At 67.1% G+C, this 113,525-nt stretch carries 101 protein-coding genes, 1 tRNA gene and 1 pseudogene (1 of these 103 running past the window's edge); 59 read left to right on the forward strand and 44 right to left on the reverse strand.

Annotated features, from left to right (window positions below):
* Positions 1-596, reverse strand: a 596-nt coding sequence (locus tag MMB92_RS12445; protein ID WP_253583051.1) for a LysR family transcriptional regulator, incomplete at its 3' end; no start/stop codon positions are given.
* Positions 597-709: 113 nt separating this feature from the next.
* Here MMB92_RS12445 and MMB92_RS12450 point away from each other — a divergent pair.
* The 3 genes from MMB92_RS12450 (at position 710) to MMB92_RS12460 (ending at position 3,766) form a co-directional block, all read left to right on the forward strand.
* Positions 710-1,093 carry a tautomerase family protein gene (locus MMB92_RS12450; RefSeq protein WP_006486465.1) on the forward strand — a complete coding sequence of 128 codons (384 nt, stop codon included), beginning with the start codon at positions 710-712 and terminating at the stop codon, positions 1,091-1,093.
* Positions 1,094-1,232: 139 nt separating this feature from the next.
* Positions 1,233-2,876 (forward strand): CHAD domain-containing protein, encoded by a 1,644-nt coding sequence (locus MMB92_RS12455; protein WP_277562714.1) that lies wholly within the window; start codon positions 1,233-1,235, stop codon positions 2,874-2,876.
* Between the two features lie 53 nt (positions 2,877-2,929).
* Positions 2,930-3,766: a TOBE domain-containing protein gene (locus tag MMB92_RS12460; RefSeq protein WP_043205172.1), complete on the forward strand. Its 837-nt coding sequence runs from the start codon at positions 2,930-2,932 to the stop codon at positions 3,764-3,766.
* Between the two features lie 174 nt (positions 3,767-3,940).
* On the opposite strand, the gene MMB92_RS12465 is transcribed toward MMB92_RS12460, so the two are convergent.
* From MMB92_RS12465 to MMB92_RS12480, 4 genes are all read right to left on the reverse strand, one after another.
* The gene (locus tag MMB92_RS12465; protein ID WP_069353247.1) at positions 3,941-4,642 is read right to left on the reverse strand and encodes an ATP-binding cassette domain-containing protein; all 702 of its coding nucleotides are present in this window, start codon (positions 4,640-4,642) and stop codon (positions 3,941-3,943) included.
* A 37-nt stretch (positions 4,643-4,679) separates the two neighbouring features.
* A complete protein-coding gene (modB, locus tag MMB92_RS12470) occupies positions 4,680-5,357 on the reverse strand; it encodes a molybdate ABC transporter permease subunit (protein ID WP_006486472.1) in 678 nt (225 codons plus the stop codon).
* Between the two features lie 10 nt (positions 5,358-5,367).
* Positions 5,368-6,162 (reverse strand): molybdate ABC transporter substrate-binding protein, encoded by a 795-nt coding sequence (gene modA, locus MMB92_RS12475; RefSeq protein ID WP_006486460.1) that lies wholly within the window; start codon positions 6,160-6,162, stop codon positions 5,368-5,370.
* A 137-nt stretch (positions 6,163-6,299) separates the two neighbouring features.
* Positions 6,300-6,998: a phosphatase PAP2 family protein gene (locus MMB92_RS12480; RefSeq protein WP_006496013.1), complete on the reverse strand. Its 699-nt coding sequence runs from the start codon at positions 6,996-6,998 to the stop codon at positions 6,300-6,302.
* A gap of 258 nt (positions 6,999-7,256) precedes the next feature.
* Between MMB92_RS12480 and MMB92_RS12485 the strand changes: the two genes are divergently transcribed.
* Both MMB92_RS12485 and MMB92_RS12490 read left to right on the forward strand, forming a co-directional pair.
* Positions 7,257-8,366: a PHB depolymerase family esterase gene (locus MMB92_RS12485; protein ID WP_124632907.1), complete on the forward strand. Its 1,110-nt coding sequence runs from the start codon at positions 7,257-7,259 to the stop codon at positions 8,364-8,366.
* 80 nt (positions 8,367-8,446) lie between these two features.
* The gene (locus MMB92_RS12490; RefSeq protein WP_006486452.1) at positions 8,447-8,623 is read left to right on the forward strand and encodes a DUF3563 family protein; all 177 of its coding nucleotides are present in this window, start codon (positions 8,447-8,449) and stop codon (positions 8,621-8,623) included.
* Positions 8,624-8,732: 109 nt separating this feature from the next.
* Here the strand turns inward: MMB92_RS12490 and MMB92_RS12495 are convergent, their stop codons facing one another.
* The 5 genes from MMB92_RS12495 to MMB92_RS12515 all read right to left on the reverse strand — a co-directional run bounded on the left by MMB92_RS12495 (position 8,733) and on the right by MMB92_RS12515 (position 12,239).
* Positions 8,733-9,152, reverse strand: coding sequence for an organic hydroperoxide resistance protein (locus MMB92_RS12495; RefSeq protein WP_006486430.1), 420 nt, complete (start codon positions 9,150-9,152; stop codon positions 8,733-8,735).
* Positions 9,153-9,306: 154 nt separating this feature from the next.
* Entirely contained in the window at positions 9,307-9,759 is a 453-nt protein-coding gene (locus MMB92_RS12500; protein ID WP_006496011.1) for a MarR family transcriptional regulator, read from the reverse strand.
* Positions 9,760-9,947: 188 nt separating this feature from the next.
* Complete coding sequence (locus tag MMB92_RS12505) at positions 9,948-10,757, reverse strand: BPSS1780 family membrane protein (protein ID WP_006486425.1); 810 nt, start codon at positions 10,755-10,757, stop codon at positions 9,948-9,950.
* Complete coding sequence (locus MMB92_RS12510; protein WP_006486428.1) at positions 10,748-11,746, reverse strand: homoserine kinase; 999 nt, start codon at positions 11,744-11,746, stop codon at positions 10,748-10,750. Before MMB92_RS12510 ends, MMB92_RS12505 begins: the two co-directional genes overlap by 10 nt.
* A gap of 97 nt (positions 11,747-11,843) precedes the next feature.
* Positions 11,844-12,239: a hypothetical protein gene (locus MMB92_RS12515; RefSeq protein WP_006486478.1), complete on the reverse strand. Its 396-nt coding sequence runs from the start codon at positions 12,237-12,239 to the stop codon at positions 11,844-11,846.
* Positions 12,240-12,368: 129 nt separating this feature from the next.
* Here MMB92_RS12515 and MMB92_RS12520 point away from each other — a divergent pair, with 129 nt between their 5' ends.
* On the forward strand, positions 12,369-13,895 hold the full coding sequence (locus tag MMB92_RS12520; RefSeq protein WP_012493190.1) for an AMP nucleosidase: 1,527 nt from the start codon (positions 12,369-12,371) through the stop codon (positions 13,893-13,895).
* Between the two features lie 114 nt (positions 13,896-14,009).
* Here MMB92_RS12520 and MMB92_RS12525 read toward each other — a convergent pair whose 3' ends face one another.
* Positions 14,010-14,300, reverse strand: coding sequence for a hypothetical protein (locus tag MMB92_RS12525; protein ID WP_006486461.1), 291 nt, complete (start codon positions 14,298-14,300; stop codon positions 14,010-14,012).
* 380 nt (positions 14,301-14,680) lie between these two features.
* The gene (locus MMB92_RS12530; RefSeq protein ID WP_006486470.1) at positions 14,681-15,439 is read right to left on the reverse strand and encodes a TIGR00730 family Rossman fold protein; all 759 of its coding nucleotides are present in this window, start codon (positions 15,437-15,439) and stop codon (positions 14,681-14,683) included.
* A gap of 1 nt (position 15,440) precedes the next feature.
* Between MMB92_RS12530 and polA the strand changes: the two genes are divergently transcribed.
* The 3 genes from polA to MMB92_RS12545 all read left to right on the forward strand — a co-directional run bounded on the left by polA (position 15,441) and on the right by MMB92_RS12545 (position 21,043).
* The gene (gene polA, locus MMB92_RS12535) at positions 15,441-18,194 is read left to right on the forward strand and encodes a DNA polymerase I (protein ID WP_058902876.1); all 2,754 of its coding nucleotides are present in this window, start codon (positions 15,441-15,443) and stop codon (positions 18,192-18,194) included.
* 278 nt (positions 18,195-18,472) lie between these two features.
* Entirely contained in the window at positions 18,473-19,807 is a 1,335-nt protein-coding gene (locus MMB92_RS12540; RefSeq protein ID WP_006486476.1) for an NAD(P)/FAD-dependent oxidoreductase, read from the forward strand.
* 360 nt (positions 19,808-20,167) lie between these two features.
* A complete protein-coding gene (locus tag MMB92_RS12545; protein ID WP_060268337.1) occupies positions 20,168-21,043 on the forward strand; it encodes a dienelactone hydrolase family protein in 876 nt (291 codons plus the stop codon).
* Positions 21,044-21,097: 54 nt separating this feature from the next.
* Here the strand turns inward: MMB92_RS12545 and MMB92_RS12550 are convergent, their stop codons facing one another.
* Positions 21,098-21,967 carry a sulfurtransferase gene (locus MMB92_RS12550; RefSeq protein ID WP_006486463.1) on the reverse strand — a complete coding sequence of 290 codons (870 nt, stop codon included), beginning with the start codon at positions 21,965-21,967 and terminating at the stop codon, positions 21,098-21,100.
* Between the two features lie 117 nt (positions 21,968-22,084).
* Positions 22,085-23,191: an aromatic ring-hydroxylating dioxygenase subunit alpha gene (locus MMB92_RS12555; protein WP_006486437.1), complete on the reverse strand. Its 1,107-nt coding sequence runs from the start codon at positions 23,189-23,191 to the stop codon at positions 22,085-22,087.
* A 270-nt stretch (positions 23,192-23,461) separates the two neighbouring features.
* On the opposite strand from MMB92_RS12555, the gene MMB92_RS12560 reads away from it, so the two are divergent.
* The 4 genes from MMB92_RS12560 (at position 23,462) to folE2 (ending at position 27,586) form a co-directional block, all read left to right on the forward strand.
* Entirely contained in the window at positions 23,462-23,755 is a 294-nt protein-coding gene (locus tag MMB92_RS12560) for an exodeoxyribonuclease VII small subunit (protein ID WP_006479428.1), read from the forward strand.
* Positions 23,752-24,636 carry a polyprenyl synthetase family protein gene (locus MMB92_RS12565; RefSeq protein ID WP_006479426.1) on the forward strand — a complete coding sequence of 295 codons (885 nt, stop codon included), beginning with the start codon at positions 23,752-23,754 and terminating at the stop codon, positions 24,634-24,636. The genes MMB92_RS12560 and MMB92_RS12565 overlap by 4 nt, the downstream gene beginning before the upstream one ends.
* A gap of 81 nt (positions 24,637-24,717) precedes the next feature.
* Positions 24,718-26,622, forward strand: coding sequence for a 1-deoxy-D-xylulose-5-phosphate synthase (dxs, locus tag MMB92_RS12570; protein ID WP_006486458.1), 1,905 nt, complete (start codon positions 24,718-24,720; stop codon positions 26,620-26,622).
* 154 nt (positions 26,623-26,776) lie between these two features.
* Complete coding sequence (gene folE2 / locus MMB92_RS12575; protein WP_006486446.1) at positions 26,777-27,586, forward strand: GTP cyclohydrolase FolE2; 810 nt, start codon at positions 26,777-26,779, stop codon at positions 27,584-27,586.
* Positions 27,587-27,674: 88 nt separating this feature from the next.
* Here folE2 and tsaD read toward each other — a convergent pair whose 3' ends face one another.
* Entirely contained in the window at positions 27,675-28,715 is a 1,041-nt protein-coding gene (gene tsaD, locus MMB92_RS12580; RefSeq protein WP_226245466.1) for a tRNA (adenosine(37)-N6)-threonylcarbamoyltransferase complex transferase subunit TsaD, read from the reverse strand.
* A 121-nt stretch (positions 28,716-28,836) separates the two neighbouring features.
* Here tsaD and MMB92_RS12585 point away from each other — a divergent pair, with 121 nt between their 5' ends.
* The 7 genes from MMB92_RS12585 to MMB92_RS12615 all read left to right on the forward strand — a co-directional run bounded on the left by MMB92_RS12585 (position 28,837) and on the right by MMB92_RS12615 (position 37,558).
* Positions 28,837-30,066: an NAD(P)/FAD-dependent oxidoreductase gene (locus tag MMB92_RS12585; protein WP_256604929.1), complete on the forward strand. Its 1,230-nt coding sequence runs from the start codon at positions 28,837-28,839 to the stop codon at positions 30,064-30,066.
* A 105-nt stretch (positions 30,067-30,171) separates the two neighbouring features.
* On the forward strand, positions 30,172-30,384 hold the full coding sequence (gene rpsU / locus MMB92_RS12590; RefSeq protein ID WP_006479415.1) for a 30S ribosomal protein S21: 213 nt from the start codon (positions 30,172-30,174) through the stop codon (positions 30,382-30,384).
* Positions 30,385-30,578: 194 nt separating this feature from the next.
* On the forward strand, positions 30,579-31,025 hold the full coding sequence (locus MMB92_RS12595) for a GatB/YqeY domain-containing protein (RefSeq protein WP_006489061.1): 447 nt from the start codon (positions 30,579-30,581) through the stop codon (positions 31,023-31,025).
* Between the two features lie 70 nt (positions 31,026-31,095).
* Positions 31,096-32,973: a DNA primase gene (dnaG, locus tag MMB92_RS12600; protein ID WP_275525403.1), complete on the forward strand. Its 1,878-nt coding sequence runs from the start codon at positions 31,096-31,098 to the stop codon at positions 32,971-32,973.
* 88 nt (positions 32,974-33,061) lie between these two features.
* A complete protein-coding gene (gene rpoD / locus MMB92_RS12605) occupies positions 33,062-35,479 on the forward strand; it encodes an RNA polymerase sigma factor RpoD (RefSeq protein ID WP_077020949.1) in 2,418 nt (805 codons plus the stop codon).
* 138 nt (positions 35,480-35,617) lie between these two features.
* Positions 35,618-35,696: transfer RNA gene (locus MMB92_RS12610), tRNA-Ile, on the forward strand.
* Positions 35,697-36,010: 314 nt separating this feature from the next.
* Positions 36,011-37,558 (forward strand): phospholipase D family protein, encoded by a 1,548-nt coding sequence (locus MMB92_RS12615; protein WP_277562715.1) that lies wholly within the window; start codon positions 36,011-36,013, stop codon positions 37,556-37,558.
* Between the two features lie 7 nt (positions 37,559-37,565).
* On the opposite strand, the gene MMB92_RS12620 is transcribed toward MMB92_RS12615, so the two are convergent.
* Positions 37,566-39,047 (reverse strand): PLP-dependent aminotransferase family protein, encoded by a 1,482-nt coding sequence (locus MMB92_RS12620; protein ID WP_226245445.1) that lies wholly within the window; start codon positions 39,045-39,047, stop codon positions 37,566-37,568.
* A gap of 233 nt (positions 39,048-39,280) precedes the next feature.
* Between MMB92_RS12620 and MMB92_RS12625 the strand changes: the two genes are divergently transcribed.
* The gene (locus tag MMB92_RS12625; protein ID WP_043205158.1) at positions 39,281-39,931 is read left to right on the forward strand and encodes a pyridoxamine 5'-phosphate oxidase family protein; all 651 of its coding nucleotides are present in this window, start codon (positions 39,281-39,283) and stop codon (positions 39,929-39,931) included.
* 153 nt (positions 39,932-40,084) lie between these two features.
* Here MMB92_RS12625 and MMB92_RS12630 read toward each other — a convergent pair whose 3' ends face one another.
* The 6 genes from MMB92_RS12630 to MMB92_RS12655 form a co-directional block, all read right to left on the reverse strand.
* Positions 40,085-41,917, reverse strand: a complete 1,833-nt coding sequence (locus tag MMB92_RS12630; RefSeq protein WP_058902879.1) for a S53 family peptidase — start codon at positions 41,915-41,917, stop codon at positions 40,085-40,087.
* 628 nt (positions 41,918-42,545) lie between these two features.
* Positions 42,546-43,169 (reverse strand): hypothetical protein, encoded by a 624-nt coding sequence (locus tag MMB92_RS12635; protein ID WP_058902880.1) that lies wholly within the window; start codon positions 43,167-43,169, stop codon positions 42,546-42,548.
* Positions 43,166-43,858, reverse strand: coding sequence for a response regulator (locus tag MMB92_RS12640; RefSeq protein ID WP_006489056.1), 693 nt, complete (start codon positions 43,856-43,858; stop codon positions 43,166-43,168). Before MMB92_RS12640 ends, MMB92_RS12635 begins: the two co-directional genes overlap by 4 nt.
* Positions 43,859-43,959: 101 nt before the next feature.
* A complete protein-coding gene (locus MMB92_RS12645) occupies positions 43,960-45,390 on the reverse strand; it encodes an efflux transporter outer membrane subunit (RefSeq protein ID WP_077021714.1) in 1,431 nt (476 codons plus the stop codon).
* A 4-nt stretch (positions 45,391-45,394) separates the two neighbouring features.
* Positions 45,395-48,538, reverse strand: coding sequence for a multidrug efflux RND transporter permease subunit (locus MMB92_RS12650; RefSeq protein WP_277562716.1), 3,144 nt, complete (start codon positions 48,536-48,538; stop codon positions 45,395-45,397).
* A gap of 20 nt (positions 48,539-48,558) precedes the next feature.
* Positions 48,559-49,719, reverse strand: coding sequence for an efflux RND transporter periplasmic adaptor subunit (locus MMB92_RS12655; protein ID WP_058902884.1), 1,161 nt, complete (start codon positions 49,717-49,719; stop codon positions 48,559-48,561).
* Positions 49,720-49,985: 266 nt separating this feature from the next.
* Here MMB92_RS12655 and MMB92_RS12660 point away from each other — a divergent pair, with 266 nt between their 5' ends.
* On the forward strand, positions 49,986-50,750 hold the full coding sequence (locus MMB92_RS12660) for an APH(3')-II family aminoglycoside O-phosphotransferase (protein WP_277562722.1): 765 nt from the start codon (positions 49,986-49,988) through the stop codon (positions 50,748-50,750).
* 118 nt (positions 50,751-50,868) lie between these two features.
* Here the strand turns inward: MMB92_RS12660 and MMB92_RS12665 are convergent, their stop codons facing one another.
* The 6 genes from MMB92_RS12665 to MMB92_RS12690 form a co-directional block, all read right to left on the reverse strand.
* Positions 50,869-51,339 carry a VirK family protein gene (locus MMB92_RS12665; RefSeq protein ID WP_048985241.1) on the reverse strand — a complete coding sequence of 157 codons (471 nt, stop codon included), beginning with the start codon at positions 51,337-51,339 and terminating at the stop codon, positions 50,869-50,871.
* Between the two features lie 81 nt (positions 51,340-51,420).
* Positions 51,421-52,032: an ankyrin repeat domain-containing protein gene (locus MMB92_RS12670; RefSeq protein WP_006483790.1), complete on the reverse strand. Its 612-nt coding sequence runs from the start codon at positions 52,030-52,032 to the stop codon at positions 51,421-51,423.
* A 78-nt stretch (positions 52,033-52,110) separates the two neighbouring features.
* Positions 52,111-53,646: a catalase gene (locus tag MMB92_RS12675; RefSeq protein WP_080331138.1), complete on the reverse strand. Its 1,536-nt coding sequence runs from the start codon at positions 53,644-53,646 to the stop codon at positions 52,111-52,113.
* A 235-nt stretch (positions 53,647-53,881) separates the two neighbouring features.
* Positions 53,882-55,369 (reverse strand): efflux transporter outer membrane subunit, encoded by a 1,488-nt coding sequence (locus tag MMB92_RS12680; RefSeq protein ID WP_080331139.1) that lies wholly within the window; start codon positions 55,367-55,369, stop codon positions 53,882-53,884.
* 13 nt (positions 55,370-55,382) lie between these two features.
* Complete coding sequence (locus tag MMB92_RS12685) at positions 55,383-56,969, reverse strand: MDR family MFS transporter (protein ID WP_034202623.1); 1,587 nt, start codon at positions 56,967-56,969, stop codon at positions 55,383-55,385.
* A complete protein-coding gene (locus tag MMB92_RS12690; protein WP_034202622.1) occupies positions 56,962-58,086 on the reverse strand; it encodes an HlyD family secretion protein in 1,125 nt (374 codons plus the stop codon). The genes MMB92_RS12685 and MMB92_RS12690 overlap by 8 nt, the downstream gene beginning before the upstream one ends.
* Before the next feature lie 91 nt (positions 58,087-58,177).
* On the opposite strand from MMB92_RS12690, the gene MMB92_RS12695 reads away from it, so the two are divergent.
* Entirely contained in the window at positions 58,178-59,011 is an 834-nt protein-coding gene (locus MMB92_RS12695) for a CerR family C-terminal domain-containing protein (protein WP_006495983.1), read from the forward strand.
* Between the two features lie 33 nt (positions 59,012-59,044).
* Here MMB92_RS12695 and MMB92_RS12700 read toward each other — a convergent pair whose 3' ends face one another.
* From MMB92_RS12700 to MMB92_RS12710, 3 genes are all read right to left on the reverse strand, one after another.
* Positions 59,045-61,504: a mechanosensitive ion channel domain-containing protein gene (locus tag MMB92_RS12700; protein WP_277562717.1), complete on the reverse strand. Its 2,460-nt coding sequence runs from the start codon at positions 61,502-61,504 to the stop codon at positions 59,045-59,047.
* 335 nt (positions 61,505-61,839) lie between these two features.
* Positions 61,840-62,799 carry an LLM class oxidoreductase gene (locus MMB92_RS12705; protein ID WP_048985249.1) on the reverse strand — a complete coding sequence of 320 codons (960 nt, stop codon included), beginning with the start codon at positions 62,797-62,799 and terminating at the stop codon, positions 61,840-61,842.
* A gap of 99 nt (positions 62,800-62,898) precedes the next feature.
* Positions 62,899-63,630, reverse strand: a complete 732-nt coding sequence (locus tag MMB92_RS12710) for a GNAT family N-acetyltransferase (protein WP_112750691.1) — start codon at positions 63,628-63,630, stop codon at positions 62,899-62,901.
* Between the two features lie 991 nt (positions 63,631-64,621).
* On the opposite strand from MMB92_RS12710, the gene MMB92_RS12715 reads away from it, so the two are divergent.
* From MMB92_RS12715 to MMB92_RS12730, 4 genes are all read left to right on the forward strand, one after another.
* Positions 64,622-65,530: an NAD-dependent protein deacetylase gene (locus tag MMB92_RS12715; RefSeq protein WP_080331199.1), complete on the forward strand. Its 909-nt coding sequence runs from the start codon at positions 64,622-64,624 to the stop codon at positions 65,528-65,530.
* On the forward strand, positions 65,527-66,168 hold the full coding sequence (locus MMB92_RS12720; protein ID WP_062885412.1) for a DUF938 domain-containing protein: 642 nt from the start codon (positions 65,527-65,529) through the stop codon (positions 66,166-66,168). The genes MMB92_RS12715 and MMB92_RS12720 overlap by 4 nt, the downstream gene beginning before the upstream one ends.
* Positions 66,169-66,265: 97 nt before the next feature.
* On the forward strand, positions 66,266-67,678 hold the full coding sequence (gndA, locus tag MMB92_RS12725) for an NADP-dependent phosphogluconate dehydrogenase (RefSeq protein ID WP_006479382.1): 1,413 nt from the start codon (positions 66,266-66,268) through the stop codon (positions 67,676-67,678).
* Between the two features lie 200 nt (positions 67,679-67,878).
* Positions 67,879-68,223 (forward strand): DUF4148 domain-containing protein, encoded by a 345-nt coding sequence (locus MMB92_RS12730; RefSeq protein WP_006485136.1) that lies wholly within the window; start codon positions 67,879-67,881, stop codon positions 68,221-68,223.
* A gap of 115 nt (positions 68,224-68,338) precedes the next feature.
* Here MMB92_RS12730 and MMB92_RS12735 read toward each other — a convergent pair whose 3' ends face one another.
* Entirely contained in the window at positions 68,339-68,659 is a 321-nt protein-coding gene (locus MMB92_RS12735; RefSeq protein WP_006485139.1) for a hypothetical protein, read from the reverse strand.
* Between the two features lie 424 nt (positions 68,660-69,083).
* Between MMB92_RS12735 and MMB92_RS12740 the strand changes: the two genes are divergently transcribed.
* Positions 69,084-69,818 carry a peptidoglycan DD-metalloendopeptidase family protein gene (locus MMB92_RS12740; RefSeq protein ID WP_034202615.1) on the forward strand — a complete coding sequence of 245 codons (735 nt, stop codon included), beginning with the start codon at positions 69,084-69,086 and terminating at the stop codon, positions 69,816-69,818.
* Between the two features lie 57 nt (positions 69,819-69,875).
* Here the strand turns inward: MMB92_RS12740 and MMB92_RS12745 are convergent, their stop codons facing one another.
* Complete coding sequence (locus MMB92_RS12745) at positions 69,876-70,514, reverse strand: Pr6Pr family membrane protein (RefSeq protein ID WP_012493201.1); 639 nt, start codon at positions 70,512-70,514, stop codon at positions 69,876-69,878.
* Positions 70,515-70,740: 226 nt separating this feature from the next.
* Between MMB92_RS12745 and MMB92_RS12750 the strand changes: the two genes are divergently transcribed.
* From MMB92_RS12750 to MMB92_RS12770, 5 genes are all read left to right on the forward strand, one after another.
* Entirely contained in the window at positions 70,741-71,277 is a 537-nt protein-coding gene (locus MMB92_RS12750) for a cytochrome b (RefSeq protein ID WP_006483770.1), read from the forward strand.
* A 155-nt stretch (positions 71,278-71,432) separates the two neighbouring features.
* Positions 71,433-71,801, forward strand: coding sequence for a DUF2946 domain-containing protein (locus MMB92_RS12755; RefSeq protein WP_006483774.1), 369 nt, complete (start codon positions 71,433-71,435; stop codon positions 71,799-71,801).
* Positions 71,802-71,884: 83 nt separating this feature from the next.
* Positions 71,885-74,017 carry a TonB-dependent copper receptor gene (locus MMB92_RS12760; RefSeq protein ID WP_060268304.1) on the forward strand — a complete coding sequence of 711 codons (2,133 nt, stop codon included), beginning with the start codon at positions 71,885-71,887 and terminating at the stop codon, positions 74,015-74,017.
* 221 nt (positions 74,018-74,238) lie between these two features.
* Positions 74,239-75,333 (forward strand): triacylglycerol lipase, encoded by a 1,095-nt coding sequence (locus MMB92_RS12765; RefSeq protein WP_277562718.1) that lies wholly within the window; start codon positions 74,239-74,241, stop codon positions 75,331-75,333.
* Between the two features lie 3 nt (positions 75,334-75,336).
* Positions 75,337-76,371 (forward strand): lipase secretion chaperone, encoded by a 1,035-nt coding sequence (locus MMB92_RS12770; protein ID WP_080324262.1) that lies wholly within the window; start codon positions 75,337-75,339, stop codon positions 76,369-76,371.
* A gap of 27 nt (positions 76,372-76,398) precedes the next feature.
* Here MMB92_RS12770 and MMB92_RS12775 read toward each other — a convergent pair whose 3' ends face one another.
* On the reverse strand, positions 76,399-77,922 hold the full coding sequence (locus MMB92_RS12775) for a PLP-dependent aminotransferase family protein (protein WP_034202613.1): 1,524 nt from the start codon (positions 77,920-77,922) through the stop codon (positions 76,399-76,401).
* Positions 77,923-78,029: 107 nt separating this feature from the next.
* Here MMB92_RS12775 and MMB92_RS12780 point away from each other — a divergent pair, with 107 nt between their 5' ends.
* The 5 genes from MMB92_RS12780 (at position 78,030) to MMB92_RS12800 (ending at position 84,173) form a co-directional block, all read left to right on the forward strand.
* Positions 78,030-79,133 carry an ABC transporter ATP-binding protein gene (locus tag MMB92_RS12780; protein WP_012493203.1) on the forward strand — a complete coding sequence of 368 codons (1,104 nt, stop codon included), beginning with the start codon at positions 78,030-78,032 and terminating at the stop codon, positions 79,131-79,133.
* A gap of 76 nt (positions 79,134-79,209) precedes the next feature.
* A complete protein-coding gene (locus tag MMB92_RS12785; protein ID WP_058902895.1) occupies positions 79,210-80,256 on the forward strand; it encodes an ABC transporter substrate-binding protein in 1,047 nt (348 codons plus the stop codon).
* A gap of 111 nt (positions 80,257-80,367) precedes the next feature.
* Complete coding sequence (locus tag MMB92_RS12790; RefSeq protein ID WP_027810457.1) at positions 80,368-81,624, forward strand: ABC transporter permease; 1,257 nt, start codon at positions 80,368-80,370, stop codon at positions 81,622-81,624.
* A gap of 37 nt (positions 81,625-81,661) precedes the next feature.
* A complete protein-coding gene (locus MMB92_RS12795) occupies positions 81,662-82,498 on the forward strand; it encodes an ABC transporter permease (protein WP_012493204.1) in 837 nt (278 codons plus the stop codon).
* A 256-nt stretch (positions 82,499-82,754) separates the two neighbouring features.
* Positions 82,755-84,173, forward strand: a complete 1,419-nt coding sequence (locus MMB92_RS12800) for an MFS transporter (protein WP_006487759.1) — start codon at positions 82,755-82,757, stop codon at positions 84,171-84,173.
* A gap of 63 nt (positions 84,174-84,236) precedes the next feature.
* On the opposite strand, the gene MMB92_RS12805 is transcribed toward MMB92_RS12800, so the two are convergent.
* Positions 84,237-85,976 carry a S53 family peptidase gene (locus tag MMB92_RS12805; protein WP_060268299.1) on the reverse strand — a complete coding sequence of 580 codons (1,740 nt, stop codon included), beginning with the start codon at positions 85,974-85,976 and terminating at the stop codon, positions 84,237-84,239.
* 647 nt (positions 85,977-86,623) lie between these two features.
* Here MMB92_RS12805 and MMB92_RS12810 point away from each other — a divergent pair.
* The 3 genes from MMB92_RS12810 to MMB92_RS12820 are packed head-to-tail and all read left to right on the forward strand — an operon-like array spanning position 86,624 to position 87,821.
* The gene (locus tag MMB92_RS12810) at positions 86,624-86,947 is read left to right on the forward strand and encodes a metalloregulator ArsR/SmtB family transcription factor (protein ID WP_058902898.1); all 324 of its coding nucleotides are present in this window, start codon (positions 86,624-86,626) and stop codon (positions 86,945-86,947) included.
* Complete coding sequence (locus tag MMB92_RS12815) at positions 86,947-87,384, forward strand: SRPBCC domain-containing protein (protein WP_034202609.1); 438 nt, start codon at positions 86,947-86,949, stop codon at positions 87,382-87,384. Before MMB92_RS12810 ends, MMB92_RS12815 begins: the two co-directional genes overlap by 1 nt.
* Entirely contained in the window at positions 87,381-87,821 is a 441-nt protein-coding gene (locus MMB92_RS12820) for a DUF1801 domain-containing protein (protein ID WP_034202608.1), read from the forward strand. The genes MMB92_RS12815 and MMB92_RS12820 overlap by 4 nt, the downstream gene beginning before the upstream one ends.
* Positions 87,822-87,997: 176 nt before the next feature.
* Here the strand turns inward: MMB92_RS12820 and acnA are convergent, their stop codons facing one another.
* The 5 genes from acnA to MMB92_RS12845 all read right to left on the reverse strand — a co-directional run bounded on the left by acnA (position 87,998) and on the right by MMB92_RS12845 (position 95,169).
* Positions 87,998-90,715: an aconitate hydratase AcnA gene (gene acnA / locus MMB92_RS12825; protein WP_006495966.1), complete on the reverse strand. Its 2,718-nt coding sequence runs from the start codon at positions 90,713-90,715 to the stop codon at positions 87,998-88,000.
* Between the two features lie 52 nt (positions 90,716-90,767).
* Positions 90,768-92,219 (reverse strand): bifunctional 2-methylcitrate dehydratase/aconitate hydratase, encoded by a 1,452-nt coding sequence (locus MMB92_RS12830; RefSeq protein ID WP_006487726.1) that lies wholly within the window; start codon positions 92,217-92,219, stop codon positions 90,768-90,770.
* 27 nt (positions 92,220-92,246) lie between these two features.
* A complete protein-coding gene (locus MMB92_RS12835; RefSeq protein WP_006487782.1) occupies positions 92,247-92,759 on the reverse strand; it encodes a hypothetical protein in 513 nt (170 codons plus the stop codon).
* Between the two features lie 230 nt (positions 92,760-92,989).
* Positions 92,990-93,997, reverse strand: coding sequence for an aldolase/citrate lyase family protein (locus MMB92_RS12840; RefSeq protein WP_006495965.1), 1,008 nt, complete (start codon positions 93,995-93,997; stop codon positions 92,990-92,992).
* 185 nt (positions 93,998-94,182) lie between these two features.
* Positions 94,183-95,169, reverse strand: coding sequence for a malate dehydrogenase (locus MMB92_RS12845; protein ID WP_006487742.1), 987 nt, complete (start codon positions 95,167-95,169; stop codon positions 94,183-94,185).
* Positions 95,170-95,457: 288 nt separating this feature from the next.
* Between MMB92_RS12845 and MMB92_RS12850 the strand changes: the two genes are divergently transcribed.
* The 7 genes from MMB92_RS12850 (at position 95,458) to gltA (ending at position 101,388) form a co-directional block, all read left to right on the forward strand.
* Positions 95,458-96,282 carry a GntR family transcriptional regulator gene (locus tag MMB92_RS12850; RefSeq protein ID WP_077020964.1) on the forward strand — a complete coding sequence of 275 codons (825 nt, stop codon included), beginning with the start codon at positions 95,458-95,460 and terminating at the stop codon, positions 96,280-96,282.
* Between the two features lie 169 nt (positions 96,283-96,451).
* On the forward strand, positions 96,452-96,868 hold the full coding sequence (gene sdhC, locus MMB92_RS12855; RefSeq protein ID WP_012493208.1) for a succinate dehydrogenase, cytochrome b556 subunit: 417 nt from the start codon (positions 96,452-96,454) through the stop codon (positions 96,866-96,868).
* A 4-nt stretch (positions 96,869-96,872) separates the two neighbouring features.
* A complete protein-coding gene (gene sdhD, locus MMB92_RS12860; protein WP_006487767.1) occupies positions 96,873-97,241 on the forward strand; it encodes a succinate dehydrogenase, hydrophobic membrane anchor protein in 369 nt (122 codons plus the stop codon).
* 3 nt (positions 97,242-97,244) lie between these two features.
* Positions 97,245-99,020, forward strand: a complete 1,776-nt coding sequence (gene sdhA, locus MMB92_RS12865) for a succinate dehydrogenase flavoprotein subunit (RefSeq protein ID WP_006487772.1) — start codon at positions 97,245-97,247, stop codon at positions 99,018-99,020.
* A gap of 21 nt (positions 99,021-99,041) precedes the next feature.
* On the forward strand, positions 99,042-99,743 hold the full coding sequence (locus MMB92_RS12870; protein ID WP_006479352.1) for a succinate dehydrogenase iron-sulfur subunit: 702 nt from the start codon (positions 99,042-99,044) through the stop codon (positions 99,741-99,743).
* A 7-nt stretch (positions 99,744-99,750) separates the two neighbouring features.
* Complete coding sequence (locus MMB92_RS12875; RefSeq protein WP_006495963.1) at positions 99,751-100,020, forward strand: succinate dehydrogenase assembly factor 2; 270 nt, start codon at positions 99,751-99,753, stop codon at positions 100,018-100,020.
* Positions 100,021-100,086: 66 nt separating this feature from the next.
* Entirely contained in the window at positions 100,087-101,388 is a 1,302-nt protein-coding gene (gene gltA, locus MMB92_RS12880; protein WP_006487713.1) for a citrate synthase, read from the forward strand.
* A 90-nt stretch (positions 101,389-101,478) separates the two neighbouring features.
* On the opposite strand, the gene MMB92_RS12885 is transcribed toward gltA, so the two are convergent.
* A complete protein-coding gene (locus MMB92_RS12885; protein ID WP_080324260.1) occupies positions 101,479-102,456 on the reverse strand; it encodes an AraC family transcriptional regulator in 978 nt (325 codons plus the stop codon).
* A gap of 72 nt (positions 102,457-102,528) precedes the next feature.
* Here MMB92_RS12885 and MMB92_RS12890 point away from each other — a divergent pair, with 72 nt between their 5' ends.
* From MMB92_RS12890 to MMB92_RS12910, 5 genes are all read left to right on the forward strand, one after another.
* The gene (locus MMB92_RS12890; RefSeq protein WP_060268294.1) at positions 102,529-102,918 is read left to right on the forward strand and encodes a VOC family protein; all 390 of its coding nucleotides are present in this window, start codon (positions 102,529-102,531) and stop codon (positions 102,916-102,918) included.
* 110 nt (positions 102,919-103,028) lie between these two features.
* Positions 103,029-104,279 (forward strand): DUF1479 domain-containing protein, encoded by a 1,251-nt coding sequence (locus MMB92_RS12895; protein ID WP_059722612.1) that lies wholly within the window; start codon positions 103,029-103,031, stop codon positions 104,277-104,279.
* Positions 104,280-104,489: 210 nt separating this feature from the next.
* Positions 104,490-105,248 (forward strand): arginine deiminase family protein, encoded by a 759-nt coding sequence (locus tag MMB92_RS12900; protein ID WP_277562719.1) that lies wholly within the window; start codon positions 104,490-104,492, stop codon positions 105,246-105,248.
* 98 nt (positions 105,249-105,346) lie between these two features.
* Positions 105,347-105,811, forward strand: a complete 465-nt coding sequence (locus MMB92_RS12905; protein ID WP_006487769.1) for an Lrp/AsnC family transcriptional regulator — start codon at positions 105,347-105,349, stop codon at positions 105,809-105,811.
* Positions 105,812-105,914: 103 nt separating this feature from the next.
* The gene (locus MMB92_RS12910; RefSeq protein ID WP_277562720.1) at positions 105,915-107,447 is read left to right on the forward strand and encodes an amino acid permease; all 1,533 of its coding nucleotides are present in this window, start codon (positions 105,915-105,917) and stop codon (positions 107,445-107,447) included.
* Positions 107,448-107,534: 87 nt separating this feature from the next.
* On the opposite strand, the pseudogene MMB92_RS12915 reads toward MMB92_RS12910, so the two are convergent.
* The 3 genes and pseudogenes from MMB92_RS12915 to MMB92_RS12925 all read right to left on the reverse strand — a co-directional run.
* Positions 107,535-107,693, reverse strand: a pseudogene (locus MMB92_RS12915) (LysR family transcriptional regulator); the annotation flags it as partial.
* Between the two features lie 87 nt (positions 107,694-107,780).
* Positions 107,781-108,506, reverse strand: a complete 726-nt coding sequence (locus MMB92_RS12920) for a glutathione S-transferase (RefSeq protein ID WP_006487776.1) — start codon at positions 108,504-108,506, stop codon at positions 107,781-107,783.
* Positions 108,507-108,627: 121 nt separating this feature from the next.
* Positions 108,628-108,951 (reverse strand): cupin domain-containing protein, encoded by a 324-nt coding sequence (locus MMB92_RS12925; RefSeq protein WP_006487734.1) that lies wholly within the window; start codon positions 108,949-108,951, stop codon positions 108,628-108,630.
* Positions 108,952-109,298: 347 nt separating this feature from the next.
* On the opposite strand from MMB92_RS12925, the gene MMB92_RS12930 reads away from it, so the two are divergent.
* The 6 genes from MMB92_RS12930 to leuB all read left to right on the forward strand — a co-directional run.
* Entirely contained in the window at positions 109,299-110,123 is an 825-nt protein-coding gene (locus tag MMB92_RS12930; RefSeq protein WP_200063325.1) for a hypothetical protein, read from the forward strand.
* 35 nt (positions 110,124-110,158) lie between these two features.
* Positions 110,159-110,917: a hypothetical protein gene (locus tag MMB92_RS12935; protein ID WP_006487716.1), complete on the forward strand. Its 759-nt coding sequence runs from the start codon at positions 110,159-110,161 to the stop codon at positions 110,915-110,917.
* A gap of 207 nt (positions 110,918-111,124) precedes the next feature.
* Positions 111,125-112,534: a 3-isopropylmalate dehydratase large subunit gene (gene leuC / locus MMB92_RS12940; RefSeq protein ID WP_043205143.1), complete on the forward strand. Its 1,410-nt coding sequence runs from the start codon at positions 111,125-111,127 to the stop codon at positions 112,532-112,534.
* A gap of 3 nt (positions 112,535-112,537) precedes the next feature.
* On the forward strand, positions 112,538-112,684 hold the full coding sequence (locus MMB92_RS12945) for an entericidin A/B family lipoprotein (RefSeq protein WP_006487745.1): 147 nt from the start codon (positions 112,538-112,540) through the stop codon (positions 112,682-112,684).
* Positions 112,685-112,751: 67 nt separating this feature from the next.
* Positions 112,752-113,402, forward strand: a complete 651-nt coding sequence (gene leuD / locus MMB92_RS12950) for a 3-isopropylmalate dehydratase small subunit (protein ID WP_012493210.1) — start codon at positions 112,752-112,754, stop codon at positions 113,400-113,402.
* A 75-nt stretch (positions 113,403-113,477) separates the two neighbouring features.
* A protein-coding gene (gene leuB / locus MMB92_RS12955; RefSeq protein ID WP_006487719.1) for a 3-isopropylmalate dehydrogenase crosses the window boundary here: on the forward strand, positions 113,478-113,525 show its 5' end (the start). 1,020 nt of this gene lie beyond the right edge of the window; 48 of the gene's 1,068 nt are visible here — the first part of the coding sequence; the start codon lies at positions 113,478-113,480; its stop codon lies off the right edge, out of view.

Genomic DNA, 113,525 nt, shown 5'->3' on the forward strand with positions numbered 1-113,525 from the left:
CGCAGCGCGGCGGCCCGCACGCCGCACGGGCCGGCCAGCACCGCGAGCGGCAGCGGCTCGCCGGCGCGCGGCGCCCAGTCGGGCGCGGCGAGCCAGGTCAGCGGCTCGGTGAACAGCAGCGTGCCGTCGTCGCGCGGCGGATCTTCGCCGGGCTCGTGGCGGACGATCACCGCGTCGAACCGCCGTTCGTCGTATTGCGGCAGCAGGCTCGTCGACGCCCCGAGATGCATTTCCAGCGACAGGCCCGGATCCTGCCGGTGCAGGCTCGTGAGCACGGCCGGCAGGTCGGGCACCGCGACGTGCTCGCTGACGCCGAGCGACAGGCGCACCGTGCCGGTCGAGATCGCGCCGAGCGCATGTTCGTGCGCGTCGAGCAGCGCGCGGGCGGCCGGCAGGAAATTCTCACCGTCGGCGGCCAGCTTGACGACGCGCGGCGTGCGCGCCAGCAGCGGCTTGCCGAGATGCGCCTCCAGCCGCTTCAGCTTCAGGCTGACGGCCGATTGGGTGGTGCCGAGCGCATCGGCGGCGCGCGTGAAGCTGGCGAGGTCGGCGACCAGCACGAACGCGCGGACGGCATCGAGATCGAGTACTTTCATTTCAAATGAAAATGAATGAAATATTCATCAATGACTGTTCATTATAAGTTGGCGCGCCTAACCTGACGCTGTGTTTTCGTTCTTCAACGTCACTCACCGACAGGAGCAGCACCATGCCATTCACCCGTATCGCCGTCCGCGAAGGCAAACCGGCCGCCTACCGCAGGGCCCTCGTCGACGGCGTGCACCGCGCGCTGATGCACACGTTCAACGTGCCGGAGGACGACATCTTCATGGTCGTGACCGAGCATGCGGCCGAGAACTTCGTGTTCGGCCGTCACTACTACGATATCGAGCGCAGCGACGACCTCGTGATGATCCAGATCACCGCGAACAACACGCGCACGCTCGAGCAGAAGCGGGCGCTGTACCGGACGATCGCCGAGAACCTCGCGCAGCAGCCCGGCGTGCGGCAGGAAGACGTATTCATCAGTCTGGTCGAAGTGCTGAAGGAGGACTGGTCGTTCGGCAACGGCATCGCGCAATACGCGGTCTGACGTGCCGGCTTGACCTGCCACAGGGCGGCGGGGCCGGATCGACGCCTGTGCGTTTGGGCGGCGTGTACTATGGAAGCTGCTTCACGAGCGACGCCGGCGCGGTCGATGCGCCGGCGGTCCTTCATGTGCAGGAGCCTCCATGTCGCGTGTGCTGGAAATCGTGTTGTCGCTGTCGCTGGAAGGGTGGCCGGTCAAGGGCGCGAGCCGCGCCCGGGGCGCGCAGCGCGAGTTCGGCGCCGAACTCGTGCGCGCGTGGCGGATCTGCCCGCAGGTCCGGATGCGGCGCGGCCACGAGCGCGTGACGATCGAGCCGTGCCAGATCGAGGAGGCCGAGCGGAGCCCCGGCGCGAACTGGTGGACCTGGGTCGAATCGAACGCGCACGGCACGCGGGTCGTCGCCTCGCGCACGCAGACGTTCGCTCCCGGCGTCACGCAGCGTGAACTGTTCGACGCGGAGCACGCGGGGATCGTCGTCGCGACGCCGCTGCCGATACCCGCGACACGTACCGCAGCCGAGGCCGAGGCCGAGGCCGAGGCCGAGGCCGATGCGGCGGCTGCCGAAACCGGCGGCGTTGCACCGGACACCGACGAAGCGCGCGCCCAGGCGGCGGCGCTGCGCATCGTCAGCGAGCGGCGGCGCGGGCGCTGGGCCGACGACAGCGGCGTCGTGGTCGAGATGACGTTCGACGACATCACGCTGCATGGCGGAGGCGAGCCGCCGCGCCGCTACGTCGAGCTGCGCCTGGCCGCGCCCGACTGGGAAACCGTCGCCGCGCGCACGGCCGCGCTGCATGCGCTGTTTGCCGCGGCGCGCGAACTGAGCGGCGCGTGGCCCGCCTTCGTGCAACTGACGAGCGTGATCGACCGCACCTGTGCGGGCGGACCGGTGGCCGCCGTGCTGGTCAAGGCGCAGTCCGTCGACCTGACCGGCATCCGCACGCAGCGCGCCGCGTTGTTCGCGCTGTCCGGCGACATCACCGCGCAATGGCTCGGCAACGAATGCGGCGTGCTCGAGCGCGACGATCCCGAATTCGTGCACCAGATGCGCGTCGCGCTGCGCCGCCTGCGCACGCTGATGCGCTTCTTCCCGCGCTTTACCGACGATCAATGGAAGGACACGCTCGGCGTCGACCTGCGCTGGCTCGCCGCGCTGCTCGGCACGGTGCGCGATTGGGACGTGTTCGCGACCGAGAGCCTGCCCGCGCTGATCGCGGCCGACGGCGGCGGCAGCGACTGGGACGGCACGCTCGACGCCGCCCGCGCGCAGTCGATGGCCGCGCGCGTCGAGCTGCGCCAGGCGCTGCATTCGGCCCGCTATGCGCGGCTGACGCTCGGCTGGCTCGAATGGCTGAGCGCGCTCGCGCTGCCGGCGGCCGACGGCGACGACGCACCGTCGCTGCGGCGTCACGCGACCAAGCGCGTGCGGCGGCTGTTCGGTCATCTCTATGGATCGCCGTCGCTCACGTCGCTCGACACGGCGGCACGCCATCAGGTGCGGATCGACGCGAAGCGGCTGCGCTACGCGCTCGAATTCTTCGCGTCGCTCGCGTCGCGCCGCACGCGCAACGAGACGGTCAAGACGCTCACGCGCGTGCAGAGCGTGCTCGGCGAAGCGAACGACGCGATGGTCGCGCTGCACCATCTCGAGCAACTCGCGGCGCCGCCGTATCAGCTCGGTTTCGTGCGCGGCTACGGCGCCGCGCTCGAACAGCGCGCGGCGCGCGACGCCGAGACGCTGCTGGCCAGCCTGCGGCCGCCGAAGCTCGACGGCAAGCCGGGCTGAGCGCTGCGCGCCGACCCTATAATGGCCGCCCGTTTCCCGCACGCATGCCGATGATGACCGACGCTCCGCATTCCTCCTCGTCCGCCGAACCGCTCGAACTGGGCGGCGAGCTGTGGCTGCGCGCCGGCGACCAGACGCTCGGCGGCGCGACGCGCATCGCGTTGCTCGCGGCGATCGGCGACACCGGTTCGATCACGCGCGCGGCGAAGGCCGTCGGCCTCAGCTACAAGGCCGCGTGGGATGCGGTCGACACGATGAACAATCTCGCCGGCGAACCGCTCGTCGCGCGTTCGACGGGCGGCAAGGGCGGTGGCGGCACGACGCTGACGCCGCGCGCGACGTCGCTGATCGCCGCATTCCGCACGATCGAGCGCGAGCATCGCCGCTTCATCGAAGCCGCGAGCGCGGCCGTGGCCGGCTTCGACGTCGACTGGGCGCTGATCGGCCGGATCGGGATGAAGACCAGCGCGCGCAACCAGTTGTTCGGCAAGGTCGCGTCGATCGTGCGCGGCACCGTCAACGACGAGGTGACGCTTGCGTTGCCCGGCGGACAGTCGGTCGTCGCCGTGCTGACGCACGAAAGCGCCGACGCGCTGGGGCTGCGGGAAGGGGCGGACGCGTGCGCGCTGGTGAAGGCGTCGTGGGTCGTGCTCGCGGTCGACGATGGCGGGCCCGATCTGAAAGTGTCCGCGCGCAACCGGCTGCACGGCAGCGTCGACGCCGTCGCGGCGGGCGCGGTGAACAGCGAGGTGACGCTCGCGCTCGACGGCGGCGGGACGCTGACGGCCGTCGTGACCAACGATAGCGTCGATGCGTTGCAGCTCGACGCCGGCCGGCGGGCGATCGCGCTGTTCAAGGCGTCGAGCGTGATCCTGGCGGTGACGGGCTGACCCGGCCGCCCGCGCGGCTCCCGTGGCCGGCGTGCGGTGACGGCGCGAAGCCGGTGCCGCGTTCGTCCGCATCGCACCGGCTTCGTGTCCGCTTTCAGCATGTGCCGCGCTGCGGCTTCTCTCAGGCTCCAACGTGGCGACCGGCGCCACGCTCACGACCATGGCGTCGCGCGTTCAGGTGACGCGTGTCGGCCACTCGGCGTGCGGCGGGTTCGCCTGCACGCGTCCTTCGCTCAACTGCACGACCTGGTCGCCGAACGCGGCGACGTCGTCGGGGTCGTGCGAGATCAGCACCATCGGGATGTCGAGCCGCGCCTGCAGTTCGGCGAGCTCGTGGCGCATGCGCTGGCGCATCGCGCCGTCGAGCGCCGCGAACGGTTCGTCGAGCAGCAGGATGCGCGGCTGCGCGACCAGCGCACGCGCGAGCGCCACGCGCTGCCTCTGCCCGCCCGACAACTGCGACGGATATTGCCCCGCGAGCGCTTCGAGGTCGAACGCGCGCAGCCAGTACGCGACCTCCGGCGGCACCGCCTTCGCGCGCGGGTTGCGCAGCCCGGACGTGAGCCCGAACGCGATGTTCTGCCGCACGTTCAGATGCGGGAACAGCGCGTAGTCCTGGAACAGGTACGCGACCCGGCGTTCGCGGGTCGGCACGTCGATGCGGCGCGCGGCGTCGAACAACGGCTCGCCGTTCAGCGTGATCGTGCCCGCGTCGGGCGTCAGCAGCCCGGCGATCGCCTGCAGCGTCATGCTCTTGCCCGCGCCCGACGGTCCGAACAGCACGACGCGCTGCGTCGTCGCGGTGAACGACATGTCGAGCGTGAAGCGCCGCTCGGCGTTCGCGTAGGTCTTGCGGATGTCGACGACGAGGCTCATGCGGGCCTCCGCCGGCGATACGGATGGAACAGGTGCTTCATGTCAGCTGGCTCCGCCGGGCGCGCGACGGCACGAGCCAGCCGGTCGCGAGCAGCACGAGCACGCAGGTGATCGACGTCACCAGCACGAGGAAATTGGCCGTGTTGTCGTCGCCGGCCTGCACGGCCGCGTAGATCGCGACCGACAGCGTCTGCGTGCGGCCGGGCAGGTTGCCCGCGATCATCAGCGTCGCGCCGAATTCGCCGAGCGCGCGCGCGAACGCGAGCAGCGCGCCCGCGAGAATCCCGCGCGTGGCGAGCGGCAGCGTCACGCGGAAGAACACCGCGACTTCGCCGAGCCCGAGCGTGCGCGCGGCGCGCTCGAGATGCGGGTCGACGCCTTCGAACGCCGCGCGCGCCGATTTCAGGATCAGCGGAAACGCGACGACCATCGACGCGATCACCGCACCTTGCCACGTGAACACCAGCTCGATGCCGAGCGTGTCGAGCCACGCGCCGAACACGCCGCGCCGGCCGAGCAGCACGAGCAGGTAATAGCCCAGCACCGTCGGCGGCAGCACGAGCGGCAGCGTCAGCACGGAGTCGACGACGTCGCGCAACGGCGAGCGCCAGCGCGCGAGCACGAACGCGGCCGCGACGCCGAGCACGATGTCGAGCGCGGTCGCCCAGCCGGCGACCTTCAGCGACAGCAGCAGCGGGACCCAGGCGTCTTGCATCGCGAGTCGCTCACTTGGCGGGCTTGAAGCCGAACGTCGACAGCACGGCCTGGCCCTGGGACGACGCGACGAAATCGATGAACGACTGCGCCTGCGCGGCGTGGCGGCTGTCCTTGACCACGGCGATCGGGTAGGTGATGGCCGTCCGGGTCGGCACCGTCAGCGCGACCTTCACGCGGCCCGGCATGATCGCGGCGTCGGTGCCGAACACGAAGCCCGCGTCGACCTCGCCGCGGGCGACGTAGTCGAGGCTCTGGCGCACGTTGGCGGCCAGCACGCCCTTCGCGCTGACCGCATCCCACACGCCGGCCGCGCGCAGCGCGCCCTCGGTGTAGCGGCCGACCGGCACCGAGGCCGGGTCGCCGTACGCGATGCGTTTCACGCCGGGCGCGGTCAGGTCGTTCAGCGACGTCGGCGCGGCCGCGTGGCTGTCCGCCGGCACGATCAGCACCAGCGAGTTCGCCGCGAAATCGCGGCGCGTGCCGGGCACGATCACCTTTTCGTTCACCGCGCGATCCATCGCCTTCTGGTCGGCCGACGCGAACACGTCGGCCGGCGCGCCCTTGGCGATCTGCTGCATCAGCACGTCCGATGCGCCGAAGTTGAACAGCACCTTGGTGTCCGGATGCTGCTTCTCGTACGCGTCGCCGACGGCCTTGAATGCGTTCGTCAGGCTGGCGGCGGCTGACACGACCAGTTCGTCGGCGGCGGAAGCGGGCGCGCTGAACGCGAACCCGGCGGCAAGCGTGGCGATCGGCAGCAGGCGAAGCAGGGTGCGGCGAAGCGGACGGACGGTTGAGCGCATGGTGGATTCGTTTCGAATGGGTGGAAACCGTAATCGTAATATAGGGCGGGTTATAACGCTCGACATACTGTTCATGCGACGGTGCGCATGAAATGGTCAGACGTGAAAAGGGGCGGGCGTGACGGCCGGGCCGCCGGTCACGTGTGAAGCGTGCGCGGCGCCGATTCGGTGCGCTGCAGCGACGACGGCTGCGACGCGGGATGGTAGTTCGGGTTGGCCTTCCAGCGCGCGCGGACGAACGGGCGCTCGTGGCCCGACAGTTGCAGCGCGACCTTGGTGACCCAGCGATGCGACGGCACCGTGATGCCGTGCAGCGCCACGGTGACGAGCGCGAGGCTCGCGACGACCGCGGGCACCGACCAGCGGTGCGGCACCGCGCGCCACGAGCCGGCGATGAACGCGAGCGCGGCGATCGCGCCGACGATGCAGCCGGTGATCGATTCGGACGGCGAATGCGCGTCGAGCGCGACGCGCGACACGCCCACCGCGATGCCGGCCGCCAGGCCGAGCGCGATGCCGGCGATCCGCACCGGCGTGCGCGTGCGGATCAGCGCAAGGAAAATCGCGACCGGATACACCGACGTCGACAGCATCGCATGGCCGCTGAACCCGGTGAAATCCCACGCACGAATGCCGATGCCCCAGCCGAGGAACGCGATCTTGGTGAGCGCCACCACGCCGATCGCGGCCGCGAGCACGCCGAGCCATGCGGCCGCGCGCTGCCACGAGTAGCCGAGCGCGAGCCAGACGGCAATCGTGATCGCGAGCGGCAAGGTCAGGCCGGCGCCGCCGAACGCGGTGATCATGATCCACAGGTGAGAGGACAGGTCGAACATCGGAAGGGGACGAACGAAGGCGGGGAGGATGCTTAAATCAACGCGCGAGCCGGGAAGAACGACTACAACGGATACAAGCGGCGAAACCCCAGTATAGCGCCGCGTCCGCATGAGGCCCGTTTTTTGCGCCGCCGGGAACTATCGGCGCGCAGGAAAAATCCCAGAAACAATGTTATGGTGCATTGCACAAAGTCGAACGATGCACCCGTTGTGGTGCCTTCATGGCGCCCCTATTTTTCCTGACTGCGAGCCCGATCGATGACCAAAAGTCTGACCAAGGTATGGCTGGGCGGCATGAAACGCATGCTGTCTCCGGCCGCCAAGCGCGCGGCGCGCGATGCGCAGCGCATCACACGCGACGCACTCGAGGCCGCCACCTCTTCCGCCGTATCCGATCCGTCCCCGCCACGCGAATCGCGCGTGCGGCCGCGCGCGGCCGCGTGGGCCGCGGGCGAGTGGACGCGCGGCGAGCATCCGATGGCGCCCGCGCTCGGCCGCCTCGTCCAGAATCTCGCGTACGGGCTCTACGTGCCGCCCGGCCGCCGGCGCGGCGCGATGCCGCTCGTCGTGATGCTGCACGGCTGCCAGCAGTCGGTCGACGAATTCGCGCAGGGCACGCGGATGAACCTGCTGGCCGACAAGCACGGCTTCGCGGTGCTGTATCCGGAACAGTCGCTGCGCGCGCACGCGCATGGCTGCTGGCACTGGTATGAGGACACCGACCGCGCGGGGCGCGGCGAGGCGAATGCGGTGGTGTCGCTAGTCGACGCGCTGGTCGACGAACACGGCTTCGACGCGTCGCGCGTCTACGTGGCGGGGCTGTCGGCCGGCGCCGGTCTGGCCTCGCTTCTTGCACTGCACCATCCGGACCGTTTCGCGGCGGTCGCATTGCACTCGGGGCCGGCGCTGGGCGAGGCGAATTCCGGCATCACCGCGATGGACGTGATGCGGCGCGGCCTGCGGCAGAACCCGGCCGCGGCGGTCGATGCGCTGGTCGAGGCCGGCGCGTATCCGGGCATGCCCGCGCTGATCGTCCAGGGCGACGGCGATCATGTCGTCGCGCCGAAGAATGCCGATCAACTGACCGTGCAGTTCATGCGTCTGAACGGGCTCGCCGACAGCCGCGGCGCGCTGCGCGGCGGCGAACGGGTCGAGACGCGCGACACGGGCGCCCAGATCACCGATGTGTGCCGCGACGGCGAGCCGGTGGTGCGGCTGTGCCATGTGAAAGGGCTCGATCACGCATGGGCCGGCGGCGACGAAGCCGTGCCGTTTCATGCGGCAGTCGGCCCCGACGCAAGCGCGATGATCTGGGCCTTTTTCGAAGCCAATCAGCGCACTGTGGCGACCGAACGACGCATCGTTTGATCGACGCTGGTCAAAGACTAGGGTTTTCCCTATAATTCGGGAAAACCCTAGTCCAGAACCTTTGAATAGCGAGATCGAACATGTACCTGCTGAGCCACCTCTTCCTGATGCTGACCAAGAACGCTGAAAAGGCCGCGAAAGAGCGCACCGACGCGTACCTGGCCGAAGCCACCGACATCTACGACCTCGAATTCCGCATGCGCAAGATCGATCGCGACGCGGCGCTGAACCGCCCGTATTCGATCGGCGCGCGCTAAGCGGCGCACGCGGGCCTGCCGGCCCGCCATTTCGACGAATCGCGCAAAAGGGCGCGTGCGGCATGTGCCGCACGCGCCCTTTTTGTATTTTTCCTGGCCCTGCGTCGCGTCAGACGACCGCCAGGCGCACCGGCACGTTGTTGCGCGTGGCGTTCGAGTACGGGCACACGTGGTGCGCCTTGTCGACCAGCGCCTGCGCGTCGGCCTTGTCGAGCCCCGGCAGCGACACGCGCAGTTCGATGTCGAGCCCGAAGCCGCCAGCGTCGTTCGGGCCGATGCCCACTTCCGCCGTCACCTGCGTATCGGCCGGCAGCGTCTGCTTGTTCTGGCCCGCGACGAATTTCATCGCACTCAGGAAACAGGCCGAGTAACCTGCGGCAAACAGTTGCTCCGGATTCGTGCCTTCCGCGCCCGTGCCGCCGAGTTCGCGCGGCGCGGCCAGCTTCACTTCCAGCTTGTGGTCGGCGGATACCGCGCGGCCGTCGCGGCCGCCCGTGCTCGTGGCGCTGGTCTTGTACAGAATGTTCATCGTGCAGCTCCTGTCGGGAAGAGGGAGAAAAGCGGTCCGGTCAGACGGGTGTCGCCGGCCACGAGTGAAATATAGAGCACAAATCATTAGTGTGCAAATGAAATTTTGAAGAAAAACCCGGCAGCGCCGGGCGAGGTCGTCTGCGCTTGGCGCGTCAGCGTTCGTTGGCCGCCGACAATGCGTCGCGCAACTGCTGGAGATCGGCGCGCAGCCGGATCAGGAATTCGGGCGTTTGCTGCATCGCGCAAAAGAGCTCGGCGGGCACCGAGCGCGCGCGATCCTTCAGCGCACGGCCGGCCGACGTCACACGCACGTTGACGACGCGTTCGTCAGCCGCGCTGCGCACGCGCTCGACGTAGCCGAGCGCTTCCAGCCGCTTCAGCAGCGGCGTGACCGTGGCCGGATCGAGGTCGAGCCGCGCGGCGATGTCCTTCACGGCCATGTCGTCGCGCTCCCACAGCACGAGCATCGCGAGATATTGGGGATAGGTGAGCGACAGCTTGTCGAGCAGCGGCTTGTACGCCTTCGTCATCGCGTGCGAAGTCGCGTAAAGCGCGAAGCACAATTGCTCGTCGAGCGTCTGGGGCAGCGGGGGCAGGCGATCCATGGTTCGGGAAGCGCGGCGATGCGCGAACGATTTGTACGCAAATTATTTTGCGCGCAAAAGATTCGATTGAACAGGGGCGGCCGGAGGAAAGCGAGACGGGAAAGGGGAATCGGAAGAAGCGCGCCGGGCGACGACCCGGCGCGAAACAGTGCGACGGCGGGCGACATGCGCCGGCCGAAAGAGCGGGTTCAGCGGCCGGACATCGTCGTCGGCGCGCCCGGTTCCTGCACGCCGAAGCAGCCGCGATAGGTCGCGTAGAACGAGCAGTACAGCATCGTGACGATGATGATCGTCACCGGCATCATGATCGTCAGCGCATACGCGCCGGCGCCGAGCGCCTGCAGCAGCAGCGACAGCGCGAGCGACGTGCCGAGCGCGACGGCGAACCACAGCACGCCGTATACGACGAACGCGCCGCGATTGCGCCAGCAGCTGACGACGCTGAAGAACAGCGCCTTCGCGGGCGGGACGTCATGCCATGCGACCAGCACCGGCGCGAACCAGAACAGCATCGCGACCGGCAGATAGAGCAGCGTCGCGAAGAACAGCGCGCCGAGCGTGCCTTGCGCGGCGAGCGTCTCGGGCGTCGTGTTCGCTTCGTCGGCCGCGCCCATCATCACGTGGAACAGCGCGCCGCCGTCCACGAACGACGAAGCGGCGAACACCAGCACCATCGACGCGACGTAGATCACGCCGAGCGCGAGCAGCCGCTGGGTCGCGACGGTGCCGTACGAGCGAAAGCCGTCGACGAGGATCGTCGGCATCACGGTCTTGCCGGCCACGGTGTCGCGGCACGCGGCCATGAAGCCGACCGCGATGCCGGGAATGAACACCAGCGGCAGCGCGGAGCCGATCACCGGCACCATCGACACCAGCGTGATGGCGAGCAGGTACGTGAAGAACAGCGTGATGAACGCGAGCGGATTCCGGCGGAACAGCCAGATGCCTTGACGGAACCAGACATAGCCCGTTTTCGCGGGCACTTCGATCAGTTGCATGCGGTTTGGATCTCGGGTAGCGCGGGCGTATGCGCGATACGCTCGCGCAGGATGCGTTCGAAATGGCCGGGGTCGTGCGGCTTGAGCATCTCGGCCGCGCGCGGCAGGTAGAAATCGTACAGGCGCGACACCCAGAAGCGGTACGCACCGGCGCGCAGCATGTCGCTCCAGTGGCGACGTTCCTCGGCCGTGAACGGCCGGACGGTCTGGTACGCGCGCAGCAGCGCATCGGCGCGCGCGACGTCGAGTACGCCGGTCGCGAGGTCGACGCACCAGTCGTTGACGGTCACCGCGACGTCGAACAGCCACTTGTCGCAGCCCGCGAAGTAGAAGTCGAAGAAGCCGCCGAGGCGTACGTCGTGACCAGTGCCGGGCGCCGCGTGCGCGAACAGCACGTTGTCGCGGAACAGGTCGCAATGGCATGGCCCGGCCGGCAGCGCCGCATAGTCGTCCGACGCGAAGAAGCCGGCCTGGTGCGCGAGCTCGCCTTCGAGCAGCGTGCGTTGCGCGTCCGTGATGAACGGCACGATGGCCGGTACGTTCTCCTGCCACCACGGCAGGCTGCGCAGGTTCGGCTGGCTGCGCGGATAGTCGCGGCCCGCGAGGTGCAGGCGCGCGAGCATCTGTCCGACCTCGATGCAGTGTTCGACCCCCGGCGCGAGTTCGGCCGCGCCGTCGAGCTTCGTGACGATCGCGGCCGGCTTGCCGTGCAGTTCGCCGAACAGCGCGCCGTCGTCACGCGGGATCGGGTCCGGGACCGGCACGCCGTGGGCGGCCAGATGGCGCATCAGGTCGAGGTAGAACGGCAGCTGCTGCGCCGTCAGCTTTTCGAAGATCGTGAGGACGTATTCGCCGCGCGTCGTCGTCAGGAAGAAATTGCTGTTTTCGATACCGGACGGAATGCCGCGGAACGCAAGCACGTCGCCCAGTTCGTAGTGGCGCATCCATTGCGCGAGATCGGAGTCGGAAACAGCGGTGAAAACGGCCATGCGGGATGCGTCAGGTCAGGGTGTCGGCACGCGGGCGGCGTGCATCGCGACAGCAGGTGAAGGGGCGGCGCGGCGCCCGGTGCGCCACGCCACGGAATCAGTAGCGCAGGTTCAGCGACGGCAGGCGCGTGATCGGGATGCCCGCATCGTGCGGCTTCGGCGACGTGTCGGGCGTCGAGCTCATCTGGTAGCGCGTGCCGAAGTTCGATTTCACGTCGATCTCGACCGGCTTGCCGCGGTCGCGGTACTCGGTGACTTCGGTGCCGTTCTTGCTCTTTTCGTGGAAGCTCGGCGTGCGGCGGATGTCGGCGAAGTCCACTTTCGACGTGACTTCGGCGCCCGGCCGGTTGATCTTGCGGAGATCGGGCAGGCCGGCGGCTTCGTTGGCCTCGGCCCGGGCCTGCGCGTCGGCGTCAGGCGTGCCGCCGGCGGCGTGAGCGACGCCGGCGGCGGCAAACGCGACGGCAGCGGCGACGAAAATGAGCGGCTTCATGATGAGTCTCCAGTGAACCTACCGATTTTAGCAAATACTGCGCGCCATCCGGCCCCTGCGTGCGCAGGGGCGGCCATAAGGGCGACCGGGTTCCGTGGTAATGTCGTCGGATCTGACGAGGTGATGAAAATGAAAAACGATTTGAGCCGCCGGCACCGTGTGCTGTCGCCCGAAAGCCCGTCGGTCGAGGCTTTCGACGATCCGGTCGCCGCCGTCGCGCGGCTGTCCGCCATTTACGACACGAATACGGGCTTCCTGCGCGATGCGTTCGCGCGCTATCGCCGCCACGAAGCGATTACCGAGCACGTGCGCGCGTGCTACCCGTTCGTGCGGATCCGGACCGACGTCAACACGCACGTCGATTCGCGCCGCTCGTACGGCTTCGTCGCGGGTCCCGGCGTATTCGAGACGACCGTCACGCGCCCCGATCTCTTCGCGAACTACTACCGCGAGCAACTGCGTCTGCTGTCGAAGAACCACCATGTCAAGATCGAGATCGGCGTGTCGTCGCAGCCGATTCCGATCCATTTCGCGTTTCCGGAAGGCATCCATCTCGAGGGCGAACTCGATCGCGACCGCCTGCTCGCGATGCGCGACATCTTCGACACGCCCGACCTGTCGTATCTCGATGACCGCATCGTCAACGGCACGTTCGAGCCGGCGCCGGGCGAGCCGCATCCGCTCGCGCTGTTCACGGCGGCCCGCGTCGACTTCTCGCTGCACCGGCTGCGTCACTACACGGCGACGTCGCCCACGCATTTCCAGAACTACGTGCTCTACACGAACTACCAGTTCTACATCGACGAGTTCGTGAAGCTCGGCCGCACGCTGATGACCGAAAGCGACGACCCCGAGGTGCGCGCGTACCGCAGCGAGTACAGCGCGTTCGTCGAGCCGGGCGACGTCGTCACGTACAACGCGAACCTCGGCAGCGAGCCGGCCGAGGGCACCGCGCCGCCGCGCCTGCCGCAGATGCCCGCGTATCACCTGAAGCGCGCGGACGGCAGCGGGATCACGATGGTCAACATCGGCGTCGGCCCGTCGAACGCGAAGACGATCACCGATCACATCGCGGTGCTGCGTCCGCACGCTTGGGTGATGCTCGGTCACTGCGCGGGGCTGCGCAACACGCAGCGCCTCGGCGACTACGTGCTCGCGCACGGTTACGTGCGGGAAGATCACGTGCTCGACGCCGACCTGCCGCTGTGGGTGCCGATTCCGGCGCTGGCCGAAGTGCAGCTCGCGCTCGAGCGCGGCGTGGCCGAGGTCACGCGGCTGGAGGGCGCGGAACTGAAGCGGGTGATGCGTACGGGCACGGTCGCGAGCGTCGACAACCGCAACTGGGAACTGCGCGACCATCGCGAGCCCGTGCAGCGGCTGTCGCAGAGCCGCGCGATCGCGCTCGACATGGAAAGCGCGACGATCGCAGCCAACGGCTTCCGCTTCCGGGTGCCGTACGGCACGTTGCTGTGCGTATCGGACAAGCCGCTGCACGGCGAGCTGAAACTGCCGGGCATGGCCGACACGTTCTATCGCGGGCAGGTCGACCAGCATCTGCAGATCGGCGTGAAGGCGATGGAGATCCTGCGCACGAACGGGCTCGACAAGCTGCATAGCCGCAAGCTGCGGAGCTTTGCGGAAGTGGCGTTCCAGTAACGCCACCGCGCAGCGGCATGCGCAACGACAAAGGCCGCACGCGAACCTTCGTTCGCGTGCGGCCTTCATTTTTCTGCTTCCGCGTGCGGGCCTGACGGGCCTTCGCTCGGGCGCTCAGCACTCGCCCTTTTTCGCGTGTCCCGGCGGGCAGTGATAGCCGCCACGACCGCGATAGCGCTGGTGATCCTCCCACTCGCGGCGCTCCCAGTAGCGGCGGCCGTCCCAGTAGCGGTCGCCATGCCAGCCGACGATGATCGCCGGCGCCGGGGCGACCACGACGGGCGCGGGGGCGACGACGACCGGCGCGGGCGTGCCGATGTTGACGTCGACGTTGACGGCGTGAGCGAGGCCGGACAGCGAAAGGCCGAGGCCGGCAAAGGCGAGGGCGATCAGCGAGCGTTGCATGTTCTTTTCCGTGGTGTCGTGATGAATAGGCCGGCGCGACGCGATGGAAGCGAGGGGGACCGTTCCACCGGGGGAACGCCGCGCCGACACAATGCAGTGTGCTGCGGCACGACGGAAAAGGCGAGTCGTGATTATTACGGAGGATTGGCGGCGCGCAGGCACGCGATGGGCCCGCCGTTTGACATTGGGGGCCGGCTGGTGCGGCCGATCCCGCCGCATGGTGCAGCGCCGGCTGCGGAGATTTGACATTCGACCGCGCGCGGCGGTGAACGGGTATTAACAGCGCGTTACAAAGTCACGCCCGGAGAGCCGCCGGAGCGCACTTCCGTCGCATGAAAAGCACAACAGCCGGCGCTCGGCCGGCTGTCGTCACCGACCGGTTACAGATAGAACATCCGGTCTTCTTCCGGGCGCGGCGGATGATCCTCCTCGTCCGAACCCTCTTCCTCGCCGCTGTCCTCGTAGAACGCGAGCACCGCGTCGAGCACCTGGTCGGGGTCGTCGATCACCTGCATCAGATCCATGTCTTCCGGATTGATCAGGCCCATCGGAATCAGTTGATCGCGGAACCACTGCAGCAGCCCCTGCCAGAATTCGCTGCCGACGAGGATGATCGGCACGAGGCGCGATTTTTTCGTCTGGATCAGCGTGAGCACTTCGGACAGTTCGTCGAGCGTGCCGAAACCGCCCGGCATCACGATCACCGCATCCGAGTTCTTCACGAACGTGACCTTGCGCGTGAAGAAGTGGCGGAAGCGCAGCGAGATGTCCTGATAGTGGTTGCCGGCCTGCTCGTGCGGCAGTTCGATGTTCAGGCCGACCGACGGCGCCTTGCCGGCGTGCGCGCCCTTGTTCGCGGCTTCCATGATGCCGGGGCCGCCGCCGGAGATCACCGCGAAGCCGGCGTCCGACAGCTTGCGCGCGATCTGCGCGGCGAGCTTGTAGTGCGGGGTATCGGGTTTGAGGCGGGCAGAACCGTAGATGCTGACAGCCGGGCGGATCTCCGACAGGTACTCGGTCGCCTCGATAAACTCTGCCATAATCGTGAACATCTGCCACGATGCGCGCGCCTTCTTGGCCGTCGCGCGTTCTTGATCTGCGAGCGAACGCAGACTCGGAATCACTTTTCTCTTGTTCATAATGCCTGAAGAACGAAATCTGGAAGGTAAGACCCTGCTATTGGTTGACGGTTCGAGCTATCTGTATCGGGCTTACCATGCGATGCCTGATTTGCGTGGCCCTGGCGGGGAGCCGACCGGAGCGCTCTACGGAATCATCAACATGCTGCGCCGTATGCGCAAGGAAGTCAGTGCAGAGTATAGCGCTTGCGTGTTCGATGCAAAGGGCAAGACGTTCCGCGACGACCTTTATGCCGACTATAAGGCAAACCGTCCGTCGATGCCGCCCGATCTCGCATTGCAGGTCGAGCCGATCCACGGCGCCGTGCGCGCGCTCGGCTGGCCGTTGCTGATGGTCGAAGGCGTGGAGGCCGACGACGTGATCGGCACGCTCGCGCGCGAAGCCGAACGGCACGGGATGAACGTGATCGTGTCGACCGGCGACAAGGATCTCGCGCAGCTCGTGACCGAGCGCGTCACGCTCGTCAACACGATGACCAACGAGACGCTCGACCGCGACGGCGTGATCGCGAAGTTCGGCGTGCCGCCCGAGCGCATCATCGACTATCTCGCGCTGATCGGCGACACCGTCGACAACGTGCCGGGCGTCGAGAAGTGCGGGCCGAAGACGGCCGTGAAGTGGCTGTCGCAATACGAAAGCCTCGACGGCGTCATCGCGCACGCGGCCGACATCAAGGGCGTGGTCGGCGACAACCTGCGCCGCGCGCTCGATTTCCTGCCGCTCGGCCGCAAGCTCGTGACTGTCGACACGTCATGCGATCTCGCGCCGCATCTCGAATCGATCGAAGCGTCGCTGAAGACCGACGGCGAGGCGCGCGAGCTGCTGCGCGACATCTTCGCGCGCTACGGCTTCAAGACCTGGCTGCGCGAAGTCGAGAACGCACCCGCGGAAGGCGGTGGCGCCGATGCGCCGGAAGGCGAGCCGGCCCCGGTGATCGCGACCGACGTCGTGCGCGAATACGACACGATCCAGACCTGGGAGCAGTTCGACGCGTGGTTCGCGAAGATCGACGCGGCCGCGCTGACCGCGTTCGACACCGAGACCACCGCGCTCGATCCGATGCTCGCGCGGCTCGTCGGCCTGTCGTTCTCGGTCGAGCCGGGCAAGGCGGCCTACCTGCCGGTCGCGCACCGCGGCCCCGACATGCCCGAGCAGCTTCCGCTCGACGAAGTGCTCGCGCGCCTGAAGCCGTGGCTCGAATCGGCCGATCGCAAGAAGGTCGGCCAGCACCTGAAGTACGACGCACAGGTGCTCGCGAACTACGACATCGAACTGAACGGCATCGAGCACGACACGCTGCTCGAATCGTACGTGGTCGAATCGCACCGCACGCACGACATGGACAGCCTCGCGCTGCGTCATCTGGGCGTCAAGACGATCAAGTACGAAGACGTGGCGGGCAAGGGCGCGAAGCAGATCGGTTTCGACGAAGTGGCGCTCGCGCAGGCCGCCGAATACGCAGCCGAAGATGCGGACATCACGCTGCAGCTCCATCACGCGCTGTATCCGCAAGTCGCCCGCGAGCCGGGCCTCGAGCGCGTGTACCGCGAGATCGAGATGCCGGTGTCGCTCGTGCTGCGCAAGATGGAGCGCACGGGCGTGCTGATCGACGATGCGCGGCTGCAGGCGCAGAGCACCGAAATCGCGACGCGCCTGATCGAACTCGAGGGGCAGGCGTACGAACTGGCGGGCGGCGAATTCAACCTCGGCTCGCCGAAGCAGATCGGGCAGATCTTCTTCGAGAAGCTGCAGTTGCCGGTCGTGAAAAAGACGCCGAGCGGCGCGCCGTCGACCGACGAGGAAGTGCTGCAGAAGCTGGCCGAGGACTACCCGCTGCCGAAGCTGCTGCTCGAGCATCGCGGGCTGTCGAAGCTGAAGTCGACCTATACCGACAAGCTGCCGCGCATGGTGAATCCCACCACCGGCCGCGTGCATACGAACTATGCGCAGGCCGTCGCGGTCACGGGCCGCCTGGCGTCGAACGATCCCAATCTTCAGAACATTCCGGTGCGCACGGCCGAAGGCCGGCGCATCCGCGAGGCGTTCATTGCATCGCCGGGCCACCGGATCGTATCGGCCGACTATTCGCAGATCGAACTGCGGATCATGGCGCACATCTCCGGCGACGCGTCGCTGTTGCGCGCGTTCTCGCAGGGCGAGGACATCCACCGCGCGACGGCCGCCGAGGTGTTCGGCGTGACGCCGCTGGAGGTCAATTCCGACCAGCGCCGGATCGCGAAGGTGATCAACTTCGGGCTCATCTACGGGATGAGCGCGTTCGGGCTCGCATCGAACCTCGGCATCACGCGCGACGCGGCGAAGCTCTATATCGACCGCTATTTCGCCCGCTATCCGGGCGTCGCGCAGTACATGGAAGACACGCGCGCGACCGCGAAGGAGAAGGGCTACGTCGAAACCGTTTTCGGTCGCCGCCTGTGGCTGCCCGAGATCAACGGCGGCAATGGCCCGCGCCGTCAGGCGGCCGAGCGCGCGGCCATCAATGCACCGATGCAGGGCACGGCGGCCGACCTGATCAAGCTGTCGATGATCGCGGTGGACGACTGGCTCACGCGCGACGGGCTTGCATCGCGGATGATCATGCAGGTGCACGACGAACTGGTGCTCGAGGTGCCGGAAGGCGAGCTGTCGCTCGTGCGCGAGAAACTGCCGGAAATGATGTGCGGCGTCGCGAAGCTGAAGGTGCCGCTCGTCGCCGAAGTGGGTGCCGGCGCGAACTGGGAAGAGGCACACTGACGCACCCCCGAGCGATTCCCGTTTCCCGCGGCATATTGTTGCAGGGATGCTGAATATCGAGATGGTTTGCTTGTGGTCAACGCGCAAGCTCCCGGACAATGCATGTCAATCATGTCATTGACGCGGGGCGGCGCGCCCCGCGTTCCGGATCGGATGCATCGAAGTGCTTCGAACTGCACATCGATGATGTCCGAACCGGTTAATCCACCGGGCGGCGCGAGTGCACGGCGTTTGCTTCATCCGGCGGCAGCAGTTTCGAATCGCAAAGGGGGAATCGGATGCATCGGATCATCATCGTAGGCGGAGGTGCCGGCGGCCTGGAACTGGCGACGCGGCTCGGCGACCGTTACGGCGCGCGCGGCAATCGTCCCGCGCGTGCGCTCGTCACGCTCGTCGACCGCAATCCGACGCACATCTGGAAACCGCTGCTGCACGAAGTCGCGGCCGGCAGCATGGACCCGTTCACGCAGGAGCTCGAATATGCGGCGCAGGCGCGCTGGCACGGCTTCGAGTTCCAGCAGGGCGAGCTGACCGGGCTCGACCGCGCGGCGAAGCGCGTCACGCTGTCGCCGATCAACGACAGCGACGGCGCGGAACTGTTGCCGGCACGCGAGCTGGAATACGACACGCTCGTGATCGCGATCGGCAGCACGACCCACTTCTTCGGCGTGCAGGGCGCACCGGAAAACGCGATCGCGCTCGACACGGTCGGGGAGGCCGAACGCTTCCGCAAGCGGCTGATCGCGGCATGCATGCGCGCGGAGCACCAGGCGCCGGCGCCGACCGCGCCGGGCGAGTCGGCCGAGCCGCGTATCCAGGTCGTGATCGTCGGCGGCGGCGCGACGGGCGTCGAGCTGTCCGCGGAACTGCGCAATACCGCGCAGGTGTTGTCGGCCTACGGGTTGCACAAACTCGATCCACGGCACGACGTCGGCATCGTGCTGATCGAATCGGGGCCGCGGATCCTCCCGGCGCTGCCGGAACGCGTCTCGTCGGCGACGGCTGAATTGCTCGGAAAGATCGGCGTGCGGCTGATGCTCGCCGAGCGCGTGACGGAGGTGGCGCCCGGGGCCGTCCACACGGCGAGCGGCAAGGTCGTGCGTGCCGACCTGACGGTCTGGGCCGCCGGCATCAAGGCGCCGTCGGTGCTCGCGAATCTCGATGGGCTCCAGGTCAACAAGCTGGGCCAGCTCGACGTGCGCCGCACGCTGCAAACCTTCACCGACGACAACATATTCGCGCTCGGCGATTGCGCGGCATGCGCATGGCCTGGTAACGAGCGCAACGTGCCGCCGCGCGCGCAGGCCGCGCACCAGCAGGCGAGCTTCCTGCTGAAGGCGATCGGCTGTCGGCTGGAAGGGCGTCCGCTGCCCGAATTCACGTATCGCGACCTGGGCTCGCTCGTGTCGCTCGGCCATTTCAGCGCGGTCGGCAATCTGATGGGCGGGTTGATCGGCGGCAACATGCTGATCGAAGGGCTGTTCGCACGCTTCATGTACATGTCGCTGTACCGGATGCACATTGCCGCGCTGCACGGTTATCCGCGGATGATGCTCGACACGATTGCGCACTGGCTGCGACGCACGACGCTGCCGCGCGTCAAGCTGCACTGATCGCGCTCGTGTGCGGAGCGGGCGGGGAATGCGCAATGTCCTGCGTATTCCCCGCCCGTTTTTCTTTTCGATTCGCAAGGATTCGGTCGCGCGGCGATCGTCGCTACGCGCCGCCGCACGGTGATTCGGCAGGCCGTCGCCAGGCTGCCGCGCGATGATCGATGCGATCGCCGCACCGCGTCGTAATCGAGTCTTACACATCTGACAGTTGACGCGACAACGGATTATTGGGCATCTTGTCCGGGTTTTCGTTTGCGGCGGGGTGCCAACCGCCGCAACATCCGCGCCGCGCGCCGGTGCGATGCCCCGTCATGCCGTCTCCGCGATCGTGACGGCGGCGCCCAATCGAGGAGTGCATTCATGTTGAAACCCGAAGTCGACAGCCTGGTCCCCCATGTCCCGTTCTCGCGCCGCAAGTTCATGCAGGCTGCGCTCGGCGGCACCTTCGCGGCGGCCGTGCTGCCCGTGTCGGCGCAGACGGTCACGACCGACAGCGACGGCCTGGACGTCGACACCATCGAGATCCGCTCGGGCGATGCGAGCGTGCCGGCTTATCGCGCGCAGCCGGCCGACAAGACGAACCTGCCGGTCGTCATCGTGATTCACGAGATCTTCGGCGTGCACGCGCATATCGCCGACGTCTGCCGGCGCTTCGCGAAGCTCGGCTATCTGGCGATCGCGCCGGACCTGTTTGCGCGGCAGGGCAACGCGGCGAAATATCCGACGATCCAGGCGCTGGTCGACAACATCGTCAGCAAGGTGCCGGACCGGCAGGTGACGGAGGATCTCGATGCGACGGTCGCGTGGGCCGGCAAGAACGGCGGCGACCTGACGCGCCTCGGCGTGACCGGGTTCTGCTGGGGCGGTCGCCAGGCGTGGCTGTATGCGGAACACAACCCGCACGTGCGGGCCGCGGTGGCGTGGTACGGGTTCGTCGAAGGCAAGACCGACGAGATGACGCCGTTCAACCCGGTCGATCACGCGTCGTTGCTGAAAGTGCCGGTGCTCGGCCTGTACGGCGAGAAGGATCAGAACATCACGCAGGCGTCGCTCGCGAACATGCGCAAGGCGATCCAGGCGAGCGATTCGAAGCTCGCGCGCGAATCGGAGATCGTCGTGTATCCGGATGCCGGCCATGCGTTCTTCGCCGACTACCGGCCGAGCTACGTGAAGGCCGATGCCGAGGATGGCTGGAAACGCGCGATCGAGTGGTTCCACAAGTTCGGCGTGATGTAAACGGCAAGCGGCGGCCGAGGCCGCCGCTGCGTGACTGCCGCGCCGTACGCGCGCTTACGGCGTCGGGCCGGTCGCGATCGGTCGCGACGGATCGGCGCTCCATTCGCTCCACGAACCCGGGTACAGCGACGCGCCGTGCAGGCCCGCCACTTCCAGCGCCAGCGCGTTGTGGCAGGCGGTGACGCCGGAGCCGCATTGCAGGATCACGCGGTTTGGCTCGGTGCCGGCCAGCACGGTGGCGAATGCCTCGCGCAATTCATGGCCGGTCTTGAAGCGGCCGTCGGCGGCCAGGTTGTCCTTGAAGAAGCGGTTGCGCGCACCGGGAATGTGGCCGCCCACCCGATCGATCGTTTCATTTTCGCCGCGATAGCGGTCCGGTGCGCGTGCATCGATCACCACGCGCGCGGCCGACGACACGTTCGCGAGCACGGCCGCTGCATCGACCGTCGATTCGAGCGGCGTTGCGGCGCGGAAGTCGCCGGCGGCCGGTTGCGGCACGTCGGTCGTCAGCGGCTGGCCGGCCGCTTCCCACGCCTGCAGGCCGCCGTCGAGCACCGCGACCGAATCGTGGCCGAGCCAGCGCAGCAGCCACCACAGGCGCGCCGCATAGGCGCCGCCTTGCGCGTCGTACGCGACGACTTGCTGGCCCTGCTTGAGGCCGCGGCTGGCGAGCAGCGTGGCGAGCGCGTCGCGGGTCGGCAGCGGATGGCGGCCGTTGGTGCCCGTCTTGCGGCCCGACAGGTCGCGGTCGAGATGAAGGTATTGCGCGCCGGGAAGGTGGCCGGCCGCGTAGGCGGCTTCGCCGGCGCCGGGATCGGCGAGATCGAAGCGGCAGTCGAACAGCGCCACGCTGCCGGGCGCCGCGGCCAGGCGCTCGGCGAGATTGGCGGCGGAGATGAGCGTGGTGTAATGAGTGTGTGGCATGACGGCTCCCTGGAGTGCAAATGGCCTGACACTCCAAGTCTAAACAAAAAAAGACGGGCCGAAGCCCGTCTTTTCGTTTGCCGGCGGCCGGGCGGCGGCAACGCGCCGCCTCCGCTGTCAGAGGTCGCCGAGGTGGCGGCGCAGGAACTCGTGGAAGTGCTGCATCCCGTCTTCCATCGGGCTCTGGTACGGGCCGACCTGCGACTCGCCACGCGCCATCAGCGCACGGCGGCCCGCGTCCATCCGCATCGCGATCTCGTCGTCCTCGACGGCCGTCTCCATGTAGGCGGCGCGCTCGGCCTCGACGAATTCGCGTTCGAACAGCGCGATTTCCTCGGGGTAATAGAACTCGACGATGTTGGTCGTCTTCTGCGGCCCGCGCGGGATCAGCCACGACACGACCAGCACGTGCGGATACCACTCGATCATCAGGCCCGGGTAGTAGACCATCCAGATCGCGCCGAACTCCGGCGGCACGCCGTTGCGGAACTTCAGCACCTGCTCGTGCCATTTCTGGTAGGTCGCGCTGCCCGGTTTCGCGAGGGCGTTGTGCACGCCGACCGTCTGCACGCTGTACCAGTCGCCGAACTCCCATTTGAGATCGTCGCACGACACGAAGCTGCCGAGGCCCGGGTGGAACGGGACGACGTGATAATCCTCGAGGTAGACCTCGATGAACGTCTTCCAGTTGTAATCGCACTCGTGCACTTCGACGTGATCGAACTGGTACTCGGAGAAGTCGAAGTGATGCTTCGTGCCGAGGTTGGCGAGATCGCGCGCGACGTTGCGGCCCTCGGCCTCGAACAGCAGCCCCTGCCAGTTCTGCAGCGGGCTCTTGCCGAGGTTCAGGCACGGCTTGTCGGGGAAGTGCGGTGCGCCGAGCAGCTCGCCTTCGAGGTCGTACGTCCAGCGGTGCAGCGGGCACACGATGTTCTGCGTGTGGCCGCGCCCGTTGAGCATGATCGCCTGCCGGTGGCGGCACACGTTCGACAGCAGTTCGATCTGGTTCGTCTGGTTGCGGACCAGCACGCGGCCTTCCTTCTCGGACGGCAGCGCAAAATAATCCCCCGCCTCGGGCACCATCAACTCGTGCCCGACGTAACGAGGTCCTTTCTTGAAGAGGGTTTCGATCTCGCGCTCGAGTAGCGCCTCATCGAAATATGCAGTGACTGGAAGCTGGCTGTGGGCCGACTTCAACTGAAGCGCATCGCTCAGATTGGACATTCCCACTCCCGGTGTTAGCGTGAAAGCAGTGAACAACCCAACCATCGAAAAATCGATTTAGGGAAACGGAGAATTATACCCGGTTCGCCTCGCAAGGCTAGGATTAAGTGCCTGATTTGTGTCAATTTTTTGTCGGGCGGCCGTCGAAAGGCGCACACTGTGCATCGAAGATGGGGCCGGGATTGTGCGCGGGCGCCCAAGACGGCAGGTCGGAAAATTCTCTTTTGCCGTAGAATGTCCGACTTGTTTTGAAATTTGACACCCTCGTCCATGGCGAAAACCGCATCCCCAGGCGCCACGCCGCCCGGCAATGGCACCGAACCGTTGCCGGACAATTACGAGATGGCGCTCGCGGAACTCGAGACGCTGGTTGCCCGGATGGAAGGCGGCGCGCTGAGCCTCGAGGATTCACTGGCGGCGTATCGCCGCGGTGCGACCCTCGTTGCGTTTTGCCAACAGCAGCTCGAGAAAGTGGAGCAGCAGGTTCGCGTGCTCGACGGCGCGACGCTGAAGCCGCTTTCGTCCGGAACGGCCGCCACGGACGGCGAAGACGACGATCTATGACATTCGAACAATGGATGCGGTCCGTGCTTGACCGTGTCGAGGACGCACTCGGCCACTATCTGCCGGCTGAAACCGCGATGCCCGCGAAACTTCACGAGGCGATGCGCTACGCGGTCCTCGGTGGCGGCAAACGCGTTCGCCCGCTGCTGTGCCATGCAGCAGGCGAGCTGACCGGTGCGACGGAGGCGGCACGCAACGCGGCGGCGGCGGCGCTGGAGATGATCCACGTCTACTCGCTCGTGCACGACGACATGCCGTGCATGGACGACGACGCGCTGCGTCGCGGCAAGCCGACCGTGCACGTGCAGTACGACGAGCCGACGGCGCTGCTGGTCGGCGATGCGCTGCAATCGCAGGCGTTCGTCGCGCTGACCGACGCCGACGCGCTGTCGCCGGTGCAGCAGGCGGCGCTCGTGCGCGAGCTGGCGCTCGCGAGCGGCTCGATCGGCATGGCCGGCGGGCAGGCGATCGACCTGGCGAGCGTCGGCCTGAAGCTGACGCGCGAACAGCTCGAGACGATGCACCGGATGAAGACGGGCGCCTTGCTGCGCGCGGCCGTGCGGATGGGCGCGCTGGCCGGCGAGACGCCTTCGGCGGAAACGATGGCTGCGCTGGACGTGTACGCGGGGGCCGTGGGTCTGGCCTTCCAGGTCGTCGACGACATTCTCGACGTCACGACCGATTCGGCGACGCTTGGCAAGACGGCCGGCAAGGACGCGGCGAACGACAAGCCGACCTATGTATCGATCCTCGGTCTCGAGGCGTCGCGCGAGCTGGCAGCGCAGCTGCGCGCCGAAGCGCACGATGCGCTGAAACCGTTCGGCGCACGCGCACAGCGTCTGGCCGAACTTGCCGACCTGGTAGTGAACCGGGTCAGCTGACGCGAAAGCCCGCCGCCGCGCACACGCTACGGTGCGTGCAAAAGAATGCGGGCGCGTTTGATTTCCTACAATGGAACGACGATGTACGACTTGCTGAAAACCATCGACGACCCGGCGGATTTGCGCCGCCTCGATCGTCGCCAACTGCAACCGCTCGCGGATGAACTGCGCGCGTTCGTGCTCGACAGCGTGTCGAAGACGGGCGGCCATTTGTCGTCCAACCTCGGGACGGTCGAGCTGACGATCGCGTTGCACTACGTGTTCAACACGCCGAACGATCGCATCGTCTGGGACGTGGGTCACCAGACCTATCCGCACAAGATCCTGACGGGCCGCCGCGACCAGATGCATTCGCTGCGTCAGTACGACGGCATCTCGGGCTTCCCGCGTCGCAGCGAATCCGAATACGACACGTTCGGCACCGCGCACTCGAGCACGTCGATCTCGGCGGCGCTCGGCATGGCGATCGGCAGCCAGCTGAACGGCGACGACCGCTTCTCGATCGCCGTGATCGGCGACGGCGCGATGACGGCCGGCATGGCGTTCGAGGCGATGAACAACGCGGGCGTGTCGGAAGATGCGAAGCTGCTCGTGATCCTCAACGACAACGACATGTCGATCTCGCCGCCGGTCGGCGCGCTCAATCGCCATCTCGCCCGCCTGATGTCGGGCCGCTTCTATGCGGCTGCGCGCGCGGGCGTCGAGCGCGTGCTGAGCGTCGCGCCGCCGGTGCTCGAACTCGCGCGCAAGCTCGAGGAGCACGCGAAGGGCATGGTCGTGCCGGCCACGCTGTTCGAGGAGTTCGGCTTCAACTACATCGGCCCGATCGACGGTCACGATCTCGATTCGCTGATCCCGACGCTGCAGAACATCCGTGAACTGCGCGGCCCGCAGTTCCTGCACGTCGTGACGAAGAAAGGCCAGGGCTACAAGCTCGCCGAAGCGGATCCCGTGCTCTATCACGGCCCCGGCAAGTTCAACCCGGCCGAAGGCATCAAGCCGTCGACGACGCCCGCGAAGAAGACGTACACGCAGGTATTCGGCGAGTGGCTGTGCGATGAAGCCGAGCGCGATACGCGCGTGGTCGGCATCACGCCCGCGATGCGCGAAGGCTCGGGCATGGTCGAGTTCGAGAAGCGCTTCAAGGATCGCTACTACGACGTCGGCATCGCCGAGCAGCATGCGGTGACGTTTGCGGGCGGTCTCGCGACCGAAGGGCTGAAGCCCGTCGTCGCGATCTACTCGACGTTCCTGCAGCGTGCGTACGACCAGCTGATCCACGACGTCGCGCTGCAGAACCTGCCGGTCGTGTTCGCGATCGACCGCGCGGGCCTCGTCGGCGCGGACGGCGCGACGCATGCGGGCGCGTACGATCTCGCGTTCATGCGCTGCATCCCGAACATGACGATCATGGCCGCATCCGACGAGAACGAATGCCGCCAGATGCTGCACACGGCGCTGCAGCAGCCGAACCCGACCGCGGTGCGCTATCCGCGCGGCGCGGGTACGGGCGTGGCGACGGTGAAGGAATTCACCGAGATCCCGCTCGGCAAGGGTGAAGTGCGTCGCCGCACGTCGCAGCCGGAAGGCAAGCGCGTCGCGATCCTCGCGTTCGGCACGATGGTCGCACCGTCGCTCGCCGCGGCCGAGGAACTCGACGCAACGGTCGCGAACATGCGCTTCGTGAAGCCGGTCGATGCAGCGCTCGTGCGCGAGCTCGCCGAAACGCACGACTACGTCGTGACGGTCGAGGAAGGCTGCGTGATGGGCGGCGCGGGCTCGGCCTGCGTGGAAGCCCTGATGGAGAGTGGGGTTATCCGACCCGTACTACAATTGGGCCTCCCTGACCTGTTCATCGATCACGGCGACCCCGCGAAGCTGCTGTCGCAATGCGGCCTCGACGGCGCGGGTATCGCGAAATCGATTCGCGAACGCTTTCTGAATCCGGCGGCCGATGTCGCCGGTCAGGCGAAGCGCGTCGCGTAAGCTGGCGCCGCCCGCGGGCGGCGTCGGTGCGACTGGCGCAACCGGTCTTCATTGATGCGGAAAACATGGGCCTGCGGGCCCATGTTGCTTTTCCGGCTGCCGCATGATGCGGCGTGCGCGTCGTCGGACGCGCGGCTTACAAGGATTGAACAAGATGAACCAGATGAATCCCGCCTTCGTGATGCCCGACGTGCAGAGCACGGTGGATACCCGTCAGATCCCGATTCAGCGCGTCGGCGTGAAGGCGGTCCGGCATCCGTTGACGGTATGCACCGAAAGCGGCGACGTGCAACCGACCGTCGGTGTCTGGAACCTCGACGTCCGTCTGCCGGCCGACCAGAAAGGCACGCACATGTCGCGCTTCGTCGCGCTGCTCGAAGAGAATCGCGCGCCGCTGACGGTCGAGCGCTTCCGCGCGATGCTCGCGTCGATGCTCGAGAAGCTCGAGGCCGAGGCCGGCCGCATCGAAGTCACGTTCCCGTATTTCGTGAACAAGACGGCGCCGGTGTCCGGCGTGCAAAGCCTGCTCGACTATGAAGTGACGCTCGCGGGCGAAAGCCGCAACGGCGATACGCGCCTGTTCCTGAAGGTGCTCGTGCCGGTGACGAGCCTGTGCCCGTGCTCGAAGAAGATCTCGCAGTACGGCGCGCACAACCAGCGCTCGCACGTGACGATCGACGCGGAGCTGGCTGCGGATCTGCCGGTCGAGGCGCTGATCCGCATCGCGGAAGAAGAGGCGTCGTGCGAACTGTGGGGTCTGCTGAAGCGGCCGGACGAGAAGTTCGTGACCGAGCGTGCATACGAGAACCCGAAGTTCGTCGAGGATCTCGTGCGGGACGTCGCGCAGCGTCTCGATGCGGACGAGCGGGTGGTCGCCTACGTGCTCGAAGCCGAGAACTTCGAGTCGATCCACAATCACAGCGCGTATGCGCTGATCGAGCGCGACAAGCGGCAGGCTGCATAACGCTGCGGCGTTTTGTCACGCCAATGAAAAAGGCCGCTCGAACGAGCGGCCTTTTTGTTTTCCTGCCGGTGGTGGCGCGTGACGCGAGTCAGCCCGCGAGCGATGCGAGATCCCAGCGCGGCTTCACCGTGAACGCGTAGTCGGCATTCGCCTGTTCGGGCCAGCGGCCGAGCCGCAGTGCGCCCGCGAGCGCGATCATCGCGCCGTTGTCGGTGCAGAGCGCGAGATCGGGGTAGTGCACGTCGAAGCCGCGCTTGGCCGCGGCCGCCGACAGTGCCGCGCGCAACTGGCGGTTCGCGCCGACGCCGCCCGCGACCACGAGGCGCTTGAGCTTCGTCTTCTTCAGCGCGGCGAGCGACTTCGCGACGAGTACGTCGACGGCCGCATCGACGAAGCCGCGCGCGAGGTCGGCCTTCGCGCGTTCGAGCGCTTCGCCGTCGAGCTTCGTCGCTTCGAATTTCTTCATCTGCGTGAGCACGGCCGTCTTCAGGCCGCTGAAGCTGAAGTCGAGATCGCCCGAATGCAGCATCGGGCGCGGCAGCACGACCGCGCCCGGCGTGCCCGTTTCGGCGAGCTTCGATACTTCCGGGCCGCCCGGGTAGCCGAGGCCGATCAGTTTCGCGGTTTTGTCGAACGCTTCGCCGGCCGCGTCGTCGAGTGTTTCGCCGAGCGTCTCGTACACGCCGACGTCGGTCACGCGCATCAGCTGCGTGTGGCCGCCGGACACCAGCAGCGCGACGAACGGGAACGGCGGCGGCGCGTCGACCAGCAACGGCGACAGCAGATGGCCTTCGAGGTGATGGATGCCGACGGTCGGCTTGTTCCATGCGAGCGCGAGCGCATTCGCGATGCTCGCGCCGACCAGCAGCGCGCCGGCGAGGCCGGGGCCCTGCGTGAACGCGATCGCGTCGATGTCGTCGCGGCGCGTGCCGCTTTGCGCCATCACTTCCTCGAGCAACGGCAGCGCGCGGCGGATGTGGTCGCGCGACGCGAGCTCGGGCACGACGCCGCCGTAGTCGCGGTGCATCGCGATCTGCGAATGGAGCGCGTGCGCGAGCAGGCCGCGCTGCGTGTCGTAGAGCGCGAGGCCGGTTTCGTCGCAGGAGCTTTCGATGCCGAGAACGAGCATGGGTGAGGGCGGGGCACGCCGTTTCGGACGCGCCGCAGGTAGGTCAACGTAACCGGAAAGTATAGCAGGCGAGGGCAGGCGGCCGCTGGCGGCGGCCCGGGCCCGATGCCGGGCAGGTACAATCCGCGCCATGGAAACCTATGACATCGCCGTGATCGGCGCGGGCGCCGCCGGCATGATGAGCGCCGCGGTCGCCGGGCAGCTCGGCCGCCGCGTGGTGCTGCTCGATCACGCGCCGCGGCTTGCCGAGAAAATCCGCATCTCGGGCGGCGGCCGCTGCAACTTCACGAACCTGTACGCCGGGCCCGACAACTACCTGTCGTCGAATCCGCATTTCGCACGCTCGGCGCTCGCGCGCTATACGCCGCGCGACTTCCTCGGGCTGCTCAAGCGCCATCACGTGACCTGGCACGAAAAGCACAAGGGTCAGCTTTTTTGCGACCACGGCAGCGACGCGATCATCGACGTGCTGAAGCACGAGTGCGACGCGGGCGGCATCGCGTGGCGCCGGCCCGTCGTCGTCGACGCGGTGCGCCATGCGCCATCCGACGGCTTCACGCTCGACACGCAGCAGGCGGGGCCGATCGGTGCGCGCGCGCTGATCGTCGCGACCGGCGGCCTGTCGATCCCGAAGATCGGCGCGACCGACTTCGGCTACCGGCTCGCGAAGCAGTTCGGCCACAAACTTGTCGATACGCGGCCGGCGCTCGTGCCGCTGACGTTCGCGCCGCAGGACTGGGCGCCGTTCGCGCCGCTGTCCGGCGTATCGCTCGAAGTGCGCGTTTCGACCGGCGACAAGAAGCGCGGCGGCGAATTCGTCGAGGACCTGCTGCTGACCCATCGCGGGCTGTCCGGGCCGGGCATCCTGCAGATCTCGAGCTACTGGCAGCCCGGCGATCCGATTCGCGTCGACCTGCTGCCGCAGCGCGATACGGTGGCTGACCTGCTCGACGCGAAACGCACGTCGAAGCGCCAGATCGGTTCGCTGCTCGCCGACTGGGTGCCGTCGCGCCTCGCGCATGCGTGGCTCGACACGCATCGCGTCGCGGCCGACGCGCGACTCGCGGACCTGCCGGACAAGACGCTGCGCCAGATCGGCGACGCGCTGTCCGGCTGGACGCTGACGCCGAACGGCACCGAAGGCTACAAGAAGGCCGAAGTGACGAAGGGCGGGGTCGATACGCGCGAGTTGTCGTCGGCGACGATGATGAGCGCGCGCGTGCCGGGGCTGTTCTTCGTCGGCGAGGCGGTGGACGTGACGGGCTGGCTCGGCGGCTACAACTTCCAGTGGGCATGGGCGTCCGGCACGGCGGCGGGGCAGGCCGCGGCCGAGTACGCGCGCGGCGCCTGACGCGCCGGCCGGCGCCCGATTGGCGGGGCCGGGCCCCGTGCCTTTGGGCAATCGCTCTGCTATACTCGGTAGTCTTTCCCTGCAAACCTTTATTCGTGTCGGATCATGACGATCATTCGCGTTAAAGAGAACGAGCCGTTCGAAGTTGCAATGCGTCGCTTCAAGCGCACGATCGAGAAGAACGGTCTGCTGACCGAGCTTCGCGCGCGCGAGTTTTACGAGAAGCCGACCGCAGAACGCAAGCGCAAGAAGGCTGCTGCGGTGAAGCGTCATTACAAGCGTATTCGCAGCCAGACGCTGCCGAAGAAGCTGTACTGAACGATTGGGCGCCGCGCGGTTCGCTGAGCGGCGCACCGGCGACTCCGTGCGATCGGGTGCGATCGCGCAACCGATCAGGCGGCGAGTCGCCGATGCCGGATTCGAGCAACCCGCTTGAGACACTGTCCCAAGCGGGTTTTTGTGTTGACGCCCGTTCGCGGGCGTCGGATTCACGTTTCCATCCCGGGTGAAAGATGAGTTTGAAAGAGCAGATCAGCGAAGACATGAAGGCCGCGATGCGCGCGAAGGACAGCGAGCGCCTGGCAACGATTCGCCTGCTGATGGCCGCGATCAAGCAGCGCGAAGTCGATGACCGGGTCACGCTCGACGACGCGGGCATCACGGCCGTGATCGACAAGATGATCAAGCAGCGCAAGGATTCGATCAGCCAGTTCCAGGCGGCCGGCCGCGACGATCTCGTCGCGAAGGAGCAGGCCGAGCTGACCGTGCTGGGCGGCTACATGCCCGCGCAACTGTCGGACGCCGAAGTGGCGGCCGAAGTCCAGGCGGCGGTCGCGCAAACCGGCGCAGCCGGCCCGCAGGACATGGGCAAGGTGATGGGCGTGCTGAAGGCCAAGCTCGCCGGCCGTGCCGACATGACGGCCGTTTCCGCGCAGGTCAAGGCCGCGCTCACGAAGTAAAACCCGTTCCCGGCGCGCCCAGCGATGCGTGCGCCGGGCGTCGTATTGTCTTTTTTCGCTCGATCCCACGGTGATTCCGCATTCGTTCCTGCAGGATTTGCTGAACCGCGTCGATATCGTCGACGTGGTGGGCCGGTACGTGCAGCTCAAGAAGGGCGGCGCCAACTTCATGGGGTTGTGCCCGTTCCATAACGAGAAGAGCCCGTCGTTTACCGTCAGTCCGACCAAGCAGTTCTATCACTGCTTCGGTTGCGGCGCGCACGGCACGGCGATCGGCTTCCTGATGGAACATGCGGGGCTCACGTTCCCGGAGGCCGTGCAGGAACTCGCGCAGTCCGTCGGCCTGACCGTGCCGCACGAGCCGTCGATGCGCGGCGGCGGTGGGGGCGGCGGCGGTGGCGGCGACTATCCGGCGCCCGTGTCGAAATCGGTGGCGACCGCGCTGTCCGACGCGATGACGGCGGCGTGCGACTACTATCGCAAGCAGTTGCGCGGCGCGACCGTTGCGATCCAGTACCTGAAGAACCGTGGCCTGACCGGCGAGATCGCCGCGCGCTTCGGGCTCGGCTATGCGCCGGACGGCTGGCAGAACCTCGAGGCCGCGTTCCCGGACTATCGCGACGAGTCGCTCGTCGAGGCGGGGCTCGTGATCGTCAGCGAGAAAACCGACGCGCAGGGCGTCGCGCGCCGCTACGACCGGTTCCGCGAGCGGATCATGTTCCCGATCCGCAACGTGAAGGGGCAGGTGATCGGGTTCGGCGGCCGCGTGCTCGGCAGCGGCGAACCGAAGTACCTGAACTCGCCCGAAACCCCGCTGTTCAACAAGGGCAGCGAGCTGTACGGGCTGTTCGAGGCGCGCCTCGCGATTCGCGAGCGCAAGTACGTGCTGGTCGTCGAAGGCTACATGGACGTCGTCGCGCTCGCGCAGCTCGGCTTTCCGAACGCGGTCGCGACGCTCGGCACCGCGTGCACGCCGATTCACGTGCAGAAGCTGCTGCGCCAGACCGACACGGTCATTTTCAGTTTCGACGGCGATTCGGCCGGGCGGCGCGCGGCGCGGCGCGCGCTCGAGGCATGCCTGCCGCATGCGGGCGACAACCGGACGATCCGGTTCCTTTTTCTGCCGGCCGAGCACGATCCGGACAGCTACGTGCGCGAGTTCGGCGCGGAGGCGTTCTCCGAGCAGGTCGAGCGCGCGATGCCGCTGTCGCAATTTCTGTTGAACGAAGCGGTTGCCGGCAAGGCGCTCGATCAGCCGGAAGGCCGCGCGAAGGCGCTGTTCGATGCGAAGCCGCTGTTGCAGGCGCTGCCCGCGAACGCGTTGCGCGCGCAGATCATGCACATGTTCGCCGACCGCCTCGATATCCCGTTCGAGGAGGTCGCGGGGCTGTCGGACGTCGACACGCGCATCGCGACGCCGCCGCGCCAGGCGCCCGCGCGCAGCGAGCGGCGCCGCGTGACGGACAGCGAAAAGCGCGCGCTGCGCACGCTGGTGATGCATCCGCGCGTCGCATCGCAGCTCGACGACGAACAGATTGCGACCCTGCGCGCGCTGCCGCGCATCGGCGAGCTGTTCGCGGAAGTCGTCGATCATGCGCGTGCGCTGGGCGAAGGCGCGGAGTTCCGGCTGCTGTCGGATGTCCTGAGGACGTCCTCGAACGGGGCGACTTACGAGGAAATCTTCCGCGAAATTCTGGACTATGATGAAAACGTCCGCGATTTGCTGTTACAGAATCCGGAAGACGAGACGGTGCCCGAGCGGCAACGTGAGCAGGAGCGGATTGCGGGGGAGGAGCTGCAGGCAGCGGTGCTCAAGATGCGCTACGACGCCTGCTGCGACCGGCTGGACAGGCTGGCGCGGCAATCCACCTTCACCCCCGAGGAATTGGCCGAATTGACGGAATTGAACCAGCAGCGAACCGACATGAAGCGTCGGCTCGGGCTGTAGGCGGCCGGGGCGCTTAGAGAGGGCTCCCCAGCGTGCTATAATATAAGGTTTCCAGCGGTTTGTTTTCTAAGCAGAGGCGAGAATCGCGATGGCAAAGACGACAGGCGGAAAGAAAGCAACAGGCAAGGGCTCGACGGAGCCGACCAAGAAGGTCACAGCGGCCAAGTCTGCTTCTTCCACCAGGACAACGTCTTCAGCCACGTCAGCCCCTGCAGGAAAGAAAACCGCGGCCGGCACTGCTCAGGCTGCGCCGGCGCCGGCAGCCAGAACACGGGCTGCCGCCAGACCCGACTCCGGGCCGGCCAAGCCGGCGGCGAAGCGGGCAAGTGCGAAAAGCGCAAGGGACACGACTGCCGACGCGGACGAAACGGCAGTACGTACTACTCATGCACCCACGGTTCAACCGGCTGTCGTCCAGCAGCCGCGAGTCGATATAGCCGGTACGGCGAACTCCATGACCAAAAAGCTGAACGAAGTATCCGTCGAAGACGACGCAAATCAGAGCGACGAGCAGCCCGCAGCCGCGGCTGCACCGGGCAAATCCAAGGTGCGCGATCGTCGCGCCAAGGAAAAGGCGCTGCTGAAGGAAGCGTTCGCGACGAGCACGCCGGGCACGGCCGAGGAGCTCGAAGAGCGCCGCGTGAAACTGCGCGCGCTGATCAAGCTCGGCAAGGAGCGCGGCTTCCTGACGTACGCCGAAATCAACGACCACCTGCCGGACAACTTCACCGAGACCGAAGCCCTCGAGGGCATCATCGGCACGTTCAACGACATGGGCGTGGCGGTTTACGAGCAGGCGCCGGACGCGGAAACGCTGCTCCTGAACGACAACGCGCCCGCCGCGTCGTCGGACGATGAAGTCGAAGAGGAAGCCGAAGTCGCGCTGTCCACCGTCGATTCGGAATTCGGCCGTACGACCGATCCGGTCCGGATGTACATGCGCGAGATGGGCACGGTCGAGCTGCTCACGCGCGAAGGCGAAATCGAGATCGCGAAGCGGATCGAGGACGGCCTGCGCCACATGGTGATGGCCATCTCCGCGTGCCCGACGACGATCGCCGACATCCTCGCGATGGCCGAACGCGTCGCGAACGAAGAGATCCGCGTCGACGAGCTCGTCGACGGCCTGCTCGATCCGAATGCTGCGGACGCCGCCGATACGGACGGTTTCTCCGCGAAGGAAGCGGAAGCGATCGAGAACGAGGACGAGGAAGCCGAAGAGGAAGAGGAAGAAGAGGAAGAGGAGGAAGACGACGGTGCCGCGCAGGCATCGGCGAACGCCGCCCAGCTCGAAGCCCTCAAGCGCGCGTCGCTCGAGAAGTTCTCGCAGATCAGCGAGTGGTTCGACAAGATGCGCCGCGCATTCGAGAAGGAAGGCTACAAGTCGAAGGCCTACCTGAAGGCGCAGGAAACGATCCAGAGCGAGCTGATGACGATCCGCTTCACCGCGCGTACCGTCGAACGCCTGTGCGACACGCTGCGTGCGCAGGTGGACGAAGTGCGTCAGGTCGAGCGTCAGATCCTGCACATCGTCGTCGACAAGTGCGGCATGCCGCGTTCGGAATTCATCGCACGCTTCCCGGGCAACGAGACGGATCTCGACTGGGCCGAGAAGATCACCGCGGAAGGCCATTCGTACAGCGCGGTGCTGTCGCGTAACGTCCCGGCGATCCGCGAACAGCAGCAACGCCTGCTCGACCTGCAGGCGCGCGTCGTGCTGCCGCTGAAGGACCTGAAGGAAACCAACCGTCAGATGGCGGCCGGCGAACTGAAGGCACGTCAGGCGAAGCGCGAAATGACCGAGGCCAACCTGCGTCTCGTGATCTCGATCGCGAAGAAGTACACGAACCGCGGCTTGCAGTTCCTCGACCTGATCCAGGAAGGCAACATCGGCCTGATGAAGGCGGTGGACAAGTTCGAATACCGTCGCGGCTACAAGTTCTCGACCTATGCGACGTGGTGGATCCGTCAGGCCATCACGCGCTCGATCGCGGACCAGGCGCGCACGATCCGTATTCCGGTTCACATGATCGAAACGATCAACAAGATGAACCGCATCTCGCGGCAGATCCTGCAGGAAACCGGTCTCGAGCCGGATCCGGCAACGCTCGCCGAGAAGATGGAAATGCCGGAAGACAAGATCCGCAAGATCATGAAGATCGCGAAGGAGCCGATCTCGATGGAAACGCCGATCGGTGACGACGACGATTCCCATCTCGGCGACTTCATCGAGGACACCAACACGGTCGCGCCGGCGGATGCCGCGCTGCATGCCAGCATGCGCGACGTCGTGAAGGACGTGCTCGATTCGCTGACGCCGCGCGAGGCGAAGGTGCTGCGGATGCGTTTCGGTATCGAGATGAGCACCGATCACACGCTCGAGGAAGTCGGCAAGCAGTTCGACGTCACGCGCGAGCGGATCCGTCAGATCGAGGCCAAGGCGCTGCGCAAGCTGCGTCACCCGAGCCGTTCCGACAAGCTGAAGTCGTTCCTCGAAGGGAACTGATTTCCAGCGTCTCCGTTACGAACGCCGCCGGTATCCGCATGATGCCGGTGGCGTTCGTTCCCTCTGTCGTCTTTGTTGTTACAATGCCGGCCCGGCTTCGTTGTCGGGGTGGCGTGTAGCACGCCGCGCTTCTCGTCTGGGCCCCTAGCTCATGCTTGGTTAGAGCAGCGAACTCATAATTCGTTGGTGCCGGGTTCGACTCCCGGGGGGCCCACCAGATTACGTTCCTCGAGCGATCGCGGAACGTCGCAAAACCCGCGATGGCATCATGCGTCGCGGGTTTTTCTTTGTGTGCGGTCCGAATGTGTCGAACGCGTTGAACGGGTGCACGTCGGCGCCGCATGTCGTATTGCCGCCACCGGGGAAACACGGAGGGCGTGCCGTCCCGCTGTCAATCGAAGTATGCTATGGCGCGACCGCCGCGCACGACCGGATTCCCGTCGAGCGCGCGACCGCCGACCCGCGCCGCGCGCGATCGGGCAGCGAGAACAAACACCAACCAACTTTGCCCGACCGTGAGGGGCGGCCATCATGACCATGCTGCGTTCGTGGGGTGCGATTCTCTCGTCGCTGGCGCTCGTCGCGTGCGCCAGTCTTCCGCCGCAGGCCGATCGCGCGCCGACCCATGCATTCACCGATACGGACGATACGCGGCTGGGCGCCGCGTTCCGGCAGCAGGCCGGTACGCATCCCGGGCAGGACGCATTTCATTTGCTGACCGATCCGGTCGATGCGCTGGACGCCCGCGTGTTGCTCGCCGATCGCGCCGACCGCTCGCTGGACCTTCAGTACTACATCTGGCACGACGACCTGACCGGCCACGAACTGGCCGATGCGGTCATCCGCGCGGCCGATCGCGGCGTGCGCGTGCGCGCGCTGCTCGACGATCTCGGCACCAACGCGGACGACCGCAAGCTGCTCGAGATCAGCGCGCATCCGAACATCGAGATCCGGCTGTTCAATCCGGTGGCCACGCGCCGGTTCAAGAAGCTCGGCACGGTATTCGAGTTTTCGCGCGTCAATCGGCGCATGCACAACAAGGCGATGATCGCGGACAACCAGGCGGCGATCGTCGGCGGCCGCAATATCGGCGACGAGTACTTCGGCGCGTCGTCGATGCTGGAATTCGGCGATCTCGACGTCGTGGTTCACGGCCCGGTCGTGAAGGACATCTCGACCGAATTCGACACGTTCTGGAATTCGCCGTACGCGTATCCGGTCGATACGCTGGTCGGCCACGATGCGGCGCCAGGCGGGCTCGACCGCGAGCGCGAACGGCTGCGCGACTACCTGCGGGCCATGGAGGACAATCCGTACGTGCTGGAAGCCCGGCAGCGGCTCGACCGGATCGTCCACGGGCAGGGCACGGCGCTGTCGTGGGGGCATGCGACGGTGCTGTACGACGATCCGTCGAAGATCGCGCACGCGCCAAAGGACAGCGACGGGCATCTGATGCCGCAGTTGCGTGCGCTCGCGTTGCAGCCGCAGCACGACCTGCTGATCGTGTCGCCGTATTTCGTGCCGGGCAAGGACGTCGTCGAGCGGCTGCGCGCGCTGACGGCGCGCGGCGTGCGCGTGACGGTGCTGACCAATTCGCTCGCGTCGACCGACGTGGCGGCCGTGCATGCCGGCTACCGGCGCTATCGAAGCGATCTGGTGAATGCGGGCGTGCGGCTTTACGAGCGCCGGCCATCGGGCGACAAGAGCATTTCGAATCAGGTCATCATCGGCTCGTCGCGCGCGTCGCTGCATGCGAAGACCTACGTGTTCGATCACAAGAGCATCTTCATCGGGTCGATGAATCTCGATCCGCGCTCGTTGAACCTCAATACGGAAATCGGCGTTTACTGCGAGAGCCCGGCGATTGCATCGCAGGTCGCCAACGATCTGGAAGGGCGACTCGACCAGATCGCCTGGCGTGTCGAGCCGAGAACCGATCCGGCCGGCAAAGGGCGACTGAAGTGGATTCAGACCGATGGCGGGAAGGTCACCGAGATCGATCACGAGCCGGAGGTGTCCGCCGCGCGGCGGATGGAAGTGTGGTTTCTCGGGCTGTTTCCGATCGAATCGCAACTGTGAGCGACATTCAGCGCCGCGCGCTGCGGTGCCGGTCGATGACGGCCGCGAACTGCATCGCCGCTGTCTCGATCGTCGCGTCGCTCAGCCCTGAATAGCCGAGCACGAAGCCGTTGTATCGGCGGCCGTCGCCGCGGCGGCCGTCGCCGATGCAGTAGCTGCTCAGCGGTTGCAGCAGCAAGCCTTCCGCGGCTGCCGCCCGCGCGACGTCGGTATCGTGCAGCGGCGCGGCGAGATCCGCGGAGAGATGCATGCCGCCCGGGCTTTCCCGCACGCTCAGCGACGTGCCGAGATGGCGCGCGAGTGCCGCTTCGAGGCGGCTGCGCCGGTCCGCGTAGCGCGCCCGCATCTTCCGCAGGTGCCGCGCAAAGAGGCCGGTATCGATGAATTCGGCCATCGCCAGCTGGTCGGCCGAATGGCCGCGATGGACCAGTTCGCGCAGCGTTCTCGTGAAGCGGTCGACCAGCACCGGCGGCACCACCATGAAGCCGAGCCGAAGGGCCGGAAACATCGTCTTGCTGAACGTGCCGAGATAGCACACCGGCGCGTCGGCATGCAGGCCCTGGATCGCGGGCAGCGGCTGGCCGCCGTGACGGAATTCGCTGTCGTAGTCGTCCTCGATGATCCACGCACCGCAGGCGCGGGCGCGCTCGACGAGCGCCGTGCGCCGCTCGGGGCTCATCAGCGCGCCGAGCGGGTACTGGTGCGACGGCGTCGCATAGATCAGCCGGGGCGGGTGAGTGCGCCACTGCTCGTCGGTCGGCGCCATGCCGTCGCGATCGACCTCGATCGGCACGAGATTCAGGCCGGTCGAGCGGAACGCGGTCCTCGCGCCGTTGTAGCACGGGTTCTCGAGCCAGCCGTTTTCGCCGGGATTCGCGAGCATGCGCGCGCACAATTCGAGGCTGCTCTGCGTGCCGTCGGTGATGAATACCTGGCCCGTGTCGCAGCGCACGCCGCGCGAGACGCGAATGTACGCGGCCACCGCGCGTCGAAGCTCGGGCAGCCCTTCGACCGGTCCGTACGCGAGCCGGGCCGGCGTGATGGTCTTCCATGCGCGCTCGATGCAACGACGCCACTGGGCAACCGGAAATTCGTCGAGCGACGGCAGGCCGGGAACGAACGGCAGCATGCGCTCGGGCTCGGGATCGGCATTTTCCAGCCCGTGCACGCGCGCCGACAGGCGGACCGGTGCGGAGCCGTCTTCATGACCGGCGCTCGGGTCGGTGCGGCCGTCCCATCGCGTGATCGTGCCGTTGCGCGTGGCGGCCACGAAGCCTTCCTCGGCCAGGCGCTCGTACGCATAGACCGCGGAATTGCGCGCGATGCCCAGCTCGGCCGCGAGCACGCGCGTCGACGCGAGCCGCGTGCCGGGCGGCAGGTGTCCGTCCAGCAGCATGCTGCGCAGGCTCCGGTAGAGGGCTTCCTGCCGACTATGCGTGGTCGCGCCGTCCTGTCCGGCAAGCGACGAGATGAGCAGCGCGAGATCCATGGGCTGGTTCCAGAAATTTTCCTTGTGCTGGTTCTTTCGAAGACGCCGCGCGCATCGTATCGTTCACGTTCTCGCGGGGCAGGCCGGTACACGCGGATTTTGAGTGACGGCGCGACTTGCGGTACGCGCGTATTTTGCTCGATTCGGCCGGCGACTGTCGACGGGCGGCCCGATCGCGCCTCGGGCATGGAGTCGGCACGATGCCGATACGATTAATTTCGCAGTACAGATATATGAACGACCAGACCACGCTCTCTTCCACCTCGCGTACGACCATTCGTCGCCTGCCCGAACTGGCGAGCCACGATCGCACGATGCTCCACCACATCGTGGACGACGCGTACGTCTGTCACATCGCGTTCGGCGACGGGCAGAACACGCACTGCATCCCGACCGCGCACTGGAGAAGGGGCGACGCGCTCTATATCCACGGCTCCAACGGCAGCCGGATGATCAAGGCACTGTCGGCCGGCGCGCAGGCTTGTGTCGCGATGACGCTGCTGGACGGCCTCGTGCTGGCCCGCTCGGCCTTCAACCATTCGATGAATTATCGATCCGCGGTGATCTACGGGCAGTTCGACGTGATCGACAGCAGTGCGGAAAAACGCGCCGCGCTGGATGCGTTGATGGACAAGATCGCGCCGGGCCGCAAGCATGAAGCGCGGCCGGGCAATTCGAAGGAACTCGCCGCGACCCGCGTGCTGCGGATTTCGATGGCGGAAGCGGCCGTGAAAATCAGCGATTCGCTGCCGTCCGACAAGGACGAGGATCTCGGGCTGGCGGTCTGGGCCGGGATCCTGCCGCTGAAGACGACACGCGGCGCACCGGTCCATGCGGACGGCAACGTGGCGGTGCCGGACTACGTCCGGAACTGGGCCGATTGAGCGGCGTAGCGGAGTGGGCCCGCATCGGCTAAGGCGAGACGGCGCGGCATGCGGAAAACCCGCGACGGCTTCGCAGCCTTCGCGGGTAGCCGGACGCGGTTGCGTGAGAGACGTCGCGCGCCTGCTCACGCAACCGGTTCGGTCAACGACCCGTCAACGCGCGAAATCCGACGTGCTCTGGATGAACGCGTTCAGCTTCGAGATGTTCACGCTGCCGAAGCCCGTCGTCGCATCCCAGCCGGCCTTCGCCTTGTAGCCGTAAGTGCCGCTGCCGTTGTTGCCGGACGTGACGTCGTGCAGCAGCGCCGCGTTGGTCGGGAAGTACTTGTAGATGCTCGACGCGGGGAACCCGAGCGCATTGTTGTTGGCCGACTGCAGCCGCGCCCAGATGCCCGTGAAGATCGGTGCGGCGAGGCTCGTGCCGCCTTCGTTGTTCAGGTAGCCCGACCCCCACAGCGTGTCGGACGTCTGGCCGTTCACGACGAGAATCGCACCGGTGCGCAGGTCGGCGTCGAAGCCGACGTCGGGCAGCGCGCGCTTGGTCGAACCGGTGAGGGTCGACGACTGCCACGTCGGCGCGGCTTCGTACTTGCTGTATCCGCCGCCCGTCGACCACACGGTGCCCGGCTGCCAGCTCGGGTCGTTCCACACGATTTCGCTGTTGTACGCGTTGGTCGACGTGTTGGTGAACAGCGTCGTGCCGCCTACCGCGATCACGTACGGCGACGTGGCCGGCTCGCTCACCGTGTAGGTCGAGCGCGACGGCGTGCCGCTCGCGCATTCGTACGCGCCGTGGTCGCCGGCGGAAACCGAGAAGGTCTGCCCTTGCGCGACCGCCTGCTTGAAGATGGTGTCGTCGGTCGCCTGCGAGCCGGTGCTGTACGCGGACGATTCGCACACGCCGAGCGACACGTTGATCACCTTCGCGACGTTGTCGGTCACGGCCTTGTTGTACGCGGCCGTGATCGCGGTGAGCGTCATCGACGGCGCGGTGTAGAACACGACCTGCTTCACGCTGCCGCCGGCCGCGCCGACGATCGACTGGCTGTCGAGGTTCCATTCGACGGTGCCGTCGGTGTCGGTGTACGAGCTGCCGGACGGGCCCGTCTTCACGATGCTGCTGCTGATCGTGCCGAGGCCGTTGTTCGCGGCGAACGTATTGAGGTCGCTCACCGTCTGCGACAGATCGCCTTCGGAGATGATGCCGACCGTGGTTTGCGACGCCGTCGGCGTGCCGTCGCCGCCGTAGATCGACGAGAACTCGGTCGGGTTGTGCGGCACCGCCGACGCGCCGGCGGGGATCGTCAGGTTGCTGGTGTTGCCTTGCGGCTTGCTGCCCGCGCCCGTATGCATCAACTCGACGTTCTGCAGGCCCAGCACCGCGCCGACGATGTTGCCGATCGCGTTCGGCACTTGCGCGGCGTCGGTGTTCGCATAGACGCTGCGGCCGTTGCGCGTGAAGCGCTTGAGGGTGGTGCGGAACGCGGACTGGACGGTTGCCGCGGTGCCGGACGCGGAGACCAGCAGCCGGTTCGGCGCGACCACGATGTTCACGAAGCCCGCCTTGCGCAGATGGGCGACGACGGAGGCGACCTGCTGGTCGGTCGGCGCATATTGCGCGGCGAATTGCGCGGGCGTGAGGAACTGCCGGTAGTGCGGCGAGCCCGGCGTATGCAGGTCGCGCAGGTACTGGTCGAGCTGGGCCTCGTTGCGCAGGTTCAGCCCGAGCACGATGTCCACCGATTCGCCCGGCGCCATGTCGATGGCCGCGGCGGCAGCGGCGGCGGTGCTGGCGGCGGGCGCGCCGGCCGTACCGGCTTCGTTTTGCTGCACGAGCGGCAGGAAGCCCTTGGTACGCGTTTCCGTCCAGCCGGCCGCGGGCGCGGCATGGGCGGTCGTCATGCCGAACGAAGCGGCTGCCGCGGCGGCGAATGCGAGTTTGACGAGGCGAATGTGCTTGTGTTTCTTGTTTGCAACCTGATTCATTTGAATTACCCCTCCGGTTGAACATCGAACGGCACCAACAACAACGGTCGACAGCGGTGCGGGTCATGCACCGCCGCTTTCTGCCGCATGCGGGCGGATGGCACGGACGCGACAGGGCCTTTCGCCCGATCCGGAAAGCGGTTTGTCTCCGGGGGCGAAATACGGAAAACGCGGTAACGGAAAGGCTGCGCCGCGAGGCGGGGCAGTCGCGCCGGATCCGGCGCGGGCGGGGTTGCTAGAGCAACAGCTTCGTTGTCCTGCTCATTTGATTCGATCCTTCGGCCCGCTGCCGGTGGCAGCCGTCCAGTGAAATGCATCGGGATGCGGCACGCGCCGGCGTGCGAACGAATCATTCGACGGCGCGTACTTCGGTGCAGCGGAAGCGAAAAAACGTGGAGCGGAATCGTTTGCGTGGCAGGCAATCCGTCGGATTGCTTGCATCGGACGGTATCAAGAACGAAAGCGCGATGTCAAACTTTTTTTGATTATATGAAACTAAATTAAATCGAATAAACCGAAATGATTTTGAAAAGATTGGCGGTGTTTTGTAATGTTCAAAACCCGCGATGCAGGTAATGCCGAAAACGACTCGCCGATCATTTCCGATGTGTTTCGAAACGGCCGGCCGTTATCGAGGAAATACTCGAATGGCCGCAGCCTCTCGTTCGGCTAACTGAAGGTCGTCGACGAACCGGAACAGCGCATCGACATGCTGAAGCAGCGCGTCGCGCGACGCAGCATCCGCATCGGTGGCGAGCGTCCTGATGGCGTCGAGCCGGGTTTCGAGTTCGGCGAGCCGGGTGCGCGTGACGCGACTGCTGCTGGCGACGGTGACCGTCGCATCGGATGGATTCGTACGTTTCATTGCATGAGTCATCGCATTGAAGTGCTCGATGAAGCGAGCCACGTCGGCCGGGCAGCCGTCGCGGGAAATGATGCGCGCCGACGGATCGCCGGCGACGATCCGGCCGGCGGTATCCGCCATGGCGTCGAGCGTCGCGAGCATCCGGCGGATCGACCTGACCAGGTCGAATGCCGCGGCCAGCAGGCAGACGAACAGCACCGTCGCCGGCACCAGGTAAGGGGACGCACTGCGGATCATCGCGCCGGCGGTCGCGTCGTGCGGCAACGCGGCCAGCGTAGGCACGGCGTACACGAAGCACGCGACGGTGCAGGCGAGCAGCACGACGACGAGCGCGCCCGTGCCGATCGCCCGCCCGATGTGCCGGCCGGGTCTTGCCGGCAGCGTCACTGCACGCCCCGCAGTCGGTAGCCGACGCCGCGCATCACCTCGGGCATGCCCGGCGCGCCGGCCTGTTCGAGCTTCTTGCGCAGCCTGCAGATGTGGCTGTCGACCGTGCGCTCCAGCGCACTGACGTCGGCCATGCACGCATCGAGCAATTCGCCGCGCGTGAACACGCGGCTCGGCGATCTCGCCATGTGCGCGAGCAGCCGGAACTCCGTCAGCGTCAGCGTGATCGGCACCTCGGTGCCGGCCGTGCGCACGCGGGCCAGATAGCTGTCGGTGTCGATCTCGAGGTCGCCGACGCGCAGCATCCGCATGGTCGGCGGCGCGGCCGACCGGCGCAGGATCGCGCGCAATCGCGCGACGACCTCGGCCGGGTTGAACGGCTTGACGATGTAGTCGTCCGCGCCGGCGTGCAGCGCCTGCAGCCGGTCGAGATCGCGATCGAACGCGGTGACGACGACGATGGGCGTGTTGTCGCGCCGTCGCAGCTCGGCGAGCACGTCCCAGCCGTTCTTCCGCGGCATCTTCACGTCGAGCAGGATCAGGTCGGGTTTCAGGTGCGGTTGCATGTCGAGCACCGCTTGCCCGTCGGCGACGCGATAGGTGCGAAAGCCGTCGTGCTTCAGGTAGGCATCGAGAATGTCCGAGATGTCGGGCTCGTCTTCTGCAATCAGTATCAGGGAATTCGTCATGGAGTGTGCCGTGCGATGTCGAACCATCGGGGCGGCCCGTCGCCGGGCCGGATCACGCCGTTCCGTCACGGTGCCGCGCGGGACGGAACGGCGCCGTTCGCTCAGTTCCGCACCACGCGCTGCGACGGTGCGACGTCCTTGTCCGTCAGGCCGCCGCCGAGCGCCTTGTACAGCGCGACGGCATTGCCGAGCTCGCTGCGGCGCAGGTCCAGCAGCGCCTGTCGTGCCGCATAGAGCTGCCGCTGCGAATCGAGCAACTCCAGCCGTCCCTCGACGCCCGCGCGATAACGCAGGTTCGACAGGTCGGTGCGGCGTTCGGCCGAGCCGACCACGCGCGTTTGCGCGTCGATCTGGCGGCCGAAGGTTTCGCGCCCGGCGATGCCGTCGGCCACTTCGCGGAACGCGGCCTGGATCGCGCGTTCGTATTCGGCGATCGCGCTGGACTTGCGCACTTCCGCGAGGCGCAGCTCGGCGCGCAGCCGGCCGCCCTGGAAGATCGGCACCGTGACCTGCGGCGCGAAGCTCCACACGCGCTGGCCGCCGTCGAACAGACTGCCCATCGCGGGGCTGAGGAAGCCGATCGACGACGTCAGCGACAGGCGCGGGAAGAATGCGGCGCGCGCGGCGCCGATGTCCGCATTCGCGGCGACGAGGTTCTGTTCGGCCTGCCGGATATCCGGCCGACGGAACAGCAGCTCGGACGGCAGGCCGGCCGGCAGTTGCGTCATCACCGGTTGCTGCTGGAGCGGCAGCGGCTCGGGCAGATCCTTCGGCAGCTCGGTGCCGACCAGCAGGCGCAGGGCATTGCGTGCCTGCTCGACGGCGCGCGTGCGCGCTTCGAGATCGGCCGTCGCGCTCGCGACCTGGCCTTCGGCCTGCGCGATGTCGACACCGCTCGCCTGGTGCGCTTCCTTCAGGCGGCGCGCGAGATCGAGCGACTGCCGCCAGTCGGCGAGCGTGCGCTCGGACAACTGGCGTTGCTCGTGCGCGAGGCGCTCGGCGAAGTACGCATCCGCCACGCCGCCGACGAGCGAGATCTGCACCGCGCGGCGGCCGTGGTCGGTCGCGACGTAGCGCGCGAACGCGGCATCCGACTGCGATTTCACGCGGCCGAACAGGTCGATCTCGAACGCGCTGATGCCGACGTTGACGCCGTACTGGTTCTGCGTTGCGCCGAACAGCGGCGGATTCGACTGCGTGTCGTCCGACGTACGCTGGCGCGTGAAGTTCGCGCCGGCGCCGATCGACGGCAGGCGCGCGGAACGCTGGATGCCGTACTGCGCTTCGGCGGCTTCCACGTTCAGCGCCGCCACGCGCAGGTCGCGGTTGTTCTCGAGCGCGAGCTCGATCAGGCGTTGCAGGCGGCGGTCGCCGAACATCGTGCGCCAGCCGAGGTCGGCGGCGTTCGCGTCGAGATCGGCGGCAGCGGCGGCCGTGTAGGCCGTCGGCACCGGCATCGACGGTTTGACCAGCGTCGGCGCGAGCGAGCAGGCCGACAGTGCGAGGACGAGGGGAAGAACAAGCAATCGCATGGCATCAACCTTCCTGTCCGTGAGTCGGGGTGGCCGGCTGCGTGCGGGACGCCCGCCATGCGCCGATGCGCTCCTGGATACTCATCACGAACACAAAGAAAACAGGGACGAAGAAAATGGCCAGCACCGTGGCGGTCACCATGCCGCCGAACACGCCGGTGCCGATCGCGTGCTGCGTCTCGGCGCTGGCGCCGGTCGCGATCATCAGCGGCACGACGCCGAGGCCGAACGCGAGCGAGGTCATCAGGATCGGGCGCAGGCGCAGCTTCGACGCCTGCACGGCCGCTTCGATCAACCCCCTGCCTTCCTCGCGCAACTGCTTCGCGAACTCGACGATCAGGATCGCGTTCTTCGCGGACAGGCCGATCACGGTGATCATCCCGACCTTGAAGAACACGTCGTTCGGCATCCCGCGCAGCAGCACCGCACCGATCGCGCCGATCAGGCCGAGCGGCACCACCAGCATCACCGACAGCGGGATCGACCAGCTTTCGTACAGCGCGGCGAGCACCAGGAACACGACGATCATCGACAGCACCATCAGCATCGGCGCCTGCGACGCCGACTGGCGTTCCTGCAGCGACTGGCCGGTCCACTCGACCGCGAAGCCCGGCGGCAGTTGCGCGGCGAGCCGTTCCATCTCGGCCATCGCCGCGCCGCTCGACTGGCCGGGCGCCGCGTTGCCGGAAATGCGCGCGGACGGATAGCCCTTGAAGCGCACCATCTGCAGCGGCGTGTCGGTCCACACGGGGCGCACCACCTCGGACAGCGGCACCATGCCGCCGGCCGCGTTGCGCACGTACAGCTTCATCACGTTGTCGATCTGCATGCGTGCCGGCGCGTCGGCCTGGATGATCACCTGCTGCATGCGGCCCGCGTTCGGGAAGTCGTTCACGTAGGTCGATCCCATCGCGGTCGACAGCGTGTCGCTGAGCGTCGTGAACGACACGCCGAGCGCCTGCGCCTTCGCGCGGTCGATCTCGATGCGAATGCTCGTGCCGGCCGGCAGACTGTCGGGGTACACGCCGGTCACGACCTTGCTTTGCGCGGCGAGTTCGAGCAGCTTCGCTTCGGCCGCCTTGAGCGCCGCCGTGCCCTGGTTGGCGCGGTCTTCCAGGCGCATCGAGAAGCCCGAGCTGTTGCCGAGTTCGTCGATGGCCGGCGGCAGCAGGCTCATCACCGTGCCTTCGGTCACGCCGGCCATCGCTTGCTGCGCGAGCATGCCTTCCTCGAGGGTCGATGCGCCGCCGCGGTTCTTCCAGTCCTTCATCACGGACCAGTTGATCGCCGCGTTCGGACCCTGGCCCGAGAAGCCGTAGCCGATCACGGAAATGCTCGACTGGATTGCCGGACGTGAAGCAAGATGCTTCTCCAGCGTTTTGACCACGTCGTGCGTACGCTCGGCGGTAGCGTCCGCGGGCAGCAGAAAGCTGGTGATGAAGTAGCCCTGGTCTTCGTCCGGCAGGAACGACGACGGCAGGCTGCGGAAACCGAGCACCAGTGCGCCCGAAATCGCGACGAACACCAGCATCACGCGGCCCGTGCGACCGACCAGGCGGCCGACGCGCGTCTCGTACCATTTCGTCAGGCGGTCGAAGCGGCGGTTGAACCAGCCGAAGAAGCCGCGCTTCTCGTGATGGCCCGGTGCGAGCGGCTTGAGCATCGTCGCGCACAGGGCCGGCGTGAGCGTCAGCGCCAGCAGCGCGGAGAACAGGATCGACACGGCCATCGACAGCGTGAACTGCTTGTAGATCACGCCGACCGAGCCGCTCGCCATCGCCATCGGCAGGAATACCGCGGTCAGCACCAGCGTGACGCCGACGATCGCGCCGGTGATCTCCTTCATCGCCTTCGACGTCGCGTCCTTCGGCGACAGTCCTTCCTCGGCCATCAGGCGTTCGACGTTCTCGACGACGACGATCGCATCGTCGACGATGATGCCGATCGCGAGCACCATGCCGAACATCGTCAGCACGTTGATCGAGAAGCCGGTCAGCAGCATCACCGTGAACGTGCCGAGCATCGCGACCGGCGCGACGATGGCCGGGATCAGCGTATAGCGCACGTTCTGCAGGAACAGGTACATCACGAGGAACACGAGCACCATCGCTTCGAGCAGCGTGTGCAGCACTTTCTCGATCGAGATCTTCACGAACGGCGACGTGTCGAGCGGGATCGAGTAGCTCATGCCCGACGGCATCGACTTGCTCAGTTCGGCCATGCGCGCGCGGATCGCGTCCGCCGTCTTCACCGCGTTGGCGCCCGGCGCGAGCTGCACGCCGGCGAGAGTGGCCGGCTTGTTGTTCTCGCGGCTCACGAACGTGTAGTTTTGCGAGCCGAGTTCGACGCGGGCGACGTCGCCGAGCACGACCTTCGAGCCGTCCGCGTTCGCGCGCAGCACGACCTTCGCGAATTCTTCCGGCGTCGCGAGCTGACCTTGCGCGGTGAGCGGCACGGTCACGCGCTGGCCCGGCAGCGCGGGCAGCGCACCGAGGCTGCCCGGTGCGATCTGCACGTTCTGCTGGCCGATCGCGGTCGTCAGATCGCTCATCGACAGGCCGAAATTGATCAGCTTCTGCGGATCGACCCAGATGCGCATCGCGCGTTCGGAGCCGAACTGCAGCACACGGCCGACGCCGTCGATGCGCCGCAGTTCCTCGGACACGCTGCGCGCCATGTAGTCGGCGAGCGCGCCTTCGTCGAAGCGACCGTTGTCGGAGCGCAGGCTGACGATCATCAGGAAGCCGGACGACGCGGATTCGACGATCAGCCCGTTCTGGCGCACGGCGGCGGGCAGGCGCGGCTCGACCGACTTGATCTTGTTCTGCACGTCGACCTGCGCCATCTCCGGATTGGTGCCCGGCTTGAACGTGACGGTGATCTGCGCGCTGCCGGACGTGTCGGCCGACGATTCGAAGTACAGCAGGTTCTTGACGCCGGACAATTCGCGCTCGATGAGGCTCAGCACGCCGTCGTTCATCGTCTGCGGCGTGGCGCCCGGGTAGTTCGCGGTGATCGTGACGGACGGCGGCGCGACCGACGGGTAGCGCGCGACCGGCAGTTGCGGGATCGCGATCAGCCCGGTCAGGATGATGAAGAGCGCGATCACCCACGCAAACACCGGGCGGCGGATAAAGAATTCAGCCATGGCTGGAGGCTCCTCGTGACTCAGTGCGCGGACGCGATGGCGGCCGCGTCAGGCGACTTCCAGTCGGTTGCGGCGGCCGGCGCGCCGTCGGTCAGGCGTTCCATGCCTTCGACGACGATCTTCTGGCCGGCCTGCAGGCCCGACTTGATGCGATAGCTGCGGTTCGTCAGTTCGCCGACCTCGACCGCCTTCAGGTGAGCCATACCCTTTGCGTCGAGCACCCACACCTGCGGCTTGCCGCCGGCGCGCACGATCGCCTGTTGCGGCACCATCACGGCGTTGGCGTAGTGCGCGCGCGGAATGCGGGCACGCACGTACATGCCCGGCAGCAGCTGGCGTTTCGGGTTGTCGACCAGCACGCGCAGCAGCACGTCGCCGGTGCCCGGATCGACGTTGACGCCGGAGAACAGCATGCGGCCCTTGACGTCGTAGCGCGTGTCGTCGTCGCGCAGCACGTCGACCGGCAGGCCGTTGCTGTCCGACGCTTGCGGTTGAGCGGCAAGCGCGCCGCGCAGCGCGTCGAGCGACGCGGCCGGTTGACGCACGTCCACGTAGACCTGGTCGATCTGCTGGATGCGCGCCATCGGCTGGCTGTCGCTGCTCGATACCAGCGCGCCTTCGGTCACGAGCGCCTGGTCGATGCGGCCGGCGATCGGCGCTTCCACCGTCGCGAACTTCAGGTCGAGCTGGCGGCGCGCGAGCGTCGCGCGGGCCTGCGCGACGTCGGCCGCGGCCTGGTCGCGTTGCGAGACGGCGTCGTCGTACACCTGGCGGCTGATCGCATCGGCCTCGACGAGCGGCTTGAAGCGCGCGGTCTGCACCTTCGCGCGTTCGAGCGCCGCCTGCGCGCGCTGCAGCGACGCGGCGGCCGTGTCCATCTCGGCCTTGAACGGCGCCGGATTGATCTGGAACAGCGGCTGGCCCACGCGCACTTCGGTGCCTTGTTCGAACAGCCGGCGTTGCACGATGCCGCTCACCTGCGGCCGGATCTCGGCGACCCGCACGGCCGCGACGCGGCCCGGCAGGTCCTCCGTCACGTCGACGCGCGTGGCGGCCACGGTCATGGCCGCCACCGGGGTGGCCGGCGCGGCGGCCGGCTGTTCGGACGGCCCGCAACCCGCCAGCATTGCCGCCACCAGCGCGCATACGGCGCCGTAGCAGCATCGTTTTTGGTTCTTCATAGCGACTCCAGGAAGCGCAGGCAGCCCACTGCCTGCTTTGACGGGGCGGAGTGTGCGTGGATTAGTTGGCGTCTTTGATGCGGAAAGATGGAGATTCGATGGAGCCGGCGAAAGGAGACGAAACGAGGGCGTCGGCGAGGGTGGAAATGGTCTGATGAATCGGGTGGCGCGGTATCATGCGCGCGGTGTTGCCGGCACATTGCGTGCCGGCCCTGTCAACGAGGATCGAGTTCGCCGTGACCGATAACGACCCGCTCATCAACGACATGCCTACGACGTGGCAGGCCAGGCTGGCCGGCTGCCGATGGACGCGACAGACGGAGGGCCAGTCGGATGCCGCGGTGTTCCGGCTCGATGCGCGCGACGGCTCGCGCCGGTTCGTCAAAACCGAGCCGGCGGGGCCGCTCGGCGAATTGCCGGACGAGGCGGTGCGGCTGCGCTGGCTGGCGACGACGGGCGTGCCGGGCGCGCGGGTGCTCGACGTCGCGTCGGCGGCGGGGCGCGAGTGGCTGCTGCTGAGCGCGGTGCGCGGCGACAACCTCGCCGTCGCGTCACTTGCGCCGGAGACGAAAGTGACGATCGTCGCCGACGCGCTGCGTGCGCTGCATCGGCTCGATCCGGCCACATGCCCGTTCGATCACGGCGCGGCGCGTCGAATCGCGCGCGCCCGGGCACGGATCGACGCAGGGCTCGTCGACGAGGACAACCTCGATGATGCGAATACGGGCATGCCGCTCGACACGATGTTCGCGAGGTTACTGGCGCAACGGCCGGCGATCGAGGACGGGGTCGTCACGCACGGCGACGCGTGTCTGCCGAACTTCATGGTCGACGACGGCCGCTTCTCCGGCTTCATCGATTGCGGGCGCTTGGGCGTGGCCGATCGCTATCAGGATCTGGCGCTGGCATCGCGCGATATCGAAGCGGACCTGGGCAGCGAATGGGTCGCGCCTTTCTTCGTGCGGTACGGGATCGAACGTCCCGATCCGGAGCGGATCGCTTTCTATCGTCTGCTCGACGAGTTTTTCTGAATCCGAGCCCTGCACGAGCGACGCACGGGACGGTTTGCCTGTTCCGTACGTCAACCCAATTTCGTAGTCGTCCTGATGTTTCGGCGTGGATGCCGGCGTCCACTACGAAGTCCTTGCGTCAGTCGCGATCTCGCCACGCGTAGGCGAAACGAAGACCGTCGCCGAGCGTGCACTGGAAAACCTGCGCGGGCGCGACCGGCTGGTACGTGGTCGGCGACAGCGAGCGGACCGTCACCGTCGCGCTTTCATCCTGCATCACGCGGTACTGGATCAGTTCGAGGACGGTCGCGCCGCTTGGCTGGACGGTGAGGTGCTGGTTGGCGAACGCGAGCGTATTGCCGCCGACTTCCATGAAGTCGCGTATCGCGAAGCCGCCCGACACGGTGGGCGCCGCTGCCTGGGTGCCTGCCTGCTGCGCGTTCTGGCACTGGTTCGGCGAAAAGATCGCGGTGACCGTCACGCCGGCAAAGAGCCGCGTGCGCAACTGGCGATACGAATTGGCGCTGTCCGGTTGGGGGCTCGCGGCGGTTGCCGCGAGACTGGTTGCCACGCCGGCGGCAACCAGAACAATGGCGAAGCGATTCAGCATTTTCCTGTCTCCGTGCGATGAAACCCACGGCACGATAGCACGGTGCATCCGCATTGTTCAGACGGTTGATTCGTAGTCGCGCTACCGTTTGGCGCCCGCCTCCCGCAGTGCGTCCACGGCATACGCGTTGTCGTGCGTCAGCGCGAGTTGAAGCAACGACTGGCCGCGCCGGTCGACATGGTTCGGATTCGCGCCATGCGCGACGAGCAGCGGAATCAGCTCGAAGCGGTTGAACAGCGTCGCGAACCCCAGCGCGGTTTCGCCGGCGCCGTTCGTCTGGTCGATCGGGCAGTGCGTGTCGATCAGGCGCCGCGCGATGTCGGGTTCATTCTTGAAGAGGGCGCCCATCAGCGCCGTATTGCCGTGACGATCACCCGTGCACGCATTGGCGCCGGCCGATAAAAGGTAGTCGAGCGCCGCGGGCTGGCCGTCGTATGCCGCGAGGATCACGGCCGTATAGCCGTGGCCGTCGGTGGCGTCGACCGGATAGCCGGCGTCGTGCAACGCGCGCAGGATGTCGACGCGGCCGACGCGCGCGGCGTCGAACCAGTCGTCGTCATAGCGGCGTAGCGCGGCAGGGTCGGCCTTGCCGTAGGTTGGCCGGTCGGGCAGGTGCGCGCAGCCGGCGAGCGCGGCCAGCGCGAGCGCCGCCGCGGCCGCGCGGATCGCGTGGGGGAAGCGTTCGAATCGCATGAGGGTGTCCTGATGAAGTGGCCGGGCCGACGTGCGCGGCGTGAGCGCGCACGTCGGCAACGGCCCGAGCCGCGAGGATCAGTTGTCGCTCAGCTTCGCCGCGAGCGACTGCACTTGCTGGACGTTCGCGTGAACGGCCTGCGCGAGACGCGTACCGTAATCGGCGTCGGCCTTGTAGAAGTACGACAGCATCGCGTACTGGTTCTGCGCGTTCTTCACCTGGCCGAGGTCGCCGGACAGCGCGGTGACGAGGTCGTCCTTGTCCTGCTGCGACAGGCTGCGGTAGTACTCGCCCGCCTGACGGAACGGCAGCTTCTTGCGGATCGCTTCCTGCTGCGTCGTGCCGTCGAGCGCCATGCGGACCGATTTGTACTGCGGGTCCTGCGCGAGTTCGTTCAGCGTCGACGGTTCGTAGTTCACCTCGCCCTTGCGGTCGCCCGCATTCATCTTGCCGTCCTGGTTGTTGTTGACCACCGGCACGACGGGGCGATTGATCGGCAGATCCATGTAGTTCGCGCCGAGCCGGTACATCTGCGTGTCGGCGTACGCGAACAGGCGGTCCTGCAGCATCCGGTCCTCGGACGGCTCGATCCCCGGCACGAGCCGCGATGGCGCGAACGCCGATTCCTCGGTCGACTGGAAGTAGTTGTCGGGCACGCGATTGAGCGTCATCGTGCCGATCTTGCGTTCAGGCACGCCGGTCCAGACCTTCGTGTCGTCGAGCGCGTTGAAGTCGAAGCGGTTCAGGTCCTTCGGTGTGAGCACCTGCACGTACAGGTCCCACTTCGGGAAATCGCCCTGTTTCAGCGCGCCGTACAGGTCGTTCGTCATCGTGTTCCAGTCGCGGCCGATCGATGCGGCGATCTCTTGCGGACGCAGGCCGTGCACGCCTTGCCGGCTCTTCCAGTGGAACTTCACGTAATGCACGTCGCCTTGCGCATTGACGAACTTGAACGCATGCACCGCGAAGCCGTCCATGTGGCGATACGAATCGGGCATGCCCTCGTCCGTGTACAGCCTCGTCAGCATGTGGGTCGCTTCGGGCGTGTGCGCGAAGAAGTCGAACGCGAGGTTCGGGTCCTGCACGCCGGTCACGGCGCTCGGTTTGTTCGCGTGCACGAAGTCGGGGAACTTGATGCCGTCGCGAATGAAGAACACCGGCCAGTTGATGCCGACCATGTCCCAGTTGCCCTGTTGCGTATAGAACTTCACCGCGAAGCCGCGCGGGTCGCGCGCCTGTTCGGGCGAGCCGCGATAGCCCATCACGGTGGAGAAGCGCACGAACACCGGCGTGCGGGTGCCCGGCGTGAAGACTTTCGCTTTCGTCAGGTCGGAGATGTCGGCGCTCGGCACGAACTCGCCGAATGCACCGGTGCCGCGCGCATGCACGACGCGCTCCGGAATGCGCTCGCGATCGAAGCGCTGCAGCTTCTCGATGAGCGCGGAGTCTTGCAGCAGCACCGGGCCGGCGGGGCCGGCCGTCTGCGAATTCTGGTTGTCGCCGACGGGCGCGCCGGTGTCGCGCGTGAGTTCGGCGGCGTACGGCGAAGTGGAGAGTGCCACGCAGATTGCGGCGACTGCGTGCCGCAGCACGCGAGGGGAAGATGAGGACATGACGATGGAACTCCTTGAATCCGATCGGTGGTGGGGAAGCCGACTGAATTAGAAGAGATCGTCAGACGATTGGCTAATTGATATTCGATATGTTTTCGATAGTCGTGGCGTCGATGCGGCGCGAACCGTTCGTTGCGCGGGAAACGAAGCAGTATTGTTGCGCGCGCAATGAGTTGTTGCGGAATTGTTTCGACGAGCATGATGCATCGGTCGTGCATGATTTGCGTCGGCGCCGTCAACCGGCGCTTGCCTGCCATCCGAGCCCGAGGCTCTTCTGCACCGACACGTAATTCTTGATCAGTTCGGCTTGCCCGGCGATCACGTTCTGCTGCGCGGACAACGCTTCCCGTTGCGTGTCGAGCAGGTCGATCATCGACGCGACGCCCGCGCGATAGCGCTGGTCCATCAGCGTGCGCGAATGCACGGCCGACGTCTGCACCTTCGTCAACGCGACGACGTGCTCGCGCTGATGCCCGTAACGCTGCAACGCGGTGTTGGCATCCTGCAATGCACCGAGCACGGCCTTCTGATAATTCGCTTCCGCTTCGTCGCGCGACGCTTCGGCCGCGCGCACCGCGCCGCGCGTGCGTCCGAAGTCGAGAATGTTCCATTGCAGGTACGGCGCGCCGACCCACGTGAAATTCTGCTTGCGGAACAGGTGGCCGGGGTCGGTCGCGCTGAAACCGAGATCGCCGAGCAACGTCACCTTCGGGAAATAGTCGGCGACATGCTCGCCGATCTGCGCATTGCTCGACGCGAGCCGGCGCTCGGCCGCGCGAATATCGGGGCGCTGTTTCAGCAGTGTGGCCGGATCGCCGATCGCGACGCTGGCGGGCAGCGTCGGCAAGGCCGCGTCCGCGGTCGACAGCGCGGCGTCGAGCGCGCCCGGCGCGCGGCCCGTCAGGATCGCGAGCCGGTCGAGCGACTCGGTGACCTGCGCATCGAGCGGGATCAGCGACGCGCGCGTGTTCTCGACCTGCGTCGTCAGGCGCTCGATGTCCGTATCGGCCGCGACGCCGCGTGCGCGGCGCTGCTGCGTGAGGTCGAGCATCTGCTGCTGCAATTGCGCGGTGCGTCGCGACAACGCCAGCCGTTGCTGCTGGTCGCGCAGGTCGACATACGCATTCGCGACTTCGGCCGCGATCGACACCTGCGTGTCGGCGAGATCGGCATCGACCGCTTCGGCCTGCGCGGACGCGGCTTCGACCGCGCGGCGCGTGCCGCCGAACAGGTCGATTTCCCAGGTCGCGTCGAAGCCTGCCGAATAGAGTTGCAGCGGCCCCGAGCCGCCGAGCGACGGCGACGCGCCACCCGACTGGCCCGAGCCGTTCGATGGCAGTAGCGAGCCGGCCGCGCCGACGTCCGGTTCCCGCATGCGGATGGCCGCGACGGTGGCCGACGATTTCGGCATCTGCGCGGCGCGCTGTTGCGAGAGCTGCGCGCGGGCCGCGCGCAAGCGGGCCTGCGCCGCGTGCAGATCGGGGTTGTACACGAGTGCGGCGATGATCAGCTCGTCGAGCTCGCGATCGTTCAGCGCGTGCCACCACGCGCTCGGTGCGGGCGCGGCGGTGTCGACGCCGGTGGCCGGCGCACGCACGAAGGTCGGCGCATCCGGCGCGGCGGGCGCGCCGCGGTAGTCGGGGCCGATCGTGCAGCCGGCGAGCAGGCATGCGGCCGCGCACAGGGTGAGCGCGGGGCGGCGGGGCAGGGAGAAGGGTTTCATCGCGTATGACGGGTCAATGGCCGGACGACATCGGTTGCGGCCCGCGCGGCGTTCTCAGCAGCAGCGCGAGCGGCACGCAGGCGAGCAGCGCGAGGCCCAGCAGGTAGAAGGTTTCGGAGTAGGTCATCACGATGGCCTGGATCTGGATCTGCTGCGCCAACTGGCCGAGCGCGCGCAGGTTCGAATACGCGAGATCGCCGGTGTGCGCGAACCAGTTGGCCGTATAGGCCGACAGTCGATCCTGCCCGATCAGCGAGTTCGCGCTCACCGATTCGCGCAGCGCGGCCGTATGGAAGGTCGTGCGCCGGTCGATCACGGTGCCGATGATCGCGAGCCCGATCGAGCCGCCGAGGTTGCGCGCCATGTTGTAGAGCCCGGCCGCATCGCCCGAGTCTTCGCGCGCGACGGCCGCCATCGACGCCTGGTTGAGCGGCATCATCGCGAGCATCTGCGCGAGACCGCGAATCAGCTGCGACCACACGAAATCATGGCCCACGCTCTGCGCGGTCAGGCTGATGTCGAGCATGCAGCTCAGGCAGAACAGCAGCAGCCCCGTGATCACGAGGATGCGGAAATCCACCTTGCCGAGCAGGCGTGGCAGGATCGGCATCACGAGAAAGGCCGGCAGCCCCGACAGCAGCATGATCGCGCCGGCCTGTTCCGCGTTGTAGCCGGCGACGATCGCGAGGAACTGCGGCAGCAGGTAGGACACGCCGTACAGCCCGGCGCCGACCGCGGATACGATCACGATCACGCTCGCGTAGCGCGGGTTGCGCATCAACGACAGCCGCATGATCGGCCGCTTCGCGAAGCGTTGCGACAGCGCGATCAGGACCATTCCGACGAACGACACGATGCTCAGCGTGACGATCATCTGCGATTCGAACCAGCGTTCGCGCTGGCCTTCCTCGAGCACGACGGTCAGCGAGCTGAGGCCGATCGCGAGACCGAAGATGCCGAGCCAGTCCGCGTTGAAGAACGCACTCCAGTGCGGGCGGTCCGACGGCAGCCCGAACACCAGCAGCGCCATCAGCAGCAGGCACACGGGCAGGTTCAGGAAGAAGCACCAGCTCCAGTTCACGTTTTCCGCGAGCCAGCCGCCCAGCACCGGGCCGAACAGCGGCCCGAGCAGCACGATCAGGCCGAACAGCGTCATCCCGACCGGCAACTGCGACAGCGGCAGGCGCGTGCGGATGATGGTCTGCGCGGTCGGGATCAGCGCGCCGCCCGTGAAGCCCTGGCCGATCCGGCCGGCGATCATCATCGGCAGCGAGTGCGACCAGCCGCACATCATCGAGAACGCGATGAACAGCGCGGAGTTCGTCAGCAGGAAATTGCGCAACCCGAACACGCGCGTGAGCCAGGCGGCGAGCGGGATCATCACGATTTCCGACATCAGGTAGCCGGTCGAGATCCACGTGCCTTCGGTGCCGGTCGCGCCGATTTCGCCCTGGATCTGCGGCAGCGCGGAGTTCGTGATCGAGATGTCGAGCGTCGCCATCAGCGCACCGAGCGCGCCGGCCGCGACCGCGATCCAGTCGGTCACGCTCGCGCGGCCTTCGTGCGGCGGCGCGGGCATCGTGGCGGGCGTATCAGCCATGATGCTGCTCGTCGCGGGCGGAGCGCGTATCGACGTCGACCGTCACCGACAGCCCGGGCAACAGCATGCGCTGCGCGCGGGCGTTCGCGGCGAGACGGATGCGCACCGGCACGCGCTGGACGATCTTCGTGAAGTTGCCGGTCGCGTTCTCGGGCGGCAGCAGCGCGAACTGCGCACCGGTGCCGGGCGCGAAGCTGTCGACGACGCCGGACAGCGGGCCGTCCGGCAGCGCATCGACATGCAGCTCGACGGGTTGGCCGATGCGCATGTTGCCGATCTGCGTTTCCTTGAAGTTCGCGACGAGATAGATCGAGTCCACCGGCACGACGGTCAGCAGGCGCGTGCCGGGCTGCACGTATTGCCCGACGCGCACCGTGCGATCGCCGACGCGGCCCGCGAGCGTGCTGCGCACGATCGTGTTGTCGAGGTCGAGTTGCGCCTGTGCGGCGCTGGCCTGCGCAGCCTCGAGCTGCGCGCGTGCCTGCTGGAGCTGCGCGGTGAACGACGCGATCTGCGTGCGGGCGGCGGCGATCGACGCGTTGTTCGCGGCGAGCGTCGCCGCCGCCTGATCGCGCGTGCTCTTCAGGTCGGCCACGCGTTCGTGCGTTTCGGCGCCCGTCGCCGCGAGCGGTGCGTAGCGCGTGTACTCGTCGCTCGCGTGCTGCGCGTTGATGCGCGACACCTTCGCCTGCGCGTCGGCCTGCTCGAGGTTCGCGTGCTGCTGGCTGATGTCGGCTTCGGCGCGCGCGATATCGGCGCGACGGGCGTCGACGGTCGCCAGCGCCTGCGCGAGCGCCACCTGGTACTGGCGGACGTCGAGCCGCACGAGCGGATCGCCGGCCTTCACGGGCTGGTTGTCGCGCACATAGACGTCGGTCACGTAGCCGGCCACCTTCGGTGCGGCGGTCATGCTGTCCGCCTGCAGATACGCGTCGTTGGTGCTTTCGATGAAGCGGCCGACCGTCCACCAGCGGCCGAGCCACACCGCGCCGCCGATGGCCGCGAGCACGGCGACCGCGAGCAGGACGCGCCGTTTCGTTCCGCCGTTCCGGTTGCGCGGCATTGTTCCGTTTTCCTGACGATCTGCTTTCTGTGGCGGGTCTTGTGGCGTCGACATGCGAGATCCAATTTATTCCGAGTGGAAGAATTATTCCAGTTGGTAAAATTGTGTCAAGTAGAATGTCGATCGATCGAATGACGAGGAAGGCATGAACGAAGCGAAGAAGCTGCGCCGCACGTCGGCGGGCGGCTACGCGCGCGGCGACGAGACGCGCCAGCGGATCATCGAGGCGGCAATCGAACTGTTCGGCGAACGTGGGTTCGCGGGCGCGTCGACGCGCGAGATCGCCGCGATGGCGGGCGTGAACGCGCCGGCGCTCCAGTACTACTTCGAGAACAAGGAAGGCGTGTACCGTGCGTGCGTCGAGACGATCGCGGAGCACGGCTGGGCGGTGTTCGCGCCGGCGGTCGGCCATGCGCGGGCGATGCTCGAGGCCCACGCGAGCGTCGACGAACTGATCGATGCGTTCATCGGGCTGCTGCGCGCGCTGTCGGACCGGATGTTCACCGCGCCGAAGACGATGAACCAGCGGATGTTCTTCGCGCGCGAGCAGGGCGGCCAGGAACCGGCGAGCGCAAGCGAGATCCTGATGACGCGCATGCGCAAGCCGCTCAACGACGTGAGCGCCGAGCTGATCGGCCGCATCACCGGCCGGCCGGCCGACGATTCCGTCACGCGGTTGCGCGCGCTGAGCCTGTTCGGGCAGATCACGGTGTTTCACATCGCGCAGCGTTCGGCGCTGCAGTTGCTCGAATGGGACGCGTTCGAGGGCGAACGCGCGGCGCTGGTGACCGAAACGATTGCCGACCAGACCCGCGTGCTGCTCGAGCAGTGGCATGCGCAGCGCGATGCGGGTGCCGCCGATTCGGAAGCCGTTGCGAAGCGCGGGCAGGGTGCCGTCGCGAAGCGCGCGGCGAAGCCGGGGGCGGCACCGCCCGCGGCGAAACGCACGGCGCGCGTAAAGAAGCCTGCCGCGCGTTGAGCGCGGCCAGTTACCTGTCCCGGGCGATCGCGATCAACCCGGCTTGCGCGCCGCTTCGTCGGGCGACGGCGGCGGGGCTGCCGTATCGGTGGGATTCCGCGTGTCGGCGCGCGGATCGTTTTCGTCGGCGGCGACAGGCCGCGAGCCGTCCGCATAGGCCACGACGCTGCGCTGCGGATTGGCGATCCGGATTCCGCGTTCGCGGAACGTCTCGGCGATCCGCCGGTTGAATTCGCGCTGCACGCTCCAGCGCGCCGAGTCCGTGCACTGCATCTGTCCGGCCAGCGCGAGCGCCGCGCCGTCGACCTGGTCGATACCCCAGTAGCTGAAGTCCGACAGGATGCCGTCGTGATACTTCGGATCGTCGCGCAATGCGGCGCCGATTTCCTTCAGCGTCGCGATCGCGCGGTCGATGTCCTCGCCGTACGCGATGCTGACCTTGACGGCCGCGTTGCCGAGCCCGCGATTCGTGTTGTTGACGGTCGTCACCGAGCTGAACGGGATCGTGTACAGCGACCCGTCGCCGGCGCGCAGCCGCACGGTGCGGATCGACAGGTATTCGACCGTACCCGACACGCCGGCGAGCGTGACCCAGTCGCCGACCTGCATCGCGTTTTCCATCAGCAGGAAGATCCCGGTGATGAAATCCTGCACCAGCTTCTGCGAGCCGAAGCCCAGCGCGACGCCGAAGATGCTGGCGCCGGCCAGCAGCGGCCCGACGTTCACGCCGAGTTCGCTGAGGCCCGTCAGCACGACGACGAGCGCGATCATCACGAACAGCAGCGAGCGCAGCATCGGCAGCAGCGTGCGCAGCCGCGCCGCGCGCACCAGGTTGCCTTCGCGCGTCCAGCGCTGCAGGCGGCGCTCGATCGCGATGTTGGCCGCTTCCCACACGACGAGTGCGACGATCGCCGCGATCGCGATCGTCACCAGCGCGGACGCGAGCCGGTGGCCGATCGTGCCGGTTTCGAACGCGCGGAAGATCGGCATGCCCCAGATCTGCAGCAGCAGCACGAGGGTCACGACGCCGATCGCCCCGGACACGATCTGGCGCAGCAGCGGGTAGTAGCGGTACGCGTGCAGATGAACGAGCGTGCGGTCGTCCTCGCGGCGCTGGAACAGCCGCGCGAGCGCGCCGAACACGACGATCGACACCATCCGCATCGCGATCATCACCGCGATCGAGCGGCCGCCCAGCGTGATCAGCACGCGGTAACCGTTGTGGACGTCGAGCGCCCACACGAACCACAGCGCCATCACGATGAAGACCGAGACGGGCGCCCACGCGTCCGCGAGCGCGTTGCCGATGACCGAGAAGGTCGGGCGATCCGCGCCGGCGGCACGGATGCGTGCCGCGACCGGCCGCCGGCACTGCAGGATCAGCACCGAGATCATCACGTGGCCGACGAGCGCGACGGCCTTCAGCAGCGCGACATGGCCGGCTTCGTTCAGACCGAAGTTCGCGGCGATCTCGACGGCCGCCGTGCATGTGCCGACCACGATCACGATCCGTGCGATCGAGCGTTGTGCGAATTCGGCCCATGCGTCGCTGATATGCAGCAGCCGCAATTGCCGCGCATCGGGCTGGAAGAACAGCCGGCTGACGATCGTGACGAGCCGGCAGATCACGTAGATGTCGATCAATGCTTCGAGCGCGGCGTCGATCGGCGTGCCGGCTTCGTCGAGCAACGACATCGTCAGGCTCGCGACACCGACGAATACGAGCAGCGGCACCACGCGCAGCGCGAGACTGACGAGCGCGCGCGGCAGCCGGTGCAGCAGCGTGGTGTGTCGGCGTGCATGGCCGCGGCTTTGCGTGGACGAGGGAGCGTCGACCGTGTCGGCGTGATCGGGTGGGGCGGATGTATCGGGCGGCGGTGCGTGATCCTCGTCCGATGCGGCGGAATCGGACGCGGTGCGGCGCGACGTATCGGCGCGGCGTGCGGCCACCGCGGCCAGCGCGCGTCGCAACACCCGCTTCGCGAGCCATTCGACGACGAGCGCCGGCAGGAGCACCGCGAGGAGGATCCCGAGCGTGCGAGTGAGATCCGCCCGCTGGTCGGCGCGCACCAGCTTGTCGTGCCACCAGCTGCCCACCGACCCGATGTCGAGCAGCGAGCGCAGCGATTCCTGCAGCGCGTTGCCGATCTGAGCGGCCCAGCGCGATCCCTGGCGGACGAGCATCGACGCGAGCCCGTTCGACGTGAGCGCGGCCGGCGCGGCGGCCGCCGATGCGCCGCTGGCCGCAGACGCTGCGCTGGCCGGCACCGCCGGTGCGCTCAACGCGCCGACCGCCGCGATGGCGCGTAGCGTCGTTTCGACTTGCGCGCGCTCGCGCGGGTTTTCGAGCACATTCGGTGCCTGCCGCGCCTGTTGCGGCGTCAGTGCGGGCGCGGCGTCGGAGGCGGCCGACGCGGCGGCCGGAGTGGGAGCGGTCGCGTGAGCGGCCGAGACGACGGCGGCGAGCAGCCAGCCGAGAAGGATATGTCGCATGGAGTGGGCATGCGGGTGCGTGTCGTCACGCGGCCCGCCAGGCTGAACGATGGACGGAAGTTAACATGATCGCGATCGGGACCGAATAGTTCCGTCGTTCCGTCGCCGACGATTCGGATCGGGCATGCGCGACGCCGGCCATGCAGGCGCGCAAGTCGTGTGCCGGACGCAGACCGTCGGCTGTCCGATATCGGACGCAAGATCCCGCTTCCCCGATCGTAAGGAGCCTGTCACGCGGGTTTATCGACGCCGGCGCGGGATGCGTCACCCAGCGAGCGCTCGTTCGATCACGATCCACGCGTGCATTCCATCACGGAATTCGGATTCCTGATGAATTACGCCTGCTCGTCATGAAATACCGGCAAGACGTGCTCGGCGATTTCTTCGATGACCTCGCGCACGGGTCGGTCCGAGCCCAGGTTCAGCGTGACATGATGCGTACCCGCCGTGCGCATGTCCCGCAGGATGTCGACCAACGCGCGGCGCCCGGTAGCGTAACCGAGCGGCAGCGCGGTGGCCGGCGTATCGGGGTGCGTGGCGAGATCGAGCCGCATCGAGACGCCGAACGCGCGAAACGGCGGCGACGCGAGCCGGTCGACCGCCGCGCGCCACATCGAATAGCGGGCGCGCTGCGTATCCGGATCGCGGTGATACGTCATCCAGCCGATCGAATGCCGGGCGATCCAGTCGACGCTCTGTCCACCCGAGCCGACCGCAAGCATCGGCACCGCGTCGCCGTCGCGCGGCAGCAGCGTGAATTCGGGCGCATCGGGCGGCGCTTCGTCGGGCAGCACGCGCGACGGCACGCCGAGCGCGGCCGCGACGACGTCCCAGTGCGCGCGATAGCGGTCGCGCCGCGTTTGCGCGTCGACGCCGAACGCCGCGTATTCGGGCGGCCGGTCGCCGGAGCCGAGCCCGAGGATGAAGCGCCCGCCCGACAGCGTCGCGACCGACAGCGCACCTTTCGCGATATGCAGCGGATGGCGCAGCGGCAGCACGATCGCGCCGCTGGCGAGCGCGATCCGGCGGGTGCGCGACGCCAGCGCGCCGAGCAGCACCCACGGATCGAGGTGGCCGACCGGGTCCGGATAGTCGGCGCTGTTCAGCGGCACGTCGCGAATCCACAGCGCGCGAAAGCCGAGCGAATCGGCCAGCGCCGCGAGTTCGAGCTGTTCGTTGAAGTCCGCGACGATGTGGCCGCTGCGAAGCAGCGGAAGCGTGAGGCCGATCGACAGCCGCCCGGCCGAGAAGACGCGATGCGCGACGTCGGCGCGGGTGGAAGCGGAAGGGGTCATGGCGAGTCCTTGGGGGCGAGGCGACGGGAACGCGCGGCGTTCCGTGTCCGAATGCTAGCGTGTTTGCGCGATGCGCGAGCGGGACGGTTCCGCCCCGCACTACCCGACCCGCAGCGTCGCGCCACGCAACGCGAGCCCCAGGCGTGACGCCACGCGTTGCGACGCGCGGTTGTCGCGGTCGGTGCTGTAGAACAGCGTGCGCGTGCGCAGCGACGGCAAGCGCGACCACGCGGCGGTGACGGCGGCCGCGAGGCCGCGCCCGCGGAACGCCGGCGCGGTCGCGACACCGAGTTCGGCGCCGACGTCGGACAGTCGCGCGGCAAACGCGAGCGACGCGATTTCGCCGTCGACCACAGCCGCGCACCACGGCGCCCACAGATCGGCGGCGCTTCGAAACCCCATCGACAGCAGCCCTTCCGGCATGCCGTGCACGGCCAGCGATCGCAGCAATCGTCGACCCGTGTCGCTGTCGCCGTCGACCAGCGTGGCGTGCGCGTCGGTATCGAATTCGAGCGCATGCGGCAACGCATACACGAGGCCGATGTTCCAGTGCGAAACGGGTGCGAGCAATCCGAGATAGCGTTCGAGGTGCGTGGGCGGCGCGTCGTCCGACCACGGCGGTTCACTGTCGGCCACGCGCGTCAGTTCGTCCGCGATGCCGGCGGGTACGTCCGCACGTACGCCGGACAGCGTGCCGCCCGCGCAGCGGCCGAGCCAGAAGCGTGGCGCCGGCGATTCGTCGGGATCGTTCTCGCGTTCGATCCGGCGATCGGGGTGCAGCCTGAACAGCGTGCGGTAGTCGATCTCCAGCCAGTTCTTCGTGTCGGGCATGCGGCGAGTGCGGGTTCCGGTCGGGCGGTGCAGATCCGCGGGAAGGGGCAATGCCGGGCGCTCGCATCCGGTGACGGGGCGGCGCCAATTGTAGCCGATTGTAAGGCGATTGGCCGCCGCGCGCAGCGCCGACGCGACGATGCCGGCGGCACCGGCGGTGCGTTTCAGTTTCGAAACATTCGGGCTTTCTGACGGGGCGCGATGCCTGCCCGCGGCCTTGCCGGGCCCCGCGAGGCCTTGCGCCATGAAACATGGTGCGCTCCTTGCATGGTGGTATGGGCCGTGAGCGCGATCGCGGGCGCAGTCGACCCGGCAATCGCTTCAGTGGGTCGGATGTATCGGAGACGGGGACAAGAGAATGAGAAAAGACCGAAACGCAACGAATCGTGTTGCAAACATGAATCGCCGACCTGCCAGGGTAGTCGCTTCCCCGCTGATTGCGGCGACGTGAGCGAGCGGCTTTCCGTTCCATCCGAGCAATCGGGTTCGTTCTGAACGACGACGTGCATGCGTGACGCACGAAGCCGACCGGTGCCGGTCGGCCGTCGCGGATGAACCGCGAACGCAGGCGGATGGCGTCGGCCCGGATCCCGGAATCGTCATGCCATGACACCACGCCCGTCGTCGCGCGGCGAACGCGTTTGCGCGATGGGCTTCGCATCGGCGTGACGAGCCGGTGGAACGGGATCGGGTCGGGAAGGCCGATGACGCGCCGATGCGCGCGGCAGGCGGAACACGCAGGGTCCAGGGGAACGGCCGTCGATCGCGGTATGACGGGCGTCGCAACATTGTGCTGTCAGTTGATCCACTACCCCGATGGATCAATTGTTGAAGCGCCCGTCGCCGAGCGGCGACGGGCGTCTTTTTGCGTGCGCGGGCGTGCCGTGGCGGCGGTCCGCCCGATCGCACGGCGTTCTGTATCATGTGCTGGCGTGCGTGGCCGCCCGTGCGGGCGCACGGCCTGCCCGGCGCGACCGATCACGTTGCCAACATGAACGATAAAGCCTTGCCCGATCCCTCCATCGCCGACGTCGATCCGGCCGCGCTCGATGCGCTGCACACGTTCGTCGAGCGTCATCCGCGCCTGCTCGTGCTGACCGGCGCGGGCATCAGCACCGATTCCGGCATTCCCGGTTACCGCGACCGCAACGGTCAATGGATGCGCTCGCCGCCGATCCAGCTTCACGAATTCCTCGGCTCCGATGCCGCGCGGCGCCGCTACTGGGCGCGCAGCATGATCGGCTGGCCGGTCGTGGGCCGCGCGCGGCCGAACGGGTCGCACGTCGCGCTGGCGCGGCTCGGCGGCGCGGGCCGGATCGAACGCCTCGTCACGCAGAACGTCGACGGCCTGCATCAGCGGGCGGGCAGCGACGACGTGATCGAACTGCACGGCGGGATCAACGGCGTGACCTGCCTCGACTGCGGCGCGCATCACGCGCGGGCGACGATCCAGACCGTGCTCGAAGCCGACAATCCCGAGTTGCTGGGCGCGCAGGCCGAGCCGGCGGCGGACGGCGACGCGCATCTCGAATGGGCCGCGCTCGATACGTTCCGCATCCCGGCGTGCCCCGCGTGTGGCGGCCTGCTGAAGCCGGCGGTGGTGTTCTTCGGCGAGAACGTGCCGCGCGAACGCGTGGCGCTGGCGTCGCAGGCGCTCGATGCGGCCGACGCGCTGCTCGTCGTCGGTTCGTCGCTGATGGTGTATTCCGGCTACCGCTTCTGCGTGTGGGCGCAGGCGCAGCACAAGCCGCTTGCCGCCCTCAATCTCGGCCATACGCGCGCCGACCCGATACTGACGCTGAAGGTCGAGGCGCATTGCGCACTCGCGCTCGACGCACTCGTGGCGCGGCTCGGGCTCGGGCGCAGCAGCGCGGGCGACACGCAGGAGCATGCATCGTGACCGGCGCCGCTTCTTCCCCCGATCCGTCCGCGCGGCTGTCGGCGCCGGCGGCCGAACGCAATCGCGGGCCGATCCTCGACGTGCTGCGGCGCGTGCTGCCGGCGAGCGGCAGCGTGCTCGAAATCGCGAGCGGCACCGGGCAGCACGTCGTTCATTTCGCGCAGGCGTTGCCGGGCCTGCACTGGCAGCCGAGCGATCCCGATGCGCAGGCGCGGCGTTCGATCGCCGCGTGGGTTGCGCATGCGGGCCTCGCGAACGTCGCCGGGCCGCTGGCGTTCGACGTGCGCGACACGCCGTGGCCGGTCGCGGCGCTCGACGCGATCGTCTGCATCAACATGATCCATATCTCGCCGTGGGCCTGCACCGACGCGCTGTTCGCCGGTGCGTCGCGCGTGCTGCGGCCGGGCGGCGTGCTGTTCCTGTACGGCCCGTATCGTCGCGAAGGCCGGCATACGGCCCCGTCGAACGAGGCGTTCGACCAGCAGTTGCGCAGCCGCGATCCGTCGTGGGGCGTGCGCGATCTGGAGACCGTGGTCGCGCTCGGCCTCGATCTCGGGCTCGACTGCATCGAGGTCGTCGAGATGCCGGCGAACAACCTGAGCGTCGTGTTCCGGCGCCTGCCGCACGCGGAGCAATGACACGCAAGCGCGCAGCGCCGCCGGGTTTCCACTATCCTTTCGCCTGTGCGCGCGGCCCGGCTCGGGTCGCGCCCCGTTTTTTCCGGAGAATTGACTAATGGGCAAACAAGCAATCGGTGTGATCGGGCTCGCGGTGATGGGCCGCAATCTCGCACTCAATATCGAGAGCCGCGGTTACGCGGTGTCGGTGTTCAACCGCAGTCGCGAGAAAACCGACGAACTGATCGCCGAATTCCCCGGCCGCAATCTGGTGCCGACCTATACGCTCGAAGAATTCGTCGCGTCGCTCGAAACGCCGCGCCGGATCCTGATGATGGTGAAGGCCGGGGAAGCGACCGATGCGACGATCGCCTCGCTCAAGCCGCTGCTCGAGAAGGGCGACGTGCTGATCGACGGTGGCAACACGCATTTCACCGACACGATCCGCCGCAACCAGGAACTCGCGCAGTCGGGCCTGCATTTCATCGGCACCGGCGTGTCGGGCGGCGAAGAGGGCGCGCTGCGCGGCCCGTCGATCATGCCCGGCGGCCAGCGCGACGCGTACGACCTCGTCGAGCCGATCCTCAAGCAGATCGCCGCGAAGGCGCCGTCGGACGGCGAGCCGTGCGTCGCGTACATGGGCCCGGACGGTGCGGGCCACTACGTGAAGATGGTCCACAACGGCATCGAATACGGCGACATGCAACTGATCGCCGAAAGCTACTCGGTGCTGAAGGACGTCGCGGGCCTGACCAACGACGAACTCGGCGCGGTGTACACGGAATGGAACCAGGGCGAGCTCGACAGCTACCTGATCGAGATCACGTCGAAGATCTTCGGCAAGAAGGATGAAGAAACCGGCAAGCATCTCGTCGACGTGATCCTCGATCGCGCGGCGCAGAAGGGCACCGGCAAGTGGACGAGCCAGAACGCGCTGGATCTGGGCGTGCCGCTGCCGCTCATCACCGAGTCGGTGTTCGCGCGCGTGCTGTCGTCGCTGAAGACCGAGCGGGTCGCGGCCAGCAAGATCCTGTCGGGCCCGGCTGCCGCGCCGTTCGACGGCGATCGCGCTGCATTCGTCGAAGCGGTGCGCCGCGCGCTGTATCTGAGCAAGGTGATCTCGTACGCGCAGGGCTTCGCGCAGCTGCGCACGGCGTCGGAAGAATACGGCTGGAACCTCGATCTCGGGACGATCGCGAAGATCTTCCGCGCGGGCTGCATCATCCGCGCGCGCTTCCTGCAGAAGATCACCGACGCGTATGCGAAGGATCCGGCGCTCGCGAACCTGCTGCTCGACCCGTACTTCAAGGACATCGCCGCGAACTACCAGACCGCGCTGCGCGACGTCGTGGTGGCCGCGGTGAAGGCCGGCGTGCCGGTCCCGGCGTTCGCGTCGGCGGTCGCGTACTTCGACAGCTACCGGTCCGAGCGGCTGCCCGCGAACCTCGTGCAGGCGCAGCGCGACTTCTTCGGCGCGCACACGTTCGAGCGCACGGACAAGCCGGGCAGCTTCCACGCGAACTGGTCGTAACCGGCTAGCGGCGGCGGCATTGTTGCGAAAATCTATTTTTTGAATAGGGTTTTTCTATCCCGGATGCCGGCATTGTTGGCTCCGGGGAAACAGTGTTTTCGTTCTTTCATGGTTTTCCCTAGGTGCTGCCGGGACTAAACTCTGTTCCATCGCTGCAGACATGGTGTGTGCGGCGGAGCAAAAAAATCCCGGAGGTAATCATGAAATCGCTGATCGCAACGTTCGCTGCTGCTGCTGTCCTCGCCGTCCCCGCCGTCTCGTTCGCCCAACAGAACGCGCCCGTCACCCGTGCCCAGGTGAAGGCCGAGCTGGTTCAGCTCCAACAGGCCGGCTACAAGCTGGGCAGCGACCGGACCAACTACCCGGAAAGCATCCAGGCTGCCGAAGCCCGTCTGAACCCGCAACAGAACGTCGCCGCTGCCGACACGACCGGCTACGGTGCGCAACCGGCTGCTGGTCAGGAATCGGGCGCGCCGGCCGCGGCCAAGACCGGCTGGCAAGTCAAGCGCATCTCGGATGGCGCACCGGTCTACAAGGGTCGTTAATGGCACGGCCGCGCTGGCGACCGCATCTGACCCCCTGTAGTACGAACACCCCGTCGTACCGCTATGCGGAACGACGGGGTGTTTTCATTGGAACGCGCAATGAATGCGGCGGCGTTCAGTGCAGCGGGCGTCTGCCGCGCCCGATCTCGCGGAACAGCGCCTCGGCCGGTTCCAGCACCTGCAGCCACGTTTCGTCGTAACCGCTCAGCGTATCGAGCGCGTCGCGCAGTCGTTCGATCGCGAGGACCGGCAACTCGACGCTGTGGCGCGTGGCGCCGGTCAGGTGCGTGACGCTCGCCAGCTGAACCAGCGCGTCGGCCGCTTCGGCGACGTCGGTCGCGAACAACAGGTGCCGGTTGAGCAATTCGACCAGACCGCTGGAACCGGCGAAATCGTCGGCGTCGAGCTGCACGGAGAGAAACGTCGCGTTATTCATTGTCTTGCTCCTCGTTGTCGTTGGATCGCGCTGCGCACCACCGAGTATAGGCGGCGATCGAAGCGGAGAATATGACGGGGCCGATACGGCGGGCGAGGGCGGCCGCGCCCGCGAGAAACCCGCAAGCGCCGGCCGGATGGCCCGCCCGGCGCGGCGCGCGGCCCGCCGGGATGCCCGTGCGATGCCGCAAGATTGTTTCCGGATCGGGCAACTGTCGGGGTGTTGACCGCGACAAATGGTATCTTTGCCGGTCGGGACGACGCGAAAAAGGGGCCGGTGAGCTCATCCGCGCCGACGTTCCGCTGTGGAAACTGACGGCCGCGAAAGCGGTCGGATACTGGTTGATCCGGCCGTTCGGCCGGACATCGTGCGTCGCGCGCCGGGGGGCGGTGGGCGGCGCGACGACGCAAATCCGGGAGGACCCTTGAGAGAAACTATTCCCATCCACGACACGCTCACGCGCTGGCTGCCGCAGGCGGCGCTCGTTGCCGCGGCCATCGCGCTGACGGGCTGCACGATGACGCCGTGGACCGACAGCTGGCAACCCACGCGCCAGCCGGCGCCCACGTCGGCTGCGACGCCGGGCGTGATTGCCGGCTATTACCGCGTGAACCCGGGCGATACGCTGGCGGGCATCGCGAGCGCCTACGGACAGCGCGTGCAGGACGTGGCCAGCTGGAACCACATGGCGCCGACGGACGCCGTGTCGCCGGGCCAGGTGCTGCGGGTCGCGCCGCCGCCGGCGGCCAATGCGTACGGGCAGCCGCCCGCGGCCGCCGCCCAGCCGGGCTCGCTCGCGTGGCCGGCCACGGGTGTCGTCGCGACGCCGTTTGCGGCCGGCAAGTCGCGCGGCGTCGTGATCGCCGCATCCGGGCCCGACCACTCGGTGCGGGCCGCGGCAAACGGGCGCGTGGTGTACGCCGGCTCCGGCGTCAAGGCGTATGGCCCGCTCGTGATCCTGAAGCACGACAACGGGCTCATCACGGCCTACGGGCACAACGGCAAGCTGCTCGTCAACGAAGGCGACGCGGTGCGCCAGGGCCAGCCGGTCGCCGAAATGGGCACCGACGCGAGCGGTCGTTCGACGTTCGAGTTCGAAGTCCGCCAGAACGGCAAGGTCGTCGATCCGATGAACTTCCTGCCGCGCAACGGCGGCTGATCGTCGGTATCGCCACGTGTGCGCCGGGCGGCGCACACGTTCGAACCGCTTCCATCTTCATCCTTCCTTAAGCGTCGCGCTGCCAGACTGTCTCGCATGATTGCCGAGCCAGCGAATGCCCAGTGCGAGCGCCGCCGCGCCGAGCGCGATCAGCGAACACTGGATCGCGACCGGCAGATAGCCGTGCGGCCGCGGATCGACGAACGGGTAGGGATACCAGTCCTCCACCGCGCCGCGCACGAGCGTATAGCCGAGATAGACGACCGGAAAGCCGAGCCACGCGAACGCACTGCGGCGCGGAATCGGCGAGCGCGGTTCGACATACAGCCAGTCGCACAGCATCACGAGCGGCACGATCCGGTGCAGTACCCAGTTGTTGAACGCCGGCGTGACGTGGCGCAGCGCATCGAGCCGCGCGAGCAGCAGCTCGTAGACGATCGCGGTGATCAGCACGTACAGCACCGCCGCGCCGCGCATCGATTCGTAGCGGGCCGAGCCGGGCCGCGCGATGCGCCACAGCCCCGCGGCCAGCATCGCGGCCGCGTAGAGGCTGCTCAGTTGCGTGAAGTAGCTGAGGTAGTTGCCGAGATGGAAGCTCGGCAGGCGCCAGTAGTCGGCGACGCTGTGCAGCGTGGTGGACACCGCGAGCAATGCGGCGATCAGCCGGTAGGCTGCAACGAAGAACGCTTTGCTCATGATGCCCGCGCGCCGTCGCACCAAAGCTTCATCGTGCCACAGCCGCCCGGGCGCGCGATGCGGATTTTCCATAGGCCGGCCGCGCGCGGCGCGCGTTGACGATTCGTCGGATATTTGACCGCGCCGTGCAAAACCGGCCGCCCGCGCGGCTACAATCGTCACAGCCTTGCCGGGCGCAGGCCGGCTGCAGCTGGCGCCCCTCCCCGAATACGACACGAGACGAAGCATGAAAAACATCCTCGCGAAACAGACGCGCTACAGCTCGCCCGCGATCTTCTTCCACTGGGCCATCTTCCTGCTGGTCGCGCTGGCCTACCTGGCCATCGAGATCCGCGGACCGAAAGGCAGCGACAGCCGGGCGTTCTGGATGAACGTGCACCTGACGGCCGGTACGTTCGTCCTCGTGCTGTCGGTGCTGCGCGTGCTGTGGCGACTGGTCAGCCGCGCGCCGGAAGCGATTCCGCAGGCGACGTTGCTGCGCTGGCTGTCGAAGCTCGCGCATCTCGCGCTCTACGTGTTCATCATCGCGCAGCCGCTGCTCGGCATCATGATGATCAACATGGGCGGCAAGCCGGTGTCGCTCGACTGGCTCGGCGTGTCGTTCACGCTGTTCGGCCCCGACAAGGCGCTGCGGCCGACGATCAAGGAAGCGCACGAGCTGATCGGCAACGCGTTCTACTTCGTGATCGGCCTGCATGCGCTGGCCGCGCTCTACCATCACTTCATCCGGCGCGACGACGTGCTGCGGCGCATGGCGCCCTGATCATCGCGCGTCCGAAGCGCATCGCAGGCGGGGGCGCATGGTTGTGTTGACAACCATGCGCCCCCGGTTCGTTTACCGTCGTCGGCACTGGTCATCACGTTGAACATTCTGTAACATCTCGGCTGTTTTTACATTCCGCTTACTCGTCGCCGCACATGCTGCACCGACATCGTCACCTGACTGCCTGGCTTGGCTTGCTCGCGATCTGGATCGCGATCGCCGCGCCGCTGGTGTCGCAGTGGCGTATCGCGCAGGCGGCCACGCCCGATGCGATCGTCTGCAGTACCGAGCATGGCGCGCATCGTGCGCCCGCTGCCGGCGGCATGCACGATCATGCGCTGCATCTCGACGCGTGCGGCTACTGCGGCTTCTTCGCTCATAGCCCGGCCATCGGCGCGCCTGCCGCCGCGTCGGTCGGCGCCGTTCCCGTCGTTTCCGTTTCCGTCGCCGCGCCGCCTGCCGTCGCGGCGCGCAGCGACCGCTATCCGCGCGCCTATCCGCGCGCACCGCCCGAGCGCGCCTGACGCGTTTCCCGCCGTTTCTCATTCCGCCGATATCCGTGCGGCCCGTCGAGGCCGCGTGGAGGGCGTCACTCGGGCTTTCGATCATGACCAATTTCCAGTTGCGTGCGCCACGGGCGTCACGCAATGCCCGTGCGCGGCCCTTGCCGCGCATGCTGAAACTCACCGTTCCCGCGCTGGCTGTCGGCGCGCTGGCCGCGAGCGCCGCCGCGGCCGAAACGGCGCCTGCGGCCGGCGCGACGGCGAACGACGCCGCGATGCTGTTGCCGCCCGTCGAAGTCGTCGCGGCGCCGCTGTCGACGCCGCTCGTCGTCATCACCGACCCGAAGGCGCCGCGCCAGCCGCTGCCCGCCAGCGACGGCGCCGACTACCTGAAGACGATCCCCGGCTTCACGTCGATCCGCAGCGGCGGCACGAACGGCGATCCCGTACTGCGCGGGATGTTCGGTTCGCGGTTGAACATCCTGGCGAACGGAATGCCGACGCTCGGCGCGTGCCCGAACCGGATGGACGCGCCGACGTCGTACATCGCACCGGAAAGCTATGACAAGGTGACGGTCGTGAAGGGGCCGCAGACCGTGCTGTACGGTCCCGGCGCATCGGCCGGCACCGTGCTGTTCGAGCGTGTGACGCCGCGTTTCGAGCGCCCCGGCATGCGCTTCGAGGGCAGCCTGGTCGGCGGATCGTTCGGCCGCAACGACCAGAACATCGACCTCACCGCCGGCACGCCGGACGTCTATGGCCGCGTGACCGCGAACCACGCGCATTCGCAGGACTACCAGGACGGCAACGGCAACACCGTGCCGTCGCAGTGGGACAAGTGGAACGCCGATGCGGCGCTCGGCTGGACGCCCGACGACCATACGCGCGTCGAGTTGACCGCCGGCACCGGCGACGGCTACGCACGCTATGCGGGCCGCGGGATGGACGGCGCACATTTCCGCCGCGAGACGTTCGGCCTGTCGTTCGACAAGCGGCATCTCGGCGACGTGCTCGACCGGATCGAGGCGCGCGTGTACTACAACGAAGCCGATCACGTGATGGACAACTACACGTTGCGGCAGCCCGACCCCGCGAGCAGCATGCCGATGCGGATGGCCGCGGACGTGCGGCGCCGCACGGTGGGCGCGCGTGCGGCCGCGACGTTCCGCTTCGGCGACGACTTCAAGTTCGTCACGGGCGTCGATGCGCAATCGAACCGGCTCGATTCGCGCTCGTCGATGGGGCAGCAGAACTACCGCGACCAGCCGTGGGATGCGCAGGCGACCATGTGGAATGCGGGCGTGTTCAGCGAGCTGACGTGGTATGCGAGCGACGTATCGCGCGTGATCGGCGGCGCGCGCGTCGACTATGCGAGCGCACGCGACAAGCGCGCGATGAAGCGCGGCATGATGATGAGCAAGCCGAATCCGACGTTCGACGACGATCGGACGAAGGTGCTGCCGAGCGGCTTCGTGCGCTACGAGCGCGATCTCGCGTCGCTGCCCGTCACGTGGTACGCGGGGATCGGCCACGCGGAGCGTTATCCGGACTACTGGGAACTGTTCTCCGCGACGCGCGGGCCGACCGGGTCGGTCAACGCGTTCTCGGCGGTACGGCCGGAGAAGACCACGCAGCTCGATATCGGCGCGCAATACAAGAGCGACCGGTTCGATGCATGGGTGTCGGCGTACGCGGGCTACGTCCAGGACTTCATCCTGTTCGACTATGCGACCGGCATGATGGGCCCGACCACGCAGGCGACCAACGTCAACGCGCAGATCATGGGTGGCGAGGCCGGCGTGTCGTGGCGGCCGGTCGCGCCGCTGCGCGTCGAGACGTCGCTCGCGTATGCGTGGGGGCGCAACGTGGCGAGCGGCGATCCGCTGCCGCAGATGCCGCCGCTGGAGGCGCGCATCGGGCTCGAATACAAGCGCGGCGCCTGGTCGGCGGGCGGCCTGTGGCGCATCGTTGCGTCGCAGCATCGCTATGCGCTGAACGAGGGCAACGTGGTCGGCAAGGACTTCGGCCCGAGCGCCGGATTCGGCGTGCTGTCGCTGCATACGCAGTACAACGTCAGCAAGACCGTGCAGATTTCGGTGGGGGTCGACAACGTGCTGAACAAGGCCTACACCGAGCATTTGAACCTTGCCGGCAACGCGGGTTTCGGCTATCCGGCGAATGCGCCGGTGATGGAGCCGGGGCGTACCGCGTGGGTACGCGTGAGCGCGAAGCTGTAGCGCGCCACGCGCGTGTGCGCCGCAGCATGCGCGTGCCTGCACGCCGCCCCGCCCGAACGGGCGGGGCGCGTCAACCGATTAGAGAACCGTATCTAGTCGGGGCGCAAACGTTCGCGAGTCGTGCTTCACTCCCGCATTCGACACACGAGGTCCGTGCGAGGCGGCGTGCGTGTCGATCCGGTGTCATTCGCACCGGCAGCACAATAATCAGGAGAACATGCATGGCCAAATCGATGCGTTCCAGGGTAATGGCAGGGGCAGTGGCATGCGCGATGAGCGTCGCGCCGTTCGCGGGGACGACCGCGCTGACGACGCTCGCGACGACGCACGCGGCGATAGCGGCAACCGCGCCCGCCGACGACTATGCGACGACGCGCTATCCGATCATTCTCGTGCACGGGTTGACCGGCACCGACAAGTACGCGGGCGTACTCGATTACTGGTACGGCATCCAGGAAGACCTGCAACAGCATGGCGCGACCGTCTACGTCGCGAACCTGTCGGGCTTCCAGAGCGACGACGGCCCGAACGGGCGCGGCGAACAGCTGCTGGCTTACGTGAAGACGGTGCTCGCCGCGACCGGCGCGACCAAGGTCAATCTCGTCGGTCACAGCCAGGGCGGGCTGACGTCGCGCTATGTCGCGGCCGTCGCGCCCGATCTCGTCGCGTCGGTGACGACGATCGGCACGCCGCATCGCGGCTCCGAGTTCGCCGACTTCGTGCAGGACGTGCTCGCGTACGATCCGACCGGACTGTCGTCGACGGTGATCGCCGCGTTCGTCAATGTATTCGGAATCCTGACGAGCAGCAGCCACAACACGAACCAGGACGCACTCGCGTCGCTGAAGACGCTGACGACCGCGCAGGCCGCCACCTACAACCAGAACTATCCGAGCGCGGGCCTCGGCGCTCCCGGCAGTTGCCAGACCGGCGCGCCGACGGAAACCGTCGGCGGCAACACGCATCTGCTGTATTCGTGGGCCGGCACGGCGATCCAGCCGACGCTGTCGCTGTTCGGCGTGACGGGGGCGACGGATACGAGCACCGTTCCGGTCGTCGATCCGGCGAACGTGCTCGACCTGTCGACGCTCGCGCTGTTCGGCACGGGCACGGTGATGATCAACCGCGGTTCGGGCGAGAACGACGGGCTCGTGTCGAAGTGCAGCGCGCTGTACGGCAAGGTGCTGAGCACGCGCTACAAGTGGAACCATATCGACGAGATCAACCAGCTGCTCGGCGTGCGCGGCGCGTATGCGGAAGACCCGGTCGCGGTGATCCGCACGCATGCGAACCGGCTGAAGCTCGCGGGCGTGTGATCGATGGCGGCACGTGAAGGGCGCGCGCCGCTCGTGCGGCGCGCTGCGATCTACGGGGGCGTGGGGCTCGCGGCAGTCGCCGGCGTCGCGATGTGGAGCGGTGCGGGATCGCATCGCGGCACGGGCGCAGCGGGTGATGCGCCGGAGGCGGCCGCGGTGGGCGGCGTGGCGGTCGCCGCATCGCAGGCCGCGGTGCCGGCGAGTGCGGGCGTGCCGCCGTCGCTCGCCGGTTCCAGTGCGCCGCGGTTGCCGCTCGATGCAGGCGGCCATCTCGCGAAGTCGCGCACGGTGCGCGATTTCTTCGACTATTGCCTGACCGCGCGGAGCGACCTGAGCGCGGCCGCGCTCGATGCGTTCGTCGTTCGCGAGATCGCCGCGCAGCTCGACGGCACGGTCGCACAGGCGGAGGCGCTCGACGTGTGGCATCGGTATCGCGCGTATCTCGATGCGCTCGCGACATTGCGCGACGCCGGTGCGGTCGACAAGTCCGATCCCGGCGCGTTGCAGCTCGCGCTCGATCAGCGGGCGTCGATCGCGTACCGCACGCTCGGCGACTGGAGCCAGCCGTTCTTCGGCGCGGAGCAGTGGCGGCAGCGCTATGACCTCGCACGCTTGAAGATCACTCAGGACCGCTCATTGACCGATGCGCAGAAGGCCGAACGGCTCGCGGCGCTCGAGCAGCAGATGCCGGCCGACGAACGCGAGGCGCAGCAGCGGGTGGACCGGCAGCGCGCGGCGATCGACCAGATCGCGCAATTGCGGAAGAGCGGCGCGACGCCCGATGCAATGCGCGCGCAATTGACGCAGACGCTCGGACCCGAGGCGGCGGCGCGCGTCGCGCAGATGCAGCAGGACGATGCGTCGTGGCAGAGCCGTTACGCGGATTATGCGGCGCAGCGTGCGCAGATCGAGTCGGCCGGCCTGTCGCCGCAGGACCGCGACGCACAGATTGCCGCGCTGCGGCAGCGCGTGTTCACGAAGCCCGGCGAAGCCGTACGCGCGGCGTCGCTCGATCGCGGCGCGGGCAGCGCGCATTGACCCGGGTGTCGCCGCGTGTGGCGGGCTTCATGCCGCGCGCGTGATGTGTCGCGGCAGATGTTGCTCGATGGTATCGGCGAGCGTATCGAACGCGGGCCGGATGCCTTCGTGCGCGACGCATGCATAGCCGAGCAGCAGGCCCTGCCGCGCGGTGTCGAGGTTGCTGTAGTAGCTGGTCAGCGGGCGCACGATCACGCCGGCGTCGAACGCGCTCTGCGTGACCGCGCGATCGTCGCACGCATCGGGCAGGCCGAGCACCAGATGCAGGCCGGCCTCGTCGCCCATCACGGGCAGCGCCTCGCCGAAGCGCGCCCGGATCGCGTCGATCATCAGTTGCCGGCGCTCGCCGTACAGCGTGCGCATTCGTCTGACGTGCGAAGTGAGGTGGCCGTCCATGATGAATTCGGCGAGCACGGCCTGCTGCATCAGCTGGCCTTCGCGGTACAGCTCCGACAACCCGGTGCGGAAGGTGTCGACCAGGTGCTCGGGCACGACCATGTAACCCATCCGCAGCCCCGGGAACAGCATCTTGCCGAGACTGCCGACGTAGATCACGCGGCCGCCGTCGTCGAGACCCTGCAGCGACGCGAGCGGGCGGCTGCCGTAACGGAATTCGCTGTCGTAGTCGTCCTCGATGATCCAGCAGCGGTGCTGGCGCGCATATTCGAGCAGCATGCGGCGCCGCGCGAGGCTCATCACCATCCCGAGCGGGTACTGGTGCGACGGCGTGACCAGCACGAGCCGAGGCGGGTGCTGCATGTCGCTCGCGCGCGGGTCGAGCCCTTCCTGGTCGACCGGCACCGGCGCGAGCGTCAGGCCGGCCGCCTGCAATACGCTGCGCACGCCCCAGTAGCACGGTTCCTCGACCCACGCACGATCGCCGATGTCGGACAGCAGCCGCACCGCGAGATCGATCGACTGATGGATGCCCGTCGTGATGATCACCTGGTCCGGCGAGCATTTGACCGAGCGCGCGACGCGCAGGTAATCGGCGAGCGCACGCCGCAGCGGCCGGTAGCCGCCGCCCGGCGCATAGGTCAGCAGCTCCGGATTGGCCTCCTTCCACAGCCGCGCCTGCAGGCGGCTCCACGTGCGGCTCGGGAATTCCGACACGTCCGGCACGCCCGGCATGAACGCACCCCACTGGCGCCGCGAGACGCCCGCATGCTCGATCAACTGCCGCCCGCGCATCGACAGGCTGCCCTGTGCGTCGGGCGCCGGCAGTTCGTCGGCGGCTGACGGCGGCGGCGTGGCGCCCGGCACGCGGATCGCGGCGGCGTCCGGCCGCGTGTCGGCCACGTAGGTGCCGCTGCCGGTCGTCGTCAGCACGTAGCCTTCGGCCGTCAGCTGGTCGTACACGTGCAGCACCGTATTGCGCGCGATCGACAGGTCGCCCGCGAGCGTGCGCGAACTCGGCAGCTTTGTCCCTGGCCCCAATTCCCCGGTCAGGATGGCCTGCTGCATCAGTTGCAGCAGCTGCCGGTACATCGGTTCGGGCGAGCTGCGGTCGATGCGGGCGGACAGCCAGTCGGCGACGATCACGGTATCCAAAGTGGTCCTACTAGGAATATTGAAATGGTTCCCTAGTATAGAACCGTGCGCGCCGTATAGTGGCTCGCATCTCAAAATCAATTGGCGCGGAACCAGGGGACAGCACGATGAAGTCCGATGATGTGATCGTCAGCTTTCGCGGCGTGCGGAAGACCTACGACGGCGAAACGCTCGTCGTCAAATCGCTCGACCTCGACATCCACCGCGGGGAATTCCTGACGCTGCTCGGGCCGTCCGGCTCGGGCAAGACCACCTGCCTGATGATGCTCGCCGGCTTCGAATTCCCGACCGGCGGCGAGATCCGCCTCGACGGCGAGCTGCTGAACAACGTGCCGCCGCACAAGCGCAACATCGGCATGGTGTTTCAGAACTACGCGCTGTTTCCGCACCTGACGGTCGAGCAGAACGTCGGGTATCCGCTGACGGTGCGCAAGCTGCCCGCCGGCGAGCGCGCGGAGCGTGTCGCGCACGCGCTGAAGATGGTGCAGATGGAGCGCTTCGCGAAACGCTATCCGGCGCAACTGTCGGGCGGCCAGCAGCAGCGTATCGCGCTGGCGCGCGCGCTCGTGTTCGAGCCGAAGCTGGTGCTGATGGACGAACCGCTCGGCGCGCTCGACAAGCAGTTGCGCGAACACATGCAATACGAACTGAAGGCGCTGCACGAAAAGCTCGGCGTGACCTTCGTGTATGTGACGCACGACCAGGGCGAGGCGCTGACGATGTCCGATCGCGTCGCCGTGTTCGACAAGGGCATCGTGCAGCAGCTCGACACCGTCGACCGCCTGTACGAATCGCCGTGCAACGAATTCGTCGCGAACTTCATCGGCGACAGCAACCGGCTGCGCGGCACCATCGCGCGCGTCGACGGCGAATTCTGCGAATTCCGGCTCGACGACGGCACGAAGCTCGTCGGCCGCCATATCGGCGAAGCCGCCGAGGGCGCATCCGCTGTCGCGTGCATCCGCCCCGAGCGCATGAGCCTCGCCGCGCACGGCGCGAACGGCATGAATGGCGGCGCCGCCAATTGCGTGAGCGGCGAGGCGCGCAGCCTCATCTATTTCGGCGATCACGTGCGCATGCGCTGCGCACTGCCGGGCCAGGACGAGTGCTTCGTGAAGGTGCCGCTCGGCACCGGCGCGCTCGACGCGTTCTCGCCAGGCGCCCCGGTCTCGCTTGCGTTCTCGCCCGAACACCTGCGCGTGTTCGCGTGAGCATGGATTACCCGGTTTTCCGCAGCACGTCGTCAACAACAAAGCCCACTTCCACCACGAGAGGAGAGGAACCATCATGAAACGAGCAAGCTTTACCGCGCGCCGTACGGCACTCGCGCTGGCACTGGTCGCGTTCGGCGCATCGGCCACGGCTGCCGAGCTCACGGTCGTCAACTTCGGCGGCGCGAACGGCGACGCGCAGAAGGTCGCGTTCAACCAGCCGTTCGAGAAGGCGACCGGCAACAAGGTCACGGCCGTCGAATACAACGGCGAGCAGGCGAAGGTAAAGGCGATGGTCGAGGCGAAGCACGTCAACTGGGACGTGGTCGAAGTCGAATCGGGCGACCTGAACCGCGGCTGCGACGAAGGGCTGTACGAGAAGCTCGACTGGTCGAAGATCGCGAAGAAATCCGACCTGATTCCGGAAGCGCCGCAGGTGTGCGGCGTCGGCTTCTTCGTGTGGTCGACCGCGCTGTCGTACAACGCGGACAAGCTGAAGTCGGCGCCCACCGGCTGGGCCGATTTCTGGAACGTGAAGAAATTCCCCGGCAAGCGCGGGATGCGCAAGGGCGCGCGCTACAACCTCGAATTCGCGCTGATGGCCGACGGCGTCGCGACGAAGGACGTCTACAAGGTGCTCGGCACGAAGGCCGGCCAGGATCGCGCGTTCAAGAAGCTCGACGAGCTGAAGCCGTACATCCAGTGGTGGGAAGCGGGCGCGCAGCCGCCGCAGTTCCTCGTCGCCGGCGACGTCGTGATGTCGACCGCGTACAACGGCCGCATCGACGCCGCGCAGAAGGAAGGCAAGAACCTGAAGGTCGTGTGGAACGGCAGCATCTACGACCTCGACTACTGGGCGATTCCGAAGGGCTCGCCGAACAAGGCGCTGGCCGAGCAGTACATCGCGTACTCGCTGACGCCGAAGCCGCAGCAGGCGTATGCGCAGCACATCGCGTACGGCCCGACGAACGTCGCCGCAATCAAGGCGCTCGACGCGAAGACGCTCGCGAATCTGCCGAACTCGCCGGCCAACGGCAAGAACGCGGTGCTCGAGGACATCGGCTTCTGGACCGACCACAGCGACGAGCTCGAACAGCGCTTCGCCGCGTGGGCAACGAAGTAACCGGTCAGGCATCCTCACGGGTGTCGTGATGCAACCGGCCGCGCGACGCGTCGATCGCGTCGCGCGGCATGCCGCCGGAACGTGTCCGGCCGGAGAGACCAGTTGAATACGATGACGATCGCGCCTTCCTCGCCGTCGACCGCCGCGCTCAAGCGCGAGCTGAAGGCCGCCGAGGCCCGCAAGCGCACGATGGCGCTGCTGCTGGTCGCGCCGCTCGCGATTTTCCTGCTGCTGATTTTCGTCGTGCCGATCGGCACGCTGCTCACGCGCGCGGTGCAGAACCCGGAGATCGCGACCGCGTTGCCGAACACGGTCGCCGCGTTGTCGGGCTGGGACCGCAAGACGCCGCCGGCGGACGCCGCGTATGTCGCGCTCGCGGCCGACATGACGAAGGTGGCCGACAGCGAGGCGATGGGCGCGCTCGCGCGGCGCCTGAACACCGAGATTCCCGGCTATCGCTCGCTCGTCGCGAAGACGGCGCGCGCGATGCCGCTGAAGGGCGACAATGACGCGGCGCTGACGCCCGCGCAGACGCGCGCCAAATTCATCGACCTCGATGCGCGCTGGGGCGACGTCGCGTACTGGCAGTCGATCGCGAAGAACGGCAGCCAGGTGTCGCCGTTCTACCTGCTCGCCGCGCTCGATCACAAGCAGGACGGCTTCGGCCACATCGTGCAAGCCGATCCCGATCAGTCGATCTACCTCGCGATCTTCGGCCGCACGTTCGTGATCGGCGTCGCCGTCACGCTGTTCGCGCTGCTGCTCGGCTATCCGCTCGCGTACTGGATCTCGACGCTGTCGGAACGACGCGCGAACCTCGTGATGATCCTCGTGCTGATTCCGTTCTGGACGTCGGTGCTCGTGCGCGTCGCCGCGTGGATCGTGCTGCTGCAGAGCGAAGGGCTCATCAACACGGCGCTGATCGGCAGCGGGCTGATCTCGCATCCGCTGACGCTGCTGTTCAACCGCGTCGGCGTGTACATCTCGATGACGCACATCCTGCTGCCGTTCATGATCCTGCCGCTCTACAGCGTGATGAAGTCGATCCCGCCGACCTACCAGCGCGCGGCCGTGTCGCTCGGCAGCCATCCGTTCGCCGCGTTCTGGCGCGTGTACGTGCCGCAAACCTATCCGGGCGTCGGCGCGGGCGCGCTGCTGGTGTTCATCCTCGCGATCGGCTACTACATCACGCCCGCGCTGCTCGGCGGGCCGAACGACCAGATGGTCAGCTACTACGTCGCGTACTTCACGAACGTGACGATCAACTGGGGCATGGCGTGTGCGCTCGGCGGGCTGCTGCTCGCGGCGACGCTGGTGCTGTACGCGGTGTACGGGCGCTTCACGCGCACCAACGTGAGCCTCGGCTGAGCGCCGGGCACAGGGAAACGGGAAGGGGATGCCGACCATGAAACTCGCCAGGCCGCTGTTCGCGCCGCACATGTCGTTCGTCGAGCGCGCGTGGTACGTCGCGTTGCGCGTGCTCGTCGTGCTGACGCTGCTGTACCTGATCCTGCCGGTGCTCGCGATCGTGCCGCTGTCGTTCTCGTCGAGCACGTTCCTCGTCTATCCGATTCCGGGTTTCTCGATGCGCTGGTACGAGAACCTGATCGCATCGGACGAGTGGCGCATGGCCGCGAAGAACAGCTTCATCGTCGCGCCGTCGGCGACCGTCGTCGCGACCGTGCTCGGCACGCTCGCCGCGATCGGCCTGACGAAGGCCGATTTCCGCGGCAAGGGGCTGCTGATGGCCGTGCTGCTGTCGCCGATGATCGTGCCCGTCGTCGTGGTCGGCGTCGGCATGTACCTGTTCTTCGCGCCGCTCGGACTCGCGAATACCTACACGGGGCTGATCGCCGCGCACGCGGCGCTCGGCGTGCCGTTCGTCGTGACGACGGTGGCCGCGACGCTGCAGGGCTTCAACCAGAACCTCGTGCGCGCGAGCCTGTCGCTCGGCGCGAGCCCGGTGTCGACCTTCTTCCGCGTGACGCTGCCGGTGATCGCGCCGGGCGTGATGTCGGGCGCGCTGTTCGCGTTCGCCACGTCGTTCGACGAAGTGGTCGTCACGCTGTTTCTCGCGGGCGCGGACCAGACGACGCTGCCGCGCCAGATGTTTACGGGCATTCGCGAGAACATCAGCCCGACGATCGCCGCGCTCGCCACGATCCTGATCATCTTCTCGACGAGCCTGCTGCTCGCGCTCGAATGGCTGCGCGGTCGCAATGCGCGGCGGGCAGTGTCGTAAATAGCGGCGGTCGGCCGCGCGCCGTCCGACAGGCGGCGAGACCGCCGCTCGTTGCGTCTTCATCGGTGCCGCTCGTTCGACGCGGCATGCCGAATCTTTCGTTTCGCTAACTGACGGCGCGGCCGCCTGCACGTTCGGTGCGGCTCTGCAACAATACGGCTCGCGGTGCCGCGCGTTCCGTTCTTGCCGCACGGAGCGCGCGTCGCCGCGCCGCTCAATCCGCGACGCCGCGCGTCGCTCGTCAGCCGAGCCCATCTTGTCCGAATTCGCTTCCCCCGCCGGCGCCCACGAGCCGGCCGTCAACTGGCGCGCGATGTCCGCCGTGCTGCTGGCCGTCGCGCTCGCGACGCTCGACACCGCGATCGCGAACACCGCGCTGCCCGCCATCGCGACCGACCTGCATGCGTCGCCGGCCGCGTCCGTGTGGATCATCAACGCGTACCAGCTCGCGATGGTCGCGACGCTGCTGCCGTTCGCGTCGCTCGGCGACATCGTCGGTCACAAGCGCGTGTATGTCGCGGGGCTGGCGGTGTTCACGCTGGCGTCGCTCGGTTGTTCGCTCGCGTCGACGCTGCCGATGCTGACGGCCGCGCGCATCGTGCAGGGCTTCGGCGCGAGCGCGATCATGAGCGTCAACGTCGCGCTGATCCGCGGCCTGTTTCCCGCGCATCGACTCGGGCGCGGCGTCGGCTTCAACGCGCTCGTCGTCGGCGTGTCGTTCGCGGTGGGGCCGACGATCGCGTCGCTGATCCTGTCGGTAGCCGCATGGCCGTGGCTGTTCGCGGTGAACGTACCGCTCGGCGTGTTCGCGCTCGCGGTGGCGATTCCGTCGCTACCGCAGACGGCGCGCGGCAAGCACGTGTTCGATCCGGTCGCTGCGCTGTTCAACGTGATCACGTTTGCGTCGCTGATCTTCGCGCTCGGCGAATTCGCGCAGCGCGGGCCGCTTTCCGTCGTGTTCGCGTCGGCCGCGGTCGCACTCGCGTTCGGCTGGCTGTTGATCCGCCGCCAGGCCGGGCATCCGGCGCCGATGCTGCCGGTCGACCTGTTCCGCCGGCCCGTGTTCACGCTGTCCGCGCTGACCGCCGTCTGCGCGTTCGCCGCGCAGGGCCTCGCGTTCGTGTCGCTGCCGTTCTATTTCGAAACCGTCCTGCATCGCAGCGCGGTCGAAACGGGGTTCCTGATGACGCCGTGGTCGGCGATCGTCGCGCTCGCCGCGCCGATCGCGGGGCGGCTGTCGGATCGTTATCCGCCCGGGCTGCTCGGCGCGATCGGCCTGGCGTTGCTGAGCGCGGGCATGGTGTCGCTCGCCGCGCTGCCGGTATCGCCGGGCGTCGTCGACATCGGCTGGCGGATGATGCTGTGCGGCGCGGGCTTCGGTTTCTTCCAGTCGCCGAACCTGAAGGCGCTGATGTCGAGCGCGCCGCCCGAGCGCAGCGGCGGCGCGAGCGGGATCATCGCGACCGCGCGGCTGATCGGGCAGGCGACGGGCGCGGCGCTGGTCGCGCTGTCGTTCGGCATTGCGGGGCGCCACGGGCCGACGCTTGCGTTGATGCTCGGCGCGGGTTTCGCGGGCGCGGCGAGCGTCGCGAGCGGGCTGCGGCTGTTCGCGCCGTCGCATCGGGCCGGCGCACCGGTCGTGTCGGAGCGCGTGAAGGAGCCGGCGACGGAGTAGGGGACGGGGCGGTCACAACCGGCGCACGGCAACCCTCGCCGCGCGCCGGCCTTCACGCTTCGCTCAGAACCCGCCCGACTTGATCAGCTGGTTGAGGTTCGCGATGTTCAGGCTGCCGAAGCCGGTGGTCAGATCCCAGCCGGTGCCGGCCTTGTAGCCATACCCCTGATAGCCGTTGTTGCCCGACGTGACGTCATAGCGTACGAGCGACGGATGCGACGGAATGTCCGCATAGAAGTTGCCGGCCGGGAAGCCGAGGCCGGTCCCGTTCGCCGCGAGCAGGCGGGCCCAGAAGCCCGTGAAGATCGGGGCGGCGAGGCTCGTGCCGCCGATCTGCTGCAACTGGCCGTAGTTGTAGATGTACGCGCCCGTGCTCTGCGCGGCGTCGAACGAGACGTCCGGCAACTGCCGATTGCTGCCCGACTGCCACGACGGCGCGGGCAGGATCGTGCTGACGCCGCCACCCGTCGCCCACAGCTTGCCGTTCGAATCGAGCCCTTCGTTCCACACCGTCTCGTTCGAGAACGCACCGGCCGACGTCGTGTAGAGCGTCGTGCCGCCGATCGCGAGCACGTGCGGCGACGAAGCCGGCCACGACACCGTGTAGTTCGCGCCGTCCGGATAGCCGCGGTTATTGCACTCGTACACGCCTTCGTCGCCTGAAGATACCGAGAACGTCTGGCCCTGCGCGGCGGCCGTCGTGAAGATCTGCTCTTCCGCGTCGAGCGTGCCGTCCGCGTTCGCATCGGTCTCGCACCAGCCGAGCGACACATTGATCACCTTCGCGGTGTTGTCCGACACCGCCCGGTTGAACGCCTGCGTGAGGCCCGTGTTGCCGGAGGCGTTCAGGTCCGCCATGTAGAACACCAGCTTGCCGACCTGGCCGCCGGCCGAGCCGACGATCGACTGGCTGTCGAGATCCCATTCGCCCTGGCCGTCCTGGTCGTCGCTGTAGCTGCCGCCCGTGCCGTTGGTCTTGACGGTCTGCGTGGAGACCGTGCCGTAGCCGTTGCTCGACGTGAACTGCTTCAGGTCCTGCAGCGTCTGCGACACGCCGCCGATCGTGATGATGCCGACCGTCACGCCGGCCGCGGTCGGCACGCCGGTCGCGTTGTAGAGGCCCGGGAATTCCTTCGGATAGTGGCCGGTGGCCGTGCCGGCGGCGAGTGCCTGCGGCTTCGCGACGTTGCCGATGCGCAGCATCGGCCGCGCACGCGCGACACTTTGCAGCCCGAGCACCGAGCCGACGACGTCGCCGAGTGCGCGCGGCACCTGCGCGGTCGACGTGTTGGCGAAGCCCGAGCGGCCCGCGTACTCGAAGTGCACGAGCGACGTGTTGAACGCAGCCTTCACCGTGCCGGCCGTGCCGCTGGCGGAGACCAGCAGCCGGTTCGGCGCGACCTCGACATTCGTGAAGCCGCTCTTGTGCAGATAGTCGACGACCGACTTCACCTGCGCGTCGGTCGGCGCGTAGTTCGCGAGGAATTGCTCGTGCGTCAGGTACTGGCGGTAATGCGCGCTGCCGGGCCGGTTCACGTCGCGCGCCAGTTGCTTGAGCTGCGCGGCGTTGCGCAGCTTCAGGCTGACGACGACGTTGGTCGTTTCACCGGCTGCCAGTTCGAGCGACGGCGCCGCACTGCGCGCCATCAACTGCGGGCCGGTCAGAAAGGCCTTCGTGTGGGTATCGACCCAATCCGTCGTCGCATGCGCCGCAGCGGCGGCGAACACGAGCGGTGCCACGCACGCCAGGCGGCGGGGCGACGGAAGGGGAAGGGGAAGGGCAAACCAGGCGTTCCTTTTCATCGGGAGTCCTTTTTTAGGAGAGGCGACGTTACTGGAACCCCCGGCCCTTGTGGGGCCGCGAGCGGTGACGAGCGTAGGGCCTCGGTGCCGTTCGGGTAGCTGCCAGTTTCCATAGCTGTCAGTTCTGACAACGGGGCGCATGAGTGCGCGCGCGGCGTCGTTCACGCTGGCAATGGCGGGCGCCGTGGGCGGAACCGGTTCGCGGCACGACGGCGCGGCCACGCGCGTCGCTCACACGCACGCGTCGTTCGTTGCAGCATCGGAATGTGCGCGGGCCTGGAAGGGCGCGCCGCGCGGTTGCGTGGCGTGTGCGTGTCAATGGCCGCACGCCGTATCGCACTATGTGGTCATTGGAAGCGACTCGTCAGGAACGGCTTCGTGCAGGCACAAGAACGGGGCAGGCCGAAGCCAAACGTTTCCCGAACTGTGGAACAGCCCAGCGGCCAGTCTTGCAGGCTGCTTTCGGATCGCGCGTCGCAATCGCGGATTAGAGGAAATGCTCGAATCGGGTGTCGACTCGAGCCAGTGCGACGCACGCACCCGTGGCGCGGGATCGAACGATGTCGTTCGCGAAATCCCGCCTTGACGTACGGCGATCAGCAGATATCCTTCAATCCATAACCATCGAGTTATGAATTGTGCCAGACATGCAGAACACCCACGACACGCTGTTCCGGACACTCGCCGATCCCACGCGCCGCGCGCTGTTCGAGCGGCTGTGCGCGGAGGGCGAGCTGACGGTCGCCGCGCTGACCGCCCGCGCGGGCGTGTCGCAGCCGGCCGTGTCGAAGCACCTTGGCGTACTGAAGCAGGCCGGGCTCGTGAACGACCGTCACGAAGGCCGGCAGACGCACTACAGCGCGCAGCCGCAGGCGCTGGCCCCGTTGATCGACTGGACGAGCCAGATGGCGGGCTTCTGGCAGAGCCGGTTCGATGCCCTTGAAGATCTGCTCAAAAGGATGGATCAGTAATGAACCAAGCTTCTACCGAAACGCGCTCCGTCGTCGTCGACCGGGAGCTGCCGCATCCGCCGGAGAAGATCTGGCGCGCGCTCACGCAACCGCACCTGATCGCGGCGTGGCTGATGCAGAGCGACTTCGAGCCCGTCGCGGGCCGTGCATTCACCTTTCGCGCGGACTGGGGCTCGGTCGACTGCACGGTCCTGACGATCGAGCCGCAGCGCGTGCTGTCCTATACATGGGCCGCCTATGGCCTCGAAAGCGTCGTGACGTGGACGCTCACGCCGACGCCGCGCGGCACGCTGTTGCGGATGGAGCAGGCCGGCTTCCGCACGGACCAGGAGCAGGCGTACCGCGGTGCGCAGCACGGGTGGGCGCAGTTCTTCGCGTCGCTCGAACAGGTGCTGGCGCGTCCCGATCCCGATGAAGGCACGGAGGCCCGCGCATGAGTACAACCGATCTCACGCCGTCGGCGCGCATCGACGCGCTGATCGCCGGCATCGCCGACTGGCGCGGCAAGACTTTCGCGGACCTGCGCCAGACGATCCTCGACGCGCAAGCGGGCATCGTCGAGGAATGGAAATGGATGGGCAGCCCCGTATGGTCGTGCGACGGGATGATCGCAGTGGCGAACGCGCACAAGGGCAAGGTGAAGCTGACGTTCATGCACGGCGCGAAACTGCCCGATCCCGACCAGCTGTTCAACGACGGTCTCGACGGCAATGCGCGGCGCGCGATCGATTTCTTCGAAGGCGACAGGATCGACAAGCGGGCATTGAAGAACCTCGTGCGCGCGGCGATCGAATACAACCGCACGCATCTGAAGAAGAACGCGCGATCGGGTTCCTCCGCGGGCGCGAAGGCGCGAACCAGCAAGGCGGCGTGACGCGCGAGCCGGATGCCGGCGGGTGACGTCGCGCGAAAGCGGGCCGCCGCCGTGCGATCGGCGCTGCGCCGGCCGCACACCGACCGGTGCACGAAAAAAAGCCCGACACGAGGTCGGGCATCCAAATCGGCCGCAACCGCCGCGAGGCGGCTGCGGCACCTGCAAAAGCAGGGCGCTTACGCTGCGAGCAGCGAGCGCAGCACGAACGGCAGAATCCCGCCGTGCTTGTAGTAATCGACTTCGATCGGCGTATCGATGCGCAGCAGCACCGGCACGCGCTGCGTTTCGCCGTTCTTGCGATGGATCACGAGCGTGACGTCCTGCTGCGGCTTGAAGTCGTCGCCGAGGCCTTCGATGTCGTACGTCTCTTCACCGGTGATGCCGAGCGACTGGACGCTGTCCGAGCCCTTGAACTGCAGCGGCAGCACGCCCATGCCGACCAGGTTCGAGCGGTGGATCCGCTCGAAGCTGCGTGCGATCACGGCCTTCACGCCGAGCAGTTGCGTGCCCTTCGCGGCCCAGTCGCGCGACGAGCCCGTACCGTACTCTTCGCCCGCGAACACGACGGTCGGCGTGCCGGCGGCCACGTATTGCATGGCCGCGTCGTAGATCGACTGCTGTTCGCCGCTCGGCTGGTGGATCGTCAGGCCGCCTTCGACCCGCGTACCGTCCGCCTTCGCCGGGATCATCAGGTTCTTGATCCGGACGTTCGCGAACGTGCCGCGCATCATCACGTCGTGGTTGCCGCGGCGCGAGCCGTAGCTGTTGAAGTCGGCCTTCTGCACGCCGTTTTCCTTCAGCCACTTGCCGGCCGGCGAGTCTTCCTTGATCGAGCCTGCCGGGCTGATGTGGTCGGTCGTGACCGAGTCGCCGAAGATGCCCAGGGCGCGCGCGCCCTTGACCGTCGGGATCGATGCAGCCGGCTCCATCGAGAAGTCGTTGCCGAAGAACGGCGGCTCGGCGATATACGTCGACTTCGGCCAGTCGTAGACCTCGCCCGTCTCACCCTCGATCTTGCTCCAGAGGTCGCCCTTCTTGGTCAGCTTCGAGTAGTTGTCCTCGAACTTCTTCGGGTCGAGCGCGAACTTGAGCAGCGCGTGGATTTCGTCGCTCGTCGGCCAGATGTCGCCGAGGTAGATGTCGCGGCCGCCCTTGCCCTTGCCGACCGGCTCGGTCATCAGGTCGCGCGTGATGTTGCCGGCGATCGCGTACGCGACGACGAGCGGCGGCGACGCGAGGAAGTTCGCACGGATGTTCGGGTGGATACGTGCTTCGAAGTTACGGTTGCCCGACAGCACGGCCGCCGCGACGATGTCGTTCTTCGTGATCGCTTCGTTCAGTTCCGGCGTCAGGTCGCCCGCGTTGCCGATACAGGTCGTGCAGCCGTAGGCCGCGACTTCGAAGCCGAGCTTCGACAGGTAGGGCAGCAGGCCCGTCTTCGTCAGGTACTCGGTGACGATGCGCGATCCCGGCGCGAGCGAGGTCTTGATCTTCGGGTCGACCGTGAGGCCGGCCTCGACCGCCTTCTTCGCGAGCAGGCCGGCGGCCAGCAGCACGCTCGGGTTCGACGTGTTCGTGCACGACGTGATCGCGGCGATCAGCACGTCGCCGTTCTTCACGTCGACGCCGTTGCTCGTCGTGTACTGGGTGTTCAGGTCTTCCGCCTTCTTCGCGAAGCCGTTCTCCGCGACCGGCTTCGAGAACAGGTCGGTGAACGTCGACTTGACGTGGCCGATCTCGATGCGGTCCTGCGGGCGCTTCGGGCCGGCCAGCGACGGGGCGACCGTCGCGAGGTCGAGCGTCACCGTCTTCGTGTAGTCGATGTCGCCGGCCTTCGGAATGCCGAACAGCTTCTGCGCCTTGAAGTAGTTTTCGAACGCGGCGATCTCGGCCTTCGTGCGGCCGGTGCCTTCGAAATAGTCGATCGTCTTTTCGTCGACCGGGAAGAAGCCCATCGTCGCGCCGTATTCCGGCGCCATGTTGCCGATCGTCGCGCGGTCCGGCAGCGACAGCGACTTCGTGCCTTCGCCGAAGAATTCGACGAACTTGCCGACGACCTTCTCCTTGCGCAGCATCTCGGTGATCGTCAGCACCAGGTCGGTGGCCGTCACGCCTTCGCGCAGCTTGCCCTTCAGCTCGACGCCGACGACGTCCGGCGTCAGGAAGTACACCGGCTGGCCGAGCATGCCGGCTTCCGCCTCGATGCCGCCCACGCCCCAGCCGACCACGCCGATGCCGTTGATCATCGTCGTGTGGCTGTCCGTGCCGACGAGGGTGTCCGGGTAGTACACGGTGTCGGCGCCGTCGGCCTTCTTGTGCACGCCGCGCGCGAGGTATTCGAGGTTCACCTGGTGGACGATGCCCACGCCCGGCGGCACGACCTTGAACGTGTCGAACGCCTGCATGCCCCACTTCATGAACTGGTAGCGCTCGTTGTTGCGCTGGAATTCCAGCTTCATGTTCAGGTCGAGCGCGTCCTTCTGGCGGAAGTAGTCGATCTGGACCGAGTGGTCGACGACGAGATCGACCGGGACCAGCGGCTCGATCTTCTTCGGGTTCTTGCCCGTGCGTTCGGCGACGCCGCGCATGGCCGCGATGTCGGCGAGCAGCGGCACGCCCGTGAAATCCTGCAGCACGACGCGCGACACGACGAACGGAATCTCGTCGACGCGCTTCGCGGTCGGCTTCCAGTTCGCGAGCTGCTCGATGTGCTCTTCGGTGATTTTCTTGCCGTCGTAGTTGCGCAGCACGGACTCGAGCACGATGCGGATCGACACCGGCAGGCGTTCGATCTTCGTCTTCAGCTCCTTGCCGAGTTGCGGCAGCGAGTAGAACTTGCCTTTGCCGGAACCGCTGTCGAATTCCTTGAGGGTCTTGTGGAGATTGTGGGCCATGGTGATTTTCCTGGGTTTAAGGCTAGGAAACAAAGAGTCCTGTATCTGACGGCTATATCACATACAAGTCGACGTACTCATCGACCGGCATCGCTTCGAGCTTTGCCTGGTCCAGCGACACGTCGAGAATCGCTTGTTGCTGCTTGGCCGGGAAGCGGCGGGCGAGGTTGGTCCTGAACTTCTCGACCAGCAGCGGAACGCCTTCGGCGCGGCGCCGCCGATGGCCGAGCGGGTACTCGACCGCCACTTCGGCAAGCTTCGATCCGTCCGTGAACGCGATCGTCAGCGCATTCGCGATCGATCGCTTGTCCGGATCGTGGTAATCCTTCGTGAACTGCGGATCCTCGACGCACACGGTTTTCGCGCGCAGCGCGTCGATGCGCGGGTCCGCCGCGGCCGAGTCTTCATAGTCGGCCGCGGTCAGCCGGCCGAACAGCAGCGGCACGGCGACCATGTACTGGATGCAGTGGTCGCGGTCGGCCGGATTGGCGAGCGGGCCCTGCTTGTCGATGATGCGGATCGCGGCCGCGTGCGTGCGGATCGTGATCCGGCTGATGTCGTCGGTCGTGCGGCCCGCCGCGGCGAGCTGCGCGTGCAGCTGCAGCGCGGCCTCGGCGGCCGTCTGCGCATGGAATTCGGCGGGGAACGCGATCTTGAACAGCACGTTTTCCATCACGTACGTGCCGTACGGGCGCTGGAAGCGGAACGGCTTGCCGTCGAACAGCACGTCGTAGAAGCCCCAGGTTTTGGCGGTGAGCGCCGACGGATAGCCCATTTCACCCGTTTTCGCGATCAGCGCGAGGCGCACCGCGCGGGACGTCGCGTCGCCGGCCGCCCAGGATTTGCGCGAACCGGTGTTCGGCGCATGGCGGTAGGTACGCAGCGCGTGGCCGTCGACGAATGCGTTGGAGACCGCGTTGATCAACTCGTCGCGCGTGAGCCCGAGGAGCCGCCCGACGACGGCCGTCGACGCGACCTTCACGAGCAGCACGTGGTCGAGCCCGACCGCGTTGAACGAATTCTCGAGGGCGAGGCAGCCCTGGATCTCGTGGGCCTGAATCATCGCGACCAGCACGTCGCGCATCGGGAGCGGCTTCCGGCCGGCCGCGCGGGCCGTGCGGGAGAGCCAGTCGGCCGTCGCCAGGATCCCGCCGAGGTTGTCGGACGGATGACCCCATTCGGCGGCGAGCCAGGTGTCGTTGAAGTCCAGCCAGCGGATCATCGCGCCGATGCCGAACGCGGCCTGGACGGGATCGAGCTGGAAGGACGTGCCGGGCACCTTCGCACCGTTCGGCACGATCGTGCCGGGCACGACGGGGCCGAGCAGCTTGGTGCAGGCAGGGTAGGACAGCGCCTCGAGTCCGCATCCGAGCGTGTCGATCAGGCAATGACGCGCCGTCTCCAGCGCGAGCGCGCTGTCGATACCGGTGTTCAGCACGTAGTCGACGATATCGACGAGTACCGTATCCGGAGCAGGGCGGACGTTGGAGACCGGGGCGGACATCGAGGGGCCGGGAGCGGAAAAACGCGCTTAGTTCGTGGCCGGCTTCAGCTCGTTCGACTGCGTCGGTGCTGCCGTGCCTTGCGCCATTTCCGGCGTCACGCATTCGTCCGCGAGGCGCTCGCCGCCGTTCGCGTCGGAGAACAGCATCGCCTTGGTCGGGATCACGACCAGCTTGAAGCCCGCTGCCGGATCGTAGAACGTGTCGGCGCCCGTCGTCGTGGTCTGACGCGGCAGCTTGTAGTTCTTCTTCGCCCAGTGAACCGTGACAACCTGGTCGCGCTTCATGTCGCCGGCGAGGTCGAACGACAGACCTTCCTTACAGGACCACTTGACCGCGCCGTCCGGTACCGGATCGACCTTGGCCGCCGCGCGTGCCTGCGCCTTCTTGCTGCGCGGGATGATGCGCTTGGCCGGCGCCGGGCGCTTGGCCGTGGCCTTCTTCGCGGTGGTGGCCGTACCCTGGGCAAACGCGCTCGGAGCCGACACCAGCATCGTGGCGGACAAGGCGCCGATGGCGGTAGCGATCAGGAGTTTCTTCATGGAGTCAGAACCTTTCGATAATCAGTTGACAAGGGCCGGCAATCGAAACTGCCGGCCGGTTTGAAACTGCACGCGCCCCGAAAGCGCGCAGCGGCCGCTATTTTCACCTATTTGGCCGCGCATATATCAGGTTTTCGGGCTCCGTTACGTTTTTTGTCGTTTCGCAAACCTCTGTCCGGTTCGCGCATCGACGAATGCATGAAACGCGTGTATCGACAGGCGGCGCGCGCTCACGGCGCGACGCCCGCTGCGGCAGGGCCGAACAGCGGCGCGGCCTCGGATGGTACGGGTTGGCCGGTGGCCTGCGCGCGGCGCAGCACCGACCAGTAATAACGATAACTCGCGCGATCGTGCAGCGTATCACCGTGGCGCGTCGGGCCCCAGTCGGCGGCCTGCGCGGCCAGCAGGATCTCGGCGGCCAGCGTGACTTCGTCGGTGCGCGGCGCGAACGCGTCGACGATCGGGCGGATCTGCGCGGGGTGGATGCTCCACATCCGCGTGAACGCGAATTCGTCGCGCGCGCGGCGCGCATCGCCGGCCACGACGCTCATGTCGCGCACCTCGGTCGTCACGTTGTGCGACGGCGTCTTGCCGTGCGCGTGACAGGCGGCGGCGATTTCCAGCTTCGCGCGGCGCACGAGCGGATGATCGAACTGGCCGGGCGAGCGCATCGCGGAATCGGGAATCGCGCCGTGGTGCGCGGACACGAAATCCATCAGCCCGAAGCTCAGCGTGCCGACCGTCGGCAGCGCGGCGAGGGCGGCCGCCTGCGCGAGCGCGCCGTGCGTCTCGATCAGCACGTCGACCGGGATCGGCTGCGCGATGCCGAGCTCGCGGCGGGTGCCTTCGATGAACGCGGTCATTTCGGCCGCGTCGGCGGCGTTCGCGACCTTCGGCAGTGTGATGTAGGCGGGTACGCGCGATGCGCGCAGCACGATGCGCACATCGTCGCGCCAGTGCGGATGGGAAAAGTCGTGGATGCGGACGCCGACGCGGCCGAAGCGGTTCTCGGCGCTGCCGAGCAGGTCGGCGACGAGCGCCGCGTGCGCGGCCTCCTGGCCGACGGCCGCGCCGTCCTCGCAGTCGAGTGTCAGGTCGAACACGGGACCCAGCTCGGCCTGCAGCGCGAGCGACTTGCGCATCAGCTTCTCGCTGCCCGCGTAATGATCGCAGCAGGGCAGGATCGCGGGCGGGGGCGCCCCGTCGTACAGCACTTGTGCAGGAGTGAGCACGGCCATCTCTTCTACGTCAGGGAAGCGGGTCAACGTGGAGAAAATCGGATTCGGGCAGGTTCTGGGCCGGTGCGCGGCGGGCGCCGGGCGGCAAAACGTGCGCGGATCGGATCGTTCGGCAGGGCCGGCGGCTGGCCGGCCCGGACCGGAACCGGGTGGCCCGAGGGCCGCCCGGCAAAGGCGCATGATGCTTAGTTCTTCAGCAGGTGGGCGACGCCATCGCGCTCTTCGAGCAGCTCGGCCAGCGTGCCGTCCATCTTCTCGCGCGAGAACGCGTCGATTTCCAGGCCTTCGACGCGCTTGTATTCGCCGTTTTCGCAGGTGACCGGCACGCCGTAGATGATGTCTTCGGGGATGCCGTACGAGCCGTCCGACGGGATGCCCATCGTGACCCACTTGCCGTTCGTGCCGAGCACCCAGTCACGGACGTGGTCGATCGCCGCGTTGGCTGCCGACGCTGCCGACGACAGGCCGCGCGCTTCGATGATCGCCGCGCCGCGCTTGCCGACGGTCGGGATGAACGTGTCGCGGTTCCACACGTCGTCGTTGATCAGCTTCAGCAGCGATTCGCCTTCGGCGGTCGCGAAGCGGAAGTCCGGGTACATCGTCGGCGAGTGGTTGCCCCACACGGCGAGCTTCTCGATCGACGCGACCGGCTTGCCCGACTTGGCGGCGAGTTGCGACAGCGCGCGGTTGTGGTCGAGGCGCAGCATGGCCGTGAAGTTCTTCTTCGGCAGATCCGGCGCCGACTTCATCGCGATGTACGCGTTCGTGTTCGCCGGGTTGCCGACGACCAGCACCTTCACGTCGCGGCTCGCGACTTCGTTCAGCGCAGCGCCCTGAACCGTGAAGATTTCGGCGTTTGCCGACAGCAGGTCCTTGCGCTCCATGCCCTTCGAGCGCGGACGTGCACCGACCAGCAGCGCGACGTCTGCATCCTTGAATGCAACCTTCGGATCGTCGGTGATCACGACGCCCGCGAGCAGCGGGAACGCGCAATCGTCGAGTTCCATCACGACGCCTTTGACGGCGGCTTGGGCTTGCGGGAGGTCGAGCAGTTGCAGGATGACCGGCTGATCCTTGCCGAGCAGGTCGCCGTTCGCGATGCGGAACAGCAGGGAGTAAGCGATTTGACCTGCGGCGCCGGTGACGGCAACGCGCTTTGCGGGCTTAGCCATTGAAAATCTCCAGGACGGGTGAAGCGTTGGACGCGAGCGAAAACGCCATTCTATGCGCGTTGTGCGTAGCGTTGCATTGAAGCAGGGCGGAGGACTCGCGATGGCAGACGCGGTGAACCTGGAGACGGCCGTGGCACGTAGCCGGGGACGCGCTGTTGCACCCGCGAACCCTTGCTCGACCGGGAGTGTAGGAGCCGTCACGCGCAAAGTCAAACGGTATCATATGTCTTATATAAGACAGATGTTTTGCGGAAATTGAGTGGACGAAAAAGTGCGGTTTGTGATGAAATGCGCGCCATGACATCGAACCAGGCGAACACCGCGAATCAGACCGGCGCAGGCGGCCCAGGGCAGCCGGGCGCGGGCGATCCCGCAGCCTCGCCCGCGGCCTCCGCGTCGCCGACGTTCAGCCCGTTATACCAGCAGATTAAGTCATTGATCACGCAAAGTCTCGAATCCGGCGAGTGGAAGCCGGGCGAGATCATCCCCAGCGAAGTGGAGCTCGCGGCCCGTTACAAGGTCAGCCAGGGCACCGTTCGCAAGGCGATCGACGAGCTGGCCGCCGAAAACCTCGTGGTCCGGCGGCAGGGCAAGGGCACTTTTGTTGCAACGCACAACGAAGATCGCGCGCAGTTCCGCTTCCTGCGGCTGCTGGCCGACGACGGTGCCGAGCACCCGCACGTGAGCCGCCTGCTCGAATGCCGGCGCCTGCGCGCGCCGGCCGAGATCGCGCGGCAGCTCGACCTGAAGCCGGCCGATCCCGTCGTGCAGGTGCGCCGCCTGCTGGAGTTCGAGAACGAAGCGACGGTGCTCGACGAGATCTGGCTGCCGGGTGCGATGTTCCGTGGGCTCACGTTCGAGCGGCTGAGCGAATACAAGGGGCCGCTCTACGCGATGTTCGAGACGGAGTTCGGTACGCGGATGATCCGCGCGACGGAGAAGATCCGCGCGGTCGCGGCGGATCCGGCGGTGGCCGACCTGCTGCACGTGCCGGCGGGTTTCCCGCTGCTGTCGGTGGAGCGCGTGTCCTATACGTACGGGGACCGGCCGGTGGAAGTGCGACGCGGCTGGTATGTCACAACCGGGTACTACTATCAGAATGACTTGAGTTGACGACGTTTGGCTCAGGCCGCGTGCATTCGCGTACCCCACGCTCGCGAAGCACGTTTCGGGCCGCCTTTGTTCTTGTTCGCGCAACTATCCAGAGCAGACTTTCGCTGCAGCGCGATATAAAAAGGCGCTAAAATTGCGGATTAGTGTGACAACATAGTAGGGGTCTAGCATGACTGACGCAGTAAGAAAGCCGAGGCCGGAATACCGGAACATCGGATTCGGCGATATCACGATGAAATATCGCATGCCGCTGGCGGCGATATTGTCGATTCTCCATCGAGTCAGCGGCGCGCTGCTGTTCTTGTTCCTGCCGTTCCTGCTGTTCCTCTTCGACCAGAGCCTGACGTCCGAGCTCAGCTTCGAAGTCTTCAAGGCCTTCCTCTCCAACATCGTCGTCAAGCTGATCGTCCTCGCGTTGTCGTGGGCCTTCTTCCACCATTTCTGCGCCGGCATTCGCCACCTGCTGATGGACGTCAATCACGACGCCGTCACGAAGGAAGGCGGCAAGCGGACGGCCGTCGTCGTCTTTGTCGTCTCGATCGCGCTGACGATCGCCATGGCACTCAAACTGTTCGGAGCATTCTAAGAAAATGGCAGCCAACAACCGAATCGGCTCGAAGCGCCTCGTCGTCGGCGCACACTACGGCCTGCGCGACTGGCTCGCGCAGCGCGTCACCGCCACGATCATGGCGGTCTACACGGTCATTCTGCTCGTCCTGTTCTTCGGCGCGCACGATTTTTCGTACGAAGGCTGGGCATCGATCTTCGCCGCGCAATGGATGAAGCTCGCGACCTTCGTGATGCTGCTTTCCCTCTTCTACCACGCATGGGTCGGCGTGCGCGACATCTGGATGGACTACGTGAAGCCCGTCGGTGTGCGCCTGCTGCTGCAATCGCTGACCATCGTCTGGCTGCTCGCATGTGCGGGCTACGCCGCGCAGATTCTCTGGAGAGTGTAAAGAATGGCTGCAATCAAAACTTCCCTCCCGCGCCGCAAGTTTGACGTCGTGATCGTCGGCGCGGGCGGCTCCGGCTTGCGCGCGGCGCTGCAACTGTCGCGCGCGGGCCTGTCGGTCGGCGTGCTGTCGAAGGTGTTCCCGACGCGTTCGCACACGGTGGCCGCGCAAGGCGGTATCGGCGCGTCGCTCGGCAACATGAGCGAAGACAACTGGCACTTCCATTTCTACGACACGATCAAGGGCTCCGACTGGCTCGGCGACCAGGACGCGATCGAATTCATGTGCCGCGAAGCGCCGAACGTCGTGTACGAGCTCGAGCACTTCGGCATGCCGTTCGACCGCAACGCGGACGGCACGATCTACCAGCGTCCGTTCGGCGGCCACACCGCGAACTACGGCGAGAAGCCGGTCCAGCGCGCTTGCGCGGCCGCCGACCGTACCGGCCACGCGCTGCTGCACACGCTGTACCAGCAGAACGTCGAAGCGAAGACGCAGTTCTTCGTCGAATGGATGGCGCTCGACCTGATCCGCGACGCGGACGGCGACGTGCTCGGCGTGACGGCCCTCGAGATGGAGACGGGCGACGTCTACATCATGGAAGGCAAGACGACGCTGTTCGCGACGGGCGGCGCAGGCCGGATCTTCGCGGCATCGACCAACGCGTTCATCAACACCGGCGACGGCCTCGGCATGGCCGCGCGTTCGGGCATCGCGCTGCAGGACATGGAGTTCTGGCAGTTCCACCCGACCGGCGTGGCCGGCGCGGGCGTGCTGATCACCGAAGGCGTGCGCGGCGAAGGCGGGATCCTGCGCAACGCGAACGGCGAGCGTTTCATGGAGCGCTACGCGCCGACGCTGAAGGATCTGGCGCCGCGTGACTTCGTGTCGCGTTCGATGGACCAGGAAATCAAGGAAGGTCGCGGCGTCGGTCCGAACAAGGATCACGTGCTGCTCGACCTGTCGCACATCGGCGCCGAGACGATCATGAAGCGTCTGCCGTCGATCCGCGAAATCGCGCTGAAGTTCGCGAACGTCGACGCGATCAAGGAACCGATCCCGGTCGTCCCGACGATCCACTACCAGATGGGCGGCATCCCGACCAACATCCACGGTCAGGTCGTCGGCACGTCGCGCGGCCACAAGGATCCGGTCAACGGTTTCTACGCAGTGGGCGAGTGCTCGTGCGTGTCCGTGCACGGCGCGAACCGCCTCGGCACGAATTCGCTGCTGGACCTCGTGGTGTTCGGCCGTGCGGCCGGCAACCACATCGTCGAGCACGTGAAGAACCAGAAGGAACACAAGCCGCTGCCGGCCGATGCAGGTGAATTCTCGCTGGCGCGCCTCGCGAAGCTCGACAAGTCGACGTCGGGCGAATACACGCAGGACGTCGCGAACGACATCCGCTCGACGATGCAGAAGCACGCAGGCGTGTTCCGCACGTCGGAACTGCTGAAGGAAGGCGTCGACCAGATGGCCGGCCTGAAGGCGCGCGTGGAAAACATCCACCTGAAGGACAAGTCGAAGGTGTTCAACACCGCGCGCGTCGAAGCGCTCGAGCTGGAGAACCTGATCGAAGTGGCCCGCGCGACGATGGTGTCGGCGGAAGCGCGCAAGGAAAGCCGCGGCGCGCACGCGCACAGCGACTACGAACACCGTGACGACGAGAACTGGCTGCGCCACACGCTGTGGTACAGCGAAGGCGATCGCCTCGACTACAAGCCGGTTCAAATGAAGCCGCTGACGGTCGAATCCGTGCCGCCGAAGCCGCGCACGTTCTAAGCCGAGTCAAAGGAATCCGAAATGGCAAAACGCATTTTTGAAGTCTACCGCTACGATCCGGACAAGGACGCAGCGCCGCGCATGCAGACGTACGAGCTCGAGATCCAGCATGAGCGCATGCTGCTCGACGCACTGGTCAAGCTGAAGGCCCTGGACGAGACGCTGTCGTTCCGTCGTTCGTGCCGTGAAGGCGTGTGCGGTTCGGACGCGATGAACATCAACGGCAAGAACGGTCTCGCGTGCCTGACGAACCTGAACGACCTGCCGCAGAAGATCGTGCTGCGTCCGCTGCCGGGCCTGCCCGTCGTGCGCGACCTGATCGTCGACATGACGCACTTCTTCAACCAGTACCACTCGATCAAGCCGTACCTGATCAACGACGCGCCGCCGCCGGAGAAGGAACGCCTCCAGTCGCCGGAAGAGCGCGACGAGCTCGACGGCGTGTACGAGTGCATTCTGTGTGCGAGCTGCTCGACGTCGTGCCCGAGCTTCTGGTGGAACCCGGACAAGTTCGTCGGCCCGGCCGGCCTGCTGCAGGCTTACCGCTTCATCGCGGATAGCCGCGACACGGCGACCGGCGAGCGTCTCGACAACCTGGAAGACCCGTACCGTCTGTTCCGTTGCCACACGATCATGAACTGCGTCGACGTTTGCCCGAAGGGCCTGAACCCGACGAAGGCGATCGGCAAGATCAAGGAACTGATGGTCCGCCGCGCTGTTTAAGGTCGAGATGAGCGATTCGCATCAATCCGACCCGCACCGTCGCGCGCGCCTTCGCTGGCGTGCGCGGCGGGGTCTGCTGGAAAACGACATCGTTTTCGAACGGTTCTTCAGCAGATACGAGCATGACCTCACCGATGCAGACGTAGGCGCGTTGTCGCGCCTGCTCGATCTGAGCGACAACGACCTGATGGACTTGCTCCTCGCGCGCAAGGAACCAGAGGGCGACCTAGACAGCCCGGACATTCACCGGCTGTTGGAGATGCTGCGCAACGTGTAACGCCAAGGTGTAACGCGCTGTGCCCGTTATCGAATCCCGTTTCTTTATTTCGATTGAGGATGTGCCATGACTCCGTCTGATGTTAAAGCCACGCTATCGTTCAGCGACAACTCGCCGAGCGTCGAACTGCCGATCTACAAGGGCACGATGGGCCCGGACGTGATCGACATCCGCAAGCTGTACGGCCAGACCGGCAAGTTCACGTACGACCCGGGCTTCATGTCGACGGCTTCGTGTAATTCGGCGATCACGTACATCGACGGCGACAAGGGCGAACTGCTGTATCGCGGCTACCCGATCGACAACCTCGCGCAAAACGCGGACTTCCTCGAAAGCTGCTACCTGCTGCTGAAGGGCGAACTGCCGAACGCCGCGCAGAAGAAGGAATTCGTCGACACCGTCACGAAGCACACGATGGTGCACGAGCAGATGCACTTCTTCTTCCGTGGCTTCCGTCGCGACGCGCACCCGATGGCGATCCTGGTCGCCGCGGTCGGCGCACTGTCCGCGTTCTACCACGACTCGCTCGACATCAACGACCCGCGTCACCGCGAAGTGTCGGCGATCCGCATGATCGCGAAGCTGCCGACGCTCGTCGCGATGGCGTACAAGTACAGCATCGGCCAGCCGTTCGTGTATCCGAAGAACTCGCTGTCGTACAGCGCGAACTTCATGCACATGATGTTCTCGAACCCGTGCGAAGAGTACAAGGTCAACGACGTGCTCGTCCGCGCGCTCGACCGTATCCTGATCCTGCACGCCGATCACGAGCAGAACGCATCGACGTCGACGGTCCGCCTGGCCGGCTCGTCGGGCGCGAACCCGTTCGCGTGTATCGCAGCCGGTATCGCGTGTCTGTGGGGCCCGGCGCACGGTGGTGCGAACGAAGCCGCGCTGAACATGCTCGAGCAGATCGGTTCGCCGGACAACATCCCCGAATTCATCAAGCAGGTGAAGGACAAGAATTCGGGCGTGAAGCTGATGGGCTTCGGCCACCGCGTGTACAAGAACTACGACCCGCGTGCGAAGCTGATGCGCGAAACGTGCTACGAAGTGCTGAACGAACTGGGCCTGCACGACGACCCGCTGTTCAAGCTCGCGATGCAGCTCGAGAAGATCGCGCTGGAAGACGAATACTTCGTGTCGCGCAAGCTGTACCCGAACGTCGACTTCTACTCGGGCATCGTCCAGCGCGCGCTGGGCATCCCGACGTCGATGTTCACGTGTATCTTCGCGATGGCACGTACGGTCGGCTGGATCGCACAGTGGAACGAAATGATTGCGGATCCGGAACAGAAGATCGGCCGTCCGCGTCAGCTGTTCATCGGCGATACGCCGCGCGAAGCGAAGCCGCTCAACGCACGTTAAGCCGTGTGTGGCGCGAACGGCCGGCAGGCCGCTCGCGTCGGGCAATCGCCACGCCACGACACCCCGACGGGTCAGCCCGTCGGGGTGTTTTCATTTGGGCGGTCGATGTAGGCCCGATCCGGTGCGGCGCTCCAGCGACGGCGGCCGTGTGTCGAGCGCGGGCGCATCGCCGTCGGGCGCGTGGCCGTGCTGCTTGAAGAACTGCCGGTACGCGCCGGGCGTCGTGCCGCGCGCGGCGAGGAACTGGCGATTGAAGTTCGCGGCATTCGGAATGCCGCAGCGCGCGGCCACCGTCGCGATCGGCCAGTCGGTGCCGACGAGGTGGCGGCATGCATGCGCGAGCCGCAGTCGTTGCACGTAGCGGCCGACGCTTTCGCCGAGATGCCGGACGAACAGCCGTTGCAGCGTGCGTTCGGACATGTGCGCGGCAGCGGCGAGTGCATCGATGCGCAGCGGTTCGTGGAAATGCCGGTCGATCGCGTCGAGCACGCGGTCGAGGCGCTCGGCTTCGGGCGCGGCCGGGTCGGCGGGCGATGCGGCGCCGTCGGGCCGGTCGTACGCATGCGCGGTGGCGAGCGGTTCGCCGCCGGCTTCCGCGAGATCGGCAAGCGTGTCCAGCGTGGCCGCGAGCCGCACGCGCGGCGACGGATCGAGCAACAGCGGCAGCCGCGCGCGCATCGCGCGGGCCGTCTCCCCGTCGAAGCGCAGGCCGGGCGCCGCGCGTCGCAGCAGCGAACGCAGCGGCGCGTATTCGGGGCAGCAGTCGGCCAGCCGCCGCGCCCAGTCCCCGTCGAACCAGACGACGAGCGCGACCTCGGGCGCGTCGCGATCGATGCGCGCGTTCGACGACCACGTATGCGGCAGGTTGGGCGGCACGAGCACGAGATCGTCGTCCGCGTAGTGTGCGACGTGATCGCCGATGAAGCGCTGGCCGCGGCTGTTGAGCGTCAGCGTCAGTTCGTACTCGGGATGGCGATGCCATTCGAACGGGATGCGCGCGAGCTGGCGATGATAGACGCGGATCGAACAGCCGGATGCGAACGTCACGTGCTCGTATTGCGGTTTCATCACGGCCTCCGTTTGGGGGCGGGCAGCGCGTCGTGGCATGATCGTGAGCGATCGTCACCCCGGAGCGATGCCATGTTTTCACATGTTTGCGTGGGCGTCAGCGATACGGCGCGCGCCTACGATTTCTACGCGCCGCTGTTCGCGGCACTCGGGCTGCGCCTGAAATTCCGCGAGCCCGACGGCTGGTCGGGCTGGATGCCGGCCGACGCCGAGCGGCCGCTGTTCTTCTTCGGCAAGCCGCTCGACGGCCACGCGCCGGCGCCGGGCAACGGCCATACGATCGCGTTCGATGCACCGACCCGCGCGCACGTCGATCGCTGCCACGCGCTCGCGCTGCGGCAGGGCGGCACCTGCGAAGGGCCGCCGGGCCTGAGGCCGTACTATCACCGCGACTATTACGGCGCCTATTTCCGCGACCCGGACGGCAACAAGCTCTGCGTGGTCTGCCATCGTCCCGAGTGACATGCGATTGTCAGGATTGTATCGATCATTGGCCGGATAGTGGTGATCGCGGCCATGCGCCGGCCGTACGCTGACGGCACATCACGACACGCTTCAGCGAGGAGACGACGATGCAACTGACGATTGACGATCTGCCCGCCGCGATTCGCGCGGCGAAACGGGCGCTGCGCGCCGACTTGCCCGGTTACGCGGCCACGTTCCGCGAACTCGAAGGCGACATTGCACGGCAGGTCGACGCGATCCGCCGCGCGCACGCGCATGGCCATGACGTGATTCCGGTCGTGCCGTTCGCGGATATCGCGGCCGGGAGCGTCGATCCGCACGCACTTGCCGCGATCCGCACGCATGGCGCGGTCGTGATCCGCGGCGTGTTCGATGCGCGGCAGGCAAGCGACTGGAACGACGAGATCGGCGCGTATCTGGATGCGAACCGTTTCGCCGAGCGGCTGCATGCACGCGCGGAGGACCGTTACTTCGGCAATCTCGCGTCGGGCAAGCCGCAGATTTACGGCGTCTACTGGTCGAAGCCGCAGGTGGCTGCGCGCCAGTCGCCTGCGCTCACGCAGGCGCGCGTGTTTTTGAACCGCTTGTGGCGGCATGCGGACGGCGCGCGCACGCATTTCGATCCCGACCAGGTGCCCGCGTATGCGGACCGGATTCGCCGCCGGCCGCCCGGTTCGACGTCGCTCGGGCTGTCGCCGCATGTCGACGGCGGTTCCGTCGAGCGCTGGCTCGGCGCGAATTTTCGGCAGGTCTATCGTCACGTGCTGGCCGGCCGCTGGCGCGATTACGATCCGTTCGATGCGGCGTTCCGACCCGACGTCGAGGAGATTCCGTCGCCGGCCGTGTGTTCGATGTTCCGCACGTTCCAGGGCTGGACCGCGCTGACGCCGCAAGGGCCCGGCGACGGCACGCTGCAGCTGATTCCGGTCGCGAACGCGATGGCCTATGTCGTGCTGCGCGCGCTGCAGGACGACGTCGCCGACGACGACCTGTGCGGCGCGCGTCCCGGCCGCGCGCTGTCGATTCGCCCGGAATGGCACGCGCTGCTGCTCGACGCGCTGGTGCCGATCCCGCACATGGCGCCGGGCGACGCGGTGTTCTGGCACGGCGACGTCGTGCATGCGGTCGAGGATGCGCATCGCGGCAGCGGCGACAGCAACGTGATGTACATTGCGGCCGCGCCCGGCTGCGCGAAGAACGACGCGTACCTGCAACGCCAGCGTTCCGCGTTCCTGCGCGGCGACAGCCCGCCCGATTTCCCGGCCGATCATTTCGAAGTCGATTTCGACGGCCGCGCGGAGGAGGGCGAACTCACGGCGCTCGGCCGTTCACAGATGGGGTTCGCGCCCGGTGCATAAAGCATGTGCGGCGGCCCCGAACGGCCGTTCGCGAGACCGCGGGCGGGCCGTCTGCCGAATCCGCTGCGTGGTGCACGCAATTCGACGCAATCGGCTGTCGGCGCCGCCGAAATCGACGCGAATGGCGCAATTTGGCTTCCGATAATGGTCCGGACACAACGCCGCCGGCCCGTGCGCCGCACGGATGCGGCGCAGACCATGGAGGAGTCGATGCAATTCACGCAAGCGATCGTTCGCCGTCCCGCGCCGTCCTGCGGCGCGGGCCTGACCACCGCCCAACTCGGCGCACCCGATTACGACAAGACGCTCACGCAGTTCCACGCGTACTGCGACGCGCTGCGCACGCTCGGCGTCGAGTTGACCGAACTGCCGCCGCTGGAGGCGTTTCCCGATTCGCACTTCGTCGAGGACGTCGCCGTCGTCACGCCGGAATTCGCGGTGATCACGCGTCCCGGCGCGCCCGCCCGGCGCGGCGAGACGGTTCATATCGAAGCGGCGCTCGCCGCGCATCGCGAACTGCTGCCGATGCAGTCCGGCCGTCTCGACGGCGGCGACGTGATGCTGGTCGGCAAGCGCTTCTTCATCGGCCTGACGAGCCGCACCGACGCGGAAGGCATCGCCGCGTTCGACGCGCTGGTGTCGCGCCATGGCTATTCGGTCGTCGCTGTGCCGGTCGGCGCCGGCCTGCACCTGAAATCGGTCGTCAACGCGCTCGGCGACGACACGCTGCTCGTGACCGACGCGCTGGCCGCGCATCCGGCATTCGCCGACTATCGCCGGATCGCGATCTCGGCCGCCGACGAATACGCGGGCAACACGCTGCGCGTGAACGGTACGCTGATCACGCCGGCCGGCTATCCGCGCGTGCATGACGCGATCGCGTCGCTCGGCATGCCGCTGCACGTGATCGACACGAGCGAGTTCCGCAAGATGGACGGCGGCCTGACCTGCCTGTCGCTGCGGTTCTAGCCGATTGGCGCGCGGCCGCTTCGGCCGGATAATGTGGCCCCCGTGCGGAACGGCACACGTTCCGCGCACCAGCCACGACCCGACCGGAGCGAACGCGGATGACCGACAAGAAGATGCAGCTCGACAAGATCGATCTCCGGATCCTCGACATCCTGCGTACCGACGGGCGAATTTCGTACCGGAAGCTGTCGGAGCTCGTGAACCTCACGCCGCGGCCGTGCCAGGCGCGCGTGGAGCGGCTCGAGGCGCTCGGCGTGATCGAAGGGTATCGCGCGGTGATCAAGGCGCCGCGCGCGACCAAGCCGATCGTCGTGATCGCGCAGATCGTGCTGGCCGACCACGGGCGTTCGCAGGCGCCGTTCGAGGAGGAAATGCGCGCGAATCCGGCCGTGCTCGATTGCTGGCTCGTCAGCGGCACGTTCGATTTTCTCGTGCGGCTCGCGTGCGAGGATCTCGACGAGTACCGGCGGATCGCGAACGTATGGCTGGAAAGCCCGCGATTCCGGATCGAGAAGATCGTGACGACGGCCGAACTGCAGGCGATCAAGCGCAGCGTCGTGTGATGCGACCGGCCCGGCAGGGCCGGTTTCGAGGCGAATGACCAGGTCGATCGATTTGCATTCCAAATCAAATTTGGCTGACCGGATCACAATCAGGGTGAACACTATGGATGCTATGCAAGCGGCAGCGGGGACGGCCGCGTCGTCCGGGGCGACGCTGAAGCGTCGTCTGCAGGGCCGCCACATCGCGATGATCGCGATCGGCGGTTCGATCGGCACGGGGCTGTTCGTCGCGTCGGGCGCGTCGGTCGCGCAGGCGGGGCCGGGCGGGGCGATCGCCGCGTATCTCGCGATCGGGATCATGGTCTATTTCGTCGTCACCGGGCTCGGCGAGATGGCCGCGTTGATGCCGGTATCGGGCTCGTTCGCGATCTACGGCGAGAAGTACGTCGACGAAGGTTTCGGCGTCGCGCTCGGCTGGACCTACTGGTACAGCTGGGCGGTGACGATCGCGATCGAGCTGGTCGCCGCGCAGATCGTGATGCGCTACTGGTTTCCGTCGGTGCCCGGCGTGTGGTGGGGCGCGGGCTTCCTCGTGCTGATCTTCCTGCTCAATACGCTGTCGGTGCGCGGCTTCGGCGAATCGGAATACTGGTTCTCGCTGATCAAGGTCGTCACCGTGATCGCATTCATCGCGGCCGGGCTGCTGATCGCGGCCGGCGTGCTCGGGACCGGGCATCCGGTCGGCTGGCGCAACTTCACGACCGGCGACGCGCCGTTCGTCGGCGGCGTGCACGCGATGATGAGCGTCGCGCTGATCGCGGGCTTCTCGTTCCTCGGCACCGAGCTGGTCGGCATCACGGCCGGCGAATCGGAAAACCCGCGCAAGACGATCCCGCGCGCGGTGAAGCAGATTTTCTGGCGGATCATGCTGTTCTACGTGCTCGCGATCTTCGTGATCGGCCTGCTGGTGCCGTACACCGATCCGAACCTGCTGAAGAGCGACGTGACCGACATCGGCGTGAGCCCGTTCACGCTGGTGTTCAGCCATGCGGGGTTCCCACTCGCGGCCGGCGCGATGAACCTGGTGATCCTGACGGCCGTGCTGTCGGCCGGCAATTCCGGCACCTACGCGGCGACGCGGATGCTGTACAACCTCGCATCGGAGGGGCGCGCGCCGGCCATGTTCGCGACGCTGTCGCCGGGCGGCGTGCCGCGCAACGCGCTGTACGCGACGATGGCCGTCGGAGGGTTGTGCTTCCTCACGTCGCTGACCAGCAACCAGCGCATCTATCTGTGGCTGCTGAATACGGTCGGCATCACCGGCTTCATCGCGTGGCTCGGCATCGCGGTCTGCCATTACCGGTTCCGCAAGGGATTCCTGAAGCAGGGCTATCGGCTCGACCAGCTGCCGTATCGCGCGAAATGGTTTCCGTTCGGGCCGTTGTTCGCGATCGCGATCTGCATCGTGATTTCGCTGGGCCAGGATTACCAGGCATTCTTCGCGGCGCACATCGACTGGATGGAAGTGCTGTCGATCTATGTGTGGATTCCGCTGTTCGTCGCGATCTGGTGGGCGTATCGCCGCGCGCGCAAGAGCCGGCTCGTGCGCTACGAAGAGATGGACATCGGGCCGTGGCTCACGCGCTCGGTCGAGGCCGTCGACGCGGCGGCCTCGCAGCACGGGCAGCCGCGCTGATCGCCGGCGGGCGACGGCGAGGCGACGGGAGCCGGCGCGAATCGCATGGCCTCCGTCGAGCGAGCCGTGCCGCCACGCGCGTTTCGGTCAGCGTGCCTGCTTCAACTGCGCCTTCATGAAATCCACCCATGCGCGTACCTTCTGCGGCACGTGTCGCGTCGCGACGTACAGCGCATAGACGTTCTGCTGCGGAAACCGGTACGCGGGCAGCGCGTCGACCAGCGTGCCGCTTGCGAGATCGTCCTGTGTTCCGGCGCGAAGCGGACGGCCTGATCGTGTGGCGCCACCTGCACGAGACGGCGGTCGCCGCGTGAACGACGCGTGCCGCCGCCGTTACTTGTCCAGCTCCGGATAGTGCCGGAAGATCCCCATGTCGTTGAACGGGATGCGGCGCTCCGATGCCAGGTAGCGCGCGACGGGCGGATGCTCCGCGACGCGATCGTGCAGCGCGACGAGCGCCGCGACCTTGCGCTCCGCGCGCTTCATCGCCTTCGGGAACGCATAGCGCAGCCCCTCGATCAACTGGAACATCGTCAGGTCCGCATAGCTGAGCGCGTTGCCCGCGATATAACCGTTCTTGTGCGGATTCTGTTCGAGCACGCGATCGAAGTAGCCAAGGAACTTCGGCAGCCGGTTCTCGAGGAAATCGGCCGCGCGCTCGGCCGCTTCCGCTTTCTGGTCCTCGTAGTACAGGCCGCTGCCGATCGGATGGTGCGTGTCGTGGATCTCGGTGATGAAATCGGCGGCGGTCAGCTGGATCTGATGCACCCACAGCCGGCCGGCTTCGTCGTCGGGCGCGAGCCCGAGCCGCGCGCCGAGAAACAGCAGGATGTTCGCGGTCTGCCCGACGACCACGTCGCCCGCCTTCAGGAACGGCGGTGCGAACGGCACGCATTCGGCCTGCGTGCTGTCCATCATGCGCATCATGGCCGTCACGCCCATTCCGCGCCCCGATTCGCGCGCGACGTCGACGTAGTCGGCTTCGGCGGCCTCGAGCGCGAGCCGTACGTACTCGCCGCGGCCCTGGATCTCGGGCCAGTAATAGAGTTCATATCGCATGCTGTTCTCCTGTTCGTTGAACCGAATGCTGCCGGCTGCATGAAGGCGGGGCGGCCATGCGGCTCCCGCTGCGAATAGACAGTCTAGGAGATCGCGGGGAAAGTGCCGCGGGCGTCGCGCGTCACGCGCCGCGTTCGCCGCCTTCGGGGCCGTAGAAGAACACCCATGTCGAGAAATCGTCGGAGAAGCCGACGAAGCGATGCTCGGCGTGCGCGGGGACGAACAGCGCGTCGCCGGCCGCGACGTCGCATTCACGCCCGTCGACGACGAAGCGCGACGTGCCGGCGGCGATCACGTAGACCTCGTCGCGTACGTGCGGCGTCTGCCGATCCTCGATGCGCGGCCGGTACAGCTCGACGTCGAGCGTGCCGTGGTGAAACAGCGTCGTGAACAGCGTGCCTGCGTCGTCGAGGCGCGCAAGCGATTCTTTCAGGCCGAGCTTCATGAGGGCTCCGGGTCCGGATCACGGGAACGTGCGTTGCGTCATCGTAGCGCGCACGTCGATACGTCGAAACCCCGCGCCGGCCACCGGCGAAACAAGGGGGGATGCGCTCGCCACGGATGAAACGGGTTCGACCATCGGCGAAACGGAGCGGTAGCCGAGCGGATTCGATCGGCATTTTCACTCCAATTTAACCAACGCCGCCTACGATCGCGCTTCGCCGATCGGTGATGCGTCGCGATGCCGTTTCATGCGTGGCTGCCGTTGCCTTTCCCCTTGATTCCGCGAAATCCGGCGTTCCTGCCTGTCGTCAGGCGCGCTCGTCATTCGCCTCCTTTCATCTCGCACTCATGAGTCAGCATCCCCCGGCCTCGTCCCGCAGAACATTCCTGTCCGCCGCGCCGGCCGTCGCGGCGGCGTCATTCCTCGGCGCATGCGGCGGCGGCGACGACGTCACGTCGGCGCCGATCGGCGACGCCGCGCTCGCCGCGCAGATGTCCGCGAAACTGAACGCCCAGCTCGGCGATGCGGCGACGGTCGACGCGATCGTGCCGGCGATGACCGATGTCGGCTTCACGTGGGCGCTGCCGACGGTGCCGGCCGCGCAGATCGGCGCGATCGTCGCGTACAGCTTCGGCAATCGTCCGAACGCGGCGAGCGGCAATACGTCGAGCACCGGCGGCAACCAGTCCGCGCTGCCCGATCCGGGGCCCGTCAACGAAGCGCTCGCGGACGCCGTGTACCGCATCCGCCAACTGAAACCGGTCAAGGTCTACGCGCAGTGGGAAATCGCGCGCTTTCTCGTATCGAAATACGGGCTGGGCGCCGACGTGCTGTCGTCGATCGAACCGGTGATCGCGAGCGACGGCTCGATCGTCTACCTGAGCACCGCGGGCGTCGCGGCCGTGGCCGTATCGCGTGCGGGCGGCGCGGCCGCGATGGGCACCGTCGCGGTGGTTGGCCATCGCGATCATGCGAAGCGCTGCATCCAGACCTCGCGGCAGGCGGGCATGCAGGCGGCCGCGGTCGCCGAGGTGCCGCTCCCGACCACGTACGACCCGCAGTCGGGCCAGCCGTGGACGCGCAACCGCAGCCTCTATCTCGTGCACGACATGTATGCGCAGATGCTGACGCACGCGATGACCGCGACGATGCAGGCGTTCCCGAAGGGCTGATGCCTTCCGTCGTTTCCCATTCGAATTCCGTGACCATGACGAACCGCCGCCATTTTCTCGCCTCCACTTCATTGCTCGCCGCCTCGTGCGCCGCCGCCGCGCCCGCGTTCGCAAGCGACGCCCCCGTTTCCGATGCGGAACTGCAGCGCCAGATGCTCGGCAAGCTGACGAACGAACTGAACGATCGCGCGACTGCCGCCGACGAAACCGGTTACCTGCTCGACACGTTTTTCTCGTGGACGCCGCCGTCCGTCGACGCGGCCGGCGTCAACACGATCGTCGCGTTCGGCTTCGGCAGCCGCGCCGGGTCATCGGCCGCCGCGCCGCTGCCGGGCCCCGTGAACGAGGCCATCGCCGACGCCGTGTTCCAGCTTCGGCAGAAAGCCGCGGTGCCGGTTTTCGCGCAGCAGGAAGTCGCGAGCGTGCTCGCGTCGAAGTACGGACTGACGGCCGGCGTGACGTCGATCGCGACGCCTGCCGCGGTCGCCGGCAGCCCGATACCGACGCCCGACGGCGTCGCCGCCGCGATCGTCAGGCAGGCCGGTTCGGCCGCGGCGCTCGGCAAGGTCGGCGTGGTCACGCATCGCGATCAGGCGTCGATCGCCGTGCGCGTGTCGAATGCGGCGGGGATGCAGGCGGCGGTGCCGGCCGGACTGTCGCTGCCCGGCACCTACGATGCATCGGCCCAGCAGCCGGCGATGCGGCGGCGCGATCTTTACCTGATGAGCAATGCCGGCATGCAGCTCGCGATGCTGCGGCTCGACCTGATCAATCGCGAATATCCGGGCGGCTAGACGCGCAGCGCACCCCGCGCGCGATCGCCGCGCGCCGGACCGTGCGTGCCACATGTTGGCGGGTAATGCCGATACAGGTATTGGCACTACCAGCCAAACTACTGTTTTTAATGGGTTTTTTCGCGTCCGGCCTGCGCCGCGACGCGTTCTGCGTGGCATAATCGACCGCATCCGCAAGGCTTGTAGTCACAACGACCCCGCATACCCATGGCACAGACTCTCTACGACAAACTGTGGAACACCCACGTGGTCCACACCGAGGAAGACGGCACGACCCTGCTCTATATCGACCGTCAGCTGCTGCATGAAGTCACGAGCCCGCAGGCATTCGAAGGGCTGAAGATGGCGCAGCGCCCGGTGTGGCGCATCAGCGCGAACCTGGCCGTGTCGGACCACAACGTGCCGACCACGGACCGCAGCCACGGCATCGCCGATCCCGTCTCGAAGCTGCAGGTCGACACGCTCGACGCGAACTGCGACGCATTCGGCATCACCCAGTTCAAGATGAACGACGTGCGCCAGGGCATCGTCCACATCATCGGGCCGGAACAGGGCGCGACGCTGCCGGGCATGACGATCGTGTGCGGCGATTCGCATACGTCGACGCACGGCGCGTTCGGCGCGCTCGCGCACGGCATCGGCACGTCGGAAGTCGAGCACGTGCTCGCGACGCAGACCTTGCTGCAGAAGAAGAGCAAGAACATGCTCGTGAAGGTCGAGGGCGCACTGCCGCGCGGCTGCACCGCGAAGGACATCGTGCTCGCGATCATCGGCAAGATCGGCACCGCGGGCGGCACCGGCTACGCGATCGAATTCGGCGGCTCGACCATTCGCGCGCTGACGATGGAAGGCCGCATGACCGTCTGCAACATGGCGATCGAAGCCGGCGCGCGCGCGGGCATGGTCGCGGTGGACGACACGACGATCGACTACCTGAAGGGCCGTCCGTTCGTGCCGACCGGCGCGGAATGGGATCAGGCCGTCGAATACTGGCGCCAGTTCAAGTCGGACGACGGCGCGCACTTCGACCGCGTGGTCGAGCTGAACGCGGCCGAGATCGTCCCGCAGGTCACGTGGGGCACGTCGCCGGAAATGGTCACGTCGATCGACGGTCGCGTGCCCGATCCCGAGCGCGAGAAGGATCCGGTCAAGCGCGACGCGATGGAGCGCGCGCTGGCGTACATGGCGCTCGAGCCGAACACGCCGATCGAATCGATCAAGGTCGACAAGATCTTCATCGGCTCGTGCACGAATGCACGGATCGAGGATATCCGCGCGGCCGCGTATGTCGTGAAGAAGCTGAACCGTCGCATCGCGTCGAACGTGCGGCTCGCGATGGTCGTGCCGGGCTCGGGCCTCGTGAAGGCGCAGGCCGAGCGCGAAGGGCTCGACAAGGTGTTCACCGACGCGGGCTTCGAATGGCGCGAGCCGGGCTGCTCGATGTGCCTCGCGATGAACGCCGACCGGCTCGATCCGGGCGAGCGCTGCGCGTCGACGTCGAACCGCAACTTCGAAGGCCGGCAGGGCGCGGGCGGCCGCACGCACCTCGTGAGCCCCGCGATGGCGGCGGCCGCCGCGATCGAAGGCCACTTCGTCGACATTCGCCAGCTGGGGTAACGCGTGACGGCATCGAAGGTCATCGCGCGGCTGGTTGCCGCGCTGGCGCTGGCGGGGCTGGGCTTCGGCCTTGCGGGCTGCAATACCGTCCGAGGCTTCGGCGAGGACGTCAACGCCGCCGGCAACGCGCTGAAGCGCGCCGCGGACTGACACCGCCACCGAGAATTTGTCGATGGGCGCCGGCCGCGTGCCGGCCCTTCAACCGGATAGACGGATCATGGAAAAATTCACTGTACATACCGGCGTCGTCGCGCCGCTCGATCGCGAGAACGTCGATACGGACGCGATCATCCCGAAGCAGTTCCTGAAGTCGATCAAGCGCACGGGCTTCGGTCCGAACGCGTTCGACGAATGGCGCTACCTCGATCACGGCGAGCCGGGGCAGGACAACTCGAAGCGTCCGCTGAACCCGGACTTCGTGCTGAACCAGCCGCGCTACCAGGGCGCATCGGTGCTGCTCGCCCGCAAGAATTTCGGCTGCGGCAGCTCGCGCGAGCACGCGCCGTGGGCGCTGCAGCAGTACGGCTTCCGCGCGATCATCGCGCCGAGCTTCGCGGACATCTTCTTCAACAACTGCTTCAAGAACGGCCTGCTGCCGATCGTGCTGACCGAGCAGCAGGTCGATCACCTGTTCAACGACACGTATGCGTTCAACGGCTACCAGCTGACGATCGACCTCGACGCGCAGGTCGTGCGCGCGGGCGACGGCCGCGAGTATCCGTTCGAGATCACCGCGTTCCGCAAGTACTGCCTGCTGAACGGCTTCGACGACATCGGCCTCACGCTGCGCCACGCGGACAAGATCCGCCAGTTCGAAGCGGAGCGGCTCGTGAAGCAGCCGTGGCTCAACACGAAGCTGGTCGGCTGATCGCGCGTGGCGGGTGCGCCGTGCGCGCGCTCGCCGGCCTGTCTCCCCAACAACCTACCCAGTCAGGAATTTCGCATGAAGATTGCAGTGCTGCCCGGCGACGGCATCGGTCCGGAAATCGTC

It is taken from the genome of Burkholderia sp. IO2, assembly GCF_029522185.1.
GTDB lineage: Bacteria > Pseudomonadota > Gammaproteobacteria > Burkholderiales > Burkholderiaceae > Burkholderia > Burkholderia cenocepacia.

What these genes read in the sequence shown, in the direction of transcription:
- MMB92_RS12450 (WP_006486465.1), top strand. Translation starts at nt 710, where the DNA reads ATGCCATTCACCCGTATCGCCGTCCGCGAAGGCAAACCGGCCGCCTAC.
- MMB92_RS12455 (WP_277562714.1), top strand. Translation starts at nt 1,233, where the DNA reads ATGTCGCGTGTGCTGGAAATCGTGTTGTCGCTGTCGCTGGAAGGGTGG.
- MMB92_RS12460 (WP_043205172.1), top strand. Translation starts at nt 2,930, where the DNA reads ATGACCGACGCTCCGCATTCCTCCTCGTCCGCCGAACCGCTCGAACTG.
- MMB92_RS12465 (WP_069353247.1), bottom strand. Translation starts at nt 4,642, where the DNA reads ATGAGCCTCGTCGTCGACATCCGCAAGACCTACGCGAACGCCGAGCGG.
- modB (WP_006486472.1), bottom strand. Translation starts at nt 5,357, where the DNA reads ATGCAAGACGCCTGGGTCCCGCTGCTGCTGTCGCTGAAGGTCGCCGGC.
- modA (WP_006486460.1), bottom strand. Translation starts at nt 6,162, where the DNA reads ATGCGCTCAACCGTCCGTCCGCTTCGCCGCACCCTGCTTCGCCTGCTG.
- MMB92_RS12480 (WP_006496013.1), bottom strand. Translation starts at nt 6,998, where the DNA reads ATGTTCGACCTGTCCTCTCACCTGTGGATCATGATCACCGCGTTCGGC.
- MMB92_RS12485 (WP_124632907.1), top strand. Translation starts at nt 7,257, where the DNA reads ATGACCAAAAGTCTGACCAAGGTATGGCTGGGCGGCATGAAACGCATG.
- MMB92_RS12490 (WP_006486452.1), top strand. Translation starts at nt 8,447, where the DNA reads ATGTACCTGCTGAGCCACCTCTTCCTGATGCTGACCAAGAACGCTGAA.
- MMB92_RS12495 (WP_006486430.1), bottom strand. Translation starts at nt 9,152, where the DNA reads ATGAACATTCTGTACAAGACCAGCGCCACGAGCACGGGCGGCCGCGAC.
- MMB92_RS12500 (WP_006496011.1), bottom strand. Translation starts at nt 9,759, where the DNA reads ATGGATCGCCTGCCCCCGCTGCCCCAGACGCTCGACGAGCAATTGTGC.
- MMB92_RS12505 (WP_006486425.1), bottom strand. Translation starts at nt 10,757, where the DNA reads ATGCAACTGATCGAAGTGCCCGCGAAAACGGGCTATGTCTGGTTCCGT.
- MMB92_RS12510 (WP_006486428.1), bottom strand. Translation starts at nt 11,746, where the DNA reads ATGGCCGTTTTCACCGCTGTTTCCGACTCCGATCTCGCGCAATGGATG.
- MMB92_RS12515 (WP_006486478.1), bottom strand. Translation starts at nt 12,239, where the DNA reads ATGAAGCCGCTCATTTTCGTCGCCGCTGCCGTCGCGTTTGCCGCCGCC.
- MMB92_RS12520 (WP_012493190.1), top strand. Translation starts at nt 12,369, where the DNA reads ATGAAAAACGATTTGAGCCGCCGGCACCGTGTGCTGTCGCCCGAAAGC.
- MMB92_RS12525 (WP_006486461.1), bottom strand. Translation starts at nt 14,300, where the DNA reads ATGCAACGCTCGCTGATCGCCCTCGCCTTTGCCGGCCTCGGCCTTTCG.
- MMB92_RS12530 (WP_006486470.1), bottom strand. Translation starts at nt 15,439, where the DNA reads ATGAACAAGAGAAAAGTGATTCCGAGTCTGCGTTCGCTCGCAGATCAA.
- polA (WP_058902876.1), top strand. Translation starts at nt 15,441, where the DNA reads ATGCCTGAAGAACGAAATCTGGAAGGTAAGACCCTGCTATTGGTTGAC.
- MMB92_RS12540 (WP_006486476.1), top strand. Translation starts at nt 18,473, where the DNA reads ATGCATCGGATCATCATCGTAGGCGGAGGTGCCGGCGGCCTGGAACTG.
- MMB92_RS12545 (WP_060268337.1), top strand. Translation starts at nt 20,168, where the DNA reads ATGTTGAAACCCGAAGTCGACAGCCTGGTCCCCCATGTCCCGTTCTCG.
- MMB92_RS12550 (WP_006486463.1), bottom strand. Translation starts at nt 21,967, where the DNA reads ATGCCACACACTCATTACACCACGCTCATCTCCGCCGCCAATCTCGCC.
- MMB92_RS12555 (WP_006486437.1), bottom strand. Translation starts at nt 23,191, where the DNA reads ATGTCCAATCTGAGCGATGCGCTTCAGTTGAAGTCGGCCCACAGCCAG.
- MMB92_RS12560 (WP_006479428.1), top strand. Translation starts at nt 23,462, where the DNA reads ATGGCGAAAACCGCATCCCCAGGCGCCACGCCGCCCGGCAATGGCACC.
- MMB92_RS12565 (WP_006479426.1), top strand. Translation starts at nt 23,752, where the DNA reads ATGACATTCGAACAATGGATGCGGTCCGTGCTTGACCGTGTCGAGGAC.
- dxs (WP_006486458.1), top strand. Translation starts at nt 24,718, where the DNA reads ATGTACGACTTGCTGAAAACCATCGACGACCCGGCGGATTTGCGCCGC.
- folE2 (WP_006486446.1), top strand. Translation starts at nt 26,777, where the DNA reads ATGAACCAGATGAATCCCGCCTTCGTGATGCCCGACGTGCAGAGCACG.
- tsaD (WP_226245466.1), bottom strand. Translation starts at nt 28,715, where the DNA reads ATGCTCGTTCTCGGCATCGAAAGCTCCTGCGACGAAACCGGCCTCGCG.
- rpsU (WP_006479415.1), top strand. Translation starts at nt 30,172, where the DNA reads ATGACGATCATTCGCGTTAAAGAGAACGAGCCGTTCGAAGTTGCAATG.
- MMB92_RS12595 (WP_006489061.1), top strand. Translation starts at nt 30,579, where the DNA reads ATGAGTTTGAAAGAGCAGATCAGCGAAGACATGAAGGCCGCGATGCGC.
- rpoD (WP_077020949.1), top strand. Translation starts at nt 33,062, where the DNA reads ATGGCAAAGACGACAGGCGGAAAGAAAGCAACAGGCAAGGGCTCGACG.
- MMB92_RS12615 (WP_277562715.1), top strand. Translation starts at nt 36,011, where the DNA reads ATGACCATGCTGCGTTCGTGGGGTGCGATTCTCTCGTCGCTGGCGCTC.
- MMB92_RS12620 (WP_226245445.1), bottom strand. Translation starts at nt 39,047, where the DNA reads ATGGATCTCGCGCTGCTCATCTCGTCGCTTGCCGGACAGGACGGCGCG.
- MMB92_RS12625 (WP_043205158.1), top strand. Translation starts at nt 39,281, where the DNA reads ATGAACGACCAGACCACGCTCTCTTCCACCTCGCGTACGACCATTCGT.
- MMB92_RS12630 (WP_058902879.1), bottom strand. Translation starts at nt 41,917, where the DNA reads ATGAATCAGGTTGCAAACAAGAAACACAAGCACATTCGCCTCGTCAAA.
- MMB92_RS12640 (WP_006489056.1), bottom strand. Translation starts at nt 43,858, where the DNA reads ATGACGAATTCCCTGATACTGATTGCAGAAGACGAGCCCGACATCTCG.
- MMB92_RS12645 (WP_077021714.1), bottom strand. Translation starts at nt 45,390, where the DNA reads ATGCGATTGCTTGTTCTTCCCCTCGTCCTCGCACTGTCGGCCTGCTCG.
- MMB92_RS12650 (WP_277562716.1), bottom strand. Translation starts at nt 48,538, where the DNA reads ATGGCTGAATTCTTTATCCGCCGCCCGGTGTTTGCGTGGGTGATCGCG.
- MMB92_RS12655 (WP_058902884.1), bottom strand. Translation starts at nt 49,719, where the DNA reads ATGAAGAACCAAAAACGATGCTGCTACGGCGCCGTATGCGCGCTGGTG.
- MMB92_RS12660 (WP_277562722.1), top strand. Translation starts at nt 49,986, where the DNA reads ATGCCTACGACGTGGCAGGCCAGGCTGGCCGGCTGCCGATGGACGCGA.
- MMB92_RS12665 (WP_048985241.1), bottom strand. Translation starts at nt 51,339, where the DNA reads ATGCTGAATCGCTTCGCCATTGTTCTGGTTGCCGCCGGCGTGGCAACC.
- MMB92_RS12670 (WP_006483790.1), bottom strand. Translation starts at nt 52,032, where the DNA reads ATGCGATTCGAACGCTTCCCCCACGCGATCCGCGCGGCCGCGGCGGCG.
- MMB92_RS12675 (WP_080331138.1), bottom strand. Translation starts at nt 53,646, where the DNA reads ATGTCCTCATCTTCCCCTCGCGTGCTGCGGCACGCAGTCGCCGCAATC.
- MMB92_RS12680 (WP_080331139.1), bottom strand. Translation starts at nt 55,369, where the DNA reads ATGAAACCCTTCTCCCTGCCCCGCCGCCCCGCGCTCACCCTGTGCGCG.
- MMB92_RS12685 (WP_034202623.1), bottom strand. Translation starts at nt 56,969, where the DNA reads ATGGCTGATACGCCCGCCACGATGCCCGCGCCGCCGCACGAAGGCCGC.
- MMB92_RS12690 (WP_034202622.1), bottom strand. Translation starts at nt 58,086, where the DNA reads ATGTCGACGCCACAAGACCCGCCACAGAAAGCAGATCGTCAGGAAAAC.
- MMB92_RS12695 (WP_006495983.1), top strand. Translation starts at nt 58,178, where the DNA reads ATGAACGAAGCGAAGAAGCTGCGCCGCACGTCGGCGGGCGGCTACGCG.
- MMB92_RS12700 (WP_277562717.1), bottom strand. Translation starts at nt 61,504, where the DNA reads ATGCGACATATCCTTCTCGGCTGGCTGCTCGCCGCCGTCGTCTCGGCC.
- MMB92_RS12705 (WP_048985249.1), bottom strand. Translation starts at nt 62,799, where the DNA reads ATGACCCCTTCCGCTTCCACCCGCGCCGACGTCGCGCATCGCGTCTTC.
- MMB92_RS12710 (WP_112750691.1), bottom strand. Translation starts at nt 63,630, where the DNA reads ATGCCCGACACGAAGAACTGGCTGGAGATCGACTACCGCACGCTGTTC.
- MMB92_RS12715 (WP_080331199.1), top strand. Translation starts at nt 64,622, where the DNA reads ATGAACGATAAAGCCTTGCCCGATCCCTCCATCGCCGACGTCGATCCG.
- gndA (WP_006479382.1), top strand. Translation starts at nt 66,266, where the DNA reads ATGGGCAAACAAGCAATCGGTGTGATCGGGCTCGCGGTGATGGGCCGC.
- MMB92_RS12730 (WP_006485136.1), top strand. Translation starts at nt 67,879, where the DNA reads ATGAAATCGCTGATCGCAACGTTCGCTGCTGCTGCTGTCCTCGCCGTC.
- MMB92_RS12735 (WP_006485139.1), bottom strand. Translation starts at nt 68,659, where the DNA reads ATGAATAACGCGACGTTTCTCTCCGTGCAGCTCGACGCCGACGATTTC.
- MMB92_RS12745 (WP_012493201.1), bottom strand. Translation starts at nt 70,514, where the DNA reads ATGAGCAAAGCGTTCTTCGTTGCAGCCTACCGGCTGATCGCCGCATTG.
- MMB92_RS12750 (WP_006483770.1), top strand. Translation starts at nt 70,741, where the DNA reads ATGAAAAACATCCTCGCGAAACAGACGCGCTACAGCTCGCCCGCGATC.
- MMB92_RS12755 (WP_006483774.1), top strand. Translation starts at nt 71,433, where the DNA reads ATGCTGCACCGACATCGTCACCTGACTGCCTGGCTTGGCTTGCTCGCG.
- MMB92_RS12760 (WP_060268304.1), top strand. Translation starts at nt 71,885, where the DNA reads ATGACCAATTTCCAGTTGCGTGCGCCACGGGCGTCACGCAATGCCCGT.
- MMB92_RS12765 (WP_277562718.1), top strand. Translation starts at nt 74,239, where the DNA reads ATGGCCAAATCGATGCGTTCCAGGGTAATGGCAGGGGCAGTGGCATGC.
- MMB92_RS12770 (WP_080324262.1), top strand. Translation starts at nt 75,337, where the DNA reads ATGGCGGCACGTGAAGGGCGCGCGCCGCTCGTGCGGCGCGCTGCGATC.
- MMB92_RS12780 (WP_012493203.1), top strand. Translation starts at nt 78,030, where the DNA reads ATGAAGTCCGATGATGTGATCGTCAGCTTTCGCGGCGTGCGGAAGACC.
- MMB92_RS12785 (WP_058902895.1), top strand. Translation starts at nt 79,210, where the DNA reads ATGAAACGAGCAAGCTTTACCGCGCGCCGTACGGCACTCGCGCTGGCA.
- MMB92_RS12790 (WP_027810457.1), top strand. Translation starts at nt 80,368, where the DNA reads ATGACGATCGCGCCTTCCTCGCCGTCGACCGCCGCGCTCAAGCGCGAG.
- MMB92_RS12795 (WP_012493204.1), top strand. Translation starts at nt 81,662, where the DNA reads ATGAAACTCGCCAGGCCGCTGTTCGCGCCGCACATGTCGTTCGTCGAG.
- MMB92_RS12805 (WP_060268299.1), bottom strand. Translation starts at nt 85,976, where the DNA reads ATGAAAAGGAACGCCTGGTTTGCCCTTCCCCTTCCCCTTCCGTCGCCC.
- MMB92_RS12810 (WP_058902898.1), top strand. Translation starts at nt 86,624, where the DNA reads ATGCAGAACACCCACGACACGCTGTTCCGGACACTCGCCGATCCCACG.
- MMB92_RS12815 (WP_034202609.1), top strand. Translation starts at nt 86,947, where the DNA reads ATGAACCAAGCTTCTACCGAAACGCGCTCCGTCGTCGTCGACCGGGAG.
- MMB92_RS12820 (WP_034202608.1), top strand. Translation starts at nt 87,381, where the DNA reads ATGAGTACAACCGATCTCACGCCGTCGGCGCGCATCGACGCGCTGATC.
- acnA (WP_006495966.1), bottom strand. Translation starts at nt 90,715, where the DNA reads ATGGCCCACAATCTCCACAAGACCCTCAAGGAATTCGACAGCGGTTCC.
- MMB92_RS12830 (WP_006487726.1), bottom strand. Translation starts at nt 92,219, where the DNA reads ATGTCCGCCCCGGTCTCCAACGTCCGCCCTGCTCCGGATACGGTACTC.
- MMB92_RS12835 (WP_006487782.1), bottom strand. Translation starts at nt 92,759, where the DNA reads ATGAAGAAACTCCTGATCGCTACCGCCATCGGCGCCTTGTCCGCCACG.
- MMB92_RS12840 (WP_006495965.1), bottom strand. Translation starts at nt 93,997, where the DNA reads ATGGCCGTGCTCACTCCTGCACAAGTGCTGTACGACGGGGCGCCCCCG.
- MMB92_RS12845 (WP_006487742.1), bottom strand. Translation starts at nt 95,169, where the DNA reads ATGGCTAAGCCCGCAAAGCGCGTTGCCGTCACCGGCGCCGCAGGTCAA.
- MMB92_RS12850 (WP_077020964.1), top strand. Translation starts at nt 95,458, where the DNA reads ATGCGCGCCATGACATCGAACCAGGCGAACACCGCGAATCAGACCGGC.
- sdhC (WP_012493208.1), top strand. Translation starts at nt 96,452, where the DNA reads ATGACTGACGCAGTAAGAAAGCCGAGGCCGGAATACCGGAACATCGGA.
- sdhD (WP_006487767.1), top strand. Translation starts at nt 96,873, where the DNA reads ATGGCAGCCAACAACCGAATCGGCTCGAAGCGCCTCGTCGTCGGCGCA.
- sdhA (WP_006487772.1), top strand. Translation starts at nt 97,245, where the DNA reads ATGGCTGCAATCAAAACTTCCCTCCCGCGCCGCAAGTTTGACGTCGTG.
- MMB92_RS12870 (WP_006479352.1), top strand. Translation starts at nt 99,042, where the DNA reads ATGGCAAAACGCATTTTTGAAGTCTACCGCTACGATCCGGACAAGGAC.
- MMB92_RS12875 (WP_006495963.1), top strand. Translation starts at nt 99,751, where the DNA reads ATGAGCGATTCGCATCAATCCGACCCGCACCGTCGCGCGCGCCTTCGC.
- gltA (WP_006487713.1), top strand. Translation starts at nt 100,087, where the DNA reads ATGACTCCGTCTGATGTTAAAGCCACGCTATCGTTCAGCGACAACTCG.
- MMB92_RS12885 (WP_080324260.1), bottom strand. Translation starts at nt 102,456, where the DNA reads ATGAAACCGCAATACGAGCACGTGACGTTCGCATCCGGCTGTTCGATC.
- MMB92_RS12890 (WP_060268294.1), top strand. Translation starts at nt 102,529, where the DNA reads ATGTTTTCACATGTTTGCGTGGGCGTCAGCGATACGGCGCGCGCCTAC.
- MMB92_RS12895 (WP_059722612.1), top strand. Translation starts at nt 103,029, where the DNA reads ATGCAACTGACGATTGACGATCTGCCCGCCGCGATTCGCGCGGCGAAA.
- MMB92_RS12900 (WP_277562719.1), top strand. Translation starts at nt 104,490, where the DNA reads ATGCAATTCACGCAAGCGATCGTTCGCCGTCCCGCGCCGTCCTGCGGC.
- MMB92_RS12905 (WP_006487769.1), top strand. Translation starts at nt 105,347, where the DNA reads ATGACCGACAAGAAGATGCAGCTCGACAAGATCGATCTCCGGATCCTC.
- MMB92_RS12910 (WP_277562720.1), top strand. Translation starts at nt 105,915, where the DNA reads ATGGATGCTATGCAAGCGGCAGCGGGGACGGCCGCGTCGTCCGGGGCG.
- MMB92_RS12920 (WP_006487776.1), bottom strand. Translation starts at nt 108,506, where the DNA reads ATGCGATATGAACTCTATTACTGGCCCGAGATCCAGGGCCGCGGCGAG.
- MMB92_RS12925 (WP_006487734.1), bottom strand. Translation starts at nt 108,951, where the DNA reads ATGAAGCTCGGCCTGAAAGAATCGCTTGCGCGCCTCGACGACGCAGGC.
- MMB92_RS12930 (WP_200063325.1), top strand. Translation starts at nt 109,299, where the DNA reads ATGAGTCAGCATCCCCCGGCCTCGTCCCGCAGAACATTCCTGTCCGCC.
- MMB92_RS12935 (WP_006487716.1), top strand. Translation starts at nt 110,159, where the DNA reads ATGACGAACCGCCGCCATTTTCTCGCCTCCACTTCATTGCTCGCCGCC.
- leuC (WP_043205143.1), top strand. Translation starts at nt 111,125, where the DNA reads ATGGCACAGACTCTCTACGACAAACTGTGGAACACCCACGTGGTCCAC.
- leuD (WP_012493210.1), top strand. Translation starts at nt 112,752, where the DNA reads ATGGAAAAATTCACTGTACATACCGGCGTCGTCGCGCCGCTCGATCGC.